This is a genomic window from Polaromonas sp. DSP2-3-2b2 (assembly GCF_049895905.1).
Classification (GTDB): domain Bacteria; phylum Pseudomonadota; class Gammaproteobacteria; order Burkholderiales; family Burkholderiaceae_C; genus Polaromonas.
On record NZ_JAFCTH010000007.1, the window covers coordinates 55,422 to 163,866 of the forward strand.

Genomic DNA, 108,445 nt, shown 5'->3' on the forward strand with positions numbered 1-108,445 from the left:
GCCAGAACGAAGCCGAGCGGCTGCGCTTCTGGAGCGGGCGCAAGAACGCCTTTCCGGCGTCGGGCCGCATCAGTCCCGACTACATGTGCATGGACTCGACCATTCCGCGCAAGCGCCTGGCCGACATTTTGCTGGCGATTGCCGACATGGAGATCAAGTACGGCCTGCGCTGCGCCAACGTGTTTCATGCGGGCGACGGCAACCTGCACCCCTTGATCATGTTCGATGCCAATGACGCTGACCAGCTGCACCGCTGCGAGTTGTTTGGCGCCGACATCCTGGAAACCAGCGTGGCCATGGGCGGCACCGTCACCGGCGAGCACGGCGTGGGCGTGGAAAAGCTCAACTCGATGTGCGTGCAGTTTTCAGCCGAGGAGAACGAGCAGATGTTCGGCGTCAAGCGTGCTTTCGACGCCAAGGGCCTGCTCAATCCGGGCAAGGTGATCCCGACGCTGAACCGCTGCGCCGAATACGGAAAAATGCTGGTACGCGGCGGCAAGATCTCGCACCCCGATCTGCCGCGTTTTTGAAACCTGCCGCGCCGAGGCGCCAATGATTCCGTTTACAAATCAATCCGAGATTAGACGCGAAGCCGCAGACAGTGCTCTAGCACGGCAAGGCGAAGCAACGACATATCGGATTGATTTGGAAATGGAATGACATGAATGCCCTGCGCGGAATGATGTGGCTGCTGATCTTCCAGTCGGCAGGCGAACTGCTGGCGCGCGGCCTGGCCCTGCCGCTGCCCGGTCCGGTCATCGGCATGGTGCTGCTGCTGCTGGCGCTGCGCTGGCCGGCCGTGCAGCAGCCGGTGGCCGCTTGCGCGGAATTTTTGCTCTCTCACCTTTCGCTGCTGTTTGTCCCGGTGGGCGTCGGCGTGATGACCCATCTTTCGCTCGTCAGCCAGTACGGCATCCGCCTGCTGGCAGTCGTCGTTTTATCTACCTTGGCCGGTCTGGCAGTAACGGTGCTGGCCCTGCACCTGTTCAGGGACCGCGAAAATGGCCCTGCCGCTGCAACGTCTGTGCCAAAAGATGCCGATGTCTGATTTTGTCCAGCTGTGGGTCTATCTTTCGACCACGCCGCTGTTTGGCCTGACCGCGACGCTGATGGTGTATGTGCTGGCGCATGCCCTCTACCTGCGCGCCAGGCATGCGCCCTGGGCCAACCCGGTGCTCTGGTCGGTCGTGGTTCTGGCCTGCGGGCTGCTGGCCACCGGCGTGTCGTATCCGACCTACTTTGCCGGCGCGCAGTTCATTCACTTTCTGCTCGGCCCGGCGGTGGTAGCGCTGGCCTGGCCGCTGTGGCTGCGCCGGACCGAGCTGCGCCAGCGCTGGCACCGGCTGCTGGTCGCGGCGCTGGCAGGCGGCAGCGTGGCCGCGGCTTCATCCCTTTTGTTCGGCTGGATGTTCGGCCTGCCCCGCGAACTGATTCTTTCACTGGTGCCCAAATCGGTCACCGCGCCGGTCGCCATGGGCATTGCCGAGCAAATCGGCGGCATTCCGGCCCTGGCGGCGGTGTTTGCGGTGATTACCGGGCTGGTCGGCGCGCTGTGCGGCAAATACCTGTTTGCCGCCCTGGGCATACCGACGGACACGCAAGGCTGGGCGGCCCGGGGCTTTGCACTGGGAACCGCTTCGCACGGTATTGGCGCGGCACGCGCGATGCAGGTGGATGCGGATGCCGGAGCCTATGCGGGCCTGGCGCTGGGCATGCAGGTGGTGCTGGCGTCACTGCTGATTCCGCTGGTTTTCAAGCTTTTTTAAGCACATTCTGCGCTTGGCATTCGCAACCGGCGCGAGCAGGACAGCTTGCGATCAAGTCCCAAATCAATAGCAGCTCACGCCCGCTGTACATGCGCGAAAGTCACTATTTGCTTAAATTTTCCGGTCACGCCGCCTGCAGGCCGGGCTTGGCCGCTCCGGCGGGCTTGAGGCTGCCACCCTGGGTGCCGAAGACAATTTCGCCTGAAAGCTGGCCACCTTCTTCCACCACCAGTTTGCCGTAGCGGATGGTGCCGGTGACCTTGCCGGTGGCATAAATCACCAGTTTCTGGCGAACAATCAGGTTGCCACTGAATTCGCCCCGGATTTCCGCAATCTCGATCTCGGCCGAGCCCTTGAACGCGCCCTGCTCGGCAATCTGGATGACCCGCGAATTCATGGTGGCTTCCACCGTGCCCTCGACGACCAGCGTGTCGCAGTCGGTGATCTCGACGCCCTTGAGCTTGATGTTGGGTCCGACGGTCAGCTTGCTGCCGCTTTCCCGTTCGTTCACAGCCGGGGAAGCGGGTTCACTGCCCATCGGCCGGGTCATGTTTTGCGCTCCTGATGCAGGGGATGCTGAATGCAGCGTTCCGGCTGTAGCCGCGCCCGAACCTGCGTAGCTGCTGCCCGTGGCAGGACGCACACCTGTGGTCGGGATTTCATTTTCGCGCTTGCCAAAAAACGGTGTTGCCATGTCATATCCTTTAAAACTATTCATCCTACGTTGCGAAATTGCCAAGAATCTCCGGCCGCATGCAAGAGAAGTAACGAATTACTTTTGGCGCTGCAGGACTTTTATGCGGGAACTTCATCCCTTGCCAGGCATTCAAGGGCCAATTGGTCAATGAGCGCTTCGGAAATGAAATGAGACGATCGGCAAGCTCCGAAATGCCCCCTTCACCCGGAAGCTGCTGGCAATCGGCTTGCCAGTCAGCAGCCATGGCTTTTGCACATAATCCGTATGACGACGGTTTTGCCTGCGAGCGCATTGCGCAGACGCTGCTCGCCGGCAAAAGCCTGTTTCCGCTGGCGTCCTTTTAGTCATCACCAGGAGTTCCATGCCCTCAGCCCCCCGACAGGCCGCCCATCTACTGGCCATGGCTGAGCGCATGGCGCACGCCGGCAGCTGGACGATGGACCTGAAAAGCCCTCAATGGCTGACCGGCTCCACGGAATTTGCGGCCATCATCGGCCTGCTGCCGGAGCTCGCGATCACGCGTGATGAACTCACCGCCCGGTTTGCACCCGAGTGCCGGGTCCGCATCGGCTGGCTGCTTCAGCAGTGCAGCCGGCATGGCATCGGCTTTGACGAGGAAATGCAGATCGACACGCCGTTCAGCCGCAAATGGGTGCGCATGGTCTGCGAGGCGGTGCAGAACCAGCGCGGCCAGGTCAAGAGCCTGCAGGGCATGCTGCAGGATATTTCGGACCGCAAGCAGGCGCAGCAGGAAACGCTGGAGCTGGCCATGCGCCTGACCACGACGCTGGCCACCATCACCGAAGCCTTTGTCACGCTGGACCGGCAGTGCTGCTTTACCTACCTCAACCAGGAAAGCGAACAGTTGCTGCGGCACACCAGCGCCGAGTTGCTGGGCAAGGAAATCTGGGAGGTTCTGGTCAATGACAAGAACCAGCGCCTGCGCCAGGAACTTCAGCGGACGATCGCCACCGGTCGGCAGATTGAATTCGAGGACTTCTACCCCGGACTGGGCAAGTGGCTGGAAGTGCGCGCCTGCCCCTTCGCAGAAGGACTGGCGGTGTACTTTCGCGATGTGAGCAAGCGGCGCAAATCACAAGAGCAGCTGATGCTGCTGGAAACCTGCGTTGCACGGCTCAACGACATCGTGCTGATCGCCGAGGCCCAGCCCGCGCGCAAAAAAGTGCCTTACATCGTGTTCGTCAACCACGCTTTCGAGGAGCACACAGGCTACAGCCGCCATGAGGTGCTGGGCCAGACGCCGCGCAAGCTCCTGGGTCCCGGGGCGGCGCAGGACGAGTTCGAGCGCATGGCCCGGATGCTGGCGCGCAAGCGCCAGGCCCGCAGCGAACTGCTGATCTACCGCAAGAACGGCAGCGCCTTCTGGCTGGAACTGGAAATCGTCCAGGTCGCCGACACCGAGGACGACTTGGCGCACTGGGTCGCCGTCGGCCGGGACATCACCCAGCGCAAGGTCGCGGCCGACGCCATTCACCAGCTGGCCTTCTACGACCCTTTGACCAGCCTGCCCAACCGGCTGATGCTGCTCAACCGCCTGGAACAGGTGATGTTGCAGAGCGTTGCCCTGCGGCGCAACGGCGCGCTGATGTTCATTGACGTGGACAAGCTCAAGGTGCTCAACGACACCCTGGGCCACCACAAGGGCGACATGCTGCTGCAGCAGGTCGCCGAACGACTGGCTGGCTGCGTCGAGGTCACCGACACGGTGGCGCGGCTGGGCGGCGATGAATTCGTCGTGCTGCTTGAAGACCTGGGCGACGATGCGCAGGCGGCCACCGACAGAACCCGCAAGCTGGCTGACAAGGTGCTTGAAGCGCTGCGCGAACCCTTTGACCTGGGCGGGCATCAGCACTACACCACGTCCAGCATCGGCGTGACCTCGCTCAATGGTCCGCATGACAGCGTGAGCGAGGTGCTCAAGCAGGCCGACCTGGCGATGTACCAGGCCAAGACCACGGGGCGCAATTCACTGTGCTTTTTCGATCCTGAAATGCAGGCGGCGGTCAATGCCAACGCCGCTGTCAGCTCGGAACTGCACGCCGGCCTGCGCAAGCAGGAATTTGTGCTGCATTACCAGCCCCAGGTTGACCGCCAGGGCTGCGTGACCGGCGTCGAGGCCCTGCTGCGCTGGCAGCATCCCCGGCGCGGACAGGTCATGCCCACCGACTTCATCCCGATGGCCGAGGAAAGCGGCCTGATCCTGCCGCTGGGCCAGTGGGCGCTGGCAACGGCTTGCGATCAGCTGGCCGCCTGGGCGCAATGGCCGCAGGCCGCCGGCCTGAGCATCGCGGTCAATGTCAGCGTGCGCCAGTTCCGGCATCCGGATTTTGTCGACCAGGTGATGGCCGAGATCCGGCGCAGCGGCATCAAGCCGGAGCGCCTGAAGCTCGAACTGACCGAAACCCTGCTGGCCGACGGCATGGAGATCACGCTGGCGCGCATGGGAACGCTCAAGGCATTGGGCGTGACGCTGGCGCTTGACGATTTCGGCATGGGTTATTCGTCGCTGTCGGCCCTCAAGCGCCTGCCGCTGGACCAGCTCAAGATCGACAAGAGCTTTGTCGCGGAAATACTGACCGACCGGGCCGATGCCGCCATTTCCCGCACCATCATCACCCTGGCGCACAGCCTGAACCTGGAGGTGGTCGCCGAAGGCGTGGAAAACCAGGCCCAGCTCGATTTCCTGATTGCGCAGGGTTGCGACCAGTTCCAGGGCTTTTTGTTTTCGCCGCCGCTGCCCATCGGGGAAATGGAGGCTTACCTGATGAAGCCGGGTCCGCACCGCAAGGCTCGGGCTGAGTCCTTACTGGAAAGTTAGCGCGAAGTCACCCTTCCGTCCATCACGGCGCTCAAGGCGTCCGGTAATCTTTGGCTACTGAATTTATAGCTGCTTGCGCAGAATGGATGTGGGCAAAAGGCCTATTTGATGCTAAAAATTTGTTTTTTATCTAGGCCGGAGATGGCCGTGCCGACGCGCACCATGGTGCGCATTACAAGCTGGTGACCTTGACTGCGTCACTCATCCGGGATCAGCACCGAAAACGTCCTGGCCATTTCAACCGCCCCCCGCACCCATTCATTGCCGCCGCGCGTGTGAAAACGCAGTGTTCCAAACTTTTCCTTGACCTGACTGACGCGCACAGGCGGTGTATAGCCCTGCTCAATGCCGAACTGAATCGTTTTACAAAGCGTATCGATCAGGTCAAACCAGCCGTCTCCGCAGGCGATTCCCCAGCACATGCTAGTCTCTTGCGGTGACAGCGTCCTCTCCACAAACAGCGCTGGGTAGCGTTGGTACAAAAGGTCTTCGAGTTCTTTTTTCATGGCAGTCTTCCCTGGGTTGCGGATGTGCAGGGACTTTTTCAGCCCCGACCGTCGTGTTTATCGCCCTCTTCAAGTCTGCAACGCAGCGGAGTAGATATTCAGCATTTCAGGGCTTGCGACGCAGATGCGTACCCACTGCAACGGGCCATTCTGGCCAGCATGACGCTGGAGTACTTGCGCCGTGATGCGCGCTGCCAGCGCGGGCGGAAACTTGAACACCCCCGTCCCGATGGCAGGCATGGCAAGGGAGGCCATGCCGCGCTCTTGCGCCACAGCGATCACGGCCTCCAGCGCGTCTTCGAGAACCTTTTCAGGCGCCTCATGGTTGAGATAGGAGGCCGCACGAACATGGATGACCCACGGGTTGGGCAAGTTGAAGCCCGGCGTAACAAGCGCCTGGCCCAGCCCCAAGGGGGCAAACGGCTGACAAAACGCTTCGAGCGTAGGCCCGGCTGCCGTATGGATGGCGCCGGCCACGCCGGAGCCCAGGCGCAGATTGGCATTGGCTGAATTCACCAGCGCCTCGGCATCGGGCTGCTTGACGATGTTGCCGTAGACGACTTCGACTTTCATGCTTTGGCTCCTGTAAATAGCGTGTCAATCATGGTTTGGAATGCCGGTGGCAAGAATGCTGACTGACAGGTTTTCCCCCAGCGATGGATTGAAGTTCGCGTCGCAGACGAAATGTGCATCTGGCGACTGGTGGGTTCTGATGATTTTTTTCACTGTGTCCACATCCTTCATTTCCAGGTAACCTCCACCGCTTCTGATGGACACGAAAATGCCTGTGGCCTGTTCCAGTGCTTGGCTGCCCAGCAGCGGGTGCGCGATGGCCTGCATGACGGCTTGCGTGATCCGGTCACCGCCAGATGCCGTCGCAAACCCCATGGCAGTGCTGCCCGGTTCACCGAGTACATGCTGCATATCCTCAAAGTCGATTCCGACGACCCCATCGTTATGAAACGACTGGCTGATGGTGCAGTACAGGCTCAAAAATGTTGCGTCAATCTGTTGAGCGATGCCTTCGTTGGCGCTCTGGAACAATCGCTCGTTGTCCAGTGTGAAGACCGTGTGGATGCTTTGCTGAAAAGCATCCACACCGCTTGATGCGTTTGTGATCCGCTGCGCTCCTTCAAAGGCAAACGGCGTGATTGCCACACCGACAGCAAGAACCCCTGCGCGTTTTGCGATGTCAGCGACGAGCGGCGCAACACCCGACCCGGTGGCCCCACCCATGCCCGCCAGAATGACAACCAGGTCGAACGGTTTGAGCGCCGCTTCAATGGTCGGCTCATAAGGTATAGCCATCGCTCGCGCTTCGTGCGGCAGGGCCGGCTTCTCGCGGCCTTCACAGATCAGGATGGTTTCATCGGCACAGACGTCATGCAATGACGAATGCCCGGCATTTGCGTTGATCTCAATGGCTCGGTAAAGATCCGGAAACTTTCCAGCTAGTCTGTACAGCATGGCCCCCGCCGCGCCACCGACCGTAACAAGGCCGATACGTGGTACTACAGTACTGGGCAGTCCGGCGACCGAAACCAGCTTAATGGGGTTCCAATAATTCATCGCTTTCTTTCTTGGTAAGTCGGTTGCAAAAAATAATATTCACTAAAAAGAGAGTTTGAAATTGACGCCGAAGTTATCCAAAATGTGAGACACGTCTTGATTGAGAACCTCCAGCGTTCGACACTTCACGCTCATCCAGACATATTTCATTTGCTGCCAAAGTTTCTCAATCCTGTTGAGCTCCGGACTATAAGGCGGAAGAAAATAAAGCTTGACGCCTTTTTATTCAAGCAAAACCAGTTGCGCATTGACTTTTTTTGACCGATGAACCGAGGCATTATCAATAATCAAGGTGACTGGCGTCGTGTATTTGTCTGCAATTTCACACAAAAATTCAATCAGGGTGTCGGACGTCATGCTGCCCGTGAATTGCGTACTCTCCAGGTGGCCTGTTGACATCAGCGCGGCCAGCACATTGAGCCTTTGGCCTCGTATGGCGGGGATCAAATGCTGCGTGCCCAGGGGGTCCATGCACTTCGATTGGGATGGACTGCGCAAAACCCCGCCTCGTCCAGATAGCCCAGCACGATCTGCCCTGCCGCGGCTTGCTCGCGCAAGCCCGAAATCTCAGCGCGTGCGGCGAGAAAAGCGTCCTCATTCCTTTTTTTAAGGCTGGCGCGTGTTCGCTTCCAGACAAAATCTTCCCGGCCCAGCAGGTTCACCATCGTTTTCAGGTGTACGGGCGTGCCGCCGGCGTCCAGATGCCGGGCCAGAAGCTGCGCCGAACTCAACGGCTCTGCTTGCGCCCAGGCCACAATGCTGGTTCTTTGCGGGGGAGTGATTTTCAAAGGCGCACCACAACGCGGACGATCTGGCAGGGAGTCAAACTTCGCCTCGAGCCAGGCTTTTCGGGTGTAGCTGATGGTTCTGAAATGAAGCTTCATTTACGCGGCCACTTGGGACAAAAGTCGCCCGAGCACAAGAACAAGAACAAGAACAAGAACAAGAACAAGAACAACAAGGTTTTCGCCCGTTCGCGAACGTGCCAGTCAGAATCGAATTTTTCCAGTCTTTCGAGCTCAGTTTTCTCTTCATTGAACAGCGCGAGAACTTTTAATGACATGGGTGATTGCGTAAATTCGACTGTTAATTGGGATTATTAATATCTCAGTTTATATTTTTTATTGCATTCAACTTACGAGGTTGACGGACGCTTTGGGCTCGGAGAAGACAAGCATGTTCAGCTCTTTTTTTGATCGATAAAAAAAATGGCTGGCTTTCACTTGCTTAAAAAGTGGCAAGCAACTTCGATGGAGAAAATTCAATACAAAATATTTATTCAAGCAAACACAAATTTACTGACTCTTATCTGTGCCCCTGTTATCAGAGAAAAAAATCACTCGACATATCTATCAATGCCAAGCCGATCATGCGCCATACAATGGCAATTAGGACATAGTGCCTGTGTGTTTTCTAAGACATCGAAACCACCAGCCGAAAGCGGCTTTACGTGATGGACTTCCAAATATGGCGTGTCGTCGGCACGACGTAGGAATGGCGCAGGATGTTTTCCCCCTTCGCATATACCATTTGCGATTGCGAGACGTTGCTTGACAACTTTGGGATCTCGAACATACCGCACAATCCAAACTTTAATTGTTTTTGGTGTCGAGATAGTGGTAATCGGATTAATAAATCTTTTAGATTGAATTTCAAATTTAAGTTCCTTAAGCCGACTAAGCCACAGTCCATTTATTGCTCCGACAAATTCATTGGAAAGAAGAGTACTTCCAGTAGCTAGTTCGTAGGCTTTGCTGCAAATAGCTTTTGGTGGATATGGTTTTTCATTAATGATTACATTATACTTGAGCGAATTTCCAAAATTCGGAAATTTCTCTTTATCCCAAGACTCAGCAGCCCTACGAACGTGTATTTCAGTTATTAACTGTGGATTCTTAATTGGCATTTAAAATCTTTATAAAAAAAGCAATAACGCATTAAACAAATATCAATTTTTCTGAGATTACTCTATTGGCATAATAAACAAAATTAACAAGGCATTTTCGCAAGTACTATTGAGCACAGAGCAGCCTGTGGCGCATTCTGGCAAACGTGGAGCGTTATCTTTTCCCGAAAATAGCGCTTCCCACGCGCACCATGGTGCTGCCGGCATGGATGGCGGCCTCCAGATCGGCCGTCATGCCCAGCGACAGCGTGTCCATCGGCAGCGCCAGCGCACCAGAGGCATTTATTTGATCAAACAAGGCTTTTGCGCTTGCGTGCAGGGCACAAGCAGCTACAAAATCAGGAGCAGGCTCGGGAATGGCCATCAGGCCGCGCAGCACCAGGCGCGGGAGTTGCGCGACCTCCCGGGCAAGCGCCAGGACCGCATCTGGCGCCACGCCCGACTTGTTGGCGCCGCCATCGATATTGACCTGCAGGCACACCTGCAGCGGCGCCATGCCGGCCGGGCGCTGCTCGCTCAGGCGCTGGGCGATCTTGAGCCGGTCCACCGACTGCACCCAGTCGAAATGCTCGGCGACCGGCCGCGTCTTGTTGCTCTGCACCGGTCCGATGCAGTGCCATTCCAGGGTGCCTGACCGCTTGGCGACATCAGCCAGCCGGCCGCGCAAGGCCTCGATCTTGTCGACGCCTTCGGCAATATAGTTCTCGCCAAAAGCCGTCTGGCCTGCCGCCATGGCCTCGGCCACCGCCTCGGCACCAAAGGTTTTGGAAACCGCCAGCAAGCGCACGCTGGCCGGGTCGCGCCCGCTGGCGAGGCAGGCGGCCTGGATTCGGTCATGGACAAGTCGGAGATGGTGCGCAATCGTGGTCATAATCCGACTGTAAACTCAGATTCAACCTACAAGGAATGGCCGCTCCATGGACATCACGCAGTTGCTGGCCTTCAGCGTCAAAAACAAGGCATCCGACCTGCATCTGTCAGCCGGCCTTCCTCCGATGATCCGGGTTCACGGCGATGTGCGCCGCATCAATATTGATCCGCTGGACCACAAGGAGGTCCACGCCATGGTGTACGACATCATGAACGACACCCAGCGCAAGCAGTACGAGGAGTTCCTGGAGGTTGATTTTTCCTTCGAGATTGACGGGCTGGCGCGTTTTCGGGTCAACGCCTTCAACCACAACCGGGGCGCCGGCGCGGTGCTTCGGACCATTCCGTCGAAGATCCTGACGCTGGAGCAGCTTGGCTGCCCAAAGATTTTCGGCGAGCTGGCCTTGAAGCCGCGCGGCATGGTGCTGGTCACCGGCCCGACCGGCTCGGGCAAGTCGACCACGCTGGCCGCCATGGTCAACTACCTGAACGAAACCGAATACGGCCACATCCTGACGGTCGAGGACCCGATCGAGTTTGTCCATGAATCCAAGAAATGCCTGATCAACCAGCGCGAGGTCGGACCGCACACGCTGAGCTTTGCCGCCGCGCTGAAGTCGGCCCTGCGCGAAGACCCGGATGCCATTTTGGTGGGTGAAATGCGCGACCTGGAAACCATTCGCCTGGCCATGACGGCGGCGGAAACCGGCCATTTGGTGTTCGGCACGCTGCACACATCGAGCGCGGCCAAGACCATCGACCGGATCATCGACGTGTTTCCGGCCGAGGAAAAGGAAATGATCCGCTCGATGCTGTCCGAATCGCTGCAGGCGGTGATCTCGCAAACCCTGTGCAAGACCAAGGACGGCCAGGGCCGGGTGGCCGCGCATGAGATCATGCTGGGCACCAGCGCCATCCGCAACCTGATCCGGGAAGCCAAGGTCGCGCAGATGTACTCGTCGATCCAGACCGGCAACAGCCTGGGCATGCAGACGCTGGACCAGAACCTGACCGACCTGGTCAAGCGCAATGTCATTTCCGCTGCGGAAGCCCGCAGCAAGGCCAAGATCCCCGACAACTTTCCGGGCTGAAAACGCCCCGTCACCACCAGGAAAAATGCGCCATGAAAGGCCTACTCGGACTGATCAGGCAGGCCACGCCCGCCACTGTTGGCGGCGACAGCCCAGACACGTTTTTCTTTTCCACCGCCTTTGCCGACCAGGGAATCGACGCTTCGTCGATGGTGCCATGGGAAGCCCGGGCCAACGAGGTGGGCGCCAGGCGCCTGGCGGCCGGGCGCGGCACCAAGTTGCTGGAAGAACTGTGGAGCCGGGACAACTTCATGGCGCGGCTGGGGCCGGATGCCTTGCAACGCCTGGAAAAGTTCCTTGACTTTGCCACCTTGCCGGCTAATCGGGACGTGATTCGCCAGGATGAGTACGGCAACTTCATGCTGGTGCTGCTAAACGGCAGCATTGCCGTGGACCGCGAGCAGCCCTGGGGCGAGCGCCTGCACCTCACCGAGGCACGGCCGGGCGACATCCTGGGCGAAATGTCACTGCTCGACAGCGGCCCACGTTTTTCCGTCTGCACGTCGCTGACCGATTGTGAAATCGCGGTGCTGGGCGCGCAGGCGCTCGACGAGATGATGCTCGCCGACCCGGCGCTGGCCGCCAGCCTGATCGCCTTGCTGGCCCGCAAGCTGTCGCGCCGCATGCGGGTCGTGAGCGCCCGGCTGAGTGAAACAAAGCGCTAATCAGACACTTTCCCATCCGCTGACAATACCCAGGAGAACGCATGGAACGCGATCAGGCCAGTAAATTCATCAACGACCTGCTGCGGCTCATGGTCAGTCGTGGCGGCAGCGACCTTTTTCTGACCGGAGAATTTCCACCCGCCATCAAGGTCGACGGCAAGCTGACCAAGGTGTCGTCCCAGCCGCTCAATGCCAGCCACACGCTGACGCTGGCGCGCGCCATCATGAACGACAAGCAGGCGGCCGAGTTCGAGCGCACCAAGGAATGTAATTTTGCCATCTCGCCGCCCGGCATCGGCCGCTTTCGCGTCAACGCCTTCATGCAGCAGGGCAAGGTCGGCATGGTGATGCGAGTGATTCCGGCGGTGCTTCCCACGCTCGATGGCCTGGGTCTGCCGCCAGTGCTGAAGGACGTGGTGATGGCCAAGCGGGGCCTGGCGATTCTGGTGGGCGCCACCGGCTCCGGCAAATCGACCACCATGGCGGCCATGCTGGACTGGCGCAACGAGCAGTCTTACGGCCACATCCTGACGATTGAAGACCCGGTGGAATTCGTGCACATGCACAAGAACTGCGTGGTGACCCAGCGCGAAGTCGGACTGGACACCGACAGCTGGGCGTCGGCCCTCAAGAACTCGATGCGCCAGGCGCCTGACGTCATTTTGATGGGCGAGATTCGCGACCGCGAAAGCATGGAGCATGCGCTGGCTTTTTCGGAAACCGGTCACCTGTGCCTGGCCACGCTGCATGCCAACAGCGCCAACCAGGCGATGGACCGGATCATCAACTTTTTTCCGGAAGAGCGCCGCACGCAGCTGCTGATGGACCTGTCGCTCAACCTCAAGGCCGTGGTGTCGCAGCGACTGGTGCCCCGGCAGGACACCAAGGGCCGTTTCGCGGCGGTCGAGGTGATGCTCAATTCGCCCCTGATTTCCGACCTGATCTTCAAGGGCGACGTCAGCGAGATCAAGGAAATCATGAAGAAAAGCCGCAACATGGGCATGCAGACCTTTGACCAGGCGCTGTTCGATGCCTTTGAAGGCAACCATATCCAGTACGAAGACGCGCTGCGCAACGCCGATTCGGTCAATGACCTGCGGCTGCAGATCAAGCTTTATTCGCAGCGCGCCAAGTCCACCGACCTGTCGGCCGGAACCGAGCACTTTGCGATTGTGTGAAATCCTTAAACCCTTTTTGACAAGCCATGACCACCCTTCCTGCCAAAAACTACGAGCCCACCCTCTCCTGCAAAGTCGCTTTTATCGGCCTGGGCGTCATGGGCTATCCCATGGCCGCTCACCTGGCGCTGGCGGGCCACGACGTCACGGTGTACAACCGCAGCCCCGCCAAGGCCCAGGGCTGGTGCGATGAATTCAAGGGTGCATCGGCCGCCACGCCGCGCGAAGCCGCAGCCGGTGCGGACATGGTGTTTTGCTGCGTCGGCAATGACGATGACCTGCGCTCCGTCACGCTGGGCGCGGATGGGGCGTTTGCCGGCATGAAGCCGGGCGCCATCTTTGTCGACCACACCACGGCGTCGGCGACCGTCGCCCGCGAGCTTTACAGCGCGGCAAAAGCTGCCGGCCTGCAGTTCATCGACGCACCCGTGTCGGGCGGCCAGGCCGGCGCGGAAAACGGCGCGCTCACGGTCATGTGCGGTGGCGATGCGGCGGCGTTCGATGCGGTCAAGCCGGTCGGCATGGCCTTTTCAAAGGCCTTCACGCTAATGGGCGAGGCCGGCGCCGGCCAGCTGACCAAGATGGTCAACCAGATCTGCATTGCCGGACTGGTCCAAGGCCTGAGCGAAGCGGTGGCCTTTGGCCAGAAGGCCGGGCTTGACGTGAACCAGGTGCTCGACGTGATTGGCAAGGGCGCGGCGCAAAGCTGGCAGCTCGACAACCGTGGCAAAACCATGGTGGCCGACAAGTTTGACTTCGGTTTTGCCGTGGACTGGATGCGCAAGGACCTGGGGCTGGTGCTTGACGAGGCCAAACGCAATGGCGCCCGGCTGCCGGTCACGGCGCTGGTGGACCAGTTTTATGCCGATGTTCAGGCCATGGGCGGGCAGCGCTGGGACACGTCCAGCCTGGTCAGGCGCCTGAAATAAAGCTGGGCAGCTCGCGGCGGCCCGGCTTGCCGCAGCCGCCCATCACACTTCTTTCAAACAATTCAGAGCTTGGTGCCAGCCGGTTGAGCGCTGCCAGCAGGAACGGTTCCAAGGCGTTGCAGTTCCTGCTCGCTGATGATTTCCAGAAGCCTGACGACTTTTTGCACGCCTGGCGTGCCGCGCACCACTTCGGTGGCCCGGTCCGCCTCGCGCTGCGTGACGCGCCCCATCAGGTACACCGTATTGCGCTCGGTCACCACCTTGAAGGCGTTGGACTGCAGGTCGCTTGCATCGAGCAGCATGGCCTTGATGCGTCCGGTCAGCAGCGTGTCGGCGGAACGGTCCATCAGCGACGGGCTGTTCAGGACCGCCAGTTCATTGACCACCGACGCCACGTTCTCCACCGACTTGACCACCTCCTCGACCCGCTGCTTGTCCTGCAGATTGGGCACCTCGCCGGTCAGCAGCACCTGGCGGTTGTAGCTGGTGACGCTCGCGCGCACCCGGGTCCCGAGGTTGGAGCGGATCTGGCTGGCGGCGCGCACCTCGATGGCTTCGTCGTCCAGCTGGGCGCCGGAACTCCGGCGGTCCACCGCCACCAGCGTGCCGCCGACCATGGCGCCACCCACCAGCAGGGGACCCACGCAGGCCGAGAGCATGCTGGAGACCAGCACTGCCGCGCTGGCCATGCCGGCCAGTCGTTTCATCACACCATGGTTCATGCCAAAGACTCCTGATCGCCTAGTAACTGGGTATCCACGCCATCACAGATGCAGTGGATCACGAGGGAATGCACTTCCTGAATGCGCGCCGTGCGCTCATGCGGCACGCAGATGTGCACATCGGTTTCGCGCAGGGCCTGGTTCATTTTTCCGCCGCCCCGGCCGGTCAGCGCCACCACCGTCATGTCGCGCTCATGCGCGGCTTCAACGGCGGCCAGCACGTTGGCCGAATTGCCACTGGTGCTGATGGCCAGCAGCACGTCGCCGGCCACGCCTAGGGCACGCACCTGCTTGGAAAAAATCACGCTGAAATCGTAATCATTGGCAATGGCAGTGATGATGGAACTGTCGGTGGTCAGGGCAATCGCGCCCAGTTCGGGCCGCTCGCGCTCGTACCGGCCGACGAATTCAGCCGCGAAATGCTGGGCGTCGGCGGCCGAACCGCCGTTGCCGCAGGCCAGCACCTTGTTGCCGCTGGTGACGCTGGCCAGGATGGCATGCACGGCGGCGGCAACGGGTTTGGACAGGATTTGCGCGGACTGGTATTTGAGGTCGGCGCTGTCGATGAATTGCTGTTCGATTCGTTGTTCAAGCATGGACGGATGATAGCGGGTCATGGCACGCAGCCTTGCCGGCAACCGCACGTCGGCGGCGCCATGAAGGAATGGTTACAAATTCGCCCTGCCCTGGGCGGCCAATTTCAGCGGTCTCCAGGGATCAGGAAGCATCGAATGCGGCCGGCAGCCATTCGATTTCCGGTCCAGGATGGTGGTCACCGCCCAGCGCCCCATGGACCAGCACCACGTCGAAGCGGCAAGGCGGGACGCTGGCAAAGCGCATCAGGTAATGGCGCGCTGCAAAAATGATGCGCTGCTGCTTGGCGCCGCTGATGCTTGCTCCGGCGCCGCCGTGCGACGCACTGGCGCGCTGGCGGACCTCGACAAACACCAAGGTTCCGTCGGGTGTGCGCATGATCAGGTCAATCTCGCCGCCGCCGCGCCCCGGCGTCCGATAATTGGACTCGACCCATCGCAGGCCCGCCTTGGCCAGCCAGGCCAGCGCCGCCGCTTCGGCCGCGTCACCCCGGGACTTGGTGGTAACCTGCTTCGGCGCCGCCACAGCACAGCTTGGCGCGTCCTGGGTGGGCAACTGATCCGCCTGTTTTCTGGAAAACCACATTGAACGCTTCTTTCGAACTGGCCCTGGACACGGCACGCGCCGCAGCGGGCATGCAGCATTATCCAGAGGCCACGCTGTATGTCGTGGCCACGCCCATTGGCAACCTGGCCGACATCACCCTGCGCGCGCTGCATGTGCTGCAGCTGGTGGATGCCATTGCCTGTGAAGACAAGCGTCACACCCAGCCGCTGCTGCGCCAGTATGGCATCGACAAGCCCCTTCTGGCCGTGCACCAGCACAATGAAGCCGAAGCGGCCGAGGGCGTGGTGCAGCGGCTGCAGCGCGGCGAACGCGTTGCCTACGTCAGCGACGCCGGAACGCCTGCCGTCAGCGACCCCGGCGCACGGCTGGTGGCGGCGGCCAGGGCCGCCGGGTTCAAGGTGATGCCTTTGCCGGGCGCCAGCAGCGTGACGACCGTGCTCAGTGCCGCTGGCGTCACGCGTGCAGAAGGCAGTGCCGACAGCGGCAGCAGTTTTGTGTTTGCCGGTTTCCTGCCGACCAAGGCCGGCGAGCGCGACCAAGCCATCGAGTTGTTGCGGGTCGATCCGCGCGCGACGGTGATCCTGGAAGCGCCGCACCGCATCGAGGCGCTGGCGCGTGCCCTGGCCGTGCTACAGGGCCGGCTCGTCACGGTCGGGCGCGAGCTGACCAAGCAGTTCGAGGAAATTGCCACCCTGCCCGCACAGGATTTTGCCGCCTGGCTGGACGCCGGGCCGCAGCGCACGCGCGGCGAGTTTGCGCTGGTGCTGCATTCGGCAATCGCGCACCAAGGACCTGACGACAGCCTGCGGATACTCAAGCTGCTGCTGGCCGAATTGCCGCTGAAGACCGCCGTCAAGCTCACCGCCGACATCACCGGCGCGTCGCGCAACGAACTCTACGACACGGCCTTGAAACTCAAGAGCGAATGAATCCGAACGCCGACCAACTGTGGCGCGGCCCGCGCTGGGCGCTGGCCGCCCTGCTGGCCGTGCTCGGCATGCTGGGGCCGTTCTCTATCGACACCTACCTGCCGGCCTTTGCCGGCATGGCGACATCGCTGGGCGCCACGCCGGTGGAAATGCAGCAGACGCTGTCGGCCTACCTGTTCGGCTTTGCCTTCATGAACCTGTTTCATGGCGCGCTGGCCGACAGCTTCGGCCGCCGGCCGGTCGTGCTGTGGGGCATTGCCATGTTCACGCTGGCGTCGGCGGGTTGCGCCCTGTCGCAAAGCGTTGAACAACTGGTATTTTTCAGAGCCATGCAGGGGCTGTCCACCGGCGCCGGCATCGTGGTGTCGCGCGCCGTGATACGCGACATGTTCCCACCCGCGCAGGCGCAGCAGGTCATGAGCCAGGTCACCATCTACTTCGGCATCGCGCCGGCGCTTGCTCCAATCGTCGGCGGCTGGCTGTTCGTGCACTTGGGCTGGCACAGCATTTTCTGGTTTCTGACCGGGATAGGCGTCGTGCTCTGGCTGACCAACTACCGCTATTTGCCTGAAACGCTTGAACTTGAGGCGCGCCAGCCGTTTGAAGTGCGGCACCTGATGCGCGGTTACTGGCAGCTCGGTTCGAGCCCGCGGTTTTTACTGCTGGCGCTGGCCAGCGGCGTTCCCTTCAATGGCATGTTCCTGTACGTGCTGGCAGCTCCGGCGTTCCTGGGCGAGCATCTGGCACTGCAACCGACCCAGTTTTTCTGGTTCTTCATGCTGACCATCTCGGGGATCATGTCGGGCGCCTGGCTGAGCGGGCGCCTGGCCGGAAAGATTCCGCCGAAAAAGCAGATACGCCACGGGTTTGTCATCATGCTGGCGACCGCCGTTGTCAACCTGGCGGCTAATTTGCTGTTTGACGCCCATGTGTCATGGGCGCTGTTTCCAATTGCCCTGTTTGCCTTCGGCTGGGCGCTGATGGTGCCGGTCGTCACGCTGCTGGTGCTCGACCTGTACCCGGAGCGGCGCGGCATGGCGTCTTCGCTGCAGGCCTTCATCGGCTCAACAGCCAACGGGCTGGTGGCCGGCGTCATTGCGCCGCTGGTCATGCATTCGACGCCGGCGCTGGCCGCCGTGTCGCTGGGCATGTTGTCGATTGGGCTGGTGTCCTGGATCTACCTGCACCGCCGCTGGCCCGAAATTGGCCGCGCAGTGCAGTAGCACCCTGCTCAGTCCAGCGTCTCGACGGGCAGCTCGATCCCCTGGCCGGTGCGCTGGACGCGGTTGGCGGCGTCCAGGTAAACCCAGAAAAGCATGTCCTGCAAACTGTCCCGCCAGCGGTAATTCATGATATCGCCGGACCAGGAAGCTACCCGGTCGACGCGTGCCGGCGGGCCGAACTCGCGCTCCACATCGTCGCGCGTCCACTTGCCGGGCTCGATGCGCAAGAACTCCTGGCGCTTCATGACCTCCCGCACCGCCACCACCTTGCCCGCCGCATCCAGGTCCACCATCACGGCGCTCTGACCGGCAGGCTGCCTTGAATACTGCAGCCGCGTTCCCGTTGCCAGTGGCAGGGCGCGTGTCGGCGTGCCATAACTGGCCATCACCTGCTCGCGCGACATGCCGGGCTGCACCGGCGTGAAGGCGCAGCCGGCCATGAGTATCGCGACGGCAGCCAGGCTGACGAAGGTCTTGAAAATCTTCATGATGCACTCCCGAGAGGTAAAGCATTTTGGGGTCTTGGGGTTGAAAAATGTTCCTTTTTCCTTTTTCCTTTTTCCTTTTTCCTTTTTCCGGGAAATTTGGAAAGCCTTGTGACCGCTTCCAGTCTGTCAGGAATCCGCAAACGCGGGTTTCCTCCGGGGCTTTCATGGGGTTTTCCCCGCGATTCAGGGGATTGACATCCCGACCGATTGAAGCCTCAATAGGTGAAGGCATGAAGCCCGACAGTCATAACAACGATAGGAAACCCAACGATGGAAATCGTTTCCCCTGACCTGCTGGCGCTGCAGCGCCTTTACCACTGGGAAAAAACAATTCCCCAGAGCATCAGCTTGACCCAGCCGATGGGCGGCGGCGTGACCCGGGTTTACACCTGGGGCGAGGTGGCCGATCAGGTGCGCCGCATGGCCGCGCACCTGTTGGCCCAGGGCTGGGAACCCGGTTCGAACGTTGCCATCCTGTCCAAGAACTGCGCCTGGTGGCTCATGAGCGACCTGGCCATCTGGATGGCCGGCCACGTCTCGGTGCCGCTGTATCCCACGCTGGCGCCCGACACCATCACGCACATCCTGACGCACAGCGAAGCCAAGGCCTGCTTTGTCGGCAAGCTCGATGCCTGGGAGCACATGAAGCCGGGCGTGCCCAGCGGCCTGCCCTGCATCAGCTACCCGCTGTCGCCGCAAGACGCCATCCAAAACTATGACCGCTGGGACGACATCTGCGCCCGCCAGGCGCCGATGCAAGGCGAAGTGCAGCGAGGCGCCGACGAGCTGGCGACACTGATCTACACCTCGGGCACCACGGGCCGGCCCAAGGGCGTGATGCAAAGCTTCGGCAACCTGGCCTGGGCGATGGGCACCGGCGCCAGGCGCATCGGCATGAGCGGCCAGGACCGGATGCTGTCCTACCTGCCGCTGGCCCATGTGGTCGAGCGCGTGCTGGTCGAGCACGGCTGGCTGCGCACCGGCATGCGGCTTTGGTTTGCCGAGTCGCTCGACACCTTTGCCGCCGACCTGCAGCGCGCGCGGCCGACCATCTTTTTCTCGGTTCCCCGGCTGTGGGTCAAGTTCCAGCAGGGCGTGCACCACAAGATGCCGCCGGCCAGGCTGCAGTTGCTGCTGTCGCTTCCGGTGATTGGCGCTCTGGTGCGCAAAAAGGTGCTCGCGGCGCTCGGGCTTGACCAGTGCCGGATCGCCGCAGGCGGCGCGGCGCCCATGCCGGTGGCGCTGCTGGCCTGGTACCGCAAGCTCGGCCTGCCGATCAACGAGGGTTACGGCCTGACGGAAAATCTGGCGGTCTCGCACCTGACCATTCCGGGCAAAGATCAGCAAGGCAGCGTCGGGCCGGCATACGAAGGTGTAGAGGACCGAATCGACCCGGTCACCGGTGAAATCCAGATGCGCAGCCCGGCGCTGATGATGGGCTACTACAAGGACCCGGTGCAAACCAAGGCCGCGTTCACCGAGGACGGCTGGCTGCGCACGGGCGACAAGGGCGTCATTGATACACAAGGCAATCTGCACATCACCGGGCGTGTCAAGGACCTGTTCAAGACCAGCAAGGGCAAGTACGTGGCGCCCGCGCCGATCGAGGACAAGCTGGTGATGCACGAGTCGGTGGAAGCCTGCGTGGTGAGCGGCGCCAACCTGGGCCAGCCGCTGGGCATCGTCATGCTCAATCCCGAGGCCGCCGGGCGCGCTCAGGGTGGCGCTGCGCGCGCGGCACTGGAAAGCTCGCTGTCACAGCACCTGCAGACGGTCAACGCCACGCTGGACCCGCATGAGCAGCTCCAGTGCATCGTCGTCGTGACCACGGCCTGGACCGTGGACAACGACATCATCACGCCAACCTTCAAGGTCAAGCGCAACCGCATCGAAGACATTTACGCGGCCAATTACGAACGCTGGGAAGCCTCGGGCAAAAAGGTGATCTGGCCGGCCGACTGAGCGCGGCGTGCACGGCGCTTGAAGGCAAATCACCCTGCCCGTCCATTTCGCTATTTAATTCATAGCTGCTTGCGCATACTGGATATGCGCAAGCAGCTTATTTGATGCTGAAAAGTACTTGACTGGCTGAAACCAACGCGCGCTAGACCACCCGCTCCGGGACCACTTCGCGAACCCGGTGATCGACATAGTAGCCGCCGTATTCCGTGTACCTGAGCAGGGTGCGGCCGCACCGGTTGCAGGCATAGGCGTCGCAGCGGTTGCAGGGGAAAAACCCGACGGCCAGCGGCGCATCCGGCGATGCGTAGCGCGTGCCGTCCGGGTGAAACTCTTCCAGGGTCGGCTCGCCGACCGCCGGATCGCGCAAGGTTCCCAGGCGCTGGACCCACTGGCCCGGCCAGCGGTCTTCGGTAAAGCTTTCCCAGCCGGGACAGGCGCCCAGCGCGCAGGTGCAGGGCGTGACCGGGCGGCCGGCGCAGGCCAGCCGCAGCGCTTCGGCATCCAGCAGGTCGGAACTCATGTCTTGCCGGTGCCGTTCAATCCACCGTGGCGCCGGAAGCCTTGACCACGCGGGTCCATTTTTGCGTGTCCGCCGCAATGAAATTCTTGAAGGCCAGCGGCGTCATGTCCATCGGTTCGGCGCCCAGCGCAAACAGACGCGCCTTGGTGTCGGTCGACGCCAGGATGGTGCGGATTTCCTTGTTCATGCGCTCGACAATTTCCGCCGGAATGCCGGCCGGGCCGAGAACGCCATACCAGGGCTGGGCGTCGAAGCCCTTGAGGCCCAGTTCGGCAACGGTCGGAATGTCGGGAAACGCCGCCGAGCGCTTGGCGCTGGTCACCGCCAGCACGTTGAGCTTGCCGGCCTTGACCTGCGGCATGATCGGCACCGGATTTTCAAATGTCATGGGAACCTGGCCGCCGACCAGGTCGTTCATGGCCGGACCCGAGCCTTTGTAGGGAATGTGCTGTATCTTGACGCCGGCCTGGACGTTGAACATTTCCCCGATGATGTGCTGCGGCGTGCCGGAACCGGCGGACGCAAACGCCAGGTCGCCCGCCTTGGCCTTGGCGATGATGTCCTTGACGCTCGTCAGCCCCGACTTGGGGTTGACGGCAATCACGAACGCGGCGCTGGCCACCGGCGCCACTGCGGTGAAATCGGTGCTTGGCTGGTAAGGCAGTTTTGGATAAAGCGATGGCGCAATCACCAGCGGGCCACTGGCCGCCAGCAAAAACGTGTAGCCGTCAGGCTTGGACTTGGACACAAAGTCGGTGCCGATGTTGCCGCCAGCGCCGCCCTTGTTCTCGACGATCACGGTCTGGCCCAGCACGCCCTGCAGCTTCGCAGCCAGCAGTCGGGCCAGCACGTCGGTGGTGCCACCCGGCGCATACGGAGACACCAGCGTGATGGTCTTGGCGGGCCAGGCAGCCTGCGCGGCCGCGAACATGGGCGACAGCGACAAGGCAAGCAGCGCTGGAACGGTGCGTAAAAAATGTCTCTTCATGGTGAAAGCCCTCGTTGGCGTGAAAAATGACTTGGTGCGTCATAGCCTTACAGAAAAAAGATGAGGTGCCAAGGTAACACCACACACGGCCGGGATGCTTTGCACGCATAGCTTTACTTGAAAATTACACGATCGGCCTTGTCTTCAATTCCACAGGAATGGCAGGTTTCACCTAGGGCTTTCGCAGTCCCGGCGCCCGAGCATAAAACGCGGGCGGCGCGCCCTTCTAACAATTCCTGATTAAAGCTAAATGACTCATTTGCGCAATATAAACATAGATAGTTTGCTATTTATTTTATAGTAAATGCAAAACAAACCCTTTGCCCGGACTGCCAGAAACAAACCCCAACAGCAAATCTGGAAAAGATTTGCACAGACACTTTGCGCTGCATCACGGGAACAAACTGGTTTGCAAGCAACTGTCAGGGCCTGGCTGTAAACTTGTATTTACCTATGTTGGCTAGGAAATCAAGACATGGCCTGGCTTGGCGATATCGGCTTCATTCCTTGTGGGAGCCCCCGCCGCCTGATCGATGCCTTGACGGCGCGGCGATTCATTTTTCACCGTATCCGGTCAGGTCCAACTTAAAAATAGAGAACCCACATGAACTCAAACCGTAGAACCTTTGTCATCCAATCCGTTGTCGGTGCAAGCGTGCTTGCCTCAACCCGTCTGGTTCAGGCCCAGGCCGCAGCGCCACTGGTTCTGGAAACCGAACCACAGGCTGTTGCTCTGGGTTACAAAGCCGATGCCACCAAAGCGGACAAGGCCAAGTTCCCAAAATACGCCGCAGGCCAGAACTGCGCTAACTGCGCGCTGTACCAAGGCAAACCGACCGATGCCGCCGGTGCCTGCCCACTGTTTGCGGGTAAGCAGGTCGGCGCCAAGGCCTGGTGCAGCGCCTGGGCCAAGAAAGCCTGATGAAGCCCGGCCTGGCCTGAATGGCCTGACGCTGGTCTTTTCGCAGTCCGGACCCTTCCGGGCTGCGACTTGATTCAGCAGAACATCAGGGCAATCAGCGCGGCATCTTCCCCCAGATTGAGCAGCGCATACCCCGCCATCCGGAAAACCCAATAGGCGGCGATGTCAAGGAAAAGAGTCAGATGCATTCGGTTTGAAAGTCAGTCAGCAGAACGAGGATTCTCGTCTGCATTTCGCAGCAACCGACAAAATGCATTCTTTTTAACATCCAATCAGCCTTTGACGCACGCGCATCATGCGCGAGCAGCTATGAATTTAGCAGCATAAACCGGTCACTCGCATTGAGTGCCGCGATGGAAGGCCGGGCTGCTTTCCCGCCGGCGGTCTTTTGACTCACCGCGAAAACCGGCACCGCATGGTCATACGAAACGTGCGGCCGCCCGCTCAATGCGTGATGACCACCAGCACGCTGCAGGGCGACTGTTCAATCAAGGCCTTGGAGACAGAGCCCCGCCACCAGCGGGCAGCCCATCCGTCGAGATGCTTGTGGCCAACCACGATCAGGTCAGCCTTGATGTGGCGGGCAGAGTAGGTAATTTCACTCACGGCATCGCCGGTGACGACTTGCCCGCTGGCCTTCAGGCCGGCATCGCTGAGCTTGCGAAGACCCGTGTCAAGAATGGCCTGGTAGCGGTCTTTCTCGCTTTCCTGCAGCGATTCATCATAAATGCTGCCCTCAAGCCCGAGGTTGTTCAGCGGCAGCGGCATGACGGCAATGAGTCTCAGCTCGGCACCGCTCCACTGCGCAATTTCATGACAGTCCAGCAAGGCCTGCTGTCCGGGAGCAGAGCCGTCATAAGCCAGCAGGATTCGTTGGTACATGGCAGGTTCCAGGGCTATGAAAACCGCTACTCAAGCGTGAAGCCGATTTTCAGGGAAACCTGCCAGTGCGCCACCTTGCCTAGGGCCACCTGGCCCCGGGTTTCGGTGATGGTGAACCACCGGATATTGCGCACCGTTTCATTCGCCTTGGCGATGGCGTTACTCACGGCATCTTCAATGCTGACGCTGGACGAGCCCGTCAGTTCCAGCAGCTTGTAGACGTGGTTGCTCATGGCGTGGCTCCCTCAAGAGTTGATCGGCAGTGTATCGTTTCATCTTACGCGCCCTGCATTGAAACACCAAAAGGCAAAGCCAACAGATACCATGCTTTCATTTTTGATGGTGCAGGCTGATTGGTTCCAGATTAAAGTTTCAACTGCCCAAACCAGATCGAGGTTTTCGTATGAGGCTACCTGTCGAACTGCTCTTGAAGGCCGAGGCGGACTTTCCGAAGAATCCTGCGCAGGTCAGAAGCATCCGGTCGCGCATCGTTTCCCGTTCCGCACTGGTGCTTGACGGCCTGGACCACCTGGAGCGCCGGCGCGCGATGATTGCGGCGTCGGCACGGGAAAACGCGAACCTGGCTTTCGAGCGTTACCTTGGCACCAACGATCTGCTGCCCATCAACTACCTGCTCACCGGCTATGCGCAGTCGCGCGCGGTGGGCCGGATTCGCTACTTCGACAAGAAGGACCGGCGGACCGCCTTTGCCACCGGCTTCATGGTGTCACCTGAACTCATGATGACCAATCACCATGTGTTCCCCGTGTCCGATGTCGCCGAATTCGCAGCGCTTGCCGATGACGCCAGCATCGAGTTCGGCTACGAATACGACGCGTTCGGAAAGCTGGGCGAGCCGGTGGTCCATGCGCTGGACCCCGAGGCCTTCCTGCACACCTCGAAGGCGCTGGACCTGGCGCTGGTCGCCGTTCGCCCGCGCGACCTGACCGGCCTGCGCGATCTGCGTGACCAGGGCTACCTCATCCTGAATGGCAGGCTGGGAAAGGCGGGCACGGGCGACTACGCAACCATCGTTCAGCATCCCGATGGCAAGGAAAAGCAGATCGCGCTGCGCAACAACGAAATCATCGACAACGATCTGCCGGATGTCCTGATCTACAAAAGCGACACGGCGCAGGGAAGCAGCGGCGCGCCGGTGTTCAACAACGAGTGGCAGGTGATCGCGCTTCACAGCTCGGGGGTTGCCAAGACCGACGCGGCCGGCCGCTACCTTGACAAAAACGACCGGGTGATCGAGGTCGCAAACGGGCGAATAGACGAGTCGCGCGTCGTCTGGCTGAGCAATCGCGGGGTGCGTGTCAGCGCCCTCATGAAGCACCTGCTCGCCCCCGAAAACGCCGTGGCGCTGCATCCGCTGGTCCAGGTCTTCTCAAGCCCCGCCTACACCGACAGCCGCCCGTTCACCACGCTTCCACGGCCCAGGATTCTGCAAGAACCCGAGTTCAGGGGCGCGCCCGTTGCCGCATCGCCAGCCGGCATGTCGCCGCTTCCGGCAAGCCTGATCGAGATCCGGGTCAGCATTGGCAATGGACCGCCCGTCGTGCAGTCCATCGCGGGCGAAACCCCCGTCCAAACGGTTTCGCTGTTGACCCAGAACGAGAAAAAGCTGGAGGACGCGCAGGACTATTCGACCTGCACGGGATTCGAGGAAGAATTCATGGGAATCCGGATTCCCATGCCGGTACCCAGCGCCAAATTGCGCAGGCAGCTGGCTTTTCTGAAGGACGCGCCCGGCTCGTTCACGCTCAAGTACCACCACTTCAGCACGATCCTGCACGCGGTGCGCCGGGTGCCGGTGGTCAGCGCCATCAATGTGCATGGAAAGCACCGCTATGCCGCGCTCGGAAGCGGCACGCGACAAGACCACTGGCTGCGCGACAGCCGCGTTGACCATGATGCGCAACTCGACGACAGGTGGTACGCCAAGAGCGGCTTTGACAAGGGCCACCTTTCACGCCGTGAAGACGCCGAATGGGGCGCCAGCCTGGCCTTCGCCAAGGCGGCGGCAGACCTCACCTGCTCCTACGCCAACGCCGTGCCGCAGGTGCCTGCGTTCAACCGCGCCATGATGGGCTACAACGGCCAATGGGGCCAGCTTGAAAAGAAGCTGCTGGAGGCCGGCGTGAAGAACGAGTCCGCCAGGAGCGCGCGAATCTGCGTCTTCAGCGGCCCGGTCTTCCTGGACGACGATCCGGTCTACGCATCGGTCCAGGTGGCGCTGGGCGGTTTCAAGGTGGTGGCGTGGTTCAACCAGGACGGGGCGCTGCGGGCCACGGCCTTTCACCTGTCGCAAGACACGCTGGTGGAAGGCATCGCGTTCGAGGCACTGAACTTCGACAAGCTGTTCAAGCTCCAGCAAGTGCCGCTTTCCTGGGTCGAGAACGCCACCGGCCTGGGCTTTGCTTCCGTGCTTCGGGATGCCGATACGTTCAGCGAGGGCAACCAGCAGGCAGATGAAGCCGCGCTGGAACGCCTGGTCAGCGGCGGGCAGGCGCATTCCGGCAACGCGCAACCCTAGAGCGCAATTACCCCGACTGACAACCATGTCGCGCAAAGTCTGACATATTTGCTACTTAATTTATAGCTGCTTGCGCATGCCAGCCGTGCGCAAGGGGCCTGTTTGATACTTAAAATAGGTTTTACAGGTTAAAACGGATGCACTCCAGGAGCGCCGGCTTTCGGCGATGGCTGGGCCTGACCCGCGTGCATGGACAAGTGGCACGTTCCGTCACGGCGGATGCGTTATGCTTTTCCCTGCATCTTTTTTGGCCTGGCGAACCGCGCAGCCCGAAAAAGCGTGCCTTGCCGGTTCCCGGCCAGGGTTTTCAACCTCAGGAAACACGCGATGAAGCCCACGGGGCACCTTCTTGCCGCCAGCGCCTTGCTGCTGTGCCTGGCCGCCCACGCCGGGAAAGCCACGGTCGCGGCGGCCTCCGACCTCAAGTTCGCCATGGAAGAAGTCGCGGCACGCTTCGAGAAGGAAACCGGCCACCAGCTGGTGCTTGTGTTCGGTTCTTCGGGCAACTTCAAGACCCAGATCCTGCAGGGCGCACCGTTTCACCTGTTCATGTCGGCGGACGAGAATTTTGTCTATGAATTGGCTGACGCAGGCAAGACGCAGGACCGGGGCCGTGCCTACGCGCTGGGCCGCATCGGCATCATGGTGCCGCCCGGCTCGCCGCTCAAGGCCGACGGCGAGCTCAAGGACCTGGCCGCCGCGCTCAAGGACGGCCGGCTGCGGAAATTTGCCATCGCCAACCCCGAACACGCGCCGTATGGCGCACGCGCCAGGGAAGCACTGCAGCACGCCGGATTATGGGAGGGCCTGCAGGGCAAGCTCGTGCTGGGTGAAAACATCTCGCAAACGGCGCAGTTCGCCACGTCGGGCTCGACGCAGGGCGGGATCATTGCGCTGTCGCTGGCGCGCGCTCCGGCGATTTCCAGACTCGGCGCCTTCCAGCTCATCCCCGAGAACTGGCACCAGCCGCTCAGGCAGCGCATGGTGCTGCTCAAGGGAGCGTCGCCAGAAGCGAAGGCCTTCTACACCTATATCTCCACGCCCGCTGCCCGGGAAATCATGGAGCGCCATGGCTTTGCCATGCCTGCCCGTTAAGCGCGGCACGGCCGAATGATGGACTGGCAAGCCTTGGCGCTTTCGCTTGAGCTGGCGGCGGTCACGCTGCTGGTGCTCTTGCCAGCCGGGCTGCTGCTGGGCCGCTGGCTGGCCTACACGCGTTTTTCAGGCAAGGCATGGATCGAGGCGCTGGTGGTGCTGCCGCTGGTGCTGCCGCCGACCGTTCTGGGTTACTACCTGCTGGTGTCGCTTGGCGGCGCGTCGCCCATCGGCCGATGGCTGGCCGACACACTGGGGATCAGCCTTACCTTCAATTTCCTGGGCCTGCTGGTGGCGTCCCTGGTGTTCAACATTCCGTTTCTGGTGCAGCCGGTGCAGCGCGCATTTGAAGCGATTCCGCGTGACCTGGCGGAAGCGGCAGCGGTCAGCGGCCTGAACGGCTGGCAGTCCTTCTGGCGCGTCGAGTTGCCGCTGGCCTGGCCCGGCGTGCTGTCGGCGATGGTGCTGACCTTCGTGCATACGCTGGGCGAGTTCGGCGTGGTGCTGATGGTGGGCGGCAGCATTCCGGGCGAAACCCGAACCATTGCCGTGTCAATCTACGACCGGGTGCAATCGTTCGACCTCGCGGGCGCCAATCAGATGGCTTTGCTGCTGGTGGTGTTCTCCCTGGCGGCGGTGGGTGCCTCGTTTTTCGCGTCGGCGCGGCTGTCGATACGGCGATGAGTAGCGCGACCCGGGCACTTGACGTCGAAGTCGCGCAATTGCTTCCAATGCCGCTGAGCGGCAGTTTGCATTGCGGACCTGGCGAACTGCTGGCGCTGGTAGGTCCTTCGGGCGCGGGCAAGACATCGCTGGTGCGCATTCTGGCCGGGCTGATGCGGCCCGAGCGCGGCCGCATCGTCGTCGGTGGCGAGGTGTGGTGCGACACGGCCCAGGGCGTGCACCTGTCGCCGCAGCGCCGTCACGTCGGCCTGGTGTTCCAGAGCTATGCCTTGATGCCCCACCTGAACGCCATCGCCAACGTCTCGCTGCCGCTGCTGCACCTGCCCCTTGAGGCACGCCTGGCGCAGGCGCGTCACTGGCTGGACCATGTGGGCCTGAGCCGGGACCAGCAGATGCGCCGGCCGGCGGGCCTGTCGGGTGGACAGCAGCAGCGCGTGGCCATCGCCCGGGCACTGGCGCGCGAACCCCGGCTGATGCTGCTCGACGAGCCGTTTTCTGCTGTGGACCAGATGAGCCGCCAAGGCTTGTACCGGCTGCTGGCGGACCTGCGCCGCGAACTTTTCATTCCCATTGTTTTGGTAACGCATGACCTGAACGAAGCCCGCATGCTGGCCGACCGCCTGGTGGTGATGGATGCGGGCCAGGTGCTCCAGCAAGGCTCGCCAGCCAGCATTCACCACGCACCGCGCAACGCCCGGGTCGCCGATCTGGTGGGCATTCACAACCGCTTCATGGGGCAATGGATGGGGCCTGCCGATGCACCAGGCCAGGGGCTGCTGCGCTGGACGGGTGAAGGCGCCGAGGCGTCTCAAGCGCCCGTGCTCAAGGTGCGCGACAAAGGCAGGCTGCCCATCGGGCAAGCGGTCAACTGGGTGATACCGAGCGACGCCATTGCGCTGCTCGGGCCAGGGGCAACAGAGCGTCCAGGCGATTTCAGCGCGGAAGTGATGGAAGCGCGCCACCTGGGTGAAATCACGCTGGTCACCCTGACACTGGCCGCCATTCCCGGCGCGCGCCTGCTGCTGACGATCTCGGGCGTGCAGCGTCAAAGCCTGTCAGTCGGCACGCCGGTCAACGTTCGTCTTGACCTGGACCTGGTGCATGTGATGCCGGTTCGTTCGCCCTGACGCACTCCTGCGTTCACGCAAACGCGGCAACCGGAAACAAAAACGCCAACCGGGTCGGTTGGCGTGATGGCAAGGAAACACAAGGGTTTCCGGGTGTCTGAAATGGTGCGGCTGGCGGGGATCGAATTCGTGAAGCAACCGATCATATCCGACACCCAAAACAAGTTTTTTCCAGATAAATCCTTGCTGATACAACCAACAGGCAGCTTTCAAGGGTTGAACATCTAGACGTTCAACCTGACTGACCCGGCGTGAATTGGACTGGGTTGTACGCGCCAGTTACCAGAGCAGTACCAGAAGGTCGAGGCCCATTCGTACTCCCTCGCCTTGTCCATCAGTCTGGTCCATGTCCCCGGCAAGGTGATGGTGTAAGTCGAGCATTGGGGGTATAGAACAGTAAAACTACACCGGTACGCTCCGACTTCTTGGAGCCCGCTTGAGCTGCAAAGGCGGACTGCGTACTTAAAGTCCTTGGTCCGAGGCATCAAAGCGGGAGCGCTCTGACCTTTCTTTGTGCATCGGCAGGGCTAATTAGTATGTCGGCCAAGAATTACCAGATACTTCTTAAGAAGTATTGGACATAAGCATTCGACATCTTAAATAGGTTCACCCCATAATAAGTTGAACCCAATTTTTGATGGTTTTTTCTTCTGTCTTTGTTGATTAGCTTATCGGCCTTATATCGCTTTTACAAAAAAAAAAGAAGAAGAATCGATGACTAGCAAGAAAGGTTGTGGATAGCTTTTGCATACCCTTGATCAGCTGCTTTGCGCCACCAGAAGGTTGCTTGCGCAGGACTTCTAGGTACTCCATTACCAATGTCGTACATAACTCCCAAATCGTACTGCGCTTCAACATTTCCTTGCTCAGCGGCTTTGCGCCACCAAAATACGGCTTGTGCGTAATCTTTGGGGACTCCGAGTCCATAGTTGTAGCACATGCCCAATTTATTCTGGGCGGATACAGAACCTTGATCTGCTGCCTTGCCCCACCAAAAAGCCGCTTGTATTGGGTTTTTCGGCACACCTTCACTATCGCAATATAGTCTAGCGAGATTGAACTGAGCAATCTCCACTCCTTTTTCAGCAGCCTTAAGTAGCCAAAGAACTGCAGACCCATTATCTTTTGAAACTCCTGCTCCTTCAGCATACATTATTCCAACAAGAGCTTGCGCCATTGGATGACCCTGATCAGCAGCCCTTCTGTACCAGAGCACAGCCTGTTTATCGTCTTTTGTCAGGCCCACTCCTTGACGATACATTTCACCAAGAACAAACTGCGCAGCGTCATAGCCTTGTTCAGATGCTTTGCGGAACCAGATAGCAGCCTGCTCTCGGTCTTTGGGAAGACCCTGTCCATTGTTATAAAGAACACCAAGGTTGTACTGAGCTGAAGAATTACCTTGATCGGCTGCCTTTTTATACCAGTAGGCCGCTTGCTCATCATCTTTTGGGGTGCCCTCGCCATCACGGTACATTTCCCCGATTTTTAGCGCAGCCGCCTCAAATCCTTGATCAGCAGCTTGACGAAAAAAATATAGCGCCTGCACTTGATCTTTGGGAACACCCTTGCCGAAGTAGTGGAGAAACCCAAGATTGAACTGAGCTTTTGCACTACCTTGGTCAGCAAGTTTTTGGAATCCCGCAAAGGCGGCTGTGTAATCCTCAGCCTCGTATGCGGCAAATGCTGCGACGTGAGGATCAGCTTCGTTTACCTCCTTATCGCCGCCAAAACTATTAGGGCGTGCTGGTGCGGTTGCGGGCTTTCGTCCAAACAGACCAAACATCAGAATTTCTCCTTGGTTATTCAAATGGAAAAAGCTTTGTCAATCCAATTAAAGCAACGGCAGAAATCTCCGTTTTTTGGCGGCAGTTGAAAGTGCCTTTGGATTACTGAAGGTCCCAACCTCATGCTTGGGAGTCATTGGATGAGCAGAAAACTGCACACGGGTACTTTGCAAGGCGCCTTTGTCCCAAACCTCAATCTTCAGCCGAAATCATCGCCATGCCACTTCCCAACAGCGTTGAACCAATTCCAAACAGAAAAAAGAATGGCGCCATAACTAACAAGGGCGCCAAAAAGAGCATGACGATCCCGATTATTACGGTCCCGAAAAGTAAACCGAGCCACGCTGCCTCAATAATGAAGGCGCCAACAATCATGCCGACCCCGCAAAGGATGAATAGCAGCCCCGTAAGCTTCTTTTGCATTTAAATTTGACCGTTCCTTAAATCATTCGCAACGAGCAAACAATGGTCAGTGTACGTCACCAATGCTGAGCTGAAGGCAGACTTGCTGAGGAAGCTCGTCGCGAGCCCTGCAGCTGCGTCGCTAATGCCATACAACCGGACGCTCGACTTTGGTGTAAGTCGAGCATTGGGGTATAAAACAGTAAAACTACACCGGCAGGCTCCGACTTCTTGGAAGCAGCTTGATCTGGCTGGGTGACGTGCCGCACGGCATTGCGTATCATCGTTGGCGGTAGTTCTTCACCCTGGACTATCAGCATGCCTCACGAAACGCCACCCAAAATTCGCAAGATTCCCTTTGCGACGGTCATTGACTTCACCAATGCCAACCTGAACGAAGCCATCCGGCTGGTGCAGGCTCATGGTCTAGCCTAGGTTCAGTTCTGCTCTAGAGGCGATAAACCAGACAAATCCTCAACTTGATGAATCACTGGCAGCACTTCATACAGGTGTGTATAAAAAGTCAATTTGGGAAATAGGGGGGTGTGATTGCGGTTGGAACTGACATCCCATGTGCAGTCTCATATCGCCGCAAATGGACGCTCGACCCAACATGCATGGCAGTGCTCTTTAGTCTCGCTACAAATTGGAGCTATTGGGCATCCCTAGTCCCTCTATTTCAAGTCTCAAAAAATAAAGTGCAGCACGCGCCCGACTGGCTCCTACGTAGAGCATTTCGAGGTGTTTACTGGCGCGGGTATCAATACCTACCAAGATCACCACGTCTGCTTCCAGCCCTTTGAATTCGTGAAGCAGCCTATGACATCGGACACCCAGAGCACGGCTTTTCCAGATAAATCCTTTCAAATACAAGCTACAGCCGACCATCATGGGGGTGCCCAGTCGCCAGTCCCACTTGACTGATATGTAAGGAATTGGACTGGGTTGTACGCGTCAGTTACCAGAGCAGTACCAGCAGGTCGTGAGCTACCCGTACCTCCACCTCAACAAACCGTCAGTTTAGATGCTGTCTCCAGCAAGGTGCTCGTGTAGATCATGAGTCAGGGGGTTACATGATCAGTAGGGTACACCGCTTGGCGCTGCTGATCTCCAAGCTTTTGTACATACTGGTGGGGTGCAGGTGAGCGCTGGCTTCGATCGCTTCCTCGACAACTTATGCGGTCCTGGTTTTGATGTCGAAAACAAGTCGTGGCGCTCATAGGCGGGCGGCAAGTCCCACGAGGCAGGGTGCAGGACAATCATTCGAACAAGAAGTCCGACAACAATGCCGACTAGAGCCTAGCTACAACACCATCAGCCTTGCGACAGGACAATCTTTATGCTAGGATGACAAAAAAGGTACAGTTCTTCTTACGGGGGGAAGTAGTTCTGTCGCCTTAAAAAAAGGTAATGCATTGCGACCTTTAAACAAAATTATTTATATCCCCTGCATTAGGAAACCATTATGAATGCCAAAACTCGACTTGATAAAGTACGCTCACAACTTGAGCAGAGTGGTGTTCGCGATGTCAAATTTTTTCTCGCAAAAGGCGTATGTGACAAGTCATGCGCTGACGTAGCTGGAAAGGTCGCGGATTTCTTGGAAGGCTATCTTAATGGGTCTTTCCGCAAAGTTGATTCTTTTGGTGACTACCCAAAAGCAGCTTAATCTGCCGTGCCCTTAAAAATGGTCCTTGGGGCCATTTTTTTATTTCAGAATAAAAACAATGAATATTTCAAGTCACGATTTGTCATGCTGCATAAATAAAGCAAAAGAGATAAGTGAAGTTTACAATTCGAGATCACTGAATTCATCTGACCCCAAACGCTCTCTCGATTTACTGACTGAGGTTTGCACCGATTCTAGCGGTCGTCCCATCGAGATTTATAAAGGCGATGGGGACGAGAATGATCGCTGGCTTTATGGTACATGCTTGCTATATCCTGAAAAATCTGTAGTGCTTTACGCGCACTACCTGAATTCCTGCTGGGAAAGATTCACTGTTTGCAAGGAATTATTTCACATTGTTCTTGACCAGGATGAATATCGAACAATCGATATTTTCCAACATATTCAGAACATTATTCTTGCATTTCCAGATGATGAAGCCAGCCCGACAAAGCCGGTTATATGTGAAATATTAGCAGAAATTGCAGCTATGGAATTTATGCTGCCGTATCTTCGCAGGGAGCAGATCATTAAGGTAAATGGCTGGTCCGCAATGGATATCGCACAACAATATAAGATTCCATGTCTTCTAGTGGAGAAATATTTATCCAAACACTACATGTTGAATCTGAAAAATAATTAATATAAACCGCCTCGGCGGTTTATATTTTCCTCGAAGAATAATGATTGCTTATTGAAGATTGCGCGATAAATCAGCTTAATCTTTATATTAATGGATGCGGGCACTTCAGTTTAAAGCGTATTATTGCGACATCGTTTGTCGTTTCATCACTGCCAAATTCTCCAACTGCTGTCGTAAAACCAGTTCGTCAAATTGATGCTGCGCTGCGGTTCTAGCGGATTTATTCCAGACGCTTAAGAGTGCTTGCACAACCTGTATATATGCTTAGCCGTCGCTATACAGCTAGACGCTCAGTTTTAGTGTAAGTCGAGCGATGGGGTATAGAACAGCAAAATTACACTGATACCCTCCACCATCTTGGAATAAGCTTGATCCGGCTGGGTGACGCGCTGCACGAGGTTGCGTATCATCGTCGGTGGTAGTCCTTCACCCTGGACTATCAGCATGCTTCACGAAACGCTACCCAAAAATCGCAAGATTCCCTTTGCGACGGTCATTGACTTCACCAACGCCAACCTGAACGAAGCCATCCGGCAGGTCCAGACTCATGGTCTTCCCCAGGTCCAGTTCTGCTCCAAAGGCGACAAGGGCTTTCACGCCATGGTCTATCCGACCCGCGCCACCTTTTATGCCAGCTACAGCGTGCCCCGGCGCCTTGGCGTTCAAGCCAGACGCTGTGGACGCATTGCCGTCGGCGTGTTCGGTCTGCACACCATTGCCCAGGCTCGTGCCGCTTTTCAAGATGTGCGTCGCAAGGCCTTTGCTGGCATCGACCCCAAAGCAGTCAAGGCGCGTGAGCTGACATATGCTGAATTTCATGTCCAGCACTACCAAGTGCAGTGCGTCAGCCGGCAAAAGAAAACCCTTCAAACCGATCTGGGGCGCTATGGCAAATGGATTGAACCCGATCTGGGCCGGATGTTGCTGCCGCAGATCAATGCCACAGCGATCAACAAGCTGGTGGTCAAGATGCAGGATGCGGGCTTGGCGGCCGCAACCATTCGCAACGTCATTGGGCAGTTGTCGAGCAGTTTGAACCTGGCGGTCGAGTTGGAATTCATCGACAAGAACCCGGCCAAGTACGTCAAGCTGCCCCGGGTTTTCAACCAGCGCACTCAAACCTTCACGGTCAGCGAAATTACGGCCTTGGTCACGGCCGCGAGCAGGCGCCCGGAAACCGTTGCATCCAGGCTGTTGATGCTGCTCGCCTTCACCGGTGCTCGGCTGGGCGAAGCGACGAACGCGAAATGGCAGGACATTGACCTGGAAAAAGGCCTGTGGCAGCTGCCTACCCAGAAGTCCGGCAGGCCCGGTGTGATCTATTTGTCGGACGCTGCCAAGGCAGTGATCTGCGAAGTGATGCCATTCAAACGCAACGAGTTTGTATTTCCAGCAGGCAACAAAGGCAATGACCGGCTGTCCCGGCCAATCCGCCTGTTCAGGCGCATTTTGCAAGATGCGCAGATTACGGCGCCTTACCGCATTCATTGCCTACGCAGCGCGTGGTGTACCACCTTGATCGAGGCTGGCGTGCCGATAGAAATCGTCAGCCAGGGCGCCCGACATTCGAGCCCGGCGGTGACCCGCATTTATGTTCAGCCCCATGCATCGGCATTGACAGCGGCCAACGAACGGTTTGCCCAGCTCATCCGGCCCCCTATTTTTGGCGATGCTCTGCCAGGCGCTGCGGCTTGACTCTGGACGCCGCCCTGAACTACCCCCCTCCAGTGGGATTGAGCTGGTTCTGCGGCGCAGAACCCTGCCCCATTTACCATCCGGCGACAAAACATCACCAGAATTTTTTGTAGTGCTTTGCCGGGTCATTTCAAAAATAATTCAAGGTAAGGAAGCACAGCAAAGCTTCTGAAAAAACGGTTCTCCGGATGTAAATGTTGAAAAAAGGGAAATGCAATGAAATCAGTACCGGCCACGGCCACCAACAAAATCAAAAGCGCTGGCAAGCCAGTGGTCATTGCCAAGAAAAAATCTATGGCCGTCAAACTGGTCAAAAAAAATTCTGTGCCAACTATTGTTAGCAGTGCTGCTGTTCAGGGACCGCTTGACCGCCCACATCATGGGGTACGTGCTACCGACGTTGGACTCGGTGTACTTGAGATTGAAGACAGTGTCTTTTTTGAACTGGTCGAGCATGACAAGGTCTATTGCGCCATGATCGTGGAAATGATTAAGCACTTGCGTATGGTGCAAGGCTACGACGCAGTGCATATTGAGCAAGGTTACAACACAATGCGTACTGATGCAGGTTGGGACAGAGTACGTAGTGCGCTGACTGAAAAAGCATTAGACAAGATGGTGGTGAGCATTCTGAGCCCTGGTGTTACTGAGCCTTTTAGCATCAAAGAAGCTTTTGAAAAGCCTTTGGATTACAGCAAGATTTCTGACTTGGCTGATTTCAATTTTGATTGCATCAATGTCCTGCGGAGGGCTGCAGCCTGAACGGGCTGCATGAAACCCTTGATGGCGAATTGATGCCAGACCCCCTGACGGCCTGTAGACCTTCAGGGAGTCTTTAAAGAAACCGAAGCGTTAAAAACGATTTACAAGACACCCATGATTCGAGGAAATCCCTAATGAACACATTTGAAACGGCGCCCCCAGTAGGGTTAGGTCAAGTCCCAACTGCCAATAAGCGTGCTGCTGTCCAAGTCACTGATGGCCCCAAACCGGGCGCTGTCGATGACACGCTGTACCTCACCGAAGAACTGGCCGCCTGGCTCAGGATATCACCGGCTGCCATTGAGAAAGACCGATCCCTCGGAAGGGGCAGCTACCCGCCATTCGTCAAGGTCGGTGGACGCCGGGTCTGCTACCGCCATGGCGACATCATGACCTGGCTCCATGCCAACCGTTATAACCATGACAGCACCCGCGCTGCGCCCGTTCGCTAAGGAACCCAGTCGCCAGCGAGAAAAAAGAAAATGCCCGGTCAGTCCGGGCATTTTTCATGGTGCGGCAGGCGGCACCATACCGCCCTGTGAAGCCGTCATCAAGACCGATAATTGGTCGCTGGACTGGCGCAGCTTGGAAGCGCTTAAATGCGCGTAACGAATTGTAATATCAGTCCCGTGATGGCCTAGCAACTCACTGACAGCCTGCAGGCTGACGCCTTCATTGACCAATATGGAAGCGAAAGTGTGACGAAGTGTGTGCAAAGTAGTGGTTTTGTGGTCAATGCCTGCTTCCTTCAACACTGCCAGCCAGGCGCGCTTGGGGTTGAAAATCGGCCGCCCTTGCACCTTGCCGGGAAAGACATAGGGGTTGTTTGGCGCTGGCTGGCGTCCCAGCAGCACCGCACGCGCCTGCTCGTTCATCACCACATGCCGCGCCCGGCCGCTCTTGGGGTTAGGGATCGTAATGAGCCGTTGTTCCATGTTCACATCCGAATGCCGCAGCTGAAGGATTTCATTCTTGCGGCAACCCGTGGCCAGTAGCAGCTGAAAGAAGTCGGCCATGATCCGGTTGGGCGAGTTGTCCAAAGCATGCATGAAACGGTGCAGCTCATCCATCGACAGGTAGCGGGTGCGGATGTTGTTCTCCTGATGCATCCGGACCGGCTGGGGCGTGTGGGCGCTTGGCGGCAACAGGCCCCATTGAATAGATAGTGTGTACGCACGTTTGACATTCTCCAGGATCCTGTTTGATGTGGCTGGACTGAGCTGAAGCTTTTTCTCGTTGTGAAACCGCTGCCATTCCAATGTGCTGATCTTCGCCATCTCCCGATGGCCAAAGGCGGGCAAGATATGCCAGACAGCGCGACTCTGATCGACTCGAAAACTGCGTTTTGTGGCCTTGATGTGCGGCAACAGGTAGTCTTGATAAAACGCCTGATATGTGATGCCGCCCTTGCGTTCTTCCTCCCGCTGGTCCTGCGGGTCGATGCCCTTGGCCAGCAGAGCGCGCCATTCGATGACCTGCTGGCGGGCCGCATCAATGGATGTTTCAGGGTAGCTGCCGATTTTCAAGGCACGCTTTCGGCCTTCGATCTGGTAGCGCCAGAGAAACACCTTGCGGCCAAGCCGATTGACTTGCAGGCGCAGGCCCGCGATGTCCTGGTCGGAATATTCCTGCTCCGTGCTGGCCGCGTCCGGCGGGCATGGCGGCAAGCCTTCAATGGTTTTTTTGGTGAATTTAAATTGACGTTTCATGGCATAAAACTCCTTGAAGATGGTGGTCGGTGGATGGGTGGATGGCGAACGGCGCGGGTGCTGGCGGGCGGCAAAGGCGGACTGCGTACTTGAAGTCCTTGGTCCTGGGCATCAAAGGCGGTGCCGCTTTGACCTGTTTTGAGCATTGGCAAGGCGCATGGGAGAACCGGCAGGTGCAAGCAAGTGCCCTTGCCCGGCGGCTGGTCCGTGTCTGGTGTTTGACGCTGCTTTCGCTCCGCCATCAGCGGCGGACTCGGCAACGGTCACACTGCCGGAGTACGGAAGCGGTCAAGTTCAAGCCAGTGCGCTGGCCTTGCGACGGCTCGCGCCTCTTATCAAGTTGCTGAATGCATGTTCAGACAAGTGAGCGCCTTCATTGGGCTTCAGCCGGGCTATTGGCGCATGGCCCGTGCTAGCCGCCGAAAAGCGGCTTTCATTTCCGGGCATCCAGCTCAGTATTCCGAAGGCAGTAAGTAAGTGCTTGAGCTGCGGTCGGCCTCCGTGATCAGCCAGATCACGACTCCGGGCGCAATCAGGTAGTTCGACAGCAGACGATCCCCGTATTTCAGCGCCTGCTCGTTCGCCTGCGCGTCTTCACGGGGCACCGTACCCCAATCGCCCGATAGGTGACGGCGCAGCAAATCCAGCGGTAAGCAGCCATGCGCTTGCATGGCAGCCAAAGCTCCGGGCGTGGCCACAATTTGTCCGGCGCTGAACCGGGGTGTAAATGGTTTGGCGGCTGGCTCGTCGCCTTGGGCTGGCGATTTGTTGAGATTCGACATGGTGGGTACTCCAAAAGCGCAAAAAGCCCAAACCGGTGATGGTTTGAGCCTTCGCAGGGGGTTGATAAAGGGGCGGAAATCAGCCTGAACAGGCGGGTGAAATGGCGGAACACATAAACGCGGCGAGCACCGCAGGCCTGCAGGTGCGAACAACAACTTGTTTATTCAGGCAGGCCAGACAGGCTCGATGTCGCCTGTTTCGCGAGCGTGAATTCGCGACAGAACCGAACCAGTTCGGTCACGGGCAGCTTGGGCACGATCAGCGTCACGCCGAACCCCGAGTCGCTGAGGATGAAAAGCAACTCATAACTGCTTTCATGCTCCTCGATCAGCTCGAAGCTCGGAATGAATCCGGGCTGGCCGTGATTCACCGTGCAGCAGTAGCCAGTGGTGATGGCAATGTGGTGGGCGGCTTCCAACTCAGCGATGGTGTCGTGCGGCTCGACCACCACGAAGTAGCCCAGTTCGGCCCATTCGTAGTCGGGCGAACGCAACTCTTCAAAGCGCCCAATGACCAGCGCCTGGATGGCAGCATCTTTCACCCGCGCCCCATCGGCCGGTTCACGCAGCGTCATCATGGCTGACTGCCTCCGCATCCACATTGGCCGTATCAGTGGCATCAACTGCATCGGGCGTTGCCTCAACAGGTGTTTTGGCAAGGTGCAGAAGCTTGCGGGACTTTTTGCCCTTCAGAGGCGGGATGTCAGCTTCCGGCATGGACTTGTCATTGACAACCGCCTCGGGCTTGGGTTGCGTATCCACTGGCGCTGCGGGTGCGAAACCCCCCTTCCCTTTTGGCGCTGGCGGTGTGTAAGGCTGGCCCTCCTGCGCCAGGATTTGCCGCTTCCACTCGTCCCAGTTGCCCGACACCGCATGCAGGTGCGATGCATCGACCGTGGGCAGAACGAGGAGTTCCTGCCGCATGGCAGCCATGAGAAAACCAGCGTTGTTCGCAGAGCGACCGACGAAGGCTGGCGCAAATAGCTTGGCAGGCACCGGTTTTTTGCCGTCCACCTTGGCCAGGCACTGCTGAATTTTTTCGAAGGCCACGATTTCAGGCGAGAACTGTCCCGACCCGTCATTGGCCAGGAGGGTGAAATAAACGCTTTGGCTGTCGGCGTCCTTGAGTACCGCGTAGGTGATGCTGCCCTCGCCGGTCTTGCGGGCGCGCTCGGTCTTGATCAATAAATGAGTGGTGGTCATGGAAATGGCTTTCGGTTCGCTCAAACAAAAAGGGCCTTGAAGTTAACCAAGGCCCTTGATGGGTGAAGTTGAAGATGGTGGTGTCAGTTCTTGATGGCGCGTTCGATCATGCGGCCCAGCGTGCCGCCCACGAAGGCGCCGACCGGTCCATAGGTCGAGCCCACGATGGCACCGAACGATTCGCCTGGCGTTGTCGCAGAATCCGTTAAGTACAGATTGGCCGATTCCACGGCCGATGACAGGGTTGAAGTAAGCATTGAAATCCTTGCACGAAGTGAAATATTAATAAACCATAATGACCAGACAGGATCAGGTCATTTAAATAATATATAAATGATATTCACTTCAACATCAAAAAAATTTAATACAAATTGAGCACAAGCATTATCTACAGATATAAAGCTATTCATAGCGTGACTTAAAAGAGCTTAAATCTATCCAATCGTTATGAATTACTTGCTTTTCCTGTTTTTTAGGTACGTTTGAAATTACTTCGTTTTCTTTTTCTTTTTTTGATTGCACTTTTTTGGACGCAGCAATAAATCCGTTTAGCAAGCGGTCAATAGCATCAGCCAGGTCACCGTTACCATCAATAATATACCTAAGTTGTTTTGCGGGGGGTGATAACCCTAAAGCACCATCAACAGGTACACTCTTTGTTTTATTAGTTATTTGATACGCAAAATTTGAATCAGAATATTGATGCACATCCCAATCACTAAATTTAATTTTTGTTTTCCATTTTGCTCTTAGTGTCTCTGCTACCAAATCAGGTTTTTTTTCTTTTATTAACGCGTCTCCCCACCCCCCTGAAGCACTGAAACTTCCAGAAGCATTTTGAGCTTCGACTAATTTCTCATTTTTGAAGAAATTCAAAACCTCATCATATTCAGACAGCGAATTATTATCTTTAGCTAAATTTGTGGGAAGCTGCAAACTTCTTTTCAGTTTTATATAACCCTCGGAACACTTCTTTTTACAAATAGCGATATCAGTTTTATCAATCAAGTTAACTAATTGCTCTAATATCGAATCTGACCTCGCACCCACAGCCAGATAATGATGAGCAAACGTGTTGGTTTTTTCCTCGTAGATAAATACGATATTCCCCTGCCAAGCTACACCAGTAGTCGATACTCCTTCTACTTTCGCATTCAAAACTCGATAATTAAGACCTGGCACATTCATAAGTGGCAAGGAAAGAAAAGGACTTGACTTGCTCCAAAAGGGAATATGCAGCTTTTCGATCTTAAGTTTGTGGGCTGGCGTTAAAACCTTTTGACCTTGTAGTCTTGGCGACCTGAACCTAACCTTCTGCGTACCAATCGCTCCTTGAAGCTGGTCTACCCATCCTTTTAAATGCTGGTATGAATAGGTCGAATGCAAACTACTGTAAGCAAAGAAGAGCAGTGCCCCTAAGCTACCCAAGTCGAAAATACATTCCTCTTGATAAAACGCTACCGCAACTGAATCAATACTGCCATCTGGGTTTTTGATTTTTGGGCGTTTACTACTTTTGTCTGTTGCTGCCATGACTTGACTACTGAAAGTGTTGAAGTCGCAACAGTGTAGAGCGACGCTTCCGACCTTGTTGCATCAGTCCTTCTCATGGCAAGGCATATTTTTTTGCCATTCATTTTTAGTTGCTTTGCATGGGTATTGGTGTGCAAGCGCGGCTGATGATGGCCAGTCAAATAGCCACCTCCGCATCTTGCAAAAACCCATGACGCGTTGCTAGCCTGTGAAGGGCCGGGATTTTTTGAACGGCGCAATCTACTTGAACCGGCAGCAATGGTCGAAGCCGCTTTGCCCTATCCCGTCTTTCTTTCCACTGGGTAATGTGGTCGATGGCTCCGATGTAATTTGGTTGGGGTGCGCTAACAGTTTGTGCAGACCGCTGGCTTCGTTCATCCCTTCACACCGCATCAAGCAAGTATCCGTTTGCGGCATCTTGGCATTTTGTACCCGATGCTGTTTGTGTCGCTGCACCGACCTCTGCTTTGGCTGCATTGGCGTATGTCACTTTCCGGAGTTTTCAGCAGCAGTGCTCGGGCGACCGGCACCGCGCCGAAATGGCGCCACCTGAACCTCCGAATTTTGTATTTGTCAAGAGAAGATTTTCTCCCTAAGCGTCCCCCTCCGCGCGACCTCGGTCGATTCTTCCCTAGGAGATACCTAGGTCGCCGCCTGTGCGTTTTGACAACTTGCACCCATTATTTTTTCATTTACGAAAAAACACGCCTGCTTAAAACTTGAGCCAATCGCCGGGAACAGCTCGGTGGCCACAAATAGCCCATCGCAATTTGTCATTTTCAACTTTCAAGGAAATTTCATGTCTAACCACATCACAACCCCCAGCGGGGACCTTATTGCCCGCCTCCTGATTCAGCGCGTCTCGCACATTCCCAATAAAGGCGTAATGGTCAAGGACAGCCACAACCACATGCTGGCTTACATCGCGGTAACTGACAACACCCTGGGCATACAGGTGCGAGATTTGTTCAATGACTTTGTGAAAGCAGGGCGCAATGCCAAGCAACCCGACTGGTCATTCCTGACCCAGCCAGTCCCCGCACCCGCACCCGTTGTCATAAAGGCAACGAAGCTCCCCAAGGGGCCTTCTACCGACACCAACACCACCACGGAAGTCTAAACAAAAAGATTGAACAGAGCCGTGTAGCCCGCAGCAATGTGGGCTAGGCGGCTCTTTTTTTGGACCACACTATGACTGTCAATTTCAACCACGAATCCGATTTTTCCCTGCCTGCCGACGAGCGGTGCAGCTCAGACGTAGGGGGCTATATACCGCAGACATACACCAAGCGCCTTGAGCCTGCTCCAGCGTTTGAGCTTGATCTTTTGGATGACTCTTTTTTTGACCCAGAAGCCGACCTTGAGCGGCAATTGCAGGTCGCCGACAACGAGCTGAAGGACTTCATGGCTGACCCGACAAAGCCCTGCCCCGGTCGCGGCCCCGAAGTCCATGTCGGGCTCGATGCCGAATGGGAGTTCGACCCTGTAGCCAACCAGAACAACATTCTTTCAGTGCAGTTTTTCCTGATCGGCGAGAACGGCGCCTATCCCCGCGTTCTGTATCCCAAGGGTTTTCACAAGGATGAACGGCTCAACTTTGCCAAGTCGCTGGCTAAGGTCATTGCCGAGGCGATGGCCGAGGGCTTTATTTATGAATGGCCTTCGCGCATCACGGTTTGTGGTTTCTTTTTGCGCGTTGACCTTGCGGCTTTTTCTGATCTGGCCCAGTTCAAGCATCAGATCGACAATGTGGGCGGTCGCGCTGCCACCATTGGAGACGATGCCGCCCTGCAAGTCGAGCTTGACCCGGCTGACCTGGCCAACATCACCCGCAGCCGCTCATCGGTGGTCGATGACAACAGCGTCATGCGCATGATGAAAATCCGCTTTATCGACATGGCCCGGCATGCGCAGGAAAAAACTTCGCTGCAGCAGATGGGCGACCTTCTGGGCTACCCAAAACTGGCCCTGCCCGAGGGCTACAGCATTGAGCGCATGGGCGCGTTGCTCAAGGGTGACAAGCCGGCCTTTGAGGCGTATGGGCTGCGCGATGCGGAAATTGCCGTGCGGTACATGCTGAAGCTGCAGGACTTTGCCCGGACGCAGGCCGGAGCGAAGTCTTTGCCAGCGACCGCGAGCGGGCTGGGTGTGATGATGTTTCTCAATTCCCTAAAGGCCAGTGGCGTGGACCATCACGAGGTGTTCGGCCTGAAAACCGTTTCTGACACGGTTTATAGCAAAACCGGTGAGCGTGGCAAGGGTGGCGTAAAAACGGTTACGCACCATGTGGCGACCAACTTTCGCGCCATCCATGAGCCGTTTATTTCGGATTGCTACCACGGCGGGCGCAACGAGTGCTATCTGTATGGACCGACCGAAGTCAGCATCTGGAACGATTTTGATTTGGCTGGTGCTTACACGACCGGCATGGTGGACCTGCGCCATTTCGAGTACAGCGGCGTGAAATTCACGACAAATCCTGAAGATTTCCGGGGCCACACCCTGGGCTTTGCATGGGTCAAGTTCTCCCATCCCGAGACGGTCCGCTACCCGGTCCTGCCGGTTCGTCATGAGCGGCTGGGGTTGGTGTTCCCGATGGCGGGCGAAAGCTACTGCACCGCGCCGGAAATCGAAGTCGCCTTGCGTTTGGGATGCGAAATTGAAGTGCTGCATGGCATCGTCTATACATGGAAAACCGGCGATGACCGCATCTTCGAGCCTTTCACCAAGCGCATCCGCGAACTGCGCGCCGCGCATCCCAAGGGCAGCATGCCCGAGCAGTATGCCAAGCTGCTGGGAAACTCCTGCTATGGCAAAACGGCTCAAGGCCTACGCGAAAAGCGCGTGTTTGAATCGCGCACCATGAAGACGGAAAAACTGCCGCACTCGCAGATCACGAACGCAGCGATGGCGGCGCACACCACCGGCTTTGTCCGAGCCGTCCTAGCGGAAATACTGAACGGTATTCCAGCGCACCATCAGGTTGTTAGCGTGACCACGGACGGCTTTTTGACGACAGCCGGTCAAAACGATCTGGACTTGACCGGTCCCCTGGCACGGCGCTACCAGGCACTGTGCGAGCGCGTCGCGCCGGACAAGGGCATGCTGGAATGCAAGCATCAGGTCAGCCAGCTCATCCCTTTTAGGACCCGTGGACAGCTGACCGCCCAGTCCTACGGTGATGGCGACATCGTGCTGGCAAAAGCCGGGGTTTCGCCCCCCGTGCCACGCAAGGACCACAACGCCTACATGGTGGACTTGTTTTTTAATCGCCAGCCCGGTGACAAAACCCAGACCCGTTCTTTCACGTCCATGCGCGAGCAGTGGGTCACGGGCGAGGATGTGCTGATGAAGACGCAGGATGTCACGCTCAATATGGAGTTTGATATGAAATGCCGTCCGGTTAATCCTTCAATGTGCGCTGTGCAAGGGGTGGAGCATCTGGTGTTTGAAACGGTGCCGTGGCCCACTGCCCGCGATGGCGAGCGCGCCCGTGCCTATTTTGATGAGTGGCGTCGAAAGAACTGCTTAAAAACGCTGGGTGATTTCCAGCGCTGGCAAGAGCATTACCAGTTCGCTGGCGCCAAAGCCAACCGAAAACAAGTTGGAGGGATCAGCGTAGGCATCAACGCAACCGCTGAAGGCGCTGTAGGCTTGGCCCGGCGGGGTTTTTTGCGTGCTTATGCGCAAGGTGCCTGGGGGCTGACGCGGACCATGAGCTACCCTCAACTTTCCGCCTGGCTCACGGCACAGGGTTACCTGACCAAGGCCGATGAACTCAAGAATGCCAAGCGCTCCCCACTGGTTGACGGTGTGGTGCCGGACTCACTACAGGTCCGGGCGCTGCTTAATATCTTGAAAGCACAGTTTCCGGCGCTTGAGGTTGATCAGTTTCTGGTGTCAACGACCGGACTTTGACCCGCTGTCTTGAGCTGGCTTTTCTTGCCCCGTGCAGTTCAAACTGCATGGGGCATTTTACATTTTGGCATAGCGACTGGAGGCCCACAGTCAACCCTGAATCAACAGAAGGTCATCTCAAGAAATTTCACATTTCACAAAGGGAATATGGCCCAGATCTTCGACAACATAGATCAGAACTTGCTGACAACGCTGCGTGCGACTATGCAGGTATCCCATCGTTCAGACTTATAAGTAGGCTACTTAAAAAATTTGCGAGACTGGCTTGTTATTGACGCTCTAAATGAGAAACCCAATTTCCGACCCCTGAATACCAAATTATCGATACCGTTATATTAAATAGGTATTACATACTTTCATAAACAAAAAACTCGAACCTTATCTTTGTTTTTGTCATGGCTGGACGTAACCCAAGAAAATATATATGACGCAAAAATCTTTAGTTTGTCTTCTAAAACATAGCTCAAGCTCCAAAACTATTCGATTCCTCTTAAGCTCTTAGCCTGTTCGAAAATTTCTTTATAAACTTCTTCCCAACCAACCCCACTATAACTGCCTTCTTCTAGCAAAATAATCAATCCAGCTTGCAATTCCGCTCCTATATCAGGCCGACAATTCCAGTCAGTGAATCTAGCTTTCTCGACAATCAAATCAGCAATCTTCTTAGATAATATTAATAAACTTTCATTTATAACAAAAAATTTATTCTGATCCGCAAGTGAACGTAAAATATCATAAAAAGCCGCTTGCTCTTCACTCAATCCAGCATGACTCACACTCTTTTGCTCAAGTGAAATCTCTTTGCATAAATTAAAAAATTCAGCAAGGAAACCATCTACTCTTTCGGGAGATGATTTTGTGTCCTCATGTGCAAGATTATACCTATCAACAAGAGACTGAAATTTCTTGCCGAACGATACAGATTTGACTCTATTCTTTCTTTCTAAACTTGCAATTGCTCGAGCAATAATACTTTGCAGAACTTTAGCCTTCGTACTAACTAGGCTAAGACTCTCGATCTTCTCGAAAGTCTCGTCATCAATTAATGAAATATTAGTTATTTCTTCATAACCTATTCCAATTATTGTATCTATTTCATCTAACCTGAGTGCTTCATTAACCATATCACGGACTTTGGAGTTCATTTGCTGCAAATCCGGTGCATTACCTTTAGTTAACTTAAATAAAATCGATCGTATAGCTGTATAAAAATGAATACGACTTCGTTCTGCCAACAACAAATCATCATTACCCGAACATATTTCATATGCAGAGTTCAAGCCCTTTACTGTTGACATAAACTTTCGCTCAAAGTTAGTTGTTTCTTGCACAAACTCTGCAGCGTCTCTCAAACAATAAAGTCTATCGACCGGTACTTTTCCATAATAGCGGTCAAAATCAAACCCTACAAACATGTCGTCAAGCGTGGCTAGATTGGCTCTAGCAATTTTAATTAAATCTTCTACCTCATCAATATTCAACGCATTACCTGTGGCAAATTGCTTTAAGGCGATGTTCAATTGTGGACGGATTCCAATATAATCAACAACAAGCCCTTTTTCTTTACCAGCAAATTTTCTATTAACACGGGAAATTGTCTGTATTAGGTTATGAAGTTCAATTGGTTTGTCTATGTAAATAGTGTCCAAAGATGGAACGTCGAATCCAGTCGACCACATATCAACTACTATAGCAATTTTGAAGTTGCTATCTTCTATCTTAAATTGCCTATCTAATTCTTTTTTATAATCCTTACTTCCAAGGAGTTTATATAGTTCTGCATCATCGTCTTGGTTACGAGTCATAACCATTCTAATGCGCTCAATAGGCTTTGCTTCTTTCTTTGACTTATTTGCTGAGCTTATGTGACGACTTGAAATATCACATTCAGCCCACTGTAGGCGCAAGGCAATAATCTCCCGATATAAGTTATAAGCTATTGTTCGATTGCTGCAAACGAAAAGCGCCTTTCCAGCTACAGTGGCTCCTTCACTCAAGCGACGCTCATAGTGCGTAACGAAATCTTTTGCCACTAACTTTAATCGATTGCTATCTCCTAGAATCGAATCAATTTGAGTGCTAGCATATTTACTTTCCTCTACTGCATAGAAATTTGCTCCATCATTTGCACACTTCGCATAGTATTCTTCAATTTCTTTGACCTTAACAGAATTAAGAGCTACCTTTGCAAATCGACGTTCGTATGCTAGTGGGACAGTAATCTCATCCTGTACAGATTCCGCCATGGTGTACGTGTCGACCACATCTCCAAAAACCTTAATAGTTGTCTCGATCGGAGTGCCGGTAAATCCTACAAAAGTTGCTTCAGGCAAAGAATCGCGCAGATGTTTGGCAAAACCATACCTATAGTCGATGCCGTCTTCATATATTCTAATTTTAGGATCGAGATTAGTCTGACTTCTGTGAGCCTCGTCTGAAATACAGATGACATTATTTCGTTTGGTTAGACACTTCGTATCCTCTGTAAATTTTTGGATCGTTGTTAAGAAAACTCCACCACTAGCTTGACCTGCCAAAAGTGTTCGTAATTCCTCTCGGTTTTCAACGCTGATAATTTGATCGTCGCCGATAAATGTTTTTCCTGCAGTGAACTGGGCAGCGAGCTGATTATCTAAGTCTGTTCTATCAGTGATAAGAATTATCGTAGGGTTCGCGAAAGTTAGGGACTTCATGAGCAGTCTCGACAAGAACAGCATCGTATAGCTTTTGCCGCATCCAGTCGCACCGAAGTAAGTCCCACCTTTTCCGCTACCTGCTGGCTTTAGCCCATTTAATATGCTGCTGTAGAGGCGCTTTGTCGCATAATATTGCGGGTAACGGCACACAATTTTTTCATCTACTCTAGGATTATCAGGAAAAAATATAAAATTGTGAATAACATCACAAAGTCGAACTTTTTTAAATAAACCTTTAATCATAGTTAACAGAGAGTCAATGCCATCTTTTCCAACAGTTTCCATGCCATCGATTTTTCGCCAAGCATAAAAATGCTCGTAAGGAGAAAAAATAGATCCGATTTTGTTATTAATCCCATCACTAATCACACAAAAGGCATTATATTTTAGCAACTCAGGTAAATCACGACGGTATCGAACAGTGAGCTGCACAAAGGCATCATGCACAGTAGCCTTTTCGCGAACTGCGCTTTTAAACTCAAACACAACAAATGGAATACCATTGATGTAGAGAATCCCGTCTGGGATACGTTTTTCGTAACCGACGATCTCTAATTGATTTACCAATTTATAGATGTTTTGAGACACCTCGACATAATCTATAAGATGTATTGATAAGTCTTTATTTGCTGCATCTTCACGTCGAAAAATGAATCCATCCGAAACCCATAACATGAAGAGCTTATTACTTCCATAGAGATCAGATGAGGGCAACAATTCGAGTTTTTTAATAATCAGCTCAATTTCACTGTTCGTCAGTTTCTCAGCAGCATATTTAGTTCTCAAATAAGCGCGAAGATCATCCTTTATCAAAACCTCTTCGGGTGATCTCTCTATCTTTTCACCTATCACATGCGAATAGCCTTCATTGCCTAGCAGGTCAATTATTGCCTGCTCTAGTTGAGCTTCGGTAAATTTCATTTTATGTTTCTGTGGGATCAATGGCTTCAATTAGTTCTAGCTTTTTTTCCACAAGTTCTTCTTGCTTTTCGAATAATGCACGCAAGCAAATAAGCGCTTGTATCTTTTTGTCTGGAACCGGCACATTTAAGTCGCAAAATGACTCCCAACTAAACCCTCCTCGAACACTATTATCTGTCGTAAACCATGCCCGTCTGTCGAAATCCGATTCACGGAACCAGAGCATTAGATACTGAGGAAGTAGTTCATCTGGCTTCGTGATCTCAAACACTGTATACGCCGGAGATACAATTACAGGGTTTTTCCCGCTAAGCATACTAATTGGAACTAGTTTGTCTCGTCCCACATGCATTGGATTAAATGCAAATTGCCTCGGTTTTACAACCCGGTACTTCGACATGTCAGTGCCAATGGTATTGGCAACAGAGGCTATAAACTCCTTGTTCATGTTTATGCCACGTAGGTCAGTAATATATAAATCAACATTTCGCGTCGATATCTGACGTATGTATTTTCCTAGCTTTTCAGTTTTCATATACAGGTTCCTCAGGACGCAAAACCGCTAGTAGCTGGTCATTTGATTGACTATCTTTTTCCAACATTGAAAGCACTTCTTTCGCGATCTTATCTACATCATGTTCTTTTTTTGCAAAAGTCACGTCATGCTTAAAACAAATATACTTACTAGGTACTAATGAATAGTCTTTCTCGGCAATCTGCTTGATAGTCGCAGCGTAGCATAGCTCTTCTATATCTTGATAATTATCAACTGCATCTTGTTGTTGCCATGAATGAAAAATTCCAGCAATTTTTTTTATGTCATCATCTAAGTCAAAATTAATAAACTTTTTGTCTTGTATATGACCAAATGACCTGCCATCGATGAATAACACTTCATTCCGTCGATCACGTAACTGGACATTGCCAACCGTGCGCTTAACTTGGCGAGCATTTTTATTTTTATTTAAAATCCATAGCGAAACACTAATATCAGTAGTATAAAACATGTCCATTGGAAGCACGATAATCGCCTCAACTAAGTCATTCTCAATCACTCTTTTCCTTATTGTCTTCTCGGTTCCTTGAGCAGCTAGCGCCCCATTTGCAAGAATAAAACCTGCTGTTCCGTCATCTGAAAGCTTCGAGACAATATGTAAAATCCAAGCATAGTTGGCATTTTGCGTTGGTGGGACATCGTACCCCTCCCATCGCAGGTCATCGGTCAACTCATCTTTAGCGCGCCAACTATTTTGGTTAAATGGCGGATTAGCCATTACAAAGTCAGCCTTGAGATTTGGATGCTGATCTCTGAAGAATGTATCGTCTGCTCTATCTCCAAAGTTAGCAGGAATGCCGCGAATGGCCAGATTCATCTTAGCTAACTTTAATGTAGCTGAGGTGCCTTCTTGGCCATAAATAGAAACTTCTTTTTTATCACCCTGATGGCTCTCAATGAATTTAATGGACTGGACAAACATCCCACCCGACCCGCAACAAGGGTCATATATTTTCCCCTTATAAGGTTCAAGCAATTCGGCTATTAAGTTCACAATGCTCTTTGGGGTATAGAACTCCCCTTTTCCTTTGCCCTCCGCTAACGCAAACTTATTAAGAAAGTACTCGTAGACACGCCCAACAATATCAGATGATTTCTCTGCTAGGGTATTGATCTTACTGATCGTGTCAATGAGTGCTGCGAGCTTGCTTCGATCAAGTCCCAGACGTGAAAAGTAGTTGTCCGGTAAAGCACCTGCTAGGGATTTATTATTTTTTTCAATAGTATGCAAGCCAGTATCAATTTTCAGAGCAAGTCCATCCTGTTTTGCGTTCGACTGGATAAAACTCCACCGCGATTCTTTTGGTAAATAAAAGACATTACTCATAGTATAAAACGCGACATTGTCAACGTACTGCGATTTATTTTCTTCTATTAGTTGAGCTCGGCGCTCCTCAAATTTATCAGAAGCAAATTTTAAAAATATCAGGCTAAGCACGACGTGTTTATATTCTGATGATTCGACAGCTCCTCTAAGTTTATTTGCTGAATCCCATAACAGCTCTTCAAATGTATTTAACGTTTTCTTAGCTTCTTTTTGCTTCATATTGCTTCCACGAGTTAACTTGTTTAATAACTTGAACTTAAATTGATTAAAGCCTGCGTACAGTTTGGATGGAGCCGCATCTGTACATAGTATTTTTATCTGTTTTTGAAAATTATCTCTCGCCCGGCATTCTCTAAGCATTGTGCAAACATAAAATGCCTAAATGTACTGCAGTTTATAAAGTGCATTTCAGGTTAATATTTTATCTTGATTTACCAAATTAAATTTGGACAACACAAAATCAGGCGTGCTATTGGTTTTATATAGTTTAATAAATCAACTGGCTTCGTTTAAGGCTTTTCAGGATAATCTTTTAAGTGGTAATGGGTCGTTTTTGCTCTGTTCAGTAAGGTTTCCCTGCTTTCGGGCACACTCGTCCCTACGTCGCAAGCACTTGGTGTTGGATCGTTTACACACGGGAACAGCGCAAAAAGCGTCTTGTGCATCAGAGTGTTTTTTTGAGTTCACAGTAGAGTACCTTTGCAAACCTGAACTGCCATTTGATAACGCGAAACGGATGCTTTTCTTTGGCATGGATGCCGCCTTTAGGTTTCTTGATTTTATTGATGAGCGTGTCAATGAGGTTGTTTGCTTTATCTAGCTCCTAGCGCTCTAACCAAGCATGAGTTGAATGCGTTCTATGGTCAAGAAAGAGGTTCTTGTCTTTCAATTGGCTATGTCCACCGTTAAATGTGAAAATTAGCCAAAAGCCATGGCCAGGGTAGCTTCCTGCGAATTAGCATGATGGTTGTCCAGGGAACGAAACTAGCCCAGGTGGTTTTCTAGCTAGTGCATGGCGGCGCCGTGTAAGTGGGTGAACCATTGTTTAAGTAGGCCATGATAGGCATTGACGTTCTGGATATGGACAGCGCCGTTAATGCGCACGCCAACGCTGAGGTTGATGGCGGCATAAGAAATGACTGCTTCCTGCGCAATGCAGGGGTAAGTTGGATTGCGTCGCGTCGCTTACCAGCAGTGCGTCCCTGGCCAGGACCCGCTGCAATGCGTTGTTCAGTTGAGCTTTGCTCATCTGTCCGACTCCCGTGACCCAGTCCAGGGTCTGCTCGGTACGGTCCCGGGCTACCAAACGCATACCTGCTCGCTGGACAAGCCCCGTTTGTTAGCTTTGCCAACACGTCGGCGGGCTGGCCGGTCCGGTTTACGACACCCCTTGCGCGACTCCAGAAAATAGGTTTCGTCGGCTTCGGCAACGCCCTTGAGCGTCGCAGCATGCGACTAAAACCAAGCCATTTACCCTTCTTGCGCAGTCGGGTCAGAGCGGTTCCCCGTCAAGGTGTTGAAGGTGAGCAGGCAGGACCAGACAGCACTTGTCTACCACCAGAAATCGACCAGAAACAAAAACGCCAACCAGGTCGGTTGGCGTGATGGCTAGGAAACACAAGGGTTTCCGGGTGTCTGAAATGGTGCGGCTGGCGGGGATCGAACCCACGACCCTTGGCTTCGGAGGCCAATACTCTATCCACTGAGCTACAGCCGCAACGCTGAAAAAAAATCGACTTTCGCCAAAGTCCGGACTTTGAGGCGACTGACCGGCTTGGACAAGCAAAACCGGGCATAACCATGGATTCTATCAGCCGGCCCGAACCGCATCAGGATTTCCATGGCCCCCCGCTATAATGCAACCCTACTGAAGCAGTCCGCAACAGTCCCCGACTTTCTGTTTTTGAGGACGCCATGAGCGCAAACGATCACACCACGGCCCATGAAGAAGCCCACACGGGCCCGATCAAAACCCCCAAGCAGTTGCTGACAGCGGTTTTTTTCTCTTTCGTTGTTCCGGTTTTTGCAATTATTGGCCTGGTTTACTACGTTGCCTCGGCCGACAAGCCCATGGCCGGTGCCGATGATGGCGGCCGCGCCATCGCCGAGCGTATCCAGAAAATCGGCAGGGTTGAAATCCGCGATGCCAACCGGCCCCTCCGCGCAGGCGAGGAAGTCTACAAAGCCCAATGTATTGCCTGCCATGCGGCGGGCGCGGCAGGCGCTCCCAAGTTCGGCGATGCCGCGGCCTGGGCGCCGCGCATCGCCACCGGCTACGACATGCTGCTGAATTCTGCGCTCAAGGGCAAGAACGCCATGGGCGCGCAGGGCGGCGGCGACTTTCAGGACATTGAAATCGGCCGCGCCGTGGTGTACATGACAGCCGCCGCAGGCGGCAAGTTTGCAGAACCCGCCGTGCCAGCAGGCGCTGCGGATGCGCCCGCTGCAGCGGCGGCTCCGGCTACGCCGGCGGCGCCTGTCGCGGCGGCCGCTGCCACCCCCGCTCCATCCGCAACGGCGCCTGCTGCGCCTGTCCAGGTGGCAGCCGCCAATCCAGGCGCTGGCGAAGCGCTGTACAAACAGGCCTGCGTGGCTTGCCATGCCGCAGGCGTGGCCGGCGCGCCCAAGTTTGGTGACAAGGCGGCCTGGGCGCCACGTATCCAGACCGGCATTGAAGCCCTGACCACCAGCGTCATCAAGGGCAAGAATGCCATGCCACCCAGGGGCGGCTCTGCCGCATCGGACGCAGACATCCATTCAGCGGTGGTCTACATGGTGAGCGCTGCCAAATAAAGACAGCATCAGACACCGAAAAAAAACCAGTCAGTGACTGGTTTTTTTTCGCAAAAATTCAATGAAACCCGCTGTTTTCACAGGCTGAATCAGCCTGCGCAGCTATGCTTTTTGCATGACTTGCGGGCTGGAGATATAGCCGAATCGTGCCGCCAAGGCACTGGCTTGCAGTTCCTGCGGCACCCACAAGCCTTGCACCACTGCATCGGCGGCATGCGTCATGTCCTGGGTGTGAACCAGGCCAAAGCCCAGATCGGTCTCCAGGTAGAGCCAGCCCTGCTCGTCAAGCACGCAGCGCTGGACGCGCGCGGGCTGGCCGGTGTGCGCCGTCACGCCAAAATCCGGCGCCGGGTTCACACGCCAGATGAAGGGCGTGGCTTCGAGTTCGACATAGACGCGCTGCGGGCCGTTCTGGAAAAACCAGCGGCCGCTGGCATCGCTTTCGTAATTGCGCTGGATGAAGTCAATCAGCTTTTCGTGCTGCAGCAGCGAGCCTTTGCCGGCCGCAGGGTTGCCGCCGACTGACGCAAACGGCCCGGCCGCTTGCGCCTGATCGTCGCGCAGGTACCAGTTGCCGCGCGCGTCCAGCCCAAGCCAGCCGTAGCAGTCGGGAACGTTGGGCCACTTGGCAATCGCTTTTCGAACCATGTCATCCATGCCCGTATTTTGCGCTGCTTTGCCAGCCCCGGGCATGTCAGGGGCATGGTGCGGCCTGAAGCTGCACGGCCAGAAAGTCCGCCACGGCCTCGGGCATGGCGCGCACATGCGCCGGGAAACCGGATGACGGAAAGCCGACATGCCCGCCTTGCGCCGGCTGCCACAGCGTCACGTCGGGACTGACATCGGCGCGCCGGGGCAGGCTGCCGGCCGGGACGAAGGGGTCGTTCAAGGCATTGAGCGCGAGCGCGGGAACTGCAATCCGGCGCAGATGGGGCTTGGCCGAGGCCCGCGCCCAGTAGTCGTCAACCCCCTTGAAGCCATGCAGCGGCCCGGTGAAAACATGGTCGAACGCATACAGGTCGCGGGCCGCAAGCAGCACTTGGCGGTCAAACAGGCCGGGGTGCTGGGCCAGCTTTTGCAGCGCCTTGGGCAGCATGGTCTTGAGGAACATGCGGGTGTAGACCTGCCGGTTGAAGCCACGCCCGATGGCCCGGCCGCTGGCGGCCAGGTCGAGCGGCGCACTGACCGAGGCGACGGCGGCCACCACCTGGCCAGCGTCCCGGCCCATCTCGCCGGCCCAGCGCATCAGCGCATTGCCGCCGAGCGAGACACCGACCGCCAGAACCGGGCCGTGGTGCCGGCTGGCAAAACGCTTGAGCATCCAGTCGATCTCGGCAAAATCGCCCGAATGGTAAGCGCGCGGCGCCAGGTTCATCTCGCCCGAGCAGCCGCGAAAATGCGGTACGGCGAAGGCCCAGCCCCGGCTGCCCGCCACATCGGCAAAGGCTTGCGCATAGTGGCTGCCAGAGGAGCCTTCCAGGCCGTGAAACAGCACCAGCAGCGGTTGTTCCGATGCCTTTTCGGGGCGTACCGAAGCACGCGCATCAGGACCGTTCAAGCCAGGGCCGCAGAACCGGCTTTGCCGGGCTGCAGGCGCAGCGACCCCCTCGGGGGGCAGGAAGCTACACGAAGTGAGCGACCGTGGGGGCGCAACATTCAGCAGCGAACCACGCGCAGCGGGGAGCGCGGGGTCGATTCCCTCACCAGCAGGGGCCGCGGAACCGGCTTCGCCGGACCGCAGGCGCAGCGCCCCCCCGGGGGGAAGCGAACCACACGCAGTGGGGAGCGTGGGGGCTTGATCGGTCCAGTCCACATCGACAAAGTCGCCATCCGGCGTGGCCCACCGCTCACGCTGGAACACGGGCGCCAGTCCATCAAAGCGGCGGGCGCGCAAGGCGGCCCAGATGGTCTGCAGGTTCCCGCCGGGCAGCCACCAGGGGGCGCCGTAGTTCATGGCCGCGTGCACCGGTCAGTGAAGCAGCACGGGCGATTCGGAGACTTCCTGCAACTCGTGCAGGCTGCCGGGGCTCGCATGGTGCGCCACCATGCGCCAGCCCTGCGCCGTGAGCAAATACACGTTGGTGGCCAGCACATAGGCATGGCGCGGACCTTCTTCGGTCAGCAGTTCAATGCGTTCGAGCACGCTGTGCACGCTGGCGCCCAGCGACTGCACCCGGCGCACCTTGAGCGGCTGCACGCGCAGCGAGCCGTTGGCGAACATGGCGTCGAACGCGCTGCGTATGGCACCGGCGCCAACCAGCCGGGAGCCGCCCGGATGCACGCAGACCATCTCGTCCTCGTCGCCCCAGCAGGCCATGAGCTTTTCAATGTCGCCTTGCTGCAGCGCATCGTAAAACGCCGCTTCGGTGTCGTCGGGGTTGCCGGTGCTGGCAGGGAGCGCTTTGGGTTTTCGCATGGGGACAATCGAATCAGTCGGAAGATAGCCAAATGGGCCCGGTCCGGAATTGTGCGCCTGTCCGGCAATGCCTGAAAGGCCGCATCCGGCTATGGTAGTGTTGCGGCTTGAATTTTGGAGGCATTTCCATGACATTTCGTTTGTTCAGTCTTTCTTTCGCCGCACTGCTGAGCCTTTTGCTCTCGGGCTGCGGCTACAACCAGTTCCAGAGCCTGGACGAGCAGACCAAGTCGGCCTGGTCCGAGGTGCTGAACCAGTACCAGCGCCGCGCCGACCTGGTGCCCAACATTGTCGCCACGGTCAAGGGCGAAGCGGCCTTCGAGCAGGACACGCTGACCAAGGTGATCGAGGCGCGCGCCAAGGCGACATCGATCCAGGTGACGCCCGAGACGCTCAATGACCCTGCCGCTTTTGCGAAGTTTCAGGCAGCGCAGGGTGAACTGGGCAGCGCGCTGAGCCGGCTGATGGTGGTCAGCGAACGCTATCCCGACCTGAAGGCGAACCAGGGCTTCCGCGATCTGCGGGTGCAGCTTGAAGGCACCGAAAACCGCATCACCGTGGCGCGCAACCGCTACATCCAGACGGTGCAGGAATACAACGTGCTGGCGCGCAGCTTTCCGAACAACCTGACGGCCATGGTCTTCGGCTACAAGGTGAAACCGAACTTTGCGGTGGCCAATGAAGGGCAGATATCGACGCCGCCGGTGGTCGATTTCAACAAGAAATAAGCGGCAAGGGCTGTCCATGCGGGTCCGTTTCCTTTTGCAGGCACTGTTACTGGCGCTCTGGCTACCCTTCGCCAGCCTGGCCGCCTGGGCGCAGGGTGGCGTGCAGCCCGTCCCGCCGCTGACGGCGCATGTGATGGACGGCACCGGCACACTGACAGCAGCCCAGAAGGCCGCGCTTGAAGCCAAGCTGACGGCTTTTGAGCAGTCGCGCGGCGCGCAGGTGGTGATGCTGATGGTGACCACCACCCAGCCCGAGGACATTGCCGCCTATGCGCAGCGCATCGGCGACAGCTGGAAAATCGGCCGCAAGGACATCGGCGACGGCCTGCTGCTGGTGGTCGCCAAGAACGACCGCACGGTCCGCATCGAAACCACCAAGGCGCTCGAAGGCGCGATTCCCGACCTGGCCGCCAGCCAGATCATCGAAACCGCCCTCACGCCGCGCTTCAAGCAAGGCGACTTTGCCGGCGGCCTGGACGCCGCCGCCGACCAGATCATGGCGCGCATCACCGGTGAAAACCTGCCGGCGCCGCAGCAGGGCAATGCCGGGCGCGGCAGCGGCGGCGGATTCGACTGGACGACGCTGGCGGTGTTCCTGTTTTTTGCCGTGCCCATCGGCGGGCGCATCCTGTCGAGCGTGCTGGGACGCAAGCTGGGCTCGGTGGCGACCGGCGGCGCGGTCGGCGTGCTGGCTTGGGTGTTCACCAGCAGCCTGGTCATCGGCGGCATCGCGGCATTGGTGGGCATGGTGTTCGCGCTCATTTCAGGACTCGGTGGCGGCTTGGGGAAAATGGGCGGCCGGTCTTCGGGCTGGGGCGGAGGCTTTGGCGGCGGTGGATTCGGCGGCGGCAGCCGTGGCGGGGGCGGCTTCAGCAGTGGCGGCGGCGGGAATTTTGGCGGTGGCGGTGCCTCGGGCAACTGGTAACGGACTGATGAACAAGCTCACACTGCTTCTCAAGCACCTCTGGCTCGATGTCTCCGACACCCGGCGCGCGATTCCGCCCGACATGGTGCACCGCCTGGCCGAACGTGTCGGCGCCAGCGAACAGCGCCACAGCGGCCAGATCCGCATCTGCGTCGAGTCGTCGCTGCCCATGAGCTACCTCTGGCGGCTGAACCGTGAAACCCCGCTGGCCAAGCTGATCCGGCAGCGCGCCGTGACGATGTTCGGCAAGCTGCGGGTCTGGGACACTGAACACAACAACGGCGTGCTGGTCTATGTGCTGCTGGCCGAGCAGGCGATTGAAATCGTCGCCGACCGGGGCCTGCGGCGCCATGTCGGCGACAGCCACTGGCAGGCGGTGGTGGAGCACATGGCCAGCGCCTTCCGTGAAGGACGCTACGAGGACGGGTTGACGCAGGCGCTGGAAGAAACCTCGGCGGTGCTGGTGGCGAATTTCGGTCGGACCGACGTGTCGCCGGAGCACCCCAACGAACTCCCGGACACGCCGCTGCTGCAATAAACCGCGTCGGATGGCCACCGAATTTGCTATTTTTTCAATAGCTGCTTGCGCTTATGGTACATGCGCAAAAGGTATATTCCATTCATAAATCCTGCCGCCGGCGGCTTTCACTGCCGCGCCGGCACGCGCCACACCGCTTGGCCGCCGACGGCATACAGGGTGCGCCCCGGCTGGCGCTCGACCTGCCAGCCGCCGGTGAACTCGCCAAAGGCCGGCAGCACGGCGCAGCGCTCGTCAAAACTGAAGCACGGCAGCCGCAAATGGTCGCGTCCCGGCCCGCGCAGCGTCAGCGCCGGATGCAGATGGCCGGCCAGCACATAGCGCGCTGCATTTTTCTGCGGATGGTGGCAAGCGGCGAACGGTCCGATGGGCCAGGGTTCGTCAACCACCTGAATGTTCAACGAAGCCGGCGGGTCGCCGGCGCGGCTGTCATGGTTGCCGCGCACCAGCACGCATTGCAGCACCGCATGGCCTTGGCGCCACGCATCCAGTTCCGCCAGCAAGGATGTCGTTTTGGCCTGCGCCGCATGCAGAAAGTCGCCCAGAAACACCAGTTGCACCGGCTGGTAGTGGTGCAGCAGGCTACTGAGCCGCGCCAGGTTTTCGCGCGTGGTGCCGGCGGGTACCGGCTGGCCCAGCGCCCGGTAGGTCGCGGCCTTGCCCAGGTGCAGGTCGGCCACCCACAGCACGCGCCCGGCGGGCCACCACAGCGCATGCTCGGGCAGCAGCCACAGCGTTTCGCCAGCGCATTCAATCGCCAGCGGGCGGCCCAGTGCGGTTTGTTCGGCCAGCATCACAAGCCGGGCCTGCGTCCCTTGGCGCGGCCATCCTTGGGGCGGGACAAGGTGTCCTGCGAAAATGCCAGCGACAGGCGAACCGTCTCGGCGGCCGCTTCAGCGCCGCTGCCGGTCTTGGCACCGACGTGGTGGCCCGCCGGCTCATCGGCCGCCTGGTCGAGCTGCGCCACCATGCGCGCGATCCGGTCGGCCACGCTTTCGTTCGACAGCTGTTCGCGCAAGCGCTCGACCATCAGCGGAAAGGCAAACGGCGTGGGCCGGTCCAGCACCTGAAGCTGCAAAAGCTGGCGGTTCATGCGCTCCAGCGCGTGCTGCAGGCGGCCAATGTCGAGTTCCTGTGACAGCAGTTCCTGCTCGGCCTGCAGTAGCAACCGGTTGGCCGGATCGTATTTTTTAAACACCTCGTAAAACAGTGACGATGAAGCCTGAAGCTGCTTGTTGCTGCGCTTTTCACCGGGGTAGCCCTGAAAGACCAGGCCCGACACCCGGGCAATCTCGCGAAAGCGCCGCTGCGCCAGTTCGCTGGCGTTCAGGCTGGCCAGCACTTCAAGAAGTAGGCCCCCACGCTGAATGTGCTGCCCCCATGGTCGCTCACTGCGTGTAGCTTCCTGCCCCCCGGGGGGGACGCTGCGCCTGCGGCCCGGCAAAGCCGGTTCCGCGGCCCTGGCTGGCTCGGAGTCGGCGCCTCCGCATTCGCCTGGGGTGTAGGCATCCGGCGTGAGCACTTGCGGCAGCAGCATCGCCCAGTCCACCTCGGTGGCGCTGAGCAGCTCAAAACCATAGTCGTTCACGGCCATCGAGAAGGTGCGCGGCGCATGCTGCGCCACGCGCCAGGCAATCAGGTTGGCCAGTCCCAGATGCACCGACCGGCCGGCAAACGGATACACAAACAAATGCCAGCCTTCGCGGGTTTGCAGCACTTCGGCGAGCAGCCTGTCCGGCGTCGGCAGGGCGGACCAGCGCTGCTGGATCTCCAGCAAGGGCCGCATGGCTGCAAGTTCGGGCGTATCAAAGCGCCCTTCCTGTGCCAGCGCCAGTTGCTGGACCACCGCGTCGGCCAGCGTCGTGGACAGCGGCAGGCGGCTGCCGCTCCAGCGCGGAACGGCTGGGCGCTTGCCCGTGGCGCGGCGCACCCAGGCGGTCATCTCATGAATGCGCACCAGCGCCAGCAACCTGCCGCCAAACAGGAAGCAATCGCCGGGCTTGAGCCGCGCGGCAAAGCTTTCTTCCACCGTGCCGATTTTTGCGCCGCCGACATACTGCACGGCCATGCTCGCATCGCTGACGATGGTGCCAATGTTCATGCGGTGGCGACGCGCCAGCCGGGCGTCAGACACGCGCCACACGCCGTCTTCGTCCGGCACGACGCGCCGGTAGTCCGGGTACACCGCCAGCGACGGGCCGCCCTGGGCGACAAACGACAGGCACCAGTCCCAATCCTCGCGCGACAAGCCGGCATAGGCCGCTGCGCCGCGCACTTCGGCATACAGCGCCTCCGGCACAAAACCGCCGCTCAGCGCCACCGTGACCAGGTGCTGCACCAGCACGTCGAGCGGCCGGTCGGGCGAGGTGCGCGACTCGATATGGCCGGCGGCAATTGCCGCCCGCACGGCCGCGCCTTCGGCCAGTTCAGTGCCAAGCGTGGGCACCAGCGTGATGCGCGACGGACGGCCCGGCGCATGGCCCGAGCGGCCGGCGCGCTGCAGCAGCCGCGCCACGCCCTTGGGCGAGCCGATCTGCAGCACGCGCTCGACCGGCAAAAAATCAACGCCCAGGTCCAGGCTGGAGGTGCAGACCACGGCCTTGAGTTCGCCGTTTTTGAGGCCCAGCTCGACCCATTCGCGCACCGCCCGGTCCAGCGAGCCGTGGTGCAGCGCAATCAGGCCGGCCCAGTCGGGCCGCGCCTCCAGCATCGCCTGGTACCAGAGCTCGGCCTGCGAACGGGTGTTGGCAAACACCAGCGTGGTGCCGCTTTTGTCGATTTCCGCGATCACCTGCGGCAGCATCGTCAAGCCCAGATGGCCGGCCCAGGGAAAGCGGTCGGTGCGGTCGGGCAGCAGCGAATCGATCACCAGTTCTTTCGCCGCCTGGCCCTGCACCAGCACGCCCTTGTCATGGCCGAGCAGCGTGTGCATCGCTTCGCTTAAATTGCCCAGCGTGGCCGACATGCCCCAAATCACGAGCGGGGAAGCAGCGGGATCGGGCAGGCCCCCATCCCTGCCTTCCCCCAGCGGGGGAAGGAGTAATTCGGGTTCGGCAGGCGCAGATGCGACCCCCTCTTCAAACAAGTTCCGGCCGCAGGACCGGCTTTGCCGGACTGCAGGCGGGGCGGCCCCCTCGGGGGGCAGCGAACCACACGCAGTGGGGAGCGTGGGGGCCTTCAACCTGGCCAGGGCAAGCTGCACCTGCACGCCGCGCTTGTTGCCAATCAACTCGTGCCACTCATCGACCACGACCATCCTGACGCTGCCGAGCACCTCCCTGGCATCGGCGCGCGCCAGCAGCAGCGACAGGCTTTCGGGCGTGGTGACTAGCACCGTCGGCAACCGCTGGTTCTGGGCGCTGCGTTCGCCGGCCGCCGTGTCGCCGCTGCGCGCGCCGGCGCTCCAGGCGAGGAAACGCGGCGTTCCGTCATCGTTCATGGCGGCATTCAGGGCTTCCAGCGGCGGCAGCAAGGCGCGCAGCGTGTCAGCCGCCAGCGCGCGCATTGGCGTGATCCACAGCACCGTCAGGGGCGCAGTTTCCGGTTTTTTCGGCTTTGCTACTTTTCTAATAGCTGCCTGCGACCGTCCTGCTTGCGCAAAAGCACTAAAAGACATCAAAGCGCCGAGCCAGACCGCATAGGTCTTGCCCGCGCCGGTCGTGGCATGCAGCAGTCCCGAGCGGCCGTCGGCAATGGCTTTCCAGGCGTCGCGCTGGAACTTGAAGGGTTTCCAGCGGCGTTCGGCCAACCAGGCATTGAGCGTCTGTTTGGCCGATGCGGCGGCCGACGATTTGGCCACGCTCATCCAGGTAGCAGGGCCGACAGCGTTTGCAGCGTGTCGGCGTCAGGCACCGGCTTGTCTTCGCGCCAGCGCAGCATGCGCGGAAAGCGCACGGCAATGCCGCTCTTGTGGCGCGGGCTGCGGGCAATGCCTTCAAAGCCAAGTTCGAACACCAGCGTCGGCTTGACGCTGCGCACCGGGCCGAAGCTCTCCAGCGTGGTCTTGCGGACGATGGCATCGACCCGCGCCATCTCGGCATCGGTCAAGCCGGAATAGGCTTTGGCAAAAGGCACCAGCTTGCGCTCAAGTTTTTCGGGCGGCCCGTCCCAGACGGCGAAGGTGTAATCGCTGTACAGGCTGGCGCGCCGGCCGTGGCCGCGCTGGGCGTAGATCAGCACCGCGTCGATGCTGAGCGGGTCGATCTTCCACTTCCACCACAGCCCGTCCTCCTTGGTGCGGCCAACGCCATAGGGTGCTTCGCGCTGTTTGAGCATCATGCCCTCGACGCCCATGGAACGCGCCGATTCGCGCTGGCGCGCCAGGTCCTGCCAGCTGTCGCCTTGGAGTTCTGGGCTGGGCAGCAGCGCGGGATGGCGCAGGTCGGCCAGCAGCGTGTCCAGCAGTTCCCGGCGCTGCGACTGCGGCAGACTGCGCAGATCGCGCTGCTGCCATTCGAGCAGGTCGTAGGCCAGCAGCACGACCGGAATCTCGCGCAGCAGTTTGGTGCCCAGCGTTTTGCGGCCGATGCGTTTTTGCAGGTCGGCAAAGGGCTGCACGCTGCCGCTGGCTTCAGGCATATCCGGATTGCCGCGCCAGACCACGATTTCGCCGTCGAGCACCGTGCCGTCGGGCAGCGCGGCGCCCATGGCCGCCAGTTCCGGAAACCGCTCGGTCACCAGTTCCTCGCCGCGCGACCACAACCACACCTGGCCGGCGCGCTTGACCAGCTGGGCGCGGATGCCGTCCCATTTCCATTCGACGATCCAGCCCGCCGGCGGCCCCAGCAGGGCATCGAACTGCGCCAGCGGCTGGTTGAACGGATGCGCGAGGAAAAACGGGTACGGCTGGCCGCTGGTTTGCTGGTTCAGCTCGCTGCTGCTCTCGGGCGCGATCAACGCGGCATAGTCGGCGGCACCGGGCTGGCCGCTGATGTGGGTGTAGCCCATCAGCCGCTGCGCCACGCGCTTGGCATCGACGCCAGCAATGGCTGCCAGCGCCTGCGTGACCTGCAGCCGCGACACGCCGACGCGAAAGCCACCCGTGATCAGCTTGAAATAGACCAGCCGCTCGTCGGGCGCCAGTCGGCTCCATTGCTGGCGCAGAAGGTCCGGCAGGGCTTCGGGCGCGGACTTTCGCAGGGGCAGCAGGTGCTGCTCTATCCAGGCCGCCAGACCGATGTCATGACTGCCAGTGGGCGGCGGAAGCAGCAGCGCCATGGTTTCGGCCAAGTCGCCGACCGAGTCATAGCTTTCGTCGAACAGCCATTCGGGCAAGCCGGCGGCATCCTGCGCCAGTTGGCGCAGCAATTTGGCGGGCACCAACTGGCGCGGCTTGCCACCGGCCAGGAAATACACCGCCCATGCCGCATCGGCCGGCGTGGCATTCTGCAGGTAGCGCTGCAGCGCCGCCTGCTTGGCCAAGCTGGAGGTGGTGGCGTCCAGTTCGCGGTAAAGGGCTGCAAAAGCTTTCATGAAACGTCATCGCTTGTGAATTGCACAGGATCGGGCGCCAGGCCTTCGGGTGCAATGCCTCCCTTTTGTCCCGCGGCCGGCGGAGTCGCCTGGTCGGCAATGTCTTCCTCGCCGCCATACTCGGTTTTGAAGCCTTGCGCATCCAGGCCGCGCTCGCGCAGCCAGCGCACCATCACCGCGACGCTGCCATGGGTGACGAACACGCGTTCGGCCCCGGTGCCGTCGATGGCGCGCTGCAGGCCGGGCCAGTCGGCATGGTCGGACATCACAAAGCCCCGGTCCACGCCCCGGCGGCGGCGCGCGCCCCTGAGCAGCATCCAGCCGCTGGCGAAGGCATCGGAGTAGTTGCCAAAACGGCGCATCCACGGCGTCCCCTGCGCCGACGGCGGCGCCAGCACCAGCGACTGGCCGATGGCGGCAGCATCCGCCTCCGCCACCGTCCGTGTGACCGGCAGGTTAACGCCCGCATCCCGGTACACCCGGTTCAGCGGTTCGACGGCGCCGTGCGCAATGATCGGGCCGATGCTCGCGTCAACGCCGCTCAGCAGCCGCTGCGCCTTGCCAAAGGCATAGCAAAACAGCACCGACGCGCGCCCCGCCGCCGCGTTGCCGCGCCACCAGTCGTTGATGTCGGCAAACAGCTCGGGCTGGGAAGGCCAGCGGTAAATCGGCAGGCCGAAGGTCGATTCGGTGATGAAGGTGTCGCAGGCCACCGGCTCGAACGGCTCGCAAGTGCCGTCATCCTCCAGCTTGTAGTCGCCCGAGGCCACCCAGACTTCACCGCCATGCTCAACCCGCACCTGCGCCGAACCGAGCACATGGCCGGCCGGATGCAGCGAGATGCGAACCCCGTTGTGCATGACCGGCTCGCCGTAAGCCAGTGTCTGAAGGGCGATGTCGCCCAGCCTGGCGCGCAGGATGCCTTCGCCTTTCTCGTGCGCCAGGTAGCGCGCGTGGCCGGTTCGGGCATGGTCGGAATGGCCGTGGGTGATCACGGCGCTTTCAACCGGCCGCCAGGGGTCGATGTAGAAGTCGCCCTGCGGGCAGTACAGGCCTTCAGGCCGGGCAACGATCAGATTCATGAAGTCATCAAGATGAAATGAAAATTCTGGCATTGCGCACGCGCGCACAGCCTCTATCTGACATCCTAGCGCCAGTGCCCATCTCACGCCGGGCACGCACAAACGCTTTGCTGGGAACCAGGGAATTACCCGGGGAGTTCAAACCGCCATGAAAAAAGCCCCTGGCTTGCGACAGGGGCTCGGATGGCGTGCATCCGTTGCCGGACGCCCGCCGATGCAGACCGAAGTCTGCACTTATTGGTTTTTATTTTTTCTGGCGATATTTGCGCAGTGCGGCAATCTGCGCAGCCATGACGGCCAACTCGGACTGGGCCATGGCAATATCGATATCGTTCTTGGCGTTTTTCAGCGCTTCTTCGGCCAGGGCCTTGGCGGATGAGGCCTTGGCTTCGTCCAGGTCCTTGCCGCGAATGGCGGTATCGCTCAGCACCGTCACGCAGTTGGGCTGCACTTCAAGAATGCCGCCAGCCACAAAGACAAACTCTTCGGTGCCATCCGCTTTTTCAATGCGCACGGCGCCCGGCCGGATGCGGGTGATCAGCGGCGTGTGGCGCGGGTAGATTCCCAGCTCGCCCGCTTCGCCGGGCAAAGCCACAAACCGGGCTTCACCGGAAAAGATGGACTCTTCTGCGCTGACGACATCGACGTGGATGGTATTCATACGTATTCCAGTTTAAAAGATGAGAAAAAGTTGGCATTCAGCAAAGCCCTTTAAGGCTTGTCCGAACGCCGGCTTCATTACATCTTCTTGGCTTTTTCGAAGGCTTCGTCGATGGTGCCGACCATGTAGAAAGCCTGCTCGGGCAAATGATCGCACTCGCCGGCCACAATCATTTTGAAGCCGCGAATGGTTTCAGCCAGGCTGACGTATTTGCCGGGCGAGCCGGTGAACACTTCAGCGACGTGGAAAGGCTGCGACAGGAAACGCTGGATCTTGCGGGCACGGGCCACGGCCAGCTTATCTTCAGGCGCCAGTTCGTCCATGCCCAGAATCGCGATGATGTCGCGCAATTCCTTGTAGCGCTGCAGCGTGCCTTGCACGGCCCTAGCGGTGTTGTAGTGGTCTTCACCGACGACCGCTGGCGACAGCTGGCGACTGGTCGAGTCCAGCGGGTCAACCGCAGGGTAAATACCCAGCGAAGCGATGTCACGGCTCAGCACCACGGTCGAGTCAAGGTGGGCAAAGGTCGTGGCAGGCGATGGATCGGTCAAGTCATCGGCAGGAACGTAAACGGCCTGAATGGAGGTGATCGAGCCCACTTTGGTCGAAGTGATGCGCTCTTGCAGGCGGCCCATTTCTTCGGCCAGCGTCGGCTGGTAGCCCACGGCGGAAGGCATGCGGCCCAGCAGCGCGGACACTTCGGTGCCGGCCAGCGTGTAGCGGTAGATGTTGTCGACGAAGAACAGCACGTCGCGGCCTTCGTCACGGAAGGACTCGGCAATCGTCAGGCCGGTCAGCGCCACGCGCAGACGGTTGCCTGGAGGCTCGTTCATCTGGCCGTAGACCATGGCGACTTTGGAGTCTTCGAGCTTTTCGAGGTTCACAACGCCGGAGTCGGCCATCTCGTGATAAAAGTCGTTGCCTTCGCGGGTACGCTCACCGACGCCGGCAAACACGGACAAGCCCGAGTGCGCCTTGGCGATGTTGTTGATCAGCTCCATCATGTTCACGGTCTTGCCGACACCGGCGCCGCCGAACAGACCAACCTTGCCGCCCTTGGCGAACGGGCACACCAGGTCAATCACCTTGATGCCGGTTTCAAGCAGCTCTTGCGATGGGCTCAGTTCGTCATAGGCCGGCGCCTTGCGGTGAATCGGAGCGGTCAGCGTCTGGTCGACCGGGCCGCGCTCGTCAATCGGTGCGCCCAGCACGTCCATGATGCGGCCCAGCGTGGCCTTGCCCACAGGAACGGTGATGTTCGCGCCGGTGTTGTACACGATGTTGCCGCGACGCAGACCGTCGGACGTGCCCAGGGCAATGGTGCGCACAATGCCGTCGCCCAGCTGCTGCTGGACTTCAAGTGTCAGGGCGGAGCCTTCCATCTTGAGCGCGTCATAAATCTTGGGCATCTGGTTACGGGCAAACTCCACGTCCACCACCGCGCCAATACACTGAACAATCTTGCCCTGGATGCTTGTATCCACTAGAGTTTCTTGAGCCATGACCGAATCCTTTTCGTTCTTTAATCTTGTAAAACTGGGTGGCGCGGCTTAAACCGCTGCGGCACCGGCAACGATTTCCGAAAGTTCTTTCGTGATCGCCGCTTGACGCGTCTTGTTGTAAATCAGCTTGAGCTCGCCAATCACGCTGCCGGCATTGTCGGTAGCCGACTTCATGGCGACCATGCGGGCGGACTGTTCGGACGCCATGTTCTCTGCCACGGCCTGGAACACCAGCGCCTCGACATAGCGAACCAGCAGCTCGTCAATCACGGTTTGCGCGTCAGGCTCGTAGATATAGTCCCAGCCATGCTCGGTCTTGTCGGCCTGCATCCGGTCTGCAGTCAAGGGCAACAACTGCTCAACCACCGACTCCTGCTTCATCGTGTTGATGAAGCGGGTGTAGCAGAGGTAAACCGCCTTGATCTTGCCTTCGCTGTACGCATCGAGCAGCACCTTGACGGGGCCGATCAGCTTGTCCAGGTGCGGCTTGTCGCCCAGCTGCGTGGCATGGGCCGCGACCTTGACGCCAATACGGTTCAGGAAACCCAGACCCTTGTTGCCAATGGCCACCGCCTGCGCATCCTCGCCGGCCGCCTGCATATCCTTGAGCTTGGTCGTCAGAATACGCAACACGTTAGTGTTCAGGCCGCCGCACAGGCCCTTGTCGGTGGTCACCACGATGAACCCGGTGGTCCTGGCGTCGTTGGACTCCATGAACGGGTGGGTGTATTCGGGATTCGCCTGACTCAGGTGGGCTGCGATGTTGCGAATCTTGTCGCTGTAAGGGCGGGCCGCGCGCATGCGTTCCTGCGCCTTGCGCATCTTGGAGGCGGCCACCATTTCCATGGCTTTGGTGATCTTGCGGGTGTTTTCCACCGACTTGATCTTGCCGCGTATTTCCTTGCCTGCTGCCATTTAGATTACCCCCACGCTGTTCACTTCGTGTAATGCGCTGCCCCCCGAGGGGGCCGCTGCGCCTGCGGCCCGGCAAAGCCGGTTCCGCGGCCCCTGCTGATTGCAGAGGCGCCTTGCCACAGTTTTAAGTGCGCTCATAAGTAGCTTTGGTTGATTACGCGAACGACTTCTTGAATGCAGTGACCGCTGTCGTCAACTCGGCCTCGGCATCCTTGTCCATGGCCTTGTTGGTTTCAAGCTTGTCCATCAGGGGCGCATGCTTGTCCTTGAGCCAGGCGTGCAGGCCGCTCTCGAAAGCCAGCACCTTCTTAACGTCCACATCGTCCATGAAGCCTTTGTTCACTGCGAACAAGGTGGCACCCATGGTGGAGATGGACAAGGGCGCGTACTGCGACTGCTTGAGCAACTCGGTGACGCGCGCGCCACGGTCAAGCTGCTTGCGGGTGGCTTCGTCCAGGTCGGAAGCAAACTGCGCAAATGCAGCCAGCTCACGGTACTGGGCCAAGTCGGTACGGATACCGCCGGACAGGTTCTTGATCAGTTTGGTCTGGGCAGCGCCACCGACGCGCGACACCGAGATACCGGCATTGATCGCGGGGCGGATGCCGGCGTTGAACAGGCTGGTTTCCAGGAAAATCTGGCCGTCGGTGATCGAAATCACGTTGGTCGGCACGAAGGCGGACACGTCGCCGGCTTGCGTTTCGATGATCGGCAGAGCGGTCAGGGAGCCGGTCCGGCCTTTCACGGCGCCTTTGGTGAAGTCTTCAACATACTTCTCGTTCACGCGGGCGGCGCGCTCCAGCAGGCGGCTGTGGAGATAGAACACGTCGCCGGGGTAGGCTTCGCGGCCTGGCGGACGGCGCAGCAGCAGCGACACCTGACGGTAGGCCACGGCTTGCTTGGACAGGTCGTCATACACGATCAGCGCGTCCTCGCCACGGTCGCGGAAGTATTCGCCCATCGTGCAGCCCGAGTAGGCGCTGACGTATTGCATGGCGGCCGATTCGGAAGCCGATGCCGCCACGACGATGGTGTAGTCCATGGCGCCAGCTTGTTCCAGCGAACGCACCACATTCTTGATCGACGAAGCCTTCTGGCCAATCGCGACATAAACGCAGGAGACGTTTTTGCCCTTCTGGTTGATGATGGCGTCAATCGCCACGGCGGTCTTGCCGGTCTGGCGGTCGCCGATGATCAGTTCGCGCTGTCCACGGCCGATAGGCACCATGGAGTCGACCGACTTCAGGCCGGTTTGCAAAGGCTGGTCAACCGATTTACGGGCGATCACGCCGGGCGCGACCTTTTCAATCACGTCGCTCAGCTTGGCATTGATCGGGCCTTTACCGTCGATGGGCTGACCCAGTGCGTTGACCACGCGGCCAAGCAATTCAGGGCCAATAGGCACTTCCAGAATACGACCCGTGCACTTGACGGTGTCGCCTTCGGCAATGTGTTCGTACTCGCCCAGAATCACCGAGCCGACCGAGTCGCGCTCGAGGTTCAGCGCCAGACCATAAGTGGGCGTGCCATCTGCCGTGGCAGGAAATTCCAACATTTCGCCCTGCATCACATCGGACAGGCCGTGGATGCGGACAATACCGTCGGCCACCGACACCACGGTGCCCTGGTTGCGGATGTCGCTGCTGGCGGCAAGGCCTTCAATACGGCTCTTGATCAGTTCAGAAATTTCTGCGGGATTGAGTTGCATGACTCTTTCCTTCTTTCTATGTTATTGGCTAAAAACCTGCGGGCACGTTTGCGCGCCAGTTCAGGCAATCAGCGCCATTTTCATTTGTTCCAAACGGGCTTTGACCGAAGTGTCCAGCACCTCGTCACCCACGACCGCACGAATCCCGCCAATCAGCGACGGATCAAGTTCGACCTTGATGCCGAGCTTGCGCCCGAACCGCTTTTCCAGAACCGCTGCAATGTCGTTCAAACCCTGCTCATCCAAGGGAAAAGCACTGAAAACAATGGCATCGGTGACGCCGCCCGCAGCATTCTTGAGCGAACGAAACTGGACAGCGATCTCGGGCAACGCGGACAGGCGACCGTTTTCAATCACGAGGCGCAGGAAGTTCCTGGCGGCCGCGGGCAAGGGGTCGGTGTCGTTGCCGGCCACGCCGGCGATCAGGTCGTACACCTGGTCCACGCTCGCCTTCGGGCTGTCGGCGAACTGGAGCAGCTGGGCGTTTTGCGCCACAGCCGCCAGAGCGTCCAGCCAAAGGGCGGTGGCAGCCAGGTCGGAGCCCTGCGCCTTGAACAGCGCATCTGCGTAAGGGCGGGCAATGGTTGCAAGTTCAGCCATAGTGGTTCTGCCTTGCCTACAGCTCGGTTTTCAGACGGCTCAACAACTCGGCATGAACCCCGGCATTGACTTCCTTGCGGAGAATCTGCTCGGCGCCCTTGACCGCCAGCAGGGCAACCTGCTCGCGCAGCGCCTCTCTGGCCTTGACCGTTTGCTGGGCGGCTTCAGCCTGGGCTGCCGCGATGATTTTGTTGGCTTCCTCGACTGCACGGGCCTTGGCTTCCTCAACGATGCCTTGGCCCCGACGGTCGGCATCGGCCAGACGGGAAGCGGTCTCGGTGCGCGACGTAGCCAGTTCGGCCTCTACACGCTTGTTGGCGGTGGAGAGCTCGGACTTTGCTTTGTCAGCGGCAGCAAGGCCATCAGAAATTTTCTGTGCCCGCTCGTCCAGCGCTTTTGTGATCGGCGGCCACACGAACTTCATCGTGAACCAGACCAGGATCGCAAAAACGACAGCCTGCAGGAACAGGGTGGAGTTAATGTTCACGGCTTATTCCTTATCGAACGTACCAGGGATGGCCAGGAAATTAACGCAGGACAAACGGATTGGCAAATGCGAACAGCAGGGCGATAGCAACACCGATCAGGAAAGCAGCATCGATCAGACCAGCCAAAATGAACATTTTGGTTTGCAGGTCGTTCATGAGTTCAGGCTGGCGAGCCGAAGCTTCCAGGAACTTGCCACCCATCAGGGCAATACCGATAGAGGCACCGATAGCGCCGAGACCGACGATCAAACCACAAGCCAAAGCGACGAGTCCGAGAATGTTTTCCATGATTGCTCCAAAGATGAGAGGAAAGGTAAAAAGAAAAGGGAAAGAAAAAGCCAACTGCCGTCAGGCAGAAAGGCCTAGTGTGAATCGTGGGCCTGCCCCACGTAAATCAACGTCAACATCATGAAGATGAAGGCTTGCAGCGTGATCACCAGGATGTGGAAGATGCTCCACACGGTTCCGGCGACAACATGCCCGAATCCCAGCCAGAACATACCCGTCAGGGGGTTGAACTGCCAGGCCCACACGCCGCCCATCAGGGCGATCAGCATGAAGACGAGTTCGCCGGCAAACATGTTGCCGAACAGCCGCATGCCGTGCGAGACGGTCTTGGCGGTAAATTCAATCATTTGCATCAGAAAGTTGATCGGATACAAAAACCAGTGGTCGCCAAACGGCGCAGCAATGAGCTCGTGCGACCAGCCGCCAACGCCCTTGATCTTGATGTTGTACACCAGGCAGACCAGCAGCACGCTGACGGACAGGCCCAAGGTAGTAGACAGGTCGGCCGTGGGCACGACGCGCATATAGGCATGCTCTGGGTCATGGCCTGCAGCACCATAAAACATGGCCCAGATTCGGGGGATCGCATCGACCGGCAGCATGTCCATGGCGTTCATCAGGAAAATCCAGACGAACACGGTGAGCGCCAGCGGCGACACCAGCTTGCGGCTCTTGGCATTGTGAATCACGCCCTTGGCCTGGCTGTCGACCATTTCAGACAGGATTTCAACCGCCGCCTGGAAGCGGCCGGGAACGCCCGACGTCGCCTTGCGGGCAGCGCGCCACAAGAAGAAGCAGCCGATGACGCCCAGCAGCACCGAATAGATCAGCGAGTCGAGATTGAACAGACTGAAATCGACAATGCTGCTTTGCTTGACGCTTTGCAACGAAAAATTCGTCTGCAAATGCTGCAAGTGATGCTGGATGTACTCTCCAGACGTCGGGGCATGAATTCCAGCGTTTTCAGCAGCAGACATAAGTCACCAATTCGTCAGTTCTTCAAAAATTATTGATCGATTTCTTGCGCGCCGAGCCAAACCACATGGCCACCCAGTACACCTTCATCGTCACCACGAAACCTGCCAGCAAAGCCAGCCAATTCAATCCTTCAACCAGCCTTGGCGCGGCGAACAACATCGCCACCGTCAAGGCAATCTTGACCATTTCCCAGACAAAAAATCCGACTAGCGCTGCATTTCCATGCGTTGCTGATTTTTGGCGCGACAGGCCCCGCGCAAACAGCGCTGCGGGAACGATCACCGCCAGCGCGCCGTAGCCCGCCGACCAGCCCATGCGCGCCTGACCGGTCACCAGCCAAGCCAATGCCGCCACCACGACGCCAACCCCAACCTGACCTGCCCACACAGCCCACAAGGAGAACGGAGGATTCAACTCCCGGACCTTTTTGGCTTCTTCGTGCGTCAGGGGCTTGAACCCTTCGTCTTGCGCCTCATCTGTCTCTTCTGCCTCATACGGCTTACCTAGCTTGCATGCCGCCACAGCACTTGGCTGGGCTGGATCTTCGGGGCGCTTTTGGCACTTTGCTGTTGCATCTGCCATTGTGTTCCTCACAAATTACATGAAGGTTACGAGCGCCAGTCTCAGCAAAGCCTCTGATTATACGTAGAAACCCCTGCGCTTTACCAAAAATAGCCATGCGTCTGCGCGGGAATGGCGCGGTTTCACGGGCGCTTTATGATCAGGCTCGGACCTGAACCACAATCGCGCCCCATTCTAATGAAAGACCGCCGATGCCAGCATTGATGAATTTCCTGCATGTCCTTGCGGCCATCGTCTGGCTTGGAGGGATCAGTTTCATGCTGTTTGCGCTGCGCCCCGCAGCGGCCGAACTCCTGGCGCCGCCGCAGCGGCTGCCCCTGATTGCGCAAACGCTGCAGCGCTTTTTCAAGCTGGTCTGGGTGACGATCGTGGTGCTGCTGCTGTCTGGCCTGGCGATGTTGTTGGGCGTGGGCATGAAGAACGCACCGGCCGGCTGGCACGCCATGCTGGGGATTGGCCTCGTGATGTTCGCGCTGTTCGGCCACCTGTATTTCGGACCTTTCCGCCGGCTCAAACACGCTGTCAGCGCGGCCGACTGGGCCGAAGGCGGCCGGCGCGTCGGGCAGGTTGCCACGCTCGCCACGGTCAACCTGGCGCTCGGCGTACTGGCCATCGCCGCTGTGTATTTTCTCGCCTGATGCATCCGCGAACCAGACTGCAGCGCGCTGCAAGGCCATCACCCGCCGCTTTGAACGCATCTTCATGAATGCCGACCAGCCCCCGACAAGCGCCCGCGGCAACTGGCGGACGGCTGGCCTTTTCAGCCGCCTTCGCGGTGCATTGCCCTGCCGCGAGGCACTGGCCGCCCATCCCTGGCTCAAGCCTGTGGCGCATCGCCTGCTCGACCGCCAGCTGTGGCACGCGCAGCATGAAGCCGTGGCGCGCGGCGTCGCCATCGGGATTTTCTGGGCCTTTGCCGTGCCCGTGGCGCAGTTCGCGCTGGCCACCCTGAACTGCGTCTGGTGGCGCGCCAATATTCCGGTCGCTGCCGGCATGACGCTGGTGACCAACCCGTTCACCATCGGCTTCTGGCTCTGGCTGGCATACCAACTGGGCAGCCTGGTGCTGGACGCGCCGCCGCCGGTTGCGCTGGCCGACGGCGCGGGGCTGCTGGCCTGGCTGGGCTCGTTCGGCGCGCCGGCCCTACTGGGCATGGGTATTTTTGCGCTCTGCGGCGCATTGACCGGCTACCTGGTCGTCAAGCTCGCCTGGCGCGTGCGCGTTGGCGTCAAGCGCTGGCGCAGGCAGAACACCCCCCGCGCCGCAGCCACACCGCCAGCCTGCTGAAATAACTTCTGCCTTTTTTCGTCACTATCCTGCCCCCAACCGCTGCCCGCAGCCACACCCCATGACCCTGTCCGCCGCCAACGCCTTGCCCGACACCCCTTGCTACCTCAACGGCGAGTTCAGCACGCTGCGCGACGCCAAGATCAGCGTGCTTGATCGCGGTTTCATCTTTGGCGATGGCGTCTATGAAGTGGTGCCGGCCTATGCGGGCAAGCTGTTTCGCTTCGAGCAGCACATGGCGCGGCTGAACCGCAGCCTGGCCGAACTGCGCATCGCCAATCCGCTGACGCACGACCAGTGGCGTGACACGTCACTTAAATTAATAGCTGACTATGTCCTGTCCACCGGCGCAGAGACCGAAAAAGGCAATCAACTGATCTACATCCAGGTGACCCGTGGCGTGGCCATGCGCGACCATCCGATGCTGCCCGGCCTCACGCCCACCGTGTTCATCATGGTCAACCCGATGAAACTGCCCAGCGAAGCGCAGCGCACGCAGGGCGTGGCCTGCATCAGCGCCGGCGACTTCCGCTGGGAAAAAGCGCACATCAAGAGCACCAGCCTGCTGGGCGCGGTGTTCTCGCGCCAGATCAGTTTCGATGCCGGCGCGCTGGAAACCGTCATGTTCCGGGGCGACCACCTGAGCGAAGCGGCCGCCAGCAACGTCTGGGTCGTCAAGAACGGCTCCGTGCTGGGGCCGCCCAAGAACCATCTGGTGCTCGAAGGCATTCGCTACGGCCTGATCGAGGACATCTGCCGCGCGGCCGGCATTGGTTTTGAACTGCGCCCCATCAGCCGGGCCGAGGTGCTGGCCGCCGACGAGCTGCTGCTGTCGTCGGCCACCAAGGAAATTTTGCCCATCACCCTGCTGGACGGCCAGCCGGTCGGCAACGGCCAGCCCGGCCCGGTCTATGCCAAACTGTACGCCGCCTACCAGCAAGCCAAACAGGAGACATCGACATGAGCGCTGAGAACGACAACGGCCACACGCCAGAAAACCAACCCGCAACCCCGCCCGACGCCGAAGCCCGCAAGGATTCGCTGATCGAGTACCCGTCGCTGTTCCCGATCAAGGTCATGGGCATCAAGGCCGAGGGCTATGTCCACGCGGTGACGCATATTGCCCACCAGTTCGACCCGACGTTTGACGCCTCGACCATCGAGCTACGCGAAAGCAAGGGCGGCAAGTACCTGGGCGTGACCATCACCGTGACGGCCACCAGCCGCGAGCAGCTTGACGAGCTGTACCGCACGCTGTCCACGCACCCGATGGTCAAAGTCGTGCTGTAAGGCGCAAGGCGATGGCGGCCGGGCCTTGGCGTGCCTGGCGCACGTTACGCTATGGGGCTGTCCTGCTTCACCCCCTTTCCCGAGCCGCATGAACGATTTTTTCGACGACAAGCTGCGCCATCCGCTGCCGCAAGCCACACAAAAACTGCCACGCCGCCCGAACCTGGAACGCCATGCCCACGCTTGACTGGCTGAACCGCGCCCAGGCCTTCACCACTGCCGCCCGCGTGCCCTACCGGCTGCTCGAAGAAGTGTCGGTTCATGCCGCCGCTGCGCCCGATGAAGCCGCCACGCCACCGGCCCTGCCCGCGCAGGCCGATTTGCTTGAAAACGACGCCGCGCCTGCCACGCGCCCAGGCGCCACCAGCGGCAACCTGCTGATTCAGGGCGACAACCTTGAAGCGATCAAGGCATTGCTGCCGTTTTACCGGGGGCAGGTCAAATGCATTTTTATCGACCCGCCCTACAACACCCGCAGCGCGTTCGAGCATTACGACGACAACCTCGAACATGCGCAGTGGCTCAGCATGATGCTGCCGCGCCTGCAACTGCTGCGTGAATTGTTAAGCGAGGACGGCTCGATCTGGGTGACGATTGACGACAACGAGGGCCATTACCTCAAGGTGCTGATGGACGAGGTGTTTGGGCGGGGGAATTTTGTGGCGAATGTGTTTTGGCAAAAAACGCATACCCGCGAAAACAGGACGGATGTATCCGCAGTGCATGACCACATTTTGCTATTTGCCAAAAAGCGGGATGGATGGAAGGAGATACGCAACGCGCTGCCGTCATCCGATGCCCAACTTGACCGATTCACAAACCCAGATAACGATCCACGCGGTGTATGGGCATCGCTACCAGCTCACGCAAAAGCAGAAAAGGGTCGGCGGGAAGCTCAGTTCTTCACCATAACTACGCCCTCTGGCCGAAAAGTTGACGCACCGCCTGGACGGTGCTGGCTTTACACAGAACCGAGATTTAGGGAAATGGTGGCAGATGGGCGGATATGGTTTGGTGAGGCCGGTGGAAACGCGCCCAGGGTTAAAAAATTTCTTACAGAAGTACAAGCGGGTTTGGTTCCTTCAACGTTTTGGCTACATGAGGAAGTCGGTAGCAATGGCCGAGCGAAGTCCGAACTGGTAGCACTTTTCCCCGGTGAAACCCCCTTCTCCACCCCGAAGCCAGAAGCACTGCTCCAGCGCATCATCCACATCGCCACCCACCCCGGCGACCTCGTCCTAGATTCCTTCCTCGGCTCGGGCACCACGGCCGCCGTCGCGCACAAGATGGGCCGGCGCTGGATCGGCATCGAAATGGGCGAGCACGCCGCCACGCATTGCCTGCCACGCCTGCAAAAGGTGATCGACGGCGAACAGGGCGGCATCAGCAAGGCGGTGAACTGGCAGGGCGGCGGCGGTTTTCGCTTCATGAAACTCGGCGCGCCCATCTTCGACGAACACGGCCGCATTCACCCCGACGTGCGTTTCGCCACGCTGGCCGCCTTCATCTGGCAGCAGGAAACCGGCGCCGCCTGGAACGCAGCCGTCGTCCAGCCGTGTACGCCCTACCTGGGAACTCACTATCAATTAGATAGCTACTCACACCCGCCAGATATGCGAGAAAGCCCTATTTTGTTCATAAAAAAGCCTTTGTTCGCCTGCTACCTGCTGTTCAACGGCATCCTGGGCGACAAGCGCCCGGCCAGCGGCAACGTGCTGACGCGCGAAGTGCTCGACGCCCTGCTGGCGCTGCACGCCGCCACGCCCAACCCCGACGCGCCGCTCCTGGTGTTCGGCGAAGCCTGCCGCCTTGGCCCCGCGCGGCTGGAACAGGCGAAGGTGACGTTCCGGCATATCCCGTATGACGTGAAGGCGCGGTGATGGGGATGATGTTGAGCAACCCGGAACAACTTGATGAATTCAGGCGCATGCCTGTGGAAACAGAATGGCTTGAATTCAAGGAAGCCAGGAACGGCTTTGATACGGACGCGCTGGGTCGCTATGTCTCGGCCTTGTCCAATGAAGCGAACCTGCACGGACGGGATGCGGGCTGGCTGATCTTTGGCGTTAAGGACAAGATCAATCCGGTCACGGATTCGCGGCCCGTGGTGGGCAGCCACTACGCGGCCACGGCAGCCGACCTCAATGAACTGAAGCGTCAGATATTCACCCACACCTCGCCCGCTGTCGGCTTGGGCGACCCGGTTGAAGTGGATCACCCGGACTGCGCGCCTGGCGCAAGGGTGCTGATGTGGCGCATTCCCGCCACCGCGCCCGGCATGCCCATGGCCTGGAAAGGCCACTACTACGGACGTTCAGGCGAGGCATTGGGTGCATTGCCGCTCAACAAACAAGACGCTTTGCGCGCGCAGTCCGTTATGCATGATTGGTCTGCCGTGCTGGCAACAGACGACTGGAGCTTGCTCGATCCGGCGGCCATCCAGCTAGCGCAAGACTTGTATAAACGTCGTCACGCCACCCATTTGCAAGTGCTGTCCGCCCTGCAACACAAGTCCGTCTCGGACTGGCTGCACGGCCTGCGGTTGGCGGTGAATGGAAAGCTGACCCGGGCTGCCTTGGTGTTATTGGGCAAGCCGGAAGCGGCAACGTGTCTGGGTGGCCCAACGCCCCGCCTGACATGGGTATTGACGGACCACCTGGGCACGATACAAACCCATCAGCACTTTGAGTTACCGCTGATCATCGCAATGGATCAACTGGTTGCCAGGTTGCGAATCATCGAGGTGAACTTGCTGCCGCCCCGGCAAACCGCACCGCTGAATCTGCCGAACTACGACGACTGGGTCATTCGGGAAGCGTTGCACAACTGCATAGCGCACCAGGACTATGCGCAAGGCGGACGGGTTCGGGTCACGGAAGCGCCCGATTCGCTCACATTTTTCAACCTGGGCTCTTTTCTGCCGGGTTCTGTCGAGCGCGTATTGGGCAGCCGGCAACCCGAGCAACGCTATCGCAATGCGTGTCTGGCCAACGCAATGGTGGAACTTGACCTGATTGAGACGCTTAACAGCGGCCTGCCCAAGATGTTCAGGTTGCAAAAAGAGCGGTTTTTCCCGTTGCCGGATTTTGAGTTTGGGCAGGCGCCCGATTCGGTCAGCGTGCGTCTTTATGGCAAGACGCTGGATGAAAAATACGTTCATGCCCTGATGTCAGCGACCGATCTGTCACTTGAAGAGGCGATCTTGCTGGACCGGGTGCAAAAAGGCCAGCCGCTGGAAACTGAACAAATCAAGCGCTTGCGTGCGAAAAAGCTGGTGGGGGGACGTGGGGCCAAGATTTTCATTTCGGCGCAAATGGCTGTGGCAACCGGGCAAGAAGTCAGTTATGTGAACCACAAAGGACTTGATCCCAGATATTACAAAGCACGGGTACTCGACTTATTGGCCCTGGGCCCACAACCCCGCCAGAAAATTAACGACCTGCTGTTACCCCAGCTCGCTGCCTCCATTCAAGACGATGTGCGCCGGAAGGAATACATCAAGAATTTATTGCAGGAAATGGCCCGTGACCAACAGATTGAAAACGCCGGAGGTGCCACGCGCGCGGCGAAATGGCGACTCAAAAACTGATTCCTGGATTGGATATCGACTGCGCAATCAGTATTGACTTATCCAATTCATCTCGCCAATAAAAATAATTTATCTTTATAAATCAATGACTTGCATTGGATAAATTAATTACTTAAAGACTAATTTAATCCAATCAAAAAACTCGAACCCAATGACCACCTTTGCCCTCAAGTCTTACCAGCAAGCCGCCCTGGACGCGCTGACCGCCTTTGCCCGCGCCGCCCAGGTCAAAGGCCCGGCGCTGGCGTTTGGCGAACTGGTGGGGCGGCCCTACAACCCGGATGCGTTTGGCGCGGTGCCTTGCGTGTGCCTGCGCATCCCGACGGGCGGCGGCAAGACGCTGCTGGCCGCGCATGCCATCGCCACGCTGGCGCGCGAGTGGCTGGCCAGCGACGCGCCGGTCGCGCTGTGGCTGGTGCCCAGCGACACGATCCGCAGCCAGACGCTGCGCGCGCTGCAAACCGCCGGCCATCCGTACCGCGACGCGCTGGAGGCGAGTTACGGCGCCGATGTTCGCGTCTGCGTGCTGGACGACCTGGCTGCGATTGCGCCCGGCGATTGGGGCCGGCGCGCCGTCGTGGTGGTGGCGACCATCCAGAGCTTTCGCATCGACGACACCGACAAGCGCAACGTGTACAGTTTTTCGGAAAGCTTCGAACGGCATTTTTCTGGCTACGACGCGCAAAAACTGCGTGTGCTGCACGACCTGCCTGATGCGCTGGTCACGGCGGCCGACGTGGCGGCCGACCGCACCGGCGTGCTGCGCGGCCGCGAGGGCCAGCCGCGCTGGAGCCTGGCGAACTGGCTGGCGCTGCACGCGCCGCTGTTGATCGTCGATGAGGCGCACAACACCAAGACCGACAAGAGCTTTACCGCGCTCAGGCGCCTGAACCCGAGCGTGATTCTGGAACTGACAGCCACGCCGATTCCGGCCAAAACCAATGTGCTGTACCACGTCAGCGCGCAGGAACTGGCGGCGGAAAGCATGATCAAGCTGCCAATTGCCCTTAGCGAACATCCGCAGGGCTGGCAGCAGGCGGTGTTTGCCGCCGTGCAACACCAGCGCGCGCTCGAAGGCGAGGCGCTGAAGGATGAGGCCGCAGGCTTTGGCTACGTCCGGCCCATCGTGCTGTTCCAGGCGCAAAACGAAAACGACGAAGTGCCGCCAGAAGCCCTGCGCCAGCATCTGCAAGACGAGTTGCACATTCCCGCCAACCAGATCAGGGTCGCCACCGGCGAGACGCGCGAACTCGAAGGGCTGGACCTGGCCGCGCGGAGCTGCCCGGTGCGCTTTGTCATCACCGTGCAGGCGCTGCGCGAAGGCTGGGACTGCCCGTTTGCCTATGTGCTGTGTTCGCTGCAAAAACTCTCCAGCGCCACGGCGGTCGAGCAGTTGCTGGGCCGGGTGCTGCGCATGCCTTACGCCAGCCCGCGCGGGCGCGACGCGCTGAATCGCGCTTACGCGCATGTCTGCGAGGCCAAATTTTCCAGCGCCGCCAGCGAACTGGCCGACCGGCTGATCAACCACATGGGGTTTGACGCGCTGGATGTGGCGTCGATGGTGGTGCAGCAGTCCTTGTTGCCGCTTTTTGAATCAAATCAGCCGTTTGCGCATCCTGCACCTGCTCCAGTAGCTACTGATTTTGTAGCAAGCTCGATTTCCCCGGAACTGCTGGCGGCGGCGGGCGTGGCGCTGGTGCCGTTCGCGGACGCGCAAAAACTCGTGGTCACCGGCCACATCAGCGCCGAAGTCGAGGCCTTGCTGGTCGAACAGGTGCGCGGCGCCAAAAAACAGGAAGCGGTGCGCGGCAAGGTGGCGCAGCACAACGCGCTGGTCGCAGCCCAGGGCGCGCCGGCCTCGCGCGGCGAGCGCTTTGCGCCGGTGCCGACGCTGGCCTACCGCATCACGCCGCAAGGCCAACTCTTTGCGCTGGAACGCGAAGCCGTGCTGGAGGCGGTGGAACTGGACCTTTTAAGCCCGCAAGCGGTGCAGTTGCCGGGTTTCCAGCTGGTCGAGCAGTCCAATGGCTTCGAGATTTACCTCAAGGACGCGCATATCCGGCTACGCGCCGCCGACGCCAGCCAGATCGCGATGGATTACGGCGACAGCACCCTCACCGCCGACGACCTGGTGCGCTGGCTGGACCAGCTGCTGTTTCAAAAGCTGCCCGACCTGACGCAAGGCCAGCGCAGCAGCTACTTCCGCGCGGTGGTCAGCCACCTGATGCATGAGCGCGGCTTGCCGCTGCTGGCGCTGGCCAGGGCGCGCTTCAAGCTGGCGCAGGACATCGAGGCGCGTGTCGGCGACTTGAAGGACAAGGCGGCCAGGGCCAGTTTCCGGCAACTGGTGCTGGAAGAAGCCTGGACGATCGAGCCCGACTGGACGCAGCCGCTGGTGTTCGAGGCCAGCCGCTACCCGGTTCCCGCCGGGTCGCGCTACGGCGGGCGTTACGAATTCCGCAAGCATTTCTACCCGGTGCTGGCCGATTTAAAGGACGGCGGCGAGGAATTCTCGTGCGCCCAGCTGCTGGACGGGCACAAAAACGTCAGGCAATGGGTGCGCAATCTGGTGACCGCGCCCTGCGGCTTTTCGCTGGCCACGTCAAAAGGCCGGTTTTTTCCGGACTTTGTGGCCGAACTGCTTGACGGGCGCGTTGCGGTTGTCGAATACAAGGGCGCGCACTTGCTCAACGACCCGTATGAGATTGAAAAACGGCAGGTCGGCGAGTTGTGGGCACGCAAAAGTGGCAAGCGCTGCCTGTTCGGGCAAATCGCCCTGCAAAAGAACGGTGTGGGCATGGCCGGGCAACTCGACGCCTTGCTGAACTGAGGCGGACAACACCATGAAAATACAACAACTCGGCCGCGTGGCCTACCTGCCCACCTACCAGGCGATGCAGGATTTCACCGCCGCGCGTATTGAGACCACACCTGACACGCTATGGATTTGCGAGCATCCTGCGGTTTATACGCAAGGGCTGGCGGGCAAAAAAGAGCATATTTTAAATCCCGGCGAGATCCCCGTGGTGCAGACCAACCGGGGCGGACAGGTGACCTTCCACGGCCCCGGCCAGGTGGTGGTCTATCCGCTGATCGACCTCAAGCGGGCCGGCTACTTCGTCAAGGAATATGTCTACCGCATCGAGGAATCGGTGATCCGAACGCTGGCGCATTTCGGCGTCACGGGCCACCGCGTCGCGGGCTCGCCCGGCATTTACGTGCGGCTCGACGACCCGTTTTCGCATGCCGCATTGTCCGGCCCGGCGCATCCGTCCGACCCGTTTCGCGGCCTGGGCAAGATTGCCGCGCTCGGCATCAAGGTCAGCCGCCACTGCACCTACCACGGCGTGGCGCTGAACGTGGCGATGAACCTCGAACCCTTCTCGCGCATCAACCCTTGCGGTTACGCAAATCTGAAAACCACGGACCTTTCTACAATCGGCGTACCGGCCAGCTGGCAGGAAGCCGCCAGCGTGCTGGGCCAACAGCTCGCCACCCGCCTGGCCCCCTGACCTGATGCCCTGCCCCAACCCGAAGCACCACACACCATGAGCACACCCGAAGTCGTCCGCGAAGTCCAGAGCCTGGAAACCTACAACCCGCTGGCCAAGCAAAAAGCCGCCGCCAAGCTGTCGCGCATTCCCGTCAAGGTGGTGCAGGGCGAAATTCTGAAAAAGCCCGACTGGATTCGCGTCAAGGCCGGCAGCCCGAGCACGCGCTTCTACGAGATCAAGCAAATCCTGCGCGAGAACAAGCTCAACACGGTGTGCGAGGAAGCGAGCTGCCCGAACATCGGCGAATGCTTCGGCAAGGGCACGGCGACCTTCATGATCATGGGCGACAAATGCACGCGCCGCTGCCCGTTTTGCGACGTTGGCCACGGCCGGCCTGACCCGCTGGACAAGGACGAGCCGCTGAACCTGGCGCGCACCATTGCCGCACTCAAGCTCAAATACGTGGTGATTACCAGCGTGGACCGTGACGATTTGCGCGACGGCGGCAGCGGCCATTTTGTCGAATGCATTCAGCGCATCCGCGAACTTTCACCCAGCACGCAGATCGAGGTGCTGGTGCCCGACTTCCGCGGCCGCGACGACCGCGCGCTGGAGATTTTGAAAGCCTCGCCGCCCGACGTGATGAATCACAACCTGGAAACCGCGCCACGCCTGTACAAGGAAGCGCGCCCTGGCTCCGATTACCAGTTCAGTTTGAACCTGCTGAAGAAGTTCAAGGCGCTGCACCCCAACGTGCCGACCAAGAGCGGCATCATGGTCGGCCTGGGCGAGACCGACGAGGAAATTTTGCAGGTGATGCAGGACATGCGTGACCACGGCATCAACATGCTGACGATTGGCCAGTACCTCGCGCCCTCGATGTCGCATTTGCCGGTGCGCCGTTATGTGCATCCGGACACCTTCAAGATGTTTGAAGCCAAGGCCTACGAGATGGGTTTCAGCCACGCCGCCGTCGGCGCGATGGTGCGCTCTAGCTACCACGCCGACGAGCAGGCGCATGCTGCCGGCGTGTCCGACAAGCCCGCTGCATAACGGGCCTGCGGCGTTTTAATACCGGTTGGGATTGTTCGGACGCCGGTCGTCCCGGTTGCGCACGCCGTCGCCGTCACGGTCGCCACCCCGGTGATGCCCGCCGCCGTAGTAGCCATCGGGCTGACCATTGCCGTAGGGGACCGGGTAAGCAACACAACCGGTCAGGCTGGTCGGTACCAGCACGATCGCTGCAAGTATTTTCACGGGTTTCTCCTGAACATCCACAGCGTCCGCTTGCGACAGGATGCTGTTGTCGGCAGCGTCGCAAACGCTTGTGCTGCTTCATTTCAGCCCCGGCACATGCCTGCGGGGTGTCTGCGGCGTGGCTGAAGCGTGAAGCTGGCTACAACATGTAACCTGCGATGTATGGTCCGCGCCATGGTTTGCCTGCGCTTGCGGTCCCAAAAATATGGCGTTTCGCGGTGAGTCAGCATTCAAAACGCCACTATGCTTGCGGCCCATGCCTGCCAACTTGTATGCACTGGGCGCCATCGCGCTCTGGATTTCCCTTGCCACGCTCGGTGTCGCGCTCAAGCACATTCCCCCGTTTCTGCTGACCGGCGTGGCCCTGCTCATGGGCAGCCTGCTGGCGCTGCCCTTCGTGCTGAAGGACCGGCGGGCGTGGCGGATTCCGCCCGGCACGCTGGTGCTTGGCGTTTGCGGCCTGTTCGGCTACCACTTCCTGCTGTTCATCGCCCTGCGCCATGCGCCGCCGGTCGAGGCGAACCTGGTCAACTACCTGTGGCCGCTGCTCATGGTGGTGCTGGCGCCGCTGTTGCTGGCCGGGCTCAAGCTGCGCGCGCTGCATGTGGTGGCGGCGCTGCTGGGGTTTGGCGGCGCGGCGATTGCCATTCTGGGTGCCAGCCAGGGCGTGACGGGCGGCTGGTCGTGGGGTTTTATTCCGGCGCTGGCGTCGGCCTTCATCTGGGCCAGCTATTCGCTGCTGACGCAGCGCGTCAAGCCATTTCCGACGGCGGCCATCGGCCTGTTCGGCTTGGTGTCGGGGCTGCTGTCGCTGCTGTGCCATTGGGCGCTGGAGCCGCTGGTGGCGCTCAGCGGCCGCGACTGGCTGCTGCTGGCGGTGATGGGGCTGGGGCCGCTGGGCGGCGCGTTTTTCCTCTGGGACAAGGCGCTCAAGCTGGGCGATGCGCGGCAGATCGGCATCCTGAGCTACCTCACGCCGCTGGGCTCGACCGCGCTGCTGATGCTGGTCAGCGGCCGGCCGCTGAGCTGGAGCATTGGACTGTCGGCGGTGATGATTCTGGGGGCGGCGCTACTCGGGACCCGCGTGAAATAACGGTCGCCTGCCCCGTGCTCGGCAGCCCTTATGGCGCAGCAGCTGGCGCAACGAGGGACAGAGCCTCCCAGGCCTTGATGGTTTCGGCGGCATACATCAGCGCCGGCCCGCCGCCCATGTAGACGCACACGGCCAGCATTTCCTCCAGTTCAGCGCGCGTGCATTCCAGCTTGTGCAGCGCCTTGACATGAAAACCGATGCAGCCCGAGCAATGCTGCGTAATGCCGATGGCCAGCGCCATCAGCTCCTTGTGCTTGGCGCTGATGGCGCCCTCGCCCATGGCGGCCCGCGCCAGCTGGCCGAATCCGGCCATGGCTTCAGGCTGAGCCTTGCGAAAAGGCGCCAGACCTTCGTTGATGTTGTGAATCAAGGTACTGTGATCAAAGGTACTCATGTGGATGTCCTGGGGTTGCGCTGCATGCCGGGTGGCCGCTGCATAAACATGGATTGTCGGGCGTGAAGGGAGCGCACGCTGCCCGTGAGCGACCCGCAACCAGCCGGCCCCAACCACTTTTTATACCTTTTAGGCCTCTAGCGTACGACCTGCGGACGCAAGCAGCTATCAAATATGAAGCATTTACACTGGTGTGTACGGCATCCGGCCGGTCTGCTTGCGAAGAAACGGCGCCTACAGCAGCGCCGCAGGGTCTTCGCTGTTCAGCACTTCCTGCGCCCACAGCCTGAGCTTTGCGGCGTCCGCGCGCAGCACCTGCTGCTTGACCGACAGGATCTGCGACGGATGCATGGAAAAGCTGCGCAGCCCCAAGCCGAGCAACAGCCGCGTCATGTGTACGTCGCCGGCCATTTCGCCGCAGACGCTGACGCCCTTGCCCTGGGCATTGCATATGGCAATCGTGTCAGCGATCAGGCGCAACACGGCCGGATGACAGGGGTCGTACAGGTGCGCGACGGTCTCATCAGAGCGGTCGATGGCCAGCGTGTACTGCGTTAGGTCGTTGGTGCCGATCGACAGGAAATCAAAATACTTGAGAAACAGCGGCACCGTGAGCGCTGCCGCCGGAATCTCGATCATCGCGCCCAGCCGCACCGGTCCGTGAACGAAGCCCCGGGCGTCGAGCTGCACGCGCGCCTGGTTGATCAGGTCCAGCGTCTGGCGGATTTCGCTGGCATGGGCCAGCATGGGCACCAGCAGGTTGACCTGGCCGTGGGCGGCGGCGCGCAAAATGGCACGCAGCTGCGTCAAAAACATCGGCGGATCGGCCAGGCTCCAGCGGATGGCGCGCAGCCCGAGCGCCGGGTTCAGGTGGCTTTCCTGCGCCTTGGATGTCGGCCGGTCCAGGGGCTTGTCGGAGCCGATATCGACGGTGCGGATGGTCACCGGCAGGCCCTGCATGCCTTCGATGGCCTTGCGGTAGGCCAGGTATTGCTCGTTCTCGTCGGGCAGCTTGCCATTGCGGCCCATGAACAAAAATTCGCTGCGGAACAGCCCCACGCCCACCGCGCCGGCCTCGACCGCGCCCAGCGTGTCGTCGGGCATTTCGATATTGGCCAGCAACTCGATGCGCTGCCCGTCCAGCGTCAGCGCCGGGGTGTGGCGCAGGCGGTTGAGCCGCTGGCGCTCGAGTTCGCCCTGGCGCTGCTTGAAGCCGTATTCGGCCAGGATGATGGGCGACGGATCGACGATCAGCACGCCGGCATCGCCGTCGATGATCACCCAGTCGTCCTGCTTGATCAGCTGGCTGGCGCTGCGCGCGCCGACCACCGCCGGAATGTCCATGCTGCGCGCGACGATGGCGGTGTGCGAGGTACGGCCACCCACGTCGGTGGCAAAGCCGGCAAACAGACTCTGCTTGAACTGCAGCATGTCGGCCGGCGAAATGTCGTGCGCCACCAGCACCAGCGGCACATCGAGCGTGTCGTCGAGCAGCAGGTCCTGCTGCGCCTGCCGACGGCTGCTGCCGGCCCGCGCCGCGCCCTGGCGGGCCGCCTGCAGCGGCGAGGCCGAGCCTTTCATGTGGCACAGGATGCGCTCGACGACCTGTTCCAGGTCGGCCTTGCGCTCGCGCAGGTAGGCGTCCTCCATCTCGTCGAACTGGCGCGCAATCAGTTCGTACTGCGTGGTGAGCGCCCATTCGGCGTTGTAATGGCGCTCGGTGATCCAGTGCTTCACGCCGCTGATCAGCATTTCGTCCTGCAGCAGCATCAAATGCACGTCGAGCAGCGCGGCGATTTCATGCGGCGCGTCCTTGGGCAGGTCATGCTGCAAACGCATGATCTCTTCCATGACCGCATTGCGCGACAACCTGACGCGCGCAATCTCGTCATTGGTGGTCGCCGGGTCGATGAAGTAATGGCTGACATCGGCCCGGCTCGACGCCACCAGCACCGCGCGGCCAATCGCCACGCCGCGCGACACCGCCAGGCCGTGGACGGAAAACGTCATTCAGAGGCTCCTGAAAAAAGCGCCGGACAGTCTAAGAAACGTGACGGCAAAGAAGTGAGCGCAGTGGTTTGAAGCAAGTCAGGGCCGCAGAACCGGCTTTGCCGGGCTGCAGGCGCAGCGGCCCCCTCGGGGGGCAGCGCAGCACACGAAGTGGCAAGCGTAGGGGCTAGTCCTTGCAAGTTCCGGCCGCGGAACCGGCTTTGCCGGGCCGCAGGCGGGGCGGCCCCCTCGGGGGGCAGCGAACCACGCGCAGCGGGGAGCGTGGGGGCCATCACTCCCCTTCGCCGAATTTGTCCGCCACCAGCGCCAGCAAGGCATCCATGGCGGCCTGCTCGTCCTCGCCTTGGGTTTCGATCTCGACGCTGCTGCCGATGCCGGCGGCCAGCATCATCACGCCCATGATGCTTTTGGCATTGACCCGGCGCTCGCCCTTGCTCATCCAGACCTCGCTGCGAAAACTGCCGGCGAGCTTGGTGAATTTGGCGGAGGCTCTAGCATGCAGGCCCAGCTTATTGCTGATGGTCGTGCGGGTCTTGATCATGGTTTCTTTGTACTTGGTTTTGAGGGGCGGTCACGGCCACCTGCATCACGCCCTGGCTGGCGCCGGCCAGCGCGCGCGCCACCAGCGCATCAAGTGCTTCGTGGCGGTAGCACACGGCGCGCAGCAGCATGGGCAGGTTCATGCCGGTCACCAGCTTGGTGTTGATGCCGTCGGCCAGCTTTTGCGCGACATTGCAGGGCGTTGCGCCAAAAATATCGGTCAGCACCAGCGCCTGGGGCAGGCCGAGCTGCTTGAGCACGAGGCCTGCCTGCGCCAGCGTTTCCTCGGGCGGCATCTGCGGCTGCACGTCGAACGCCGCCACGCCGGTGTCGTTGTCGGGAAAGACATGGCGCACGCACTGGAGAAAGGCAGAGGCCAGCGGTGCATGGGCGATGATGAGAATGCCGTTCATTGCGCTCAATTATCAGCTTTCACAGTGACAAAGTAGCCATACGCGGCGATACCGCAACACAAATAGACCGCCATGGCCGCCTGGAAGCTGGCGATCTGCGCCAGGCCCATGGCTGCAAAACCGTCAATCAGCAGCCCCAGGCCCCACTGGGCGACAAACACGCCGGCAAAAATGACCAGGTTGAAAGCCGACAGCGCGCGTCCGGCCAGTCCGGCCCGAAACGACATGCCGACGGCCGGCTGGGCCAGCCCCATGACGCTCGATGTCATGCAAAACAGCGCCCAGCCCAGCCAGCCGGTGGCGCTGCCGGCCAGGATGTTGAAGGCCAGTACCGCCAGGCTGAGCGGAATCCCCCAGGCGATCAGGCGCGCGGCCGACCAGCCACGGCGGGCAAGGTGGGGGTTGACCATGCCCCAGCCCCAGAAGGTCACCAGCATGCAGGCATTGATCCAGAAAAGGCCGGTGGCCGATTCCAGCGCGGTGTGGCCGGCCACCCTCACCATCCACGGCCCGGCCCACAGCGTCTGGATGGCGACCATGCCGCCGTAGTGGAAGAAAGCCAGCGGCGCCATCTTGTGAAAATAGCGGCTGCGCCAGATGGGCGCATAACCGGATTCGACAAGCATGGCGGGTTCTGGCGGCAACCCAGCGGGCGTCGGCGACGCAGTGGCCCGCCAGCGCGGGACGACCCAGGCAATGGCCGCCATCGACAACACGATCAGCGCCGCCAGCAGCCAAAACAGGGCGCGCCAGCCGGTCAGCGGCATCAGCCACTGCACCGGCAGCGTCGAGGCCAGCATGCCGAGCGAGCCGGTCATCAGCATCCATGAATTGGCGCGCAGCAGCGTGGCCGCGTCAAACCAGCGGCGGTAACCGGTCAGCGCAGCCATCAGGCAGGCGCCCACGCCCATGCCGACCAGCACGCGCGCAGTCAGCAGACCGGCAAAACTGCCGGCGGCTGAAAACGCCAGGCAGCCGACCACCGCCAGGCTCAGGAACCACAAAATGACGCGCTTGGGGCCATGCCGGTCCAGCCAGGCGCCCAGCGGCAGCTGGACGGCGGCGAAACCGAGGAAATAACCGCCCGCCAGCAAGCCCAGATCCCGGGACTGGAGCGAAAACTCCTGCGTCAGCACCGGCGCGAGCGTGGCGGTGATGGAGCGCAGCAGCGTCGAGAAAAAATAGGCCCCGGCAAACGCCAGGAAAACCAGGGTTGCCGCGCGGGCGCCCAGCCGTTCCGGCAAGGGGACTGCATCTGTTGGCGTCACGGTGTCATTCGAACTTCAGGCTGGAAAAAAATGTTTCCGCCGCCTCGGGCGCGATGCGCGGCGCATACATCACCACCTGGAACAATTGCGAGCCGTGCGCAAAATAGGCGGCTTGGGTGCTCACGGCAGAACCGTCGGCGCGCTGCCCCTGCGCCTGCAGGCGGGTGACGGGCGTGCCGGGCGCTGTGCCAGGGAGCGTCAAAGGCAGCATCTGGCGGCTGGCGGGCGCGGCCTTCATGTTGGCCAGCGCCAGTTCCTGCCACAGCGCCAGCACCGAAGCCGCTTGCGCGGCGTCGCCCACATCGGCGGTGGCGACGGCAAAGGTCGCACCGTCCGCATCGCAGCCGAGCATAGCCAGCGACGTCGGCCGCCCGCCCAGCGGAACGAGCTTTTGCGCCTTGTCGGGCTTGCAGGGCAGGAGCAGGTTCAGCCGCGTGCCTTCGGGGCGTACTTCGCGCCAGTTGAGCGCCGGGCTGCAGGCGGCCAGCGCCAGCAGGGCGGCCAGTCCGGCGGGCAAAAAAGTCGGGGGTTGGATCATTGAGCGCAGCAAAGCCTTTTGAAAAGCGGCAATCATGGGTAGCCCTTCACTTTACAGGCCCCGGTCAGGTCCAGGGGCCGACGGCCTTTGCCGGCAGTCCCTGCAGGCTGCAATGACCTAGCGTGTCGTCACTGCTGAAGCGAGTGCCCGCTACACTTTAAAAAAAAACCTGAGCCCTGGCTGGTCGTGCCGCAGCACCATAACACTCTCTTTTTAATAGCTTCTTGCGCAGGCACAGCAAGGGCTAAAAGCACATTTGACTCTGAGAGCACCACTTGCAACCCATCATTTCCATCAACCAGCTCAGCAAAACCTACGCATCGGGCTTCCAGGCGCTCAAGTCGATCGACCTGGACATCCAGCGCGGCGAGATCTTCGCCTTGCTGGGCTCCAATGGCGCCGGCAAGACCACGCTGATCAACATCATCTGCGGCATCGTCACGCCGAGCTCTGGCAGCGTGACAGCCGACGGGCACGACATCGTGCGCGATTTCCGGGCCGCGCGCGCCAAGATCGGCCTGGTGCCGCAAGAGCTGTCCACCGACTCCTTTGAAAGCGTCTGGTCCACCGTGCGCTTCAGCCGCGGCCTGTTCGGCAAGCCGGCCAACCCGGCCCATCTTGAAAAGGTCCTGCGCCAGCTCTCGCTGTGGGACAAAAAAGACAGCCGCATCATGGCGCTTTCGGGCGGCATGAAACGCCGGGTGCTGATCGCCAAGGCGCTGTCGCACGAGCCGCAGATTTTATTTCTGGACGAGCCCACGGCCGGCGTCGATGTGGAACTGCGCCGTGACATGTGGGACATGGTGCGCGATCTGCGGACCAGCGGTGTCACCATCATCCTGACGACGCACTACATCGAGGAAGCCGAGCAGATGGCCGACCGCATCGGCATCATCCGCAAGGGAGAGCTGATTTTGGTGGAAGACAAGGCGGTGCTGATGCGCAAGCTCGGCAAAAAGCAGCTGACGCTGCAATTGCAAACGCCGCTGCAGCAGATTCCGCCAGCGCTGGCGGGCTTGCCGCTGGAACTCGCGCAAGGCGGCCATGCGCTGGTCTATTCCTTCGATGCGCACACCGAAGACACAGGCATTGCCCCGCTGCTTAAACAGCTGAGCGACCTGGGCATCGAGTTCAAGGACCTGCATTCGAGCGAGCGCTCGTTAGAGGACATTTTCGTCAGCCTGGTGCACGCCGACTCACCGGCTGCGGCGGCCGGTTCGGTTCCGGCGCTGGTCAAGGAGGCTGTATGAACTGGCATGCCATCGGCGCCATTTACCGTTTTGAGATTTCCCGCACCTTTCGCACGCTGACCCAGTCGATTGTGTCGCCGGTGCTGTCAACGTCGCTGTACTTCATCGTCTTCGGCACCGCGATTGGCTCGCGCATGGGCAGCATCGACGGCATCAGCTACGGCGCCTTCATCATCCCCGGCCTGATCATGCTGTCGCTGCTCAACGAGAGCATTTCCAATGCATCCTTTGGCATCTACATGCCCAAGTGGTCAGGCACGATTTACGAGCTGCTGTCGGCCCCGGTGTCGTTTGTGGAGGTGGTCATCGGCTATGTCGGCGCGGCAGCCAGCAAATCGGTCTTGCTGGGCCTGTTGATCCTGGCGACTTCCCGCCTTTTCGTGCCGTATGAGATTGCGCACCCGTTCTGGATGCTGTGCTTTTTGCTCCTCACGGCGGTCACCTTCAGCCTGTTCGGTTTTATCGTCGGGCTCTGGGCGGACAACTTTCAAAAGTTGCAGATTATTCCGATGATGGTGGTCACGCCGCTTACCTTTTTGGGCGGCGCTTTTTATTCCATCAGCATGCTGCCGCCGATGTGGCAAAGCATCACGCTGTTCAACCCGGTGGTCTATCTGATCAGTGGCTTTCGGTGGAGCTTTTACGGCGTGGCCGATGTGAATGTCGGCCTTAGCTTGGCGGCCATTCTGGTATTTTTGACCTTGTGCATGGGCGCGGTGTGGCTGATTTTTCGCACGGGCTGGAAGCTCAAGGTTTGATGCCTTCCTTCGTTTTGGGCTCGTTCAGCCTTCAAGCTGGCGGGCGCTGGCTTGAAGAACTGCGCAAACCGGCACAACGAAAGCCTTTTATTGCGTTGAACTTTTTGCTATTTTATTTATAGCTGTAAAATCAGCTGCGACTAGCGCAAACGTTACTTTTTATTCAAAAATTTAACCTACTGCACTGCCCGGATGCTGCCCGGCTTAGGCCAGCTTCGGGCGCGCCTGCGGCGGCAAAGCGCTTTGCCGTTTCAGCGAATGCGGCAAGGGGCAAAATACGGCCATGAACTCTCTTCAAGGCATCCGCATTCTCGATTTGTCCCGCGTCCTCGCGGGCCCGTGGTGTACCCAGACGCTGGCCGACCTGGGCGCCGACGTCATCAAGATCGAGCGCCCCGGCAGCGGCGACGACACCCGCACCTGGGGGCCGCCGTTCCTGAAAAACGACGACGGCGTGGAAACGCATGAAGCGGCGTATTACCTGGGTGCCAACCGCAACAAGCGCTCCGTGACCTGCGACATTGCCCAGCCCGCCGGCCAGGTCTTGATTCGCGAACTGGTCATGCATTGCGATGTGTTCGTCGAGAACTTCAAGGTCGGCGACATGGCGCGCTACGGCCTCGATTACGCCTCGCTCAAAGCGCTGAACCCGCGCCTGGTGTATTGCTCGGTCACCGGCTTTGGCCAGAACGGGCCGTATGCCGAACGCGCCGGCTACGACTACGCCATCCAGGGCATGGGCGGGCTGATGAGCGTGACCGGCGAGCGCGACGACCTGGGCGGCGGGCCGCAAAAAGTCGGCGTGGCCGTGGCCGATTTGATGACCGGCATGTATGCCACCGTCGGCATTCTGGCCGCGCTGCGCCATGCCGAGGCCACCGGCGAAGGCCAGCAGGTGGACATGGCGCTGCTCGACACGCAGGTCGCCATGCTGGCCAACCTGGGCGCCAACTACCTGGTCAGCGGCAAGGTGCCGCAGCGCGTCGGCAATGCGCACCAGAACATCGTGCCCTACCAGGTGTTCGAGGTCGCGCCCGCGCCTGACGGCAGCAAGGACCATTTGATTTTGGCGGTGGGCAACGACGCGCAGTACGTCAAATTCTGCAAAGTGGCCAACATTCCCGAACTCGGCGTGAACCCGCTGTTCGCCCGAAACCGCGACCGCGTGCACAACCGCGCCCAGCTGGTGCCGATTTTAGAGAGCGTCATGAAGCTGCGCACCAAGGCCGACTGGCTGGCCGCGCTGGAGGCAGCCAAGGTGCCGTGCGGCGCCATCAACAACCTGGCCGAGGTGTTTGCCGACCCGCAGATCGGTGCGCGGGGCATGGTCACGCACTGGCCGCATCCGTTCAAAAACGATCTGCCGCTGGTGGCCAGCCCGATCAAGCTCAGCGCCACGCCGGTGCGCGAACCCGGCCGGGGCGGCCTGCCGCCGCCGCTGCTGGGTCAGCACACCGAGGAAGTGCTGCGCGAGGTGCTGGGTTATTCCGAGGCGCAATTGCTGGAACTGAAAAATACAGAGGTGACTTGAATGGCCAACTTTGTCCTGGTGCATGGCGCGTGGCACGGCGGCTGGTGCTGGCAGCGGGTGACCAAGGCGCTGCAACAAGACGGCCACCGGGTGCATGCGGTCACACTGACCGGCCTGGGCGAGCGCGCGCATCTGCTGTCGCCCGCCATCACGCTGGACACGCACATCGACGATGTGCTCAAGCTGATCGAGGTCGAAGAGCTGGCCGATGTGGTCCTGGCGGTGCATTCCTACGCCGGCATGATCGGCACGGCGGTGGCCGATCGACTGGGTCAGCGCATCAGGCACCTGGTGTATGTCGATGCGGTGCTGCCCAAACCTGGTGAAAGCTGGAGCAGCACGCAATCAAGCGCCACGCAGCAGCAGCGCCTGGCCGCCGCCCAGTCGTCGCGGCACTTCAGCTTTCCGCCGCCCGACCCGGAAATTTTCGGCCTGATGGACGCCGACCGCGAATGGGTCGGGCGCCGCCAGACGCCGCACCCCGGCAATACTTACCAGGCGCCGCTGCAGTTCGACGCGCAGCGCGTCGCTGCCGTGGCGCGCTCCTTTGTCAGCTGCACCCAGCCCGCGCTGGCAACGATTGAGCCGAGCCGCCTGCGCGCCCAAGACCCGCTGTTCTGGAACGGCGCCTGGCTACCCAAGGCGCACTATGTAGAGTTGCAAACCGGCCATGACCCGATGATCAGCGAGCCTGCGGCCCTGGCTCGGATCCTGCTCGGTTGCAGCACCTGAGCAGGCGTTCAAACAGGAAATTTTTACCAAAAATTGCCTTTTCGCAATAAGGCAAAGGACCTTCAGCTATATAAAAAATAGCACCTTGATGAAGCCTGCGAAACCGGCATGCGCTAGCCCAGCAGCCGGGTCACGCTGTAGATGGCCAGGCCCACCAGCCCGCCGACCAGCGTGCCGTTGATGCGGATGAACTGCAGGTCGCGCCCGATGGCCAGTTCGATGCGGTCGCTCATCTCCTCGCGGCTCCAGCGGGCCAGTTGCGTTTCGATGAACTGCCCCACCTCGCCCCGATGGTTGCGCACCAGCAGGACGCTGCCCGATTCGATGGCGCGGTTGAGCCCCTCGACCAGCCGCGCATCGTGTGCCAGCGCATCGCCGACCTTGCCCGCCAGCATCGAGATCTGCCGGGCCGTGGCCGGATCGTCCCGGCCCAAGTCATCGAGCAGGCGGTCCTTGATCACGCCCCACAGGCTGCCCAGCAAGGTTTGCACGCGCGCATTGGCCAGGGTTTCCTGCTGATGCCGGGCGATGAATTCATGCCATGCCGGATCGTCTTTCAGGTGCAGCACAAACTCCTGGACCAAGCCCGTGAAACGTGCCCGGGCCGGATGGGCCGGGTCGAGCAAGACTTCATGCGCTGACCTGGCGAGCGAACGCAGCGCCCGGGGGCCTATCGCGGCGGTTCCCACCTTGTAGAACACGTTCTCGACGCCGAACACCGCAATCAGGAAATCAATCGCTTGCTGCTGGTTTTTTTCCTCGTCCAGGTAGCTGGAGAGTTCGCGCAATGCGCTGTCGAGCAGTTGCTGGTGGCTGCCTTCGGCCACCAGCAGGTCCAGCAGCTTGCCCGCATTCGCGGCAATGTCGAGCTGCGACAGCTGGCGGGTGGCCGCACCCTGGACCAGCAGGCTCATGGCTTCATGGTCCAGCGCCTGGAGCACCACCTTCATGGCCTTGGCCATGGCCAGCCCCAGCTGGTCTGAATGACCGGGCGCCAGCAGCCAGGCACCGAGCAGGCCGGCGGGGTTGGCCTGCCGGATGCGCTCGGCAATGCCTTGCTCGGTGATGAAATGGCTTTCGACAAACTGCCCGAGGTTGCGGCCAATGCCGTCCTTGCTGTTCGGGATGATGGCCGTGTGCCACACCGGAATGCCCAGCGGATGGCGAAACAGCGCCACGACGGCAAACCAGTCGGCCACCGCGCCGACCATGGCCGCTTCGGCGAAGGCCGACACATAGCCCCAGGCAGGGTGCAGCGCGAGCAGGCTGCGGGCCAGGCAAAACACAAGAAACGCCAGCAGCAGCAGGCCGCCGGCCATTCGCTGCATGGTGCGCAGCCGGGCACGACGCAAGGCATCCTCGGCCGAGTCCAGTTGCTGTTGAATGTCGGATGAAGGCTGCATGCCGGGCAGTCTAGCCGCTTGGCTTGCTGTTGCGGCGCGCCGGCCGGCGGCCAAAGCGCTGCAAGACTTGCGACCGGCCGCAAAAAAGCCCTGTCACGCCAACGCACGACAGGGCTTTTAGAGGGTTCTGTGCAGGGGCCGCAGAACTTAGAAGCGCCAGCCCAGGCCCACGCCGACCAGCAGCGGATCGACCTTGAATTCGCCGATCTTGTTGCCGGCCAGTTTCACGTCAGTGCGGAGCATGACTTTTTTCAGGTCCAGGTTGAGGTACACGCCCTTGGTCAGCGGAATGTCCACGCCGACCTGCAGAGCCCCACCCCAGCTGTCCTTGTCCATGGTGACGCCGGGAAGCAGGTCCACGGAGCTGAAACGCGTGTAGTTGATGCCGGCGCCAACATAAGGCTTGAAACCGTTCATCGGAAAGTGATACTGCGCCAGCAGCGTGGGTGGCAGGTGCTTGAAGGTGCCGACCTTGCCAATAACGCTGGACGTCAAGGTCTGTTTTTGCGGCACGGTCAGGATCAGTTCGACCGCCACGTTCGGGCTGAAGAAATAGCTGACATCCACTTCGGGAATCCACTTGTTGTTCATGGAAAGGCCCAGGTCGCCCACACCCTGCACGTTGGTGCTGCCGCCGTTGTCGCTTTGCAGATGCACCGCGCGGGCGCGCACCATCCACGGACCTTCAGTGGTTTGCTGGGCGAAAGCGGCACCCGACAGCAGGGTGGACAAAATGGCGGCGGCAATGAGTTGTTTTTTCATGATGGGCTGCGAATAAAAGCCAGGGAACATTCCCAACTTCCATTGGACGCGCCCAATGCCCCTACCATGTTTGATATGGCGCAAAGGCTTGCAAGCCCACCCGGCCGCACAACGCAAGCTTGCGACAGATCAACAAATCACGTCGTCAACAGGCTCGGCTTGTTGCGCCTCAGCAACATCGCACGGATGTCTTTCAGACTGCCCCACAGAACTGCGGTTGGAACTGCGGGCCTGCGCGGCGGCTCAGGACTCCTGCTGGGAGCCCGGGTTTCGCCGGCCGGCAAGCCCGCCCTTGCGTCCGGCTTCGCGGGCTTCGGTGGCATTGAACTGGTGCGCATTGCCGCTGGCGTGGGCCGCCTTGCCACCCCGGCTGGCGATCTGGCGCTGGCGCTCCGGGTCCATGGAGGCAAAGCCGCGACGGCTCGAAGCCTGGCGCTGGTTGCGGCTGTCCGCATCCTGGGTATTGTCTGGATTGTTTGACATGGCTTTCCTAAGGTCGTTGGAAAAAAGGAAACCCAAGTGTGCAAGCCGGGCCATCGGCCTGGCCGTCGGCTTTAGAGCCTTTGAAAAGTAGGAAGCATCCGACGGGTCGGGGTGCGCAATGCTGAGTTGCCTCGCCTTGCGGTCTGGCAACACGCGCGTCTTGTCAATGCCAGCCGCGCTCAAGCGACGGCTGGGGCCGGGCGTCAGACCGCCGCCAGCGCCTGCTCCAGGTCGGCCAGCAGGTCGTCGATGTGCTCGATGCCGACCGACAGGCGCACCATGTCCACGCTCACGCCGGCCCGGGCCAGCTCAGCCGCATTGAGCTGGCGGTGCGTGGTCGAGGCCGGGTGGCAGGCCAGCGACTTGGCGTCGCCGATGTTGACCAGCCGGGTGAACAGCTGCAGCGCATCCTGGAAACGCCCACCTGCCGCCATCGCATCAAGCGCCGACTTCACGCCAAAGCTGATGATGCCCGAGGCCTTGCCGGCCATGTATTGCTGCACCAGCGCATGGTCGCGGTGCTCCGGCAGGCCGGCGTAATTGACCCAGGCCACCTTCGGATGGTTCTTCAGGAAATGGGCGATGGCCAGCGCGTTGTCGCAGATGCGGTCCATGCGCAGCGCCAGCGTTTCAATGCCCTGCAGGATCTGGAAGGCGGCCATCGCGCTCAGGGCTGCGCCCATGTTGCGCAGCGGCACGACGCGCGCGCGGCCAATGTAGGCGGCGGCGCCTAGCGCTTCGGTGTACACCACGCCGTGGTAGCTGACGTCGGGTTCGTTCAGGCGTTTGAAGCGCGCCTTGTGCTCGGCCCACGGGAACTTGCCGCTGTCAACGATCACGCCGCCCAGCGTCGTGCCGTGGCCGCCCAGGTACTTGGTCAGCGCATGCACGACGATGTCGGCGCCGTGCTCGAACGGACGGCACAGGTAGGGAGTGGACACGGTGTTGTCAACAATCAGCGGCACGCCGCTAGCATGCGCCACAGCGGCCAGCGCGGCGATGTCGGTGACGTTGCCCAGCGGATTGCCCACCGATTCGCAAAACACCGCCTTGGTGCGCGCGTCGATCAGCGGCGCGAACGAGGCCGGGTCGCGCGGGTCGGCGAAGCGCACCTCGATGCCCATTTGCGGAAAGGTGTGGGCAAACAGGTTGTAGGTCCCGCCGTAGAGCGCCGACGACGCGACGATGTTGTCGCCGGTTTCGGTGATGGTCTGGATGGCGTAGGCAATCGCCGCCATGCCCGAGGCCACCGCCAGCGCGCCAATGCCGCCTTCGAGCGCCGCCATGCGCGCCTCTAACACCGCATTGGTCGGGTTCATGATGCGGCTGTAGATGTTGCCAGCGACCTTCAGGTCGAACAGGTCGGCGCCGTGCTGCGTGTCGTCAAACGCAAAAGCCACGGTCTGGTAGATCGGCACCGCGACGGCCTTGGTGGTCGGGTCGGGCGTGTAGCCGCCGTGAACGGCGATGGTCTCGATTTTCATGGTTTTCCTGTGCAAAAAAGTTCAAGCCTAACAGGCTGGGTGGCGGTGGTTCAATGCGGCTGGGTTGCAAGCTTATGCGGTTTTTATGCTTGCTCAGCCGGCTGATGCGGCAAGCAGAGCGCCAGGCAATTTCTCTTTTTTAATAGCTGCTTACGCCCGTCACGCCTGCGCAAACTGCCAATTTGACTCATATTTTTCTGCATCGCCCTATTTCAGCGCGCCAAACACCTTCTGCAAAATGGCGCTGCCGGTGCCGACCGGATCCTGGCGGATTTTCCTTTCCTCCTCGCCAATCACCAGGTACAAGCCGTCGAGCGTCCGGCCAGTCACGTACTGCTGGATGTTGGCATCTTCCTTTTTCACCAGGCCGAAGCCGGCGGCCTTGCCGGCGAATTCGTTGTACTTGCTGGCCAGGCCGACTTTTTCAGTCGCCCGGTTCACCACCGGCAGGAATTTCACGCCCAGCGGCGCACGCGTCTTTTCGGCAAAAAAGGCAGTGACCGAGGTATCGCCGCCGCTCAGGATGTTTTTCGCGTCGTTGACATTCATCGAGCGCACGGCGCCGACCAGCAGGTCCTTGCCCATCGGCACGGCCGATTCGGCGGCGCGGTTGATGGCGGTAACCAGCTCATCGATGCGCCGGCCCTGTCCAAAATTTTTCAGCAGTCTTGACGCGTCTTCCAGATAGCCGGGCAGCGGGATGCGAACTTTTGGGTTGCCCAGGAATCCATCGGGCTTGCCGAGCAGGGCAATGGCCGTCAAGACGCCTTTTTCAAGCGCGGTCTTCAGGCCGCTGCCGGCTTCGGCATTGGTCAGGTCGCCCATCGACAAGGCACGGGCCTGGCCGTAGGTCGCCAGAATCAGCAAGCCCAGCGCGCCGGCACCTGTCTGGTTAAAATTTCGACGTTGCATGAAGAGGTCTCCTGATGAAAAGAATTTCTCCCGTGGCAGTATGCCGCATGGTGCTGGCGGGCGCACTGGTGCTGGGCGGGGCAGCGTACCTGACGGGCTGCAGCGGGGCGCAGGCCGCGCCCGAATCGACCTTCGTGCTGCTCGACGGCAGCAAGCAGACCACGGCCGACCTGAAGGGCAAGGTCACGCTGGTGAATTTCTGGGCCACCAGCTGCGTGACCTGCGTGGCCGAAATGCCCAAACTCATTTCCACCCACAACAAATACCGGGCCCAGGGCTACGACACGCTGGCCATCGCCATGAGCTACGACCCGCCAAGCTATGTCGTCAATTACGCCGAAACCCGGCAGCTGCCGTTCAAGGTCGCCATCGACAACACCGGCGCCAATGCCAAGGCCTGGGGCGATGTGCAACTGACGCCCACGACCTTCCTGGTCAACAAGCGCGGCCAGATCGTCAAGCAGTTCGTCGGCGAGCCGGACTTTACCGCGCTGCACCAGCTGATTGAAAAGCTGCTGGCCGAAAGCTGAACCGCCTCACTTCAAGCGCCCACGAAAAAGGCCGGCTCCCGCAAAGGACCGGCCTTTTTGCCGAACCTGCTACACGCACAGCACAGCGCTCTTCACCAGGCAAGGGCCGCGGGACTGGCTTCGCCAGACCGCAGGCGCAGCGGCCCCTCGGGGGCAAGGAGTTACGCGAAGCGAACGACTGTGGGGCTCAATTTCTGCGGCCCCCTCGGGAGGGCAGGGAGCTACACGCAGTGAGCGACCGTGGGGGCTTCATTACTTGTTCTTGAAAGCGTCGTGGCAGGACTTGCAAGTGTTGGCCGTTGCAGCGAACGAGGTCTTCAGTGCTTCAAGGTTGCCGGTCTTGGTGGCGGCGGCGAGCTTGTCGGCCTCAAGCACCAGCTTGTCGCCTTCACTCTTGAACTTGGCCTGCTCGGTCCAGACTTCCGACCTGGCCTTGCTGCGGGGGTCCTGGTCGGTGCCGGGACCGAAACCGGCCCATGGCAGCCGGGCCATCACGGCGACCAGCTGGGCATTTTCCGCAGCCACCTTGGCATCGAACGGCACCTTGCCGTTGGCCATGGCTTGAATACGGCCAAAATGCGTGCCCATGACGGACAGCGCGCTCTGGCGGTATTTGACGGCATCCTCAGGCTTGGCGAACTGGGCTGAGGCTGGCGCGGCCATGGCCAGCAAAGTGGCGGCAGCGGCCGCGCAGGCAAGAATTTTCATTGGATTCCTTATTTTTTTAAAAAATGGGCAGAACGGCAACACTGTTACGCTTGTTGCCGGACTGCTGGAGTTTAGCCAGTGCCGACAAGTTCCACTGGAACTTGTCGGCTGTTGGAAAGCACCAACAGCCCAGCGTTCAACCGGGCGCCTTTCCTGCAAGAAAATGAATCGGATACGGATGCACGACAACAAAACATTGACCAAGGTACGCGTCTGGGACTTGCCAACGCGGCTCTTCCACTGGGCACTGGCCATCGGCATCACCGGACTGGCCATCAGCGGCACGGTCGGCGGAAATGCCATGGTCTGGCATTTCCGCTTCGGCTATGCCGTGCTCGCACTGCTGCTGTTTCGCATCGTCTGGGGGCTGGCGGGCGGCCGCTGGTCGCGTTTCGGCGCCTTCATCTATGCGCCGCAAAGCCTCATCGACTACCTTAAAGGGAAAGGCAAACCCGAGCACGGCGTAGGCCACACCCCGATCGGCGCACTGTCGGTCTTTGCACTGCTCGGCTTGCTTGTGCTTCAGGTGGGCAGCGGCCTGGTCAGCGACGACGAAATTGCCTTTGCCGGACCGCTGACAGCCTTCGTTTCCAACGCCACGGTCGGTCTGGCCACCAACTACCATACCAACATTGGCAAATGGATACTGCTGGGCCTGGTCGTGCTGCATATCGCGGCCATCGTGTTCTACCTGCTGCGCAAGCACAAGCTGGTGCAGGCGATGCTGCATGGCGACAAGGAACTGGCGCGGCCGATGCCCGCGTCGCGCGATGACCTGGTGTCGCGCACGGCCGCGCTGCTGGTCTTCATGCTGTGTGCGGGGCTGAGCTACTGGGTTTCCACGCTGGAAAGCGCCGCCTTCTGAAAAGCCCATCCGCAGCGTGGCGCTAAACTGGTGGCCGATTTCCCTCCAGGCGACACCGTGCCACGACCCACCCTCCATTTCATCACGCCCGACTCTCCAGAGCTGCTGGCCGCCACGCGGCAGATCTTCACCGAATACGCCACGCAGTTGGGCATCGACCTGTGTTTTCAGAACTTCGATGCTGAACTGGCCGACCTGCCGGGAGAATACAGCGAACCGCGTGGCGCCTTGCTGCTGGCGCTGGTCGATGGAGAAATCGCCGGCTGCTGCGGTTTGCGCGCCCTGGATTCGGTTGACTACCCGAATGCCGCCGAAATGAAGCGGCTGTATGTGCGCAAGGCGTTTCGCCGCTTCGGCCTGGGCCGGCAACTGGCCGATGCGATGCTGGACATGGCGCGCATGGCGGGCTACCAAAGCGTGCTGCTCGACACCCTGGACGACATGGAATCGGCCAGAGCGCTGTATGCCGAACTGGGCTTTGAGGACATACCGCCCTACTATTACAACCCCGTGGCTGGCGCCCACTACCTGAAGGTCGATTTATAGTCCGATTTCAAGCGAAAAATGCTTGTTGCGCACGTCTACATTGCGTAGCCAGCTATTAAAAGCATAGTAAATCCCAGAATGCGTGGCACGCCGGACGAAAGCATTGGCCATGAAAAAGCCGCCTTTCTCAAGAAAGGCGGCTTGGCGAAGCAGACCGGATATCAGGCAGTGGCCTGGGCCAGCAGCGTTTCGGCGTCGCTCACTTCAAACTTGCCCGGACCTTCGACATTCAGGCTCACGACCTTGCCGTCCCTGACCAGCATCGAGTAGCGGTTGCTGCGCAGGCCCAGCCCCTTGCCGTTCAGGTCCAGCGTCAGGCCGGTGGCCTTGGCAAAGGCGGCATCGCCATCGGCCAGCATGCGTACCTTGCCTTCGGTTTTCTGGTCGCGCGCCCAAGCGCCCATCACGAACGCATCGTTCACGCTCAGGCACCAAATTTCATCAACGCCAGCGGCCTTCAATTCGGCAAACTTCGCCATGTAACCGGGCACATGCTTGGCCGAACAGGTCGGCGTGAAGGCGCCTGGCACGGCAAACAAGGCAATCGTCTTATCAGCACTGGCCTGCGCCACATCGACCGGATTTGGGCCCAGGCTGCAGCCCTTGCCTTCAACTTCGACATACTCCATCAACGTGGATGCTGGAAGGGTGTCGCCTACTTTAATCATGAATGCTCCTGGTTCTGGATGCAACGCACATCACGTTGCGACGCCATTTTGTCCTAGCGCAAGAAGTGCCGCACCACCATGGTCTTTGAAGCCAAGCCAGCGTGGCAGCGCTGCTAGATGCCCACAAAAAAGGCCCACACAGTGGGCCTTTTTTGGAGGGCATCACGCCAGAGTCCTGAGGCTTAGACGATTCCAGCCTTTTGCACCAGACGGGTCACAACCCAATTCTTGGTTTTGGAGATCGGGCGGCTTTCAGTGATCTCGATCACGTCGCCTGTCTTGAACTCGCCCTTTTCGTCATGAGCGTGGTACTTGCTCGACAGGGAGACGATCTTGCCGTAGAGCTCGTGCTTCACGCGGCGTTCGACCAGAACCGTGACGGTCTTGGCACGCTTGTCGCTGACCACCTTGCCAATCAAGGTGCGCTTGAGGGATTTTTTAACTTCCGTCATTATTTTGCTCCTTGCTTGACGATGGTTTCGGCCAGGATGGTCTTGGCGCGAGCGATGGCACGACGCGTGGAGCGCAGCGTGGCGGTGTTGGTCAGTTGCTGCGTGGCTTTTTGCATACGCAGGCCAAAGTGGGCTTTTTGCAGCTCTTTGACTTCGGCTTTCAAACCGTCAACGTCTTTTTGGCGCAGTTCAGTAGTGTTCATTTCTTCATTCTCCTGATTACTGGCCGATCATGCGGCTGACGAATGTGGTGCGCAGCGGCAGCTTGGCGGATGCCAGGCGGAACGCTTCGCGGGCCAGTTCTTCAGTCACGCCGACAATTTCGAAAACGATCTTGCCGGGCTGGATTTCAGCCACGTAGTACTCTGGATTGCCTTTACCGTTACCCATACGCACTTCAGCAGGCTTTTGGGAAATCGGCTTGTCCGGGAAGACACGGATCCAGATACGGCCGCCACGCTTGACGTGACGGGAAATCGCACGACGTGCGGCTTCAAGTTGACGAGCAGTCAGGCGGCCACGGTCGGTGCACTTGAGACCGAAGTCACCAAATGCAACGGTGTTGCCACGGGTGGCGACACCCGTGTTACGGCCTTTTTGCTCTTTGCGGTATTTTCTGCGAGCGGGTTGCAGCATTTGTATTCTCCGTTATTAGACCGATTACTCGGTCTTGGCACCGTCAGCTGCTGCAGCTGGCGCGGCTTTGCGGACGCGCTTAACGGTGTTGTTCGGGGCTTCGGCGCCAGACGCCTCAGCCGGCTTGTCGCTGCCGTCAGCCGGTGCGGTGTTGCCACCGACAGCGCTGCGCGGCGCGCGCGGGGCACCGCGAGGCGCTCCACGGTCCGGGCGGTCACCAGGACGTGCATCACGACGCGGGCCGCGCGGCTTGCGCTCTTCGTCAGCGACTTCGATCATCTTGGCGCCCGTGCCGTCGTTGCGACCCAGCGTGTCACCCTTGTAGACCCAGACCTTGACACCGATGATGCCGTAGGTGGTCTGTGCTTCAGAGGTGCCGTAGTCAATGTCGGCGCGCAGCGTGTGAAGGGGTACGCGACCTTCGCGGTACCACTCGCAACGAGCGATTTCAATGCCGTTCAGGCGACCTGACGACATGATCTTGATGCCCAGGGCACCCAGACGCATGGCGTTTTGCATGGCGCGCTTCATGGCACGGCGGAACATGATGCGTTTTTCAAGCTGCTGGGTGATGCTGTCGGCGATCAGCTTGGCATCAATTTCAGGCTTGCGAACTTCTTCGATGTTCACGGCAACCGGCACGCCCAGCTGGCGGCTCAGTTCCTTCTTCAGGGCTTCGATGTCCTCGCCTTTTTTGCCGATCACGACGCCCGGACGCGCCGAGAAAATCGTGATGCGGGCATTCTTGGCGGGACGCTCGATCAGAACGCGCGACACGGCAGCATTCTTGAGCTTTTTCTTCAGGTACTCGCGCACCTTGATGTCTTCGGCCAGCATGCCGGCGAAGTCACGGTTGTTGGCGTACCAGCGGCTGGACCAGTTGCGGCTGATGGACAGCCGGAAACCGGTTGGGTTGATTTTTTGTCCCATATCCTGCTGCCCTTAATTGCCAACGACCACGTACACATGGCACGTAGGCTTGCTGATGCTGTTGCCGCGGCCTTTGGCGCGCGCGGAGAAACGCTTGAGCGTGGCGCCTTGTTCGACGTAGATGGTTTTCACCCTCAACTCGTCGATGTCGGCTCCGTCGTTGTGTTCAGCGTTGGCGATGGCGGACTCCACTACCTTCTTGATGATTCCAGCAGCTTTTTTCTGCGTGAAGTTCAGGATGTTGAGCGCTTGATCCACTTTCTTGCCGCGGATCAGGTCAGCGACCAGACGGCCTTTGTCGACCGACAGACGAACGCCCCGGAGGGTTGCACGTGTTTCCATGGTCTTTCCTTACTTTCTCACAACTTTTTTGTCAGCCGGATGACCTTTGAAAGTCCGGGTGAGTGCGAACTCGCCCAACTTGTGGCCAACCATTTGATCGGTGATGTAGACAGGGACGTGCTGCTTGCCGTTGTGCACAGCGATGGTCAGGCCGATGAACTCGGGCAGGATCATGGAGCGGCGCGACCAAGTCTTGATCGGCTTTTTGTCTTTGTTGGTAACGGCTTTATCAGCCTTGGCTACCAAGTGGTGGTCGACAAAGGGACCTTTTTTGAGTGAACGTGTCATGGCTTAACCCTTACTTCTTGCGACGCGAAACAATCATCACTTGCGTGCGCTTGTTGTTGCGGGTGCGGTAGCCCTTGGTCAGGTTACCCCATGGATCGACAGGATGGCGACCTTCGCCGGTCTTGCCTTCGCCGCCACCGTGTGGGTGATCGACCGGGTTCATGACCACACCGCGAACGGTCGGACGAATACCCATCCAGCGCTTCACACCGGCCTTGCCGAGGCGGCGCAGGCTGTGTTCTTCGTTGGCGACTTCACCGATGGTGGCGCGGCATTCGATGTGGATCTTGCGAACTTCACCGGAGCGCATACGCACCTGGGCGTAAGTGCCTTCACGGGCCAGCAACGTCGCCGAAGTGCCGGCGGAACGCGCAATTTGCGCACCCTTGCCGATTTGCATCTCGATGCAGTGGATCGTGGAGCCCACAGGAATGTTGCGGATCGGGAGCGTGTTGCCGACGCGAATCGGTGCTTCCGAACCACTCAGGATCGTGGCGCCAACTTCAAGATTGCGAGGGGCAATGATGTAGGCACGCTCGCCGTCGGCGTAGCAGATCAGGGCAATGTGGGCCGTGCGGTTGGGGTCGTACTCAATACGTTCGACCTTGGCCGGAATGGCGTCTTTGTTGCGCTTGAAGTCAACCACGCGGTAGTGGTGCTTGTGACCACCGCCCTTGTGGCGAACCGTGATGTGCCCGTTGTTGTTACGGCCGGACTTCTGGAATTGTGGTTCCAGCAGTGGCGCGTAAGGTTCACCCTTGTGCAGGTGATCCCGGGAGATCTTCACCATGCCGCGCATACCCGGCGAGGTGGGTTTCATCTTAATGACAGCCATTATGCGGACTCCCCACCGAGGTTCAGCTCTTGACCGGCCTGCAGCGTCACGTAGGCTTTGCGCAGGTTGTCCCGGCGGCCTACAGACTTGCCAAAGCGCTTGGTCTTGCCTTTGATGTTCACGACGGCCACTGCCTTGACGTCCACCTTGAACATCAATTGCACAGCGGCCTTGATTTCAAATTTGGTAGCGTCCTGCAGGACCTTGAAGGTGACTGAGTTGGATTTTTCCGCAATCATTGTGGCCTTTTCGGACACGATGGGAGCGACCAGCACCTGCATCAGGCGGCCTTCGTCAAATTTGACTTTGGTGCTGTTGAATTTGTTGGCTGCGCTCATGCGAACATCTCCTTGAGTTGGTCCATGGCGGCCTTGGTCACGAGCACTTTTTTGTAGTGCACGAGTGACAGCGGGTCGGCATAGCGGGGCTCGACAACCAGGATATTGACCAAGTTGCGCGATGCCAGGTACAGGTTTTCGTCAACCTGATCGGCAATCACCAGCACCGAATTGAGATTCATGGCCTTGAATTTGTCGGCCAGGACTTTCGTCTTGGGCGAGTCCACGCTCAAGGACTCAACCACAGCCAGGCGGCCTTCGCGCGCCAGCTGCGAAAAGATCGACGCCATGCCGGCGCGATACATTTTCTTGTTGATCTTGTGCGTGAAGTTTTCATCAGGCATGTTCGGGAAAATACGACCGCCTCCGCGCCACAGCGGGGAAGACGTCATACCTGCACGTGCGCGACCGGTACCTTTTTGTTTAAAAGGCTTCTTGGTCGAGTGACGAACCTGCTCACGATCCTTCTGCGCACGGGTGCCCTGGCGGGCATTGGCCTGGAAGGCCACGATCACCTGATGAATCAGGCTTTCGTTGTATTCGCGACCAAAAACGGTGTCGGACACGTCCACCTTGGACGATGACAGACCCTGGTCATTCAGGAGTTCGACCTGCATCAGTTCGCTCCTTTAGCAGCGGTTGGTTTGGCCTTGATGGCGGCGCGAACCGTCACAAAACCGCCTTTGGAACCAGGCACGGCGCCGCGAATCATCAAGAGCTGACGAGCTTCGTCAATGCGCACGATATCGAGGTTTTGCGTGGTGATGGTGCAGTCGCCCATGTGGCCCGTCATGCGTTTACCAGGAAACACACGACCGGGATCTTGCGCCATACCGATGGAGCCGGGAACGTTGTGCGAACGGCTGTTACCGTGCGACGCGCGCTGCGACTTCATGTTGTGACGCTTGATGGTGCCGGCAAAGCCTTTACCAATGGAAGTACCCTGCACGTCCACCAACTGGCCCACAACGAAAATATCGGCAGCAGGCACAACGGCGCCGGCAGCGTATTTTCCTGCGACGTCAGCCGTCACGCGGAATTCTTTCAGGATTTCGCCAGCTTCAACGCCTGCTTTCGCAAGGTGGCCAGCGACCGGCTTGGTCACGCGCGATGCTTTGCGCGAACCGAATGCCACTTGGAGGGCATCGTAGCCGTCATTTGCTTCGGTTTTAACCTGGGTCACGCGGTTGTTGGATACGTCCACCACCGTGACAGGAACTGTGTCCCCATCATCAGTGAACAGACGCATCATGCCAACCTTGCGGCCCAGCAACCCGAGGGAGTTGCTCAGACTCATGATGTATTCTTTCGTAACTTTCACCGCTGCGACTTCAATTGGCCGCAGACGTTTTGATGTGAAAGACTGTTAATAAAACTGCTCCTATATTCACATGCTTTTAGCAGCGAATTTAGACCAGCCCAAAAGTATAGCGCAGACTGCCGTAAATGGCAAATCTGCGCTATACAAAAGCAATTGAAGCGACTTGATGTTGGATTTTTACCCAACACCGAACCGTTTCATTTTTCGCTTACTGCAGCTTGATTTCGACGTCCACGCCGGCCGGCAGATCGAGCTTCATCAAGGCATCGACGGTTTTATCCGTCGGGTCAACGATGTCCATCAGGCGCTGGTGCGTACGGATTTCCAGCTGGTCGCGGCTCGTCTTGTTGACGTGGGGCGAACGCAGGATGTCGAAACGCTTCATGCGGGTTGGCAGGGGCACGGGGCCCTTGACAATCGCGCCGGTGCGCTTAGCAGTGTCGACAATCTCGGCGGCTGACTGGTCAATCAGTTTGTAGTCAAACGCTTTGAGGCGGATACGGATTTTTTGCTTGGTGGCCATGGTAATTCCTTGGGTTGATCTGGGGAATTACGCGAGGATCTTGGCCACAACGCCAGCGCCCACGGTACGGCCGCCTTCGCGGATGGCGAAGCGCAGGCCTTCTTCCATGGCAATCGGGTTGATCAGCTTGACGGTGATCGACACGTTATCGCCTGGCATGACCATTTCCTTGCCTTCTGGCAACTCGATCGCACCGGTCACGTCCGTCGTGCGGAAGTAGAACTGCGGGCGGTAGTTGTTGAAGAATGGCGTGTGGCGGCCGCCTTCGTCTTTGGACAAAACGTAGATTTCGCCGGTGAAATGCGTGTGTGGCTTGATCGAGCCGGGCTTGCACAGGACTTGGCCGCGCTGCACGTCTTCACGCTTGGTGCCGCGCAGCAAGATGCCGACGTTGTCGCCCGCCTGGCCCTGGTCGAGCAGCTTGCGAAACATTTCCAC

At 59.1% G+C, this 108,445-nt stretch carries 113 protein-coding genes, 1 tRNA gene and 3 pseudogenes (1 of these 117 running past the window's edge); 44 read left to right on the top strand and 73 right to left on the bottom strand.

From position 1 onward, the window contains the following. The 3 genes from ACP7AD_RS08135 to ACP7AD_RS08145 all read left to right on the top strand — a co-directional run. On the top strand, window positions 1-530 hold the final stretch of the coding sequence (locus tag ACP7AD_RS08135) for an FAD-linked oxidase C-terminal domain-containing protein (RefSeq protein ID WP_426147247.1). It extends 973 nt beyond the left edge of the window; only the last 530 of its 1,503 coding nucleotides appear in the window; the start codon falls outside the window, past its left edge; it ends in the stop codon at window positions 528-530. 131 nt (window positions 531-661) lie between these two features. After that, window positions 662-1,048, top strand: a complete 387-nt coding sequence (locus tag ACP7AD_RS08140; protein ID WP_426147246.1) for a CidA/LrgA family protein — start codon at window positions 662-664, stop codon at window positions 1,046-1,048. Beyond that, the gene (locus ACP7AD_RS08145) at window positions 1,041-1,766 is read left to right on the top strand and encodes an LrgB family protein (RefSeq protein ID WP_426147244.1); all 726 of its coding nucleotides are present in this window, start codon (window positions 1,041-1,043) and stop codon (window positions 1,764-1,766) included. Before ACP7AD_RS08140 ends, ACP7AD_RS08145 begins: the two co-directional genes overlap by 8 nt. Window positions 1,767-1,890: 124 nt before the next feature. On the opposite strand, the gene ACP7AD_RS08150 is transcribed toward ACP7AD_RS08145, so the two are convergent. Further along, window positions 1,891-2,460: a bactofilin family protein gene (locus ACP7AD_RS08150; RefSeq protein ID WP_426147242.1), complete on the bottom strand. Its 570-nt coding sequence runs from the start codon at window positions 2,458-2,460 to the stop codon at window positions 1,891-1,893. 364 nt (window positions 2,461-2,824) lie between these two features. Here ACP7AD_RS08150 and ACP7AD_RS08155 point away from each other — a divergent pair, with 364 nt between their 5' ends. Continuing rightward, entirely contained in the window at window positions 2,825-5,302 is a 2,478-nt protein-coding gene (locus ACP7AD_RS08155; RefSeq protein ID WP_426147240.1) for a sensor domain-containing protein, read from the top strand. Between the two features lie 197 nt (window positions 5,303-5,499). Here the strand turns inward: ACP7AD_RS08155 and ACP7AD_RS08160 are convergent, their stop codons facing one another. From ACP7AD_RS08160 to ACP7AD_RS08190, 7 genes and pseudogenes are all read right to left on the bottom strand, one after another. Further along, window positions 5,500-5,808 (bottom strand): hypothetical protein, encoded by a 309-nt coding sequence (locus tag ACP7AD_RS08160; RefSeq protein ID WP_426147238.1) that lies wholly within the window; start codon window positions 5,806-5,808, stop codon window positions 5,500-5,502. 69 nt (window positions 5,809-5,877) lie between these two features. Continuing rightward, window positions 5,878-6,381, bottom strand: a complete 504-nt coding sequence (locus ACP7AD_RS08165; RefSeq protein WP_426147236.1) for a macro domain-containing protein — start codon at window positions 6,379-6,381, stop codon at window positions 5,878-5,880. A gap of 24 nt (window positions 6,382-6,405) precedes the next feature. Then, window positions 6,406-7,377: a hypothetical protein gene (locus ACP7AD_RS08170; RefSeq protein WP_426147234.1), complete on the bottom strand. Its 972-nt coding sequence runs from the start codon at window positions 7,375-7,377 to the stop codon at window positions 6,406-6,408. Between the two features lie 42 nt (window positions 7,378-7,419). Beyond that, a pseudogene (locus ACP7AD_RS08175) lies at window positions 7,420-7,848 on the bottom strand (transposase). After that, window positions 7,821-8,261 (bottom strand): helix-turn-helix domain-containing protein, encoded by a 441-nt coding sequence (locus tag ACP7AD_RS08180; RefSeq protein ID WP_426147232.1) that lies wholly within the window; start codon window positions 8,259-8,261, stop codon window positions 7,821-7,823. Before ACP7AD_RS08180 ends, ACP7AD_RS08175 begins: the two are co-directional and overlap by 28 nt. Before the next feature lie 452 nt (window positions 8,262-8,713). Further along, entirely contained in the window at window positions 8,714-9,283 is a 570-nt protein-coding gene (locus ACP7AD_RS08185; RefSeq protein ID WP_426147231.1) for an HNH endonuclease, read from the bottom strand. 154 nt (window positions 9,284-9,437) lie between these two features. Next, entirely contained in the window at window positions 9,438-10,154 is a 717-nt protein-coding gene (locus tag ACP7AD_RS08190; RefSeq protein WP_426147229.1) for a YggS family pyridoxal phosphate-dependent enzyme, read from the bottom strand. A 46-nt stretch (window positions 10,155-10,200) separates the two neighbouring features. On the opposite strand from ACP7AD_RS08190, the gene ACP7AD_RS08195 reads away from it, so the two are divergent. From ACP7AD_RS08195 to ACP7AD_RS08210, 4 genes are read left to right on the top strand one after another with little or no spacing between them, the layout of a single operon-like run. Continuing rightward, window positions 10,201-11,244 carry a type IV pilus twitching motility protein PilT gene (locus ACP7AD_RS08195; protein ID WP_426147228.1) on the top strand — a complete coding sequence of 348 codons (1,044 nt, stop codon included), beginning with the start codon at window positions 10,201-10,203 and terminating at the stop codon, window positions 11,242-11,244. A 32-nt stretch (window positions 11,245-11,276) separates the two neighbouring features. Beyond that, a complete protein-coding gene (locus ACP7AD_RS08200) occupies window positions 11,277-11,909 on the top strand; it encodes a cyclic nucleotide-binding domain-containing protein (RefSeq protein WP_426147226.1) in 633 nt (210 codons plus the stop codon). Window positions 11,910-11,950: 41 nt separating this feature from the next. Then, window positions 11,951-13,087, top strand: a complete 1,137-nt coding sequence (locus ACP7AD_RS08205) for a PilT/PilU family type 4a pilus ATPase (RefSeq protein ID WP_426147225.1) — start codon at window positions 11,951-11,953, stop codon at window positions 13,085-13,087. 26 nt (window positions 13,088-13,113) lie between these two features. Beyond that, a complete protein-coding gene (locus tag ACP7AD_RS08210; protein WP_426147223.1) occupies window positions 13,114-14,016 on the top strand; it encodes an NAD(P)-dependent oxidoreductase in 903 nt (300 codons plus the stop codon). A gap of 62 nt (window positions 14,017-14,078) precedes the next feature. On the opposite strand, the gene ACP7AD_RS08215 is transcribed toward ACP7AD_RS08210, so the two are convergent. The 3 genes from ACP7AD_RS08215 to ACP7AD_RS08225 all read right to left on the bottom strand — a co-directional run bounded on the left by ACP7AD_RS08215 (window position 14,079) and on the right by ACP7AD_RS08225 (window position 15,917). Further along, complete coding sequence (locus ACP7AD_RS08215; RefSeq protein WP_426147222.1) at window positions 14,079-14,738, bottom strand: BON domain-containing protein; 660 nt, start codon at window positions 14,736-14,738, stop codon at window positions 14,079-14,081. Beyond that, window positions 14,735-15,334 (bottom strand): phosphoheptose isomerase, encoded by a 600-nt coding sequence (locus ACP7AD_RS08220; protein ID WP_426147220.1) that lies wholly within the window; start codon window positions 15,332-15,334, stop codon window positions 14,735-14,737. The genes ACP7AD_RS08215 and ACP7AD_RS08220 overlap by 4 nt, the downstream gene beginning before the upstream one ends. A gap of 121 nt (window positions 15,335-15,455) precedes the next feature. After that, window positions 15,456-15,917 (bottom strand): YraN family protein, encoded by a 462-nt coding sequence (locus ACP7AD_RS08225; RefSeq protein WP_426147218.1) that lies wholly within the window; start codon window positions 15,915-15,917, stop codon window positions 15,456-15,458. A gap of 50 nt (window positions 15,918-15,967) precedes the next feature. Between ACP7AD_RS08225 and rsmI the strand changes: the two genes are divergently transcribed. Beyond that, window positions 15,968-16,828, top strand: coding sequence for a 16S rRNA (cytidine(1402)-2'-O)-methyltransferase (gene rsmI / locus ACP7AD_RS08230; protein WP_426147304.1), 861 nt, complete (start codon window positions 15,968-15,970; stop codon window positions 16,826-16,828). Next, window positions 16,825-18,051, top strand: coding sequence for a multidrug effflux MFS transporter (locus tag ACP7AD_RS08235; RefSeq protein WP_426147217.1), 1,227 nt, complete (start codon window positions 16,825-16,827; stop codon window positions 18,049-18,051). Before rsmI ends, ACP7AD_RS08235 begins: the two co-directional genes overlap by 4 nt. 8 nt (window positions 18,052-18,059) lie before the next feature. Here the strand turns inward: ACP7AD_RS08235 and ACP7AD_RS08240 are convergent, their stop codons facing one another. Continuing rightward, the gene (locus ACP7AD_RS08240; RefSeq protein ID WP_426147215.1) at window positions 18,060-18,539 is read right to left on the bottom strand and encodes a hypothetical protein; all 480 of its coding nucleotides are present in this window, start codon (window positions 18,537-18,539) and stop codon (window positions 18,060-18,062) included. A 270-nt stretch (window positions 18,540-18,809) separates the two neighbouring features. Here ACP7AD_RS08240 and ACP7AD_RS08245 point away from each other — a divergent pair, with 270 nt between their 5' ends. Beyond that, window positions 18,810-20,501 carry an AMP-binding protein gene (locus tag ACP7AD_RS08245; RefSeq protein WP_426147213.1) on the top strand — a complete coding sequence of 564 codons (1,692 nt, stop codon included), beginning with the start codon at window positions 18,810-18,812 and terminating at the stop codon, window positions 20,499-20,501. A 142-nt stretch (window positions 20,502-20,643) separates the two neighbouring features. Here the strand turns inward: ACP7AD_RS08245 and ACP7AD_RS08250 are convergent, their stop codons facing one another. Together ACP7AD_RS08250 and ACP7AD_RS08255 are read right to left on the bottom strand one after the other, a co-directional pair. Next, window positions 20,644-21,021 carry a hypothetical protein gene (locus ACP7AD_RS08250; protein WP_426147211.1) on the bottom strand — a complete coding sequence of 126 codons (378 nt, stop codon included), beginning with the start codon at window positions 21,019-21,021 and terminating at the stop codon, window positions 20,644-20,646. Window positions 21,022-21,037: 16 nt separating this feature from the next. Next, window positions 21,038-22,009, bottom strand: a complete 972-nt coding sequence (locus tag ACP7AD_RS08255) for a Bug family tripartite tricarboxylate transporter substrate binding protein (protein WP_426147209.1) — start codon at window positions 22,007-22,009, stop codon at window positions 21,038-21,040. Between the two features lie 604 nt (window positions 22,010-22,613). On the opposite strand from ACP7AD_RS08255, the gene ACP7AD_RS08260 reads away from it, so the two are divergent. Beyond that, complete coding sequence (locus ACP7AD_RS08260; RefSeq protein WP_426147207.1) at window positions 22,614-22,931, top strand: high-potential iron-sulfur protein; 318 nt, start codon at window positions 22,614-22,616, stop codon at window positions 22,929-22,931. Window positions 22,932-23,375: 444 nt separating this feature from the next. Here ACP7AD_RS08260 and ACP7AD_RS08265 read toward each other — a convergent pair whose 3' ends face one another. Both ACP7AD_RS08265 and ACP7AD_RS08270 read right to left on the bottom strand, forming a co-directional pair. Beyond that, the gene (locus ACP7AD_RS08265) at window positions 23,376-23,813 is read right to left on the bottom strand and encodes a universal stress protein (protein ID WP_426147206.1); all 438 of its coding nucleotides are present in this window, start codon (window positions 23,811-23,813) and stop codon (window positions 23,376-23,378) included. A 26-nt stretch (window positions 23,814-23,839) separates the two neighbouring features. Continuing rightward, entirely contained in the window at window positions 23,840-24,046 is a 207-nt protein-coding gene (locus tag ACP7AD_RS08270) for a dodecin (RefSeq protein WP_426147204.1), read from the bottom strand. Window positions 24,047-24,216: 170 nt separating this feature from the next. Between ACP7AD_RS08270 and ACP7AD_RS08275 the strand changes: the two genes are divergently transcribed. The 4 genes from ACP7AD_RS08275 (at window position 24,217) to ACP7AD_RS08290 (ending at window position 29,258) form a co-directional block, all read left to right on the top strand. Next, window positions 24,217-26,352: a DNA/RNA non-specific endonuclease gene (locus ACP7AD_RS08275; protein ID WP_426147202.1), complete on the top strand. Its 2,136-nt coding sequence runs from the start codon at window positions 24,217-24,219 to the stop codon at window positions 26,350-26,352. Between the two features lie 327 nt (window positions 26,353-26,679). Continuing rightward, window positions 26,680-27,447, top strand: a complete 768-nt coding sequence (gene modA / locus ACP7AD_RS08280; RefSeq protein WP_426147200.1) for a molybdate ABC transporter substrate-binding protein — start codon at window positions 26,680-26,682, stop codon at window positions 27,445-27,447. An 18-nt stretch (window positions 27,448-27,465) separates the two neighbouring features. After that, the gene (modB, locus tag ACP7AD_RS08285) at window positions 27,466-28,131 is read left to right on the top strand and encodes a molybdate ABC transporter permease subunit (RefSeq protein ID WP_426147302.1); all 666 of its coding nucleotides are present in this window, start codon (window positions 27,466-27,468) and stop codon (window positions 28,129-28,131) included. Then, window positions 28,128-29,258, top strand: coding sequence for an ABC transporter ATP-binding protein (locus ACP7AD_RS08290; protein WP_426147198.1), 1,131 nt, complete (start codon window positions 28,128-28,130; stop codon window positions 29,256-29,258). The genes modB and ACP7AD_RS08290 overlap by 4 nt, the downstream gene beginning before the upstream one ends. A 718-nt stretch (window positions 29,259-29,976) precedes the next feature. Here ACP7AD_RS08290 and ACP7AD_RS08295 read toward each other — a convergent pair. The 3 genes from ACP7AD_RS08295 to ACP7AD_RS08305 all read right to left on the bottom strand — a co-directional run bounded on the left by ACP7AD_RS08295 (window position 29,977) and on the right by ACP7AD_RS08305 (window position 32,338). Continuing rightward, window positions 29,977-31,044, bottom strand: coding sequence for a tetratricopeptide repeat protein (locus ACP7AD_RS08295; protein WP_426147197.1), 1,068 nt, complete (start codon window positions 31,042-31,044; stop codon window positions 29,977-29,979). A gap of 193 nt (window positions 31,045-31,237) precedes the next feature. Next, entirely contained in the window at window positions 31,238-31,468 is a 231-nt protein-coding gene (locus ACP7AD_RS08300) for a hypothetical protein (protein WP_426147195.1), read from the bottom strand. Between the two features lie 618 nt (window positions 31,469-32,086). Further along, window positions 32,087-32,338 carry an ATP-binding domain-containing protein gene (locus tag ACP7AD_RS08305; RefSeq protein ID WP_426166078.1) on the bottom strand — a complete coding sequence of 84 codons (252 nt, stop codon included), beginning with the start codon at window positions 32,336-32,338 and terminating at the stop codon, window positions 32,087-32,089. A 574-nt stretch (window positions 32,339-32,912) separates the two neighbouring features. On the opposite strand from ACP7AD_RS08305, the gene ACP7AD_RS08310 reads away from it, so the two are divergent. From ACP7AD_RS08310 to ACP7AD_RS08330, 5 genes are all read left to right on the top strand, one after another. Continuing rightward, window positions 32,913-33,116, top strand: coding sequence for a hypothetical protein (locus tag ACP7AD_RS08310; protein ID WP_426147193.1), 204 nt, complete (start codon window positions 32,913-32,915; stop codon window positions 33,114-33,116). A gap of 58 nt (window positions 33,117-33,174) precedes the next feature. After that, window positions 33,175-33,759: an ImmA/IrrE family metallo-endopeptidase gene (locus tag ACP7AD_RS08315; RefSeq protein ID WP_426147191.1), complete on the top strand. Its 585-nt coding sequence runs from the start codon at window positions 33,175-33,177 to the stop codon at window positions 33,757-33,759. Window positions 33,760-34,203: 444 nt separating this feature from the next. Continuing rightward, on the top strand, window positions 34,204-35,454 hold the full coding sequence (locus ACP7AD_RS08320; RefSeq protein WP_426147189.1) for a tyrosine-type recombinase/integrase: 1,251 nt from the start codon (window positions 34,204-34,206) through the stop codon (window positions 35,452-35,454). 216 nt (window positions 35,455-35,670) lie between these two features. After that, window positions 35,671-36,216, top strand: a complete 546-nt coding sequence (locus tag ACP7AD_RS08325; RefSeq protein ID WP_426147187.1) for a hypothetical protein — start codon at window positions 35,671-35,673, stop codon at window positions 36,214-36,216. A 134-nt stretch (window positions 36,217-36,350) separates the two neighbouring features. Next, window positions 36,351-36,668 (top strand): helix-turn-helix transcriptional regulator, encoded by a 318-nt coding sequence (locus tag ACP7AD_RS08330; protein WP_426147185.1) that lies wholly within the window; start codon window positions 36,351-36,353, stop codon window positions 36,666-36,668. Window positions 36,669-36,722: 54 nt separating this feature from the next. Here the strand turns inward: ACP7AD_RS08330 and ACP7AD_RS08335 are convergent, their stop codons facing one another. The 6 genes from ACP7AD_RS08335 to ACP7AD_RS08360 form a co-directional block, all read right to left on the bottom strand. Continuing rightward, window positions 36,723-37,925 carry a tyrosine-type recombinase/integrase gene (locus tag ACP7AD_RS08335; RefSeq protein ID WP_426147183.1) on the bottom strand — a complete coding sequence of 401 codons (1,203 nt, stop codon included), beginning with the start codon at window positions 37,923-37,925 and terminating at the stop codon, window positions 36,723-36,725. A 452-nt stretch (window positions 37,926-38,377) separates the two neighbouring features. Next, window positions 38,378-38,707 carry a type I restriction endonuclease subunit M gene (locus tag ACP7AD_RS08340; protein WP_426147181.1) on the bottom strand — a complete coding sequence of 110 codons (330 nt, stop codon included), beginning with the start codon at window positions 38,705-38,707 and terminating at the stop codon, window positions 38,378-38,380. A gap of 161 nt (window positions 38,708-38,868) precedes the next feature. Beyond that, window positions 38,869-39,285, bottom strand: a complete 417-nt coding sequence (locus ACP7AD_RS08345) for a hypothetical protein (RefSeq protein ID WP_426147179.1) — start codon at window positions 39,283-39,285, stop codon at window positions 38,869-38,871. Next, window positions 39,269-39,892, bottom strand: coding sequence for a hypothetical protein (locus ACP7AD_RS08350; protein WP_426147178.1), 624 nt, complete (start codon window positions 39,890-39,892; stop codon window positions 39,269-39,271). The genes ACP7AD_RS08345 and ACP7AD_RS08350 overlap by 17 nt, the downstream gene beginning before the upstream one ends. A 101-nt stretch (window positions 39,893-39,993) precedes the next feature. Beyond that, window positions 39,994-40,167 carry a hypothetical protein gene (locus ACP7AD_RS08355; protein ID WP_426147176.1) on the bottom strand — a complete coding sequence of 58 codons (174 nt, stop codon included), beginning with the start codon at window positions 40,165-40,167 and terminating at the stop codon, window positions 39,994-39,996. Between the two features lie 145 nt (window positions 40,168-40,312). Beyond that, a complete protein-coding gene (locus ACP7AD_RS08360; RefSeq protein WP_426147174.1) occupies window positions 40,313-41,443 on the bottom strand; it encodes a hypothetical protein in 1,131 nt (376 codons plus the stop codon). Between the two features lie 799 nt (window positions 41,444-42,242). Here ACP7AD_RS08360 and ACP7AD_RS08365 point away from each other — a divergent pair. Next, window positions 42,243-42,563: a hypothetical protein gene (locus ACP7AD_RS08365; protein ID WP_426147172.1), complete on the top strand. Its 321-nt coding sequence runs from the start codon at window positions 42,243-42,245 to the stop codon at window positions 42,561-42,563. A 71-nt stretch (window positions 42,564-42,634) separates the two neighbouring features. Next, complete coding sequence (locus tag ACP7AD_RS08370) at window positions 42,635-45,361, top strand: DNA polymerase (protein WP_426147171.1); 2,727 nt, start codon at window positions 42,635-42,637, stop codon at window positions 45,359-45,361. Between the two features lie 476 nt (window positions 45,362-45,837). Here the strand turns inward: ACP7AD_RS08370 and ACP7AD_RS08375 are convergent, their stop codons facing one another. From ACP7AD_RS08375 to ACP7AD_RS08400, 6 genes and pseudogenes are all read right to left on the bottom strand, one after another. Further along, window positions 45,838-48,978 (bottom strand): type I restriction endonuclease subunit R, encoded by a 3,141-nt coding sequence (locus tag ACP7AD_RS08375; RefSeq protein ID WP_426147169.1) that lies wholly within the window; start codon window positions 48,976-48,978, stop codon window positions 45,838-45,840. Between the two features lies 1 nt (window position 48,979). Then, the gene (locus ACP7AD_RS08380; protein ID WP_426147168.1) at window positions 48,980-49,513 is read right to left on the bottom strand and encodes a hypothetical protein; all 534 of its coding nucleotides are present in this window, start codon (window positions 49,511-49,513) and stop codon (window positions 48,980-48,982) included. After that, window positions 49,503-51,080: an N-6 DNA methylase gene (locus ACP7AD_RS08385; RefSeq protein WP_426147167.1), complete on the bottom strand. Its 1,578-nt coding sequence runs from the start codon at window positions 51,078-51,080 to the stop codon at window positions 49,503-49,505. The genes ACP7AD_RS08380 and ACP7AD_RS08385 overlap by 11 nt, the downstream gene beginning before the upstream one ends. Before the next feature lie 422 nt (window positions 51,081-51,502). Then, window positions 51,503-51,684, bottom strand: a pseudogene (locus ACP7AD_RS08390) (IS5/IS1182 family transposase); the annotation flags it as partial. Window positions 51,685-51,779: 95 nt separating this feature from the next. Further along, a pseudogene (locus ACP7AD_RS08395) lies at window positions 51,780-52,397 on the bottom strand (IS1595 family transposase); the annotation flags it as partial. Window positions 52,398-52,502: 105 nt separating this feature from the next. Further along, window positions 52,503-52,578, bottom strand: a tRNA-Arg gene (locus ACP7AD_RS08400). A gap of 197 nt (window positions 52,579-52,775) precedes the next feature. On the opposite strand from ACP7AD_RS08400, the gene ACP7AD_RS08405 reads away from it, so the two are divergent. Next, complete coding sequence (locus tag ACP7AD_RS08405; RefSeq protein ID WP_426147166.1) at window positions 52,776-53,654, top strand: c-type cytochrome; 879 nt, start codon at window positions 52,776-52,778, stop codon at window positions 53,652-53,654. Between the two features lie 102 nt (window positions 53,655-53,756). On the opposite strand, the gene ACP7AD_RS08410 is transcribed toward ACP7AD_RS08405, so the two are convergent. The 3 genes from ACP7AD_RS08410 to ACP7AD_RS08420 are packed head-to-tail and all read right to left on the bottom strand — an operon-like array spanning window position 53,757 to window position 56,070. Next, on the bottom strand, window positions 53,757-54,311 hold the full coding sequence (locus ACP7AD_RS08410) for a DUF2946 family protein (RefSeq protein WP_426147164.1): 555 nt from the start codon (window positions 54,309-54,311) through the stop codon (window positions 53,757-53,759). A gap of 37 nt (window positions 54,312-54,348) precedes the next feature. Next, window positions 54,349-55,608 (bottom strand): YheT family hydrolase, encoded by a 1,260-nt coding sequence (locus ACP7AD_RS08415; protein WP_426147162.1) that lies wholly within the window; start codon window positions 55,606-55,608, stop codon window positions 54,349-54,351. Window positions 55,609-55,623: 15 nt separating this feature from the next. Further along, window positions 55,624-56,070 (bottom strand): YybH family protein, encoded by a 447-nt coding sequence (locus tag ACP7AD_RS08420; protein ID WP_426147160.1) that lies wholly within the window; start codon window positions 56,068-56,070, stop codon window positions 55,624-55,626. A gap of 128 nt (window positions 56,071-56,198) precedes the next feature. Here ACP7AD_RS08420 and ACP7AD_RS08425 point away from each other — a divergent pair, with 128 nt between their 5' ends. From ACP7AD_RS08425 to ACP7AD_RS08435, 3 genes are read left to right on the top strand one after another with little or no spacing between them, the layout of a single operon-like run. Continuing rightward, window positions 56,199-56,798, top strand: coding sequence for a LemA family protein (locus tag ACP7AD_RS08425; protein WP_426147158.1), 600 nt, complete (start codon window positions 56,199-56,201; stop codon window positions 56,796-56,798). Between the two features lie 16 nt (window positions 56,799-56,814). Next, entirely contained in the window at window positions 56,815-57,723 is a 909-nt protein-coding gene (locus ACP7AD_RS08430; protein WP_426147156.1) for a TPM domain-containing protein, read from the top strand. 7 nt (window positions 57,724-57,730) lie between these two features. After that, window positions 57,731-58,261, top strand: a complete 531-nt coding sequence (locus tag ACP7AD_RS08435; protein ID WP_426147155.1) for a TPM domain-containing protein — start codon at window positions 57,731-57,733, stop codon at window positions 58,259-58,261. 107 nt (window positions 58,262-58,368) lie between these two features. Here ACP7AD_RS08435 and pdeM read toward each other — a convergent pair whose 3' ends face one another. From pdeM to ACP7AD_RS08500, 13 genes are all read right to left on the bottom strand, one after another. Continuing rightward, window positions 58,369-59,055: a ligase-associated DNA damage response endonuclease PdeM gene (gene pdeM / locus ACP7AD_RS08440; RefSeq protein ID WP_426147153.1), complete on the bottom strand. Its 687-nt coding sequence runs from the start codon at window positions 59,053-59,055 to the stop codon at window positions 58,369-58,371. Then, the gene (locus ACP7AD_RS08445; RefSeq protein WP_426147151.1) at window positions 59,055-62,066 is read right to left on the bottom strand and encodes a ligase-associated DNA damage response DEXH box helicase; all 3,012 of its coding nucleotides are present in this window, start codon (window positions 62,064-62,066) and stop codon (window positions 59,055-59,057) included. The genes pdeM and ACP7AD_RS08445 overlap by 1 nt, the downstream gene beginning before the upstream one ends. Then, complete coding sequence (locus ACP7AD_RS08450) at window positions 62,063-63,733, bottom strand: ATP-dependent DNA ligase (RefSeq protein WP_426147149.1); 1,671 nt, start codon at window positions 63,731-63,733, stop codon at window positions 62,063-62,065. The genes ACP7AD_RS08445 and ACP7AD_RS08450 overlap by 4 nt, the downstream gene beginning before the upstream one ends. After that, window positions 63,730-64,815, bottom strand: a complete 1,086-nt coding sequence (locus ACP7AD_RS08455; protein WP_426147147.1) for a ligase-associated DNA damage response exonuclease — start codon at window positions 64,813-64,815, stop codon at window positions 63,730-63,732. Before ACP7AD_RS08455 ends, ACP7AD_RS08450 begins: the two co-directional genes overlap by 4 nt. A 244-nt stretch (window positions 64,816-65,059) precedes the next feature. Further along, window positions 65,060-65,476: a F0F1 ATP synthase subunit epsilon gene (locus ACP7AD_RS08460; protein ID WP_426147146.1), complete on the bottom strand. Its 417-nt coding sequence runs from the start codon at window positions 65,474-65,476 to the stop codon at window positions 65,060-65,062. 77 nt (window positions 65,477-65,553) lie between these two features. Continuing rightward, window positions 65,554-66,978: a F0F1 ATP synthase subunit beta gene (atpD, locus tag ACP7AD_RS08465; RefSeq protein WP_029526500.1), complete on the bottom strand. Its 1,425-nt coding sequence runs from the start codon at window positions 66,976-66,978 to the stop codon at window positions 65,554-65,556. A gap of 48 nt (window positions 66,979-67,026) precedes the next feature. Next, window positions 67,027-67,893: a F0F1 ATP synthase subunit gamma gene (gene atpG / locus ACP7AD_RS08470; RefSeq protein ID WP_426147144.1), complete on the bottom strand. Its 867-nt coding sequence runs from the start codon at window positions 67,891-67,893 to the stop codon at window positions 67,027-67,029. 154 nt (window positions 67,894-68,047) lie between these two features. Continuing rightward, window positions 68,048-69,601 carry a F0F1 ATP synthase subunit alpha gene (atpA, locus tag ACP7AD_RS08475; protein WP_426147143.1) on the bottom strand — a complete coding sequence of 518 codons (1,554 nt, stop codon included), beginning with the start codon at window positions 69,599-69,601 and terminating at the stop codon, window positions 68,048-68,050. A gap of 60 nt (window positions 69,602-69,661) precedes the next feature. Continuing rightward, window positions 69,662-70,201: a F0F1 ATP synthase subunit delta gene (locus tag ACP7AD_RS08480; RefSeq protein WP_426147141.1), complete on the bottom strand. Its 540-nt coding sequence runs from the start codon at window positions 70,199-70,201 to the stop codon at window positions 69,662-69,664. Between the two features lie 16 nt (window positions 70,202-70,217). Next, a complete protein-coding gene (locus ACP7AD_RS08485) occupies window positions 70,218-70,688 on the bottom strand; it encodes a F0F1 ATP synthase subunit B (RefSeq protein ID WP_036806948.1) in 471 nt (156 codons plus the stop codon). A 40-nt stretch (window positions 70,689-70,728) separates the two neighbouring features. After that, window positions 70,729-70,977, bottom strand: a complete 249-nt coding sequence (gene atpE / locus ACP7AD_RS08490; protein WP_011799683.1) for a F0F1 ATP synthase subunit C — start codon at window positions 70,975-70,977, stop codon at window positions 70,729-70,731. 74 nt (window positions 70,978-71,051) lie between these two features. Further along, on the bottom strand, window positions 71,052-71,954 hold the full coding sequence (gene atpB / locus ACP7AD_RS08495; protein ID WP_426147138.1) for a F0F1 ATP synthase subunit A: 903 nt from the start codon (window positions 71,952-71,954) through the stop codon (window positions 71,052-71,054). Window positions 71,955-71,976: 22 nt separating this feature from the next. Continuing rightward, window positions 71,977-72,537 carry an ATP synthase subunit I gene (locus ACP7AD_RS08500; protein WP_426147136.1) on the bottom strand — a complete coding sequence of 187 codons (561 nt, stop codon included), beginning with the start codon at window positions 72,535-72,537 and terminating at the stop codon, window positions 71,977-71,979. A gap of 191 nt (window positions 72,538-72,728) precedes the next feature. Here ACP7AD_RS08500 and ACP7AD_RS08505 point away from each other — a divergent pair, with 191 nt between their 5' ends. From ACP7AD_RS08505 to lipA, 9 genes are all read left to right on the top strand, one after another. Beyond that, a complete protein-coding gene (locus ACP7AD_RS08505; protein ID WP_426147134.1) occupies window positions 72,729-73,175 on the top strand; it encodes a DUF4149 domain-containing protein in 447 nt (148 codons plus the stop codon). A gap of 64 nt (window positions 73,176-73,239) precedes the next feature. Beyond that, window positions 73,240-73,824 carry a DUF2062 domain-containing protein gene (locus ACP7AD_RS08510; protein ID WP_426147132.1) on the top strand — a complete coding sequence of 195 codons (585 nt, stop codon included), beginning with the start codon at window positions 73,240-73,242 and terminating at the stop codon, window positions 73,822-73,824. A gap of 61 nt (window positions 73,825-73,885) precedes the next feature. Then, window positions 73,886-74,788 (top strand): D-amino acid aminotransferase, encoded by a 903-nt coding sequence (locus ACP7AD_RS08515; RefSeq protein ID WP_426147131.1) that lies wholly within the window; start codon window positions 73,886-73,888, stop codon window positions 74,786-74,788. After that, on the top strand, window positions 74,785-75,114 hold the full coding sequence (locus tag ACP7AD_RS08520; protein WP_426147130.1) for a YbeD family protein: 330 nt from the start codon (window positions 74,785-74,787) through the stop codon (window positions 75,112-75,114). The genes ACP7AD_RS08515 and ACP7AD_RS08520 overlap by 4 nt, the downstream gene beginning before the upstream one ends. A gap of 227 nt (window positions 75,115-75,341) precedes the next feature. Further along, window positions 75,342-76,994 (top strand): site-specific DNA-methyltransferase, encoded by a 1,653-nt coding sequence (locus tag ACP7AD_RS08525; protein WP_426147128.1) that lies wholly within the window; start codon window positions 75,342-75,344, stop codon window positions 76,992-76,994. Beyond that, the gene (locus tag ACP7AD_RS08530; RefSeq protein WP_426147126.1) at window positions 76,994-78,703 is read left to right on the top strand and encodes an ATP-binding protein; all 1,710 of its coding nucleotides are present in this window, start codon (window positions 76,994-76,996) and stop codon (window positions 78,701-78,703) included. Before ACP7AD_RS08525 ends, ACP7AD_RS08530 begins: the two co-directional genes overlap by 1 nt. 151 nt (window positions 78,704-78,854) lie before the next feature. Then, window positions 78,855-81,533, top strand: a complete 2,679-nt coding sequence (locus ACP7AD_RS08535) for a DEAD/DEAH box helicase (RefSeq protein WP_426147124.1) — start codon at window positions 78,855-78,857, stop codon at window positions 81,531-81,533. A gap of 13 nt (window positions 81,534-81,546) precedes the next feature. Then, window positions 81,547-82,215 (top strand): lipoyl(octanoyl) transferase LipB, encoded by a 669-nt coding sequence (gene lipB, locus ACP7AD_RS08540; protein ID WP_426147122.1) that lies wholly within the window; start codon window positions 81,547-81,549, stop codon window positions 82,213-82,215. 36 nt (window positions 82,216-82,251) lie between these two features. Next, window positions 82,252-83,250, top strand: a complete 999-nt coding sequence (gene lipA, locus ACP7AD_RS08545; RefSeq protein ID WP_426147121.1) for a lipoyl synthase — start codon at window positions 82,252-82,254, stop codon at window positions 83,248-83,250. Window positions 83,251-83,265: 15 nt separating this feature from the next. Here the strand turns inward: lipA and ACP7AD_RS08550 are convergent, their stop codons facing one another. Next, the gene (locus tag ACP7AD_RS08550; RefSeq protein WP_426147119.1) at window positions 83,266-83,454 is read right to left on the bottom strand and encodes a hypothetical protein; all 189 of its coding nucleotides are present in this window, start codon (window positions 83,452-83,454) and stop codon (window positions 83,266-83,268) included. A 256-nt stretch (window positions 83,455-83,710) separates the two neighbouring features. On the opposite strand from ACP7AD_RS08550, the gene ACP7AD_RS08555 reads away from it, so the two are divergent. Beyond that, on the top strand, window positions 83,711-84,547 hold the full coding sequence (locus ACP7AD_RS08555; RefSeq protein WP_426147117.1) for a DMT family transporter: 837 nt from the start codon (window positions 83,711-83,713) through the stop codon (window positions 84,545-84,547). 28 nt (window positions 84,548-84,575) lie between these two features. Here the strand turns inward: ACP7AD_RS08555 and ACP7AD_RS08560 are convergent, their stop codons facing one another. The 6 genes from ACP7AD_RS08560 to ACP7AD_RS08585 form a co-directional block, all read right to left on the bottom strand. Then, the gene (locus ACP7AD_RS08560; RefSeq protein WP_426147115.1) at window positions 84,576-84,941 is read right to left on the bottom strand and encodes a carboxymuconolactone decarboxylase family protein; all 366 of its coding nucleotides are present in this window, start codon (window positions 84,939-84,941) and stop codon (window positions 84,576-84,578) included. Window positions 84,942-85,175: 234 nt separating this feature from the next. Beyond that, on the bottom strand, window positions 85,176-86,951 hold the full coding sequence (ptsP, locus tag ACP7AD_RS08565) for a phosphoenolpyruvate--protein phosphotransferase (protein ID WP_426147114.1): 1,776 nt from the start codon (window positions 86,949-86,951) through the stop codon (window positions 85,176-85,178). A 271-nt stretch (window positions 86,952-87,222) separates the two neighbouring features. Next, window positions 87,223-87,492, bottom strand: a complete 270-nt coding sequence (locus tag ACP7AD_RS08570) for an HPr family phosphocarrier protein (RefSeq protein WP_029526525.1) — start codon at window positions 87,490-87,492, stop codon at window positions 87,223-87,225. Beyond that, window positions 87,461-87,904, bottom strand: coding sequence for a PTS sugar transporter subunit IIA (locus ACP7AD_RS08575; RefSeq protein WP_426147113.1), 444 nt, complete (start codon window positions 87,902-87,904; stop codon window positions 87,461-87,463). The genes ACP7AD_RS08570 and ACP7AD_RS08575 overlap by 32 nt, the downstream gene beginning before the upstream one ends. A 5-nt stretch (window positions 87,905-87,909) precedes the next feature. After that, the gene (locus tag ACP7AD_RS08580) at window positions 87,910-89,172 is read right to left on the bottom strand and encodes an MFS transporter (protein WP_426147111.1); all 1,263 of its coding nucleotides are present in this window, start codon (window positions 89,170-89,172) and stop codon (window positions 87,910-87,912) included. A 4-nt stretch (window positions 89,173-89,176) separates the two neighbouring features. Continuing rightward, complete coding sequence (locus tag ACP7AD_RS08585; protein ID WP_426147110.1) at window positions 89,177-89,710, bottom strand: hypothetical protein; 534 nt, start codon at window positions 89,708-89,710, stop codon at window positions 89,177-89,179. 275 nt (window positions 89,711-89,985) lie between these two features. Here ACP7AD_RS08585 and ACP7AD_RS08590 point away from each other — a divergent pair, with 275 nt between their 5' ends. The 4 genes from ACP7AD_RS08590 to ACP7AD_RS08605 all read left to right on the top strand — a co-directional run bounded on the left by ACP7AD_RS08590 (window position 89,986) and on the right by ACP7AD_RS08605 (window position 93,981). Beyond that, window positions 89,986-90,960: an ABC transporter ATP-binding protein gene (locus ACP7AD_RS08590; protein WP_426147109.1), complete on the top strand. Its 975-nt coding sequence runs from the start codon at window positions 89,986-89,988 to the stop codon at window positions 90,958-90,960. After that, on the top strand, window positions 90,957-91,718 hold the full coding sequence (locus ACP7AD_RS08595; protein ID WP_426147108.1) for an ABC transporter permease: 762 nt from the start codon (window positions 90,957-90,959) through the stop codon (window positions 91,716-91,718). The genes ACP7AD_RS08590 and ACP7AD_RS08595 overlap by 4 nt, the downstream gene beginning before the upstream one ends. Window positions 91,719-92,001: 283 nt before the next feature. Next, window positions 92,002-93,249: a CaiB/BaiF CoA transferase family protein gene (locus ACP7AD_RS08600; protein WP_426147106.1), complete on the top strand. Its 1,248-nt coding sequence runs from the start codon at window positions 92,002-92,004 to the stop codon at window positions 93,247-93,249. Further along, window positions 93,250-93,981 (top strand): alpha/beta fold hydrolase, encoded by a 732-nt coding sequence (locus ACP7AD_RS08605; RefSeq protein WP_426147105.1) that lies wholly within the window; start codon window positions 93,250-93,252, stop codon window positions 93,979-93,981. It begins immediately after the preceding gene. A 113-nt stretch (window positions 93,982-94,094) separates the two neighbouring features. Here the strand turns inward: ACP7AD_RS08605 and ACP7AD_RS08610 are convergent, their stop codons facing one another. The 5 genes from ACP7AD_RS08610 to ACP7AD_RS08630 form a co-directional block, all read right to left on the bottom strand. Continuing rightward, window positions 94,095-95,384, bottom strand: a complete 1,290-nt coding sequence (locus ACP7AD_RS08610) for a DUF445 domain-containing protein (protein WP_426147103.1) — start codon at window positions 95,382-95,384, stop codon at window positions 94,095-94,097. A gap of 147 nt (window positions 95,385-95,531) precedes the next feature. Continuing rightward, the gene (locus ACP7AD_RS08615) at window positions 95,532-96,146 is read right to left on the bottom strand and encodes an OmpW/AlkL family protein (protein ID WP_426147102.1); all 615 of its coding nucleotides are present in this window, start codon (window positions 96,144-96,146) and stop codon (window positions 95,532-95,534) included. Between the two features lie 243 nt (window positions 96,147-96,389). Beyond that, window positions 96,390-96,629: a KGG domain-containing protein gene (locus tag ACP7AD_RS08620; RefSeq protein ID WP_426147100.1), complete on the bottom strand. Its 240-nt coding sequence runs from the start codon at window positions 96,627-96,629 to the stop codon at window positions 96,390-96,392. Window positions 96,630-96,832: 203 nt separating this feature from the next. Beyond that, window positions 96,833-98,113, bottom strand: coding sequence for an O-acetylhomoserine aminocarboxypropyltransferase/cysteine synthase family protein (locus ACP7AD_RS08625; protein ID WP_426147099.1), 1,281 nt, complete (start codon window positions 98,111-98,113; stop codon window positions 96,833-96,835). Window positions 98,114-98,320: 207 nt separating this feature from the next. After that, entirely contained in the window at window positions 98,321-99,025 is a 705-nt protein-coding gene (locus ACP7AD_RS08630; protein ID WP_426147097.1) for a DUF4197 domain-containing protein, read from the bottom strand. A gap of 14 nt (window positions 99,026-99,039) precedes the next feature. Between ACP7AD_RS08630 and ACP7AD_RS08635 the strand changes: the two genes are divergently transcribed. After that, complete coding sequence (locus ACP7AD_RS08635) at window positions 99,040-99,555, top strand: TlpA family protein disulfide reductase (RefSeq protein WP_426147095.1); 516 nt, start codon at window positions 99,040-99,042, stop codon at window positions 99,553-99,555. Between the two features lie 252 nt (window positions 99,556-99,807). Here the strand turns inward: ACP7AD_RS08635 and ACP7AD_RS08640 are convergent, their stop codons facing one another. After that, window positions 99,808-100,263 (bottom strand): c-type cytochrome, encoded by a 456-nt coding sequence (locus ACP7AD_RS08640; protein ID WP_426147094.1) that lies wholly within the window; start codon window positions 100,261-100,263, stop codon window positions 99,808-99,810. Window positions 100,264-100,441: 178 nt separating this feature from the next. Here ACP7AD_RS08640 and ACP7AD_RS08645 point away from each other — a divergent pair, with 178 nt between their 5' ends. Both ACP7AD_RS08645 and ACP7AD_RS08650 read left to right on the top strand, forming a co-directional pair. Next, window positions 100,442-101,128, top strand: coding sequence for a cytochrome b/b6 domain-containing protein (locus tag ACP7AD_RS08645; protein WP_426147092.1), 687 nt, complete (start codon window positions 100,442-100,444; stop codon window positions 101,126-101,128). Window positions 101,129-101,185: 57 nt separating this feature from the next. Further along, entirely contained in the window at window positions 101,186-101,674 is a 489-nt protein-coding gene (locus tag ACP7AD_RS08650) for a GNAT family N-acetyltransferase (RefSeq protein WP_426147091.1), read from the top strand. A gap of 161 nt (window positions 101,675-101,835) precedes the next feature. Here the strand turns inward: ACP7AD_RS08650 and ACP7AD_RS08655 are convergent, their stop codons facing one another. The 13 genes from ACP7AD_RS08655 to ACP7AD_RS08715 form a co-directional block, all read right to left on the bottom strand. Next, complete coding sequence (locus ACP7AD_RS08655) at window positions 101,836-102,342, bottom strand: peroxiredoxin (protein WP_426147089.1); 507 nt, start codon at window positions 102,340-102,342, stop codon at window positions 101,836-101,838. 182 nt (window positions 102,343-102,524) lie between these two features. Next, the gene (gene rpsQ / locus ACP7AD_RS08660; protein ID WP_029526553.1) at window positions 102,525-102,794 is read right to left on the bottom strand and encodes a 30S ribosomal protein S17; all 270 of its coding nucleotides are present in this window, start codon (window positions 102,792-102,794) and stop codon (window positions 102,525-102,527) included. Then, on the bottom strand, window positions 102,794-102,997 hold the full coding sequence (gene rpmC / locus ACP7AD_RS08665) for a 50S ribosomal protein L29 (RefSeq protein ID WP_426147087.1): 204 nt from the start codon (window positions 102,995-102,997) through the stop codon (window positions 102,794-102,796). Before rpmC ends, rpsQ begins: the two co-directional genes overlap by 1 nt. Window positions 102,998-103,013: 16 nt before the next feature. Beyond that, window positions 103,014-103,430: a 50S ribosomal protein L16 gene (rplP, locus tag ACP7AD_RS08670; protein WP_029526555.1), complete on the bottom strand. Its 417-nt coding sequence runs from the start codon at window positions 103,428-103,430 to the stop codon at window positions 103,014-103,016. Between the two features lie 24 nt (window positions 103,431-103,454). After that, window positions 103,455-104,360 carry a 30S ribosomal protein S3 gene (gene rpsC / locus ACP7AD_RS08675; RefSeq protein ID WP_036807023.1) on the bottom strand — a complete coding sequence of 302 codons (906 nt, stop codon included), beginning with the start codon at window positions 104,358-104,360 and terminating at the stop codon, window positions 103,455-103,457. Between the two features lie 12 nt (window positions 104,361-104,372). Then, window positions 104,373-104,702: a 50S ribosomal protein L22 gene (gene rplV, locus ACP7AD_RS08680; protein ID WP_011799641.1), complete on the bottom strand. Its 330-nt coding sequence runs from the start codon at window positions 104,700-104,702 to the stop codon at window positions 104,373-104,375. Between the two features lie 9 nt (window positions 104,703-104,711). Next, complete coding sequence (gene rpsS, locus ACP7AD_RS08685; protein ID WP_007866503.1) at window positions 104,712-104,990, bottom strand: 30S ribosomal protein S19; 279 nt, start codon at window positions 104,988-104,990, stop codon at window positions 104,712-104,714. Window positions 104,991-105,000: 10 nt separating this feature from the next. Further along, window positions 105,001-105,825, bottom strand: a complete 825-nt coding sequence (gene rplB, locus ACP7AD_RS08690; protein ID WP_426147084.1) for a 50S ribosomal protein L2 — start codon at window positions 105,823-105,825, stop codon at window positions 105,001-105,003. Then, window positions 105,825-106,163 carry a 50S ribosomal protein L23 gene (gene rplW / locus ACP7AD_RS08695; protein ID WP_293639114.1) on the bottom strand — a complete coding sequence of 113 codons (339 nt, stop codon included), beginning with the start codon at window positions 106,161-106,163 and terminating at the stop codon, window positions 105,825-105,827. The genes rplB and rplW overlap by 1 nt, the downstream gene beginning before the upstream one ends. Beyond that, entirely contained in the window at window positions 106,160-106,780 is a 621-nt protein-coding gene (rplD, locus tag ACP7AD_RS08700; RefSeq protein ID WP_426147083.1) for a 50S ribosomal protein L4, read from the bottom strand. The genes rplW and rplD overlap by 4 nt, the downstream gene beginning before the upstream one ends. Then, the gene (rplC, locus tag ACP7AD_RS08705; RefSeq protein ID WP_426147081.1) at window positions 106,780-107,460 is read right to left on the bottom strand and encodes a 50S ribosomal protein L3; all 681 of its coding nucleotides are present in this window, start codon (window positions 107,458-107,460) and stop codon (window positions 106,780-106,782) included. The genes rplD and rplC overlap by 1 nt, the downstream gene beginning before the upstream one ends. A gap of 232 nt (window positions 107,461-107,692) precedes the next feature. After that, window positions 107,693-108,007, bottom strand: a complete 315-nt coding sequence (rpsJ, locus tag ACP7AD_RS08710) for a 30S ribosomal protein S10 (RefSeq protein ID WP_007838118.1) — start codon at window positions 108,005-108,007, stop codon at window positions 107,693-107,695. Between the two features lie 27 nt (window positions 108,008-108,034). Beyond that, the coding region (locus ACP7AD_RS08715; RefSeq protein WP_426166082.1) for an EF-Tu/IF-2/RF-3 family GTPase at window positions 108,035-108,445 on the bottom strand (411 nt) is incomplete at its 5' end.

Coding starts and splice junctions, on each gene's coding strand:
- ACP7AD_RS08375 (WP_426147169.1), bottom strand. CDS start 48,978: ATGAAATTTACCGAAGCTCAACTAGAGCAGGCAATAATTGACCTGCTA.
- ACP7AD_RS08180 (WP_426147232.1), bottom strand. CDS start 8,261: ATGAAGCTTCATTTCAGAACCATCAGCTACACCCGAAAAGCCTGGCTC.
- ACP7AD_RS08405 (WP_426147166.1), top strand. CDS start 52,776: ATGAGCGCAAACGATCACACCACGGCCCATGAAGAAGCCCACACGGGC.
- ACP7AD_RS08435 (WP_426147155.1), top strand. CDS start 57,731: ATGAACAAGCTCACACTGCTTCTCAAGCACCTCTGGCTCGATGTCTCC.
- rplV (WP_011799641.1), bottom strand. CDS start 104,702: ATGGAAACACGTGCAACCCTCCGGGGCGTTCGTCTGTCGGTCGACAAA.
- ACP7AD_RS08295 (WP_426147197.1), bottom strand. CDS start 31,044: ATGTTTGGTCTGTTTGGACGAAAGCCCGCAACCGCACCAGCACGCCCT.
- ACP7AD_RS08575 (WP_426147113.1), bottom strand. CDS start 87,904: ATGAACGGCATTCTCATCATCGCCCATGCACCGCTGGCCTCTGCCTTT.
- ACP7AD_RS08585 (WP_426147110.1), bottom strand. CDS start 89,710: ATGATCCAACCCCCGACTTTTTTGCCCGCCGGACTGGCCGCCCTGCTG.
- ACP7AD_RS08420 (WP_426147160.1), bottom strand. CDS start 56,070: ATGCGAAAACCCAAAGCGCTCCCTGCCAGCACCGGCAACCCCGACGAC.
- ACP7AD_RS08320 (WP_426147189.1), top strand. CDS start 34,204: ATGCTTCACGAAACGCTACCCAAAAATCGCAAGATTCCCTTTGCGACG.
- ACP7AD_RS08305 (WP_426166078.1), bottom strand. CDS start 32,338: ATGATGGTCGGCTGTAGCTTGTATTTGAAAGGATTTATCTGGAAAAGC.
- atpA (WP_426147143.1), bottom strand. CDS start 69,601: ATGCAACTCAATCCCGCAGAAATTTCTGAACTGATCAAGAGCCGTATT.
- ACP7AD_RS08630 (WP_426147097.1), bottom strand. CDS start 99,025: ATGCAACGTCGAAATTTTAACCAGACAGGTGCCGGCGCGCTGGGCTTG.
- ACP7AD_RS08340 (WP_426147181.1), bottom strand. CDS start 38,707: ATGTCGAATCTCAACAAATCGCCAGCCCAAGGCGACGAGCCAGCCGCC.
- ACP7AD_RS08560 (WP_426147115.1), bottom strand. CDS start 84,941: ATGAGTACCTTTGATCACAGTACCTTGATTCACAACATCAACGAAGGT.
- ACP7AD_RS08200 (WP_426147226.1), top strand. CDS start 11,277: ATGAAAGGCCTACTCGGACTGATCAGGCAGGCCACGCCCGCCACTGTT.
- ACP7AD_RS08185 (WP_426147231.1), bottom strand. CDS start 9,283: ATGCCAATTAAGAATCCACAGTTAATAACTGAAATACACGTTCGTAGG.
- ACP7AD_RS08640 (WP_426147094.1), bottom strand. CDS start 100,263: ATGAAAATTCTTGCCTGCGCGGCCGCTGCCGCCACTTTGCTGGCCATG.
- ACP7AD_RS08170 (WP_426147234.1), bottom strand. CDS start 7,377: ATGAATTATTGGAACCCCATTAAGCTGGTTTCGGTCGCCGGACTGCCC.
- ACP7AD_RS08600 (WP_426147106.1), top strand. CDS start 92,002: ATGAACTCTCTTCAAGGCATCCGCATTCTCGATTTGTCCCGCGTCCTC.
- ACP7AD_RS08625 (WP_426147099.1), bottom strand. CDS start 98,113: ATGAAAATCGAGACCATCGCCGTTCACGGCGGCTACACGCCCGACCCG.
- ACP7AD_RS08155 (WP_426147240.1), top strand. CDS start 2,825: ATGCCCTCAGCCCCCCGACAGGCCGCCCATCTACTGGCCATGGCTGAG.
- ACP7AD_RS08380 (WP_426147168.1), bottom strand. CDS start 49,513: ATGAAAACTGAAAAGCTAGGAAAATACATACGTCAGATATCGACGCGA.
- ACP7AD_RS08275 (WP_426147202.1), top strand. CDS start 24,217: ATGAGGCTACCTGTCGAACTGCTCTTGAAGGCCGAGGCGGACTTTCCG.
- ACP7AD_RS08425 (WP_426147158.1), top strand. CDS start 56,199: ATGACATTTCGTTTGTTCAGTCTTTCTTTCGCCGCACTGCTGAGCCTT.
- ACP7AD_RS08210 (WP_426147223.1), top strand. CDS start 13,114: ATGACCACCCTTCCTGCCAAAAACTACGAGCCCACCCTCTCCTGCAAA.
- ACP7AD_RS08270 (WP_426147204.1), bottom strand. CDS start 24,046: ATGAGCAACCACGTCTACAAGCTGCTGGAACTGACGGGCTCGTCCAGC.
- ACP7AD_RS08260 (WP_426147207.1), top strand. CDS start 22,614: ATGAACTCAAACCGTAGAACCTTTGTCATCCAATCCGTTGTCGGTGCA.
- ACP7AD_RS08460 (WP_426147146.1), bottom strand. CDS start 65,476: ATGAATACCATCCACGTCGATGTCGTCAGCGCAGAAGAGTCCATCTTT.
- ACP7AD_RS08445 (WP_426147151.1), bottom strand. CDS start 62,066: ATGAGCGTGGCCAAATCGTCGGCCGCCGCATCGGCCAAACAGACGCTC.
- ACP7AD_RS08370 (WP_426147171.1), top strand. CDS start 42,635: ATGACTGTCAATTTCAACCACGAATCCGATTTTTCCCTGCCTGCCGAC.
- ACP7AD_RS08235 (WP_426147217.1), top strand. CDS start 16,825: ATGAATCCGAACGCCGACCAACTGTGGCGCGGCCCGCGCTGGGCGCTG.
- rpsQ (WP_029526553.1), bottom strand. CDS start 102,794: ATGACGGAAGTTAAAAAATCCCTCAAGCGCACCTTGATTGGCAAGGTG.
- ACP7AD_RS08610 (WP_426147103.1), bottom strand. CDS start 95,384: ATGCAGCCTTCATCCGACATTCAACAGCAACTGGACTCGGCCGAGGAT.
- ACP7AD_RS08410 (WP_426147164.1), bottom strand. CDS start 54,311: ATGGATGACATGGTTCGAAAAGCGATTGCCAAGTGGCCCAACGTTCCC.
- ptsP (WP_426147114.1), bottom strand. CDS start 86,951: ATGACGTTTTCCGTCCACGGCCTGGCGGTGTCGCGCGGCGTGGCGATT.
- ACP7AD_RS08450 (WP_426147149.1), bottom strand. CDS start 63,733: ATGAAAGCTTTTGCAGCCCTTTACCGCGAACTGGACGCCACCACCTCC.
- ACP7AD_RS08240 (WP_426147215.1), bottom strand. CDS start 18,539: ATGAAGATTTTCAAGACCTTCGTCAGCCTGGCTGCCGTCGCGATACTC.
- ACP7AD_RS08555 (WP_426147117.1), top strand. CDS start 83,711: ATGCCTGCCAACTTGTATGCACTGGGCGCCATCGCGCTCTGGATTTCC.
- rplB (WP_426147084.1), bottom strand. CDS start 105,825: ATGGCTGTCATTAAGATGAAACCCACCTCGCCGGGTATGCGCGGCATG.
- ACP7AD_RS08150 (WP_426147242.1), bottom strand. CDS start 2,460: ATGGCAACACCGTTTTTTGGCAAGCGCGAAAATGAAATCCCGACCACA.
- ACP7AD_RS08505 (WP_426147134.1), top strand. CDS start 72,729: ATGCCAGCATTGATGAATTTCCTGCATGTCCTTGCGGCCATCGTCTGG.
- ACP7AD_RS08300 (WP_426147195.1), bottom strand. CDS start 31,468: ATGCAAAAGAAGCTTACGGGGCTGCTATTCATCCTTTGCGGGGTCGGC.
- ACP7AD_RS08140 (WP_426147246.1), top strand. CDS start 662: ATGAATGCCCTGCGCGGAATGATGTGGCTGCTGATCTTCCAGTCGGCA.
- ACP7AD_RS08190 (WP_426147229.1), bottom strand. CDS start 10,154: ATGACCACGATTGCGCACCATCTCCGACTTGTCCATGACCGAATCCAG.
- ACP7AD_RS08645 (WP_426147092.1), top strand. CDS start 100,442: ATGCACGACAACAAAACATTGACCAAGGTACGCGTCTGGGACTTGCCA.
- modB (WP_426147302.1), top strand. CDS start 27,466: ATGGACTGGCAAGCCTTGGCGCTTTCGCTTGAGCTGGCGGCGGTCACG.
- modA (WP_426147200.1), top strand. CDS start 26,680: ATGAAGCCCACGGGGCACCTTCTTGCCGCCAGCGCCTTGCTGCTGTGC.
- ACP7AD_RS08360 (WP_426147174.1), bottom strand. CDS start 41,443: ATGGCAGCAACAGACAAAAGTAGTAAACGCCCAAAAATCAAAAACCCA.
- ACP7AD_RS08145 (WP_426147244.1), top strand. CDS start 1,041: ATGTCTGATTTTGTCCAGCTGTGGGTCTATCTTTCGACCACGCCGCTG.
- ACP7AD_RS08160 (WP_426147238.1), bottom strand. CDS start 5,808: ATGAAAAAAGAACTCGAAGACCTTTTGTACCAACGCTACCCAGCGCTG.
- ACP7AD_RS08255 (WP_426147209.1), bottom strand. CDS start 22,009: ATGAAGAGACATTTTTTACGCACCGTTCCAGCGCTGCTTGCCTTGTCG.
- ACP7AD_RS08250 (WP_426147211.1), bottom strand. CDS start 21,021: ATGAGTTCCGACCTGCTGGATGCCGAAGCGCTGCGGCTGGCCTGCGCC.
- ACP7AD_RS08655 (WP_426147089.1), bottom strand. CDS start 102,342: ATGATTAAAGTAGGCGACACCCTTCCAGCATCCACGTTGATGGAGTAT.
- ACP7AD_RS08430 (WP_426147156.1), top strand. CDS start 56,815: ATGCGGGTCCGTTTCCTTTTGCAGGCACTGTTACTGGCGCTCTGGCTA.
- ACP7AD_RS08620 (WP_426147100.1), bottom strand. CDS start 96,629: ATGTCAAACAATCCAGACAATACCCAGGATGCGGACAGCCGCAACCAG.
- atpE (WP_011799683.1), bottom strand. CDS start 70,977: ATGGAAAACATTCTCGGACTCGTCGCTTTGGCTTGTGGTTTGATCGTC.
- rplW (WP_293639114.1), bottom strand. CDS start 106,163: ATGAGCGCAGCCAACAAATTCAACAGCACCAAAGTCAAATTTGACGAA.
- ACP7AD_RS08595 (WP_426147108.1), top strand. CDS start 90,957: ATGAACTGGCATGCCATCGGCGCCATTTACCGTTTTGAGATTTCCCGC.
- rplD (WP_426147083.1), bottom strand. CDS start 106,780: ATGCAGGTCGAACTCCTGAATGACCAGGGTCTGTCATCGTCCAAGGTG.
- rpsJ (WP_007838118.1), bottom strand. CDS start 108,007: ATGGCCACCAAGCAAAAAATCCGTATCCGCCTCAAAGCGTTTGACTAC.
- rpmC (WP_426147087.1), bottom strand. CDS start 102,997: ATGAACACTACTGAACTGCGCCAAAAAGACGTTGACGGTTTGAAAGCC.
- atpD (WP_029526500.1), bottom strand. CDS start 66,978: ATGGCTCAAGAAACTCTAGTGGATACAAGCATCCAGGGCAAGATTGTT.
- ACP7AD_RS08355 (WP_426147176.1), bottom strand. CDS start 40,167: ATGCTTACTTCAACCCTGTCATCGGCCGTGGAATCGGCCAATCTGTAC.
- atpB (WP_426147138.1), bottom strand. CDS start 71,954: ATGTCTGCTGCTGAAAACGCTGGAATTCATGCCCCGACGTCTGGAGAG.
- ACP7AD_RS08245 (WP_426147213.1), top strand. CDS start 18,810: ATGGAAATCGTTTCCCCTGACCTGCTGGCGCTGCAGCGCCTTTACCAC.
- ACP7AD_RS08530 (WP_426147126.1), top strand. CDS start 76,994: ATGGGGATGATGTTGAGCAACCCGGAACAACTTGATGAATTCAGGCGC.
- ACP7AD_RS08315 (WP_426147191.1), top strand. CDS start 33,175: ATGAATATTTCAAGTCACGATTTGTCATGCTGCATAAATAAAGCAAAA.
- ACP7AD_RS08330 (WP_426147185.1), top strand. CDS start 36,351: ATGAACACATTTGAAACGGCGCCCCCAGTAGGGTTAGGTCAAGTCCCA.
- ACP7AD_RS08325 (WP_426147187.1), top strand. CDS start 35,671: ATGAAATCAGTACCGGCCACGGCCACCAACAAAATCAAAAGCGCTGGC.
- ACP7AD_RS08345 (WP_426147179.1), bottom strand. CDS start 39,285: ATGATGACGCTGCGTGAACCGGCCGATGGGGCGCGGGTGAAAGATGCT.
- ACP7AD_RS08385 (WP_426147167.1), bottom strand. CDS start 51,080: ATGAAGCAAAAAGAAGCTAAGAAAACGTTAAATACATTTGAAGAGCTG.
- ACP7AD_RS08335 (WP_426147183.1), bottom strand. CDS start 37,925: ATGAAACGTCAATTTAAATTCACCAAAAAAACCATTGAAGGCTTGCCG.
- ACP7AD_RS08500 (WP_426147136.1), bottom strand. CDS start 72,537: ATGGCAGATGCAACAGCAAAGTGCCAAAAGCGCCCCGAAGATCCAGCC.
- ACP7AD_RS08535 (WP_426147124.1), top strand. CDS start 78,855: ATGACCACCTTTGCCCTCAAGTCTTACCAGCAAGCCGCCCTGGACGCG.
- ACP7AD_RS08215 (WP_426147222.1), bottom strand. CDS start 14,738: ATGAACCATGGTGTGATGAAACGACTGGCCGGCATGGCCAGCGCGGCA.
- ACP7AD_RS08515 (WP_426147131.1), top strand. CDS start 73,886: ATGACCCTGTCCGCCGCCAACGCCTTGCCCGACACCCCTTGCTACCTC.
- ACP7AD_RS08365 (WP_426147172.1), top strand. CDS start 42,243: ATGTCTAACCACATCACAACCCCCAGCGGGGACCTTATTGCCCGCCTC.
- ACP7AD_RS08195 (WP_426147228.1), top strand. CDS start 10,201: ATGGACATCACGCAGTTGCTGGCCTTCAGCGTCAAAAACAAGGCATCC.
- pdeM (WP_426147153.1), bottom strand. CDS start 59,055: ATGCTGGCCGAACAAACCGCACTGGGCCGCCCGCTGGCGATTGAATGC.
- rpsC (WP_036807023.1), bottom strand. CDS start 104,360: ATGGGACAAAAAATCAACCCAACCGGTTTCCGGCTGTCCATCAGCCGC.
- ACP7AD_RS08165 (WP_426147236.1), bottom strand. CDS start 6,381: ATGAAAGTCGAAGTCGTCTACGGCAACATCGTCAAGCAGCCCGATGCC.
- ACP7AD_RS08225 (WP_426147218.1), bottom strand. CDS start 15,917: ATGTGGTTTTCCAGAAAACAGGCGGATCAGTTGCCCACCCAGGACGCG.
- lipB (WP_426147122.1), top strand. CDS start 81,547: ATGAAAATACAACAACTCGGCCGCGTGGCCTACCTGCCCACCTACCAG.
- ACP7AD_RS08455 (WP_426147147.1), bottom strand. CDS start 64,815: ATGAATCTGATCGTTGCCCGGCCTGAAGGCCTGTACTGCCCGCAGGGC.
- ACP7AD_RS08415 (WP_426147162.1), bottom strand. CDS start 55,608: ATGAACTACGGCGCCCCCTGGTGGCTGCCCGGCGGGAACCTGCAGACC.
- ACP7AD_RS08635 (WP_426147095.1), top strand. CDS start 99,040: ATGAAAAGAATTTCTCCCGTGGCAGTATGCCGCATGGTGCTGGCGGGC.
- atpG (WP_426147144.1), bottom strand. CDS start 67,893: ATGGCAGCAGGCAAGGAAATACGCGGCAAGATCAAGTCGGTGGAAAAC.
- ACP7AD_RS08570 (WP_029526525.1), bottom strand. CDS start 87,492: ATGATCAAGACCCGCACGACCATCAGCAATAAGCTGGGCCTGCATGCT.
- rplC (WP_426147081.1), bottom strand. CDS start 107,460: ATGAGTCTGAGCAACTCCCTCGGGTTGCTGGGCCGCAAGGTTGGCATG.
- ACP7AD_RS08290 (WP_426147198.1), top strand. CDS start 28,128: ATGAGTAGCGCGACCCGGGCACTTGACGTCGAAGTCGCGCAATTGCTT.
- ACP7AD_RS08605 (WP_426147105.1), top strand. CDS start 93,250: ATGGCCAACTTTGTCCTGGTGCATGGCGCGTGGCACGGCGGCTGGTGC.
- rpsS (WP_007866503.1), bottom strand. CDS start 104,990: ATGACACGTTCACTCAAAAAAGGTCCCTTTGTCGACCACCACTTGGTA.
- rsmI (WP_426147304.1), top strand. CDS start 15,968: ATGCAGCATTATCCAGAGGCCACGCTGTATGTCGTGGCCACGCCCATT.
- ACP7AD_RS08615 (WP_426147102.1), bottom strand. CDS start 96,146: ATGAAAAAACAACTCATTGCCGCCGCCATTTTGTCCACCCTGCTGTCG.
- ACP7AD_RS08510 (WP_426147132.1), top strand. CDS start 73,240: ATGAATGCCGACCAGCCCCCGACAAGCGCCCGCGGCAACTGGCGGACG.
- ACP7AD_RS08520 (WP_426147130.1), top strand. CDS start 74,785: ATGAGCGCTGAGAACGACAACGGCCACACGCCAGAAAACCAACCCGCA.
- lipA (WP_426147121.1), top strand. CDS start 82,252: ATGAGCACACCCGAAGTCGTCCGCGAAGTCCAGAGCCTGGAAACCTAC.
- ACP7AD_RS08310 (WP_426147193.1), top strand. CDS start 32,913: ATGAATGCCAAAACTCGACTTGATAAAGTACGCTCACAACTTGAGCAG.
- ACP7AD_RS08265 (WP_426147206.1), bottom strand. CDS start 23,813: ATGTACCAACGAATCCTGCTGGCTTATGACGGCTCTGCTCCCGGACAG.
- ACP7AD_RS08220 (WP_426147220.1), bottom strand. CDS start 15,334: ATGCTTGAACAACGAATCGAACAGCAATTCATCGACAGCGCCGACCTC.
- ACP7AD_RS08205 (WP_426147225.1), top strand. CDS start 11,951: ATGGAACGCGATCAGGCCAGTAAATTCATCAACGACCTGCTGCGGCTC.
- ACP7AD_RS08480 (WP_426147141.1), bottom strand. CDS start 70,201: ATGGCTGAACTTGCAACCATTGCCCGCCCTTACGCAGATGCGCTGTTC.
- rplP (WP_029526555.1), bottom strand. CDS start 103,430: ATGCTGCAACCCGCTCGCAGAAAATACCGCAAAGAGCAAAAAGGCCGT.